The 112,018-nt window shown below is 62.5% G+C and carries 116 protein-coding genes and 1 tRNA gene (1 of these 117 cut by a window edge); 61 read left to right on the top strand and 56 right to left on the bottom strand.

Going from position 1 to position 112,018, the window contains the following annotated elements:
* The coding region (locus BGO80_RS16680) for a response regulator (RefSeq protein ID WP_286722405.1) at positions 1-431 on the bottom strand (431 nt) is incomplete at its 3' end.
* 174 nt (positions 432-605) lie between these two features.
* On the opposite strand from BGO80_RS16680, the gene BGO80_RS16685 reads away from it, so the two are divergent.
* The 3 genes from BGO80_RS16685 (at position 606) to BGO80_RS16695 (ending at position 1,679) form a co-directional block, all read left to right on the top strand.
* Positions 606-896: a type II toxin-antitoxin system RelE/ParE family toxin gene (locus BGO80_RS16685; protein WP_286722406.1), complete on the top strand. Its 291-nt coding sequence runs from the start codon at positions 606-608 to the stop codon at positions 894-896.
* Positions 896-1,192 (top strand): addiction module antidote protein, encoded by a 297-nt coding sequence (locus BGO80_RS16690; protein ID WP_286722408.1) that lies wholly within the window; start codon positions 896-898, stop codon positions 1,190-1,192. The genes BGO80_RS16685 and BGO80_RS16690 overlap by 1 nt, the downstream gene beginning before the upstream one ends.
* A 121-nt stretch (positions 1,193-1,313) precedes the next feature.
* Positions 1,314-1,679 (top strand): YbaN family protein, encoded by a 366-nt coding sequence (locus tag BGO80_RS16695; RefSeq protein WP_353744212.1) that lies wholly within the window; start codon positions 1,314-1,316, stop codon positions 1,677-1,679.
* Between the two features lie 15 nt (positions 1,680-1,694).
* Here BGO80_RS16695 and BGO80_RS16700 read toward each other — a convergent pair whose 3' ends face one another.
* From BGO80_RS16700 to BGO80_RS16725, 6 genes are all read right to left on the bottom strand, one after another.
* Positions 1,695-2,768 carry an ABC transporter ATP-binding protein gene (locus BGO80_RS16700; protein ID WP_286722411.1) on the bottom strand — a complete coding sequence of 358 codons (1,074 nt, stop codon included), beginning with the start codon at positions 2,766-2,768 and terminating at the stop codon, positions 1,695-1,697.
* Positions 2,765-3,592, bottom strand: coding sequence for a carbohydrate ABC transporter permease (locus BGO80_RS16705; protein ID WP_126150674.1), 828 nt, complete (start codon positions 3,590-3,592; stop codon positions 2,765-2,767). Before BGO80_RS16705 ends, BGO80_RS16700 begins: the two co-directional genes overlap by 4 nt.
* Complete coding sequence (locus tag BGO80_RS16710; RefSeq protein ID WP_286722413.1) at positions 3,589-4,491, bottom strand: carbohydrate ABC transporter permease; 903 nt, start codon at positions 4,489-4,491, stop codon at positions 3,589-3,591. The genes BGO80_RS16705 and BGO80_RS16710 overlap by 4 nt, the downstream gene beginning before the upstream one ends.
* Positions 4,492-4,559: 68 nt before the next feature.
* A complete protein-coding gene (locus tag BGO80_RS16715) occupies positions 4,560-5,780 on the bottom strand; it encodes an ABC transporter substrate-binding protein (protein ID WP_126150673.1) in 1,221 nt (406 codons plus the stop codon).
* Positions 5,781-5,854: 74 nt separating this feature from the next.
* Positions 5,855-6,757 (bottom strand): sugar phosphate isomerase/epimerase family protein, encoded by a 903-nt coding sequence (locus BGO80_RS16720; RefSeq protein ID WP_126150672.1) that lies wholly within the window; start codon positions 6,755-6,757, stop codon positions 5,855-5,857.
* Between the two features lie 11 nt (positions 6,758-6,768).
* Positions 6,769-7,803: a Gfo/Idh/MocA family protein gene (locus BGO80_RS16725; protein ID WP_286722416.1), complete on the bottom strand. Its 1,035-nt coding sequence runs from the start codon at positions 7,801-7,803 to the stop codon at positions 6,769-6,771.
* 164 nt (positions 7,804-7,967) lie between these two features.
* On the opposite strand from BGO80_RS16725, the gene BGO80_RS16730 reads away from it, so the two are divergent.
* Positions 7,968-9,005: a LacI family DNA-binding transcriptional regulator gene (locus BGO80_RS16730; RefSeq protein WP_286722418.1), complete on the top strand. Its 1,038-nt coding sequence runs from the start codon at positions 7,968-7,970 to the stop codon at positions 9,003-9,005.
* A gap of 567 nt (positions 9,006-9,572) precedes the next feature.
* Here the strand turns inward: BGO80_RS16730 and BGO80_RS16735 are convergent.
* Genes BGO80_RS16735 through BGO80_RS16745 form a run of 3 tightly spaced genes read right to left on the bottom strand, consistent with a single transcriptional unit; the run spans position 9,573 to position 12,422 of the window.
* Positions 9,573-10,370, bottom strand: coding sequence for an ABC transporter ATP-binding protein (locus BGO80_RS16735; RefSeq protein ID WP_286722420.1), 798 nt, complete (start codon positions 10,368-10,370; stop codon positions 9,573-9,575).
* A complete protein-coding gene (locus BGO80_RS16740; RefSeq protein WP_286722422.1) occupies positions 10,363-11,403 on the bottom strand; it encodes a FecCD family ABC transporter permease in 1,041 nt (346 codons plus the stop codon). Before BGO80_RS16740 ends, BGO80_RS16735 begins: the two co-directional genes overlap by 8 nt.
* Entirely contained in the window at positions 11,400-12,422 is a 1,023-nt protein-coding gene (locus tag BGO80_RS16745; RefSeq protein WP_286722424.1) for a FecCD family ABC transporter permease, read from the bottom strand. Before BGO80_RS16745 ends, BGO80_RS16740 begins: the two co-directional genes overlap by 4 nt.
* A gap of 99 nt (positions 12,423-12,521) precedes the next feature.
* Between BGO80_RS16745 and BGO80_RS16750 the strand changes: the two genes are divergently transcribed.
* The 9 genes from BGO80_RS16750 (at position 12,522) to BGO80_RS16790 (ending at position 17,897) form a co-directional block, all read left to right on the top strand.
* On the top strand, positions 12,522-13,433 hold the full coding sequence (locus BGO80_RS16750) for an ABC transporter substrate-binding protein (protein ID WP_286722425.1): 912 nt from the start codon (positions 12,522-12,524) through the stop codon (positions 13,431-13,433).
* Positions 13,434-13,485: 52 nt separating this feature from the next.
* Entirely contained in the window at positions 13,486-14,406 is a 921-nt protein-coding gene (locus BGO80_RS16755; protein ID WP_286722427.1) for an ABC transporter substrate-binding protein, read from the top strand.
* 429 nt (positions 14,407-14,835) lie between these two features.
* On the top strand, positions 14,836-15,042 hold the full coding sequence (locus BGO80_RS16760) for a cold-shock protein (RefSeq protein ID WP_286722429.1): 207 nt from the start codon (positions 14,836-14,838) through the stop codon (positions 15,040-15,042).
* Between the two features lie 94 nt (positions 15,043-15,136).
* Entirely contained in the window at positions 15,137-15,391 is a 255-nt protein-coding gene (locus BGO80_RS16765) for a hypothetical protein (protein ID WP_286722431.1), read from the top strand.
* A gap of 258 nt (positions 15,392-15,649) precedes the next feature.
* The gene (locus BGO80_RS16770; RefSeq protein ID WP_286722433.1) at positions 15,650-15,889 is read left to right on the top strand and encodes a hypothetical protein; all 240 of its coding nucleotides are present in this window, start codon (positions 15,650-15,652) and stop codon (positions 15,887-15,889) included.
* Positions 15,890-16,157: 268 nt separating this feature from the next.
* A complete protein-coding gene (locus BGO80_RS16775) occupies positions 16,158-16,508 on the top strand; it encodes a hypothetical protein (protein WP_286722435.1) in 351 nt (116 codons plus the stop codon).
* Positions 16,509-16,542: 34 nt separating this feature from the next.
* Positions 16,543-16,938 (top strand): hypothetical protein, encoded by a 396-nt coding sequence (locus BGO80_RS16780; RefSeq protein ID WP_286722437.1) that lies wholly within the window; start codon positions 16,543-16,545, stop codon positions 16,936-16,938.
* A 69-nt stretch (positions 16,939-17,007) separates the two neighbouring features.
* The gene (locus tag BGO80_RS16785; protein WP_286722439.1) at positions 17,008-17,370 is read left to right on the top strand and encodes a response regulator; all 363 of its coding nucleotides are present in this window, start codon (positions 17,008-17,010) and stop codon (positions 17,368-17,370) included.
* 47 nt (positions 17,371-17,417) lie between these two features.
* A complete protein-coding gene (locus BGO80_RS16790; protein ID WP_286722441.1) occupies positions 17,418-17,897 on the top strand; it encodes a MarR family winged helix-turn-helix transcriptional regulator in 480 nt (159 codons plus the stop codon).
* Here BGO80_RS16790 and BGO80_RS16795 read toward each other — a convergent pair.
* The 8 genes from BGO80_RS16795 to BGO80_RS16830 form a co-directional block, all read right to left on the bottom strand.
* Positions 17,894-18,337, bottom strand: coding sequence for a MaoC/PaaZ C-terminal domain-containing protein (locus BGO80_RS16795; RefSeq protein ID WP_286722443.1), 444 nt, complete (start codon positions 18,335-18,337; stop codon positions 17,894-17,896). The two genes, BGO80_RS16790 and BGO80_RS16795, sit on opposite strands and share 4 nt — an antisense overlap.
* Positions 18,337-19,461: an extracellular solute-binding protein gene (locus tag BGO80_RS16800; protein WP_286722444.1), complete on the bottom strand. Its 1,125-nt coding sequence runs from the start codon at positions 19,459-19,461 to the stop codon at positions 18,337-18,339. Before BGO80_RS16800 ends, BGO80_RS16795 begins: the two co-directional genes overlap by 1 nt.
* Positions 19,458-20,609, bottom strand: coding sequence for a CaiB/BaiF CoA transferase family protein (locus BGO80_RS16805; protein WP_286722445.1), 1,152 nt, complete (start codon positions 20,607-20,609; stop codon positions 19,458-19,460). The genes BGO80_RS16800 and BGO80_RS16805 overlap by 4 nt, the downstream gene beginning before the upstream one ends.
* A 448-nt stretch (positions 20,610-21,057) precedes the next feature.
* On the bottom strand, positions 21,058-21,600 hold the full coding sequence (locus BGO80_RS16810; protein ID WP_286722446.1) for a MaoC family dehydratase: 543 nt from the start codon (positions 21,598-21,600) through the stop codon (positions 21,058-21,060).
* A gap of 648 nt (positions 21,601-22,248) precedes the next feature.
* Entirely contained in the window at positions 22,249-23,313 is a 1,065-nt protein-coding gene (locus tag BGO80_RS16815; RefSeq protein ID WP_286722448.1) for a Gfo/Idh/MocA family protein, read from the bottom strand.
* Between the two features lie 131 nt (positions 23,314-23,444).
* Complete coding sequence (locus tag BGO80_RS16820; RefSeq protein WP_286722451.1) at positions 23,445-23,774, bottom strand: L-rhamnose mutarotase; 330 nt, start codon at positions 23,772-23,774, stop codon at positions 23,445-23,447.
* 84 nt (positions 23,775-23,858) lie between these two features.
* Positions 23,859-24,683: an amidohydrolase family protein gene (locus tag BGO80_RS16825; RefSeq protein ID WP_286722452.1), complete on the bottom strand. Its 825-nt coding sequence runs from the start codon at positions 24,681-24,683 to the stop codon at positions 23,859-23,861.
* Between the two features lie 45 nt (positions 24,684-24,728).
* A complete protein-coding gene (locus BGO80_RS16830; protein ID WP_329601460.1) occupies positions 24,729-25,499 on the bottom strand; it encodes an IclR family transcriptional regulator in 771 nt (256 codons plus the stop codon).
* Positions 25,500-25,724: 225 nt separating this feature from the next.
* Here BGO80_RS16830 and BGO80_RS16835 point away from each other — a divergent pair, with 225 nt between their 5' ends.
* The 10 genes from BGO80_RS16835 to cysW all read left to right on the top strand — a co-directional run bounded on the left by BGO80_RS16835 (position 25,725) and on the right by cysW (position 36,824).
* Positions 25,725-27,053, top strand: a complete 1,329-nt coding sequence (locus tag BGO80_RS16835) for an ABC transporter substrate-binding protein (protein WP_286722454.1) — start codon at positions 25,725-25,727, stop codon at positions 27,051-27,053.
* A gap of 260 nt (positions 27,054-27,313) precedes the next feature.
* On the top strand, positions 27,314-28,189 hold the full coding sequence (locus tag BGO80_RS16840; RefSeq protein WP_206437828.1) for a carbohydrate ABC transporter permease: 876 nt from the start codon (positions 27,314-27,316) through the stop codon (positions 28,187-28,189).
* On the top strand, positions 28,186-29,049 hold the full coding sequence (locus BGO80_RS16845; RefSeq protein ID WP_286722456.1) for a carbohydrate ABC transporter permease: 864 nt from the start codon (positions 28,186-28,188) through the stop codon (positions 29,047-29,049). The genes BGO80_RS16840 and BGO80_RS16845 overlap by 4 nt, the downstream gene beginning before the upstream one ends.
* A 9-nt stretch (positions 29,050-29,058) precedes the next feature.
* The gene (locus BGO80_RS16850) at positions 29,059-30,144 is read left to right on the top strand and encodes an ABC transporter ATP-binding protein (protein WP_286722458.1); all 1,086 of its coding nucleotides are present in this window, start codon (positions 29,059-29,061) and stop codon (positions 30,142-30,144) included.
* A 2-nt stretch (positions 30,145-30,146) separates the two neighbouring features.
* Positions 30,147-31,253 carry a mandelate racemase/muconate lactonizing enzyme family protein gene (locus BGO80_RS16855; RefSeq protein WP_286722459.1) on the top strand — a complete coding sequence of 369 codons (1,107 nt, stop codon included), beginning with the start codon at positions 30,147-30,149 and terminating at the stop codon, positions 31,251-31,253.
* A 10-nt stretch (positions 31,254-31,263) separates the two neighbouring features.
* Positions 31,264-31,995 (top strand): SDR family oxidoreductase, encoded by a 732-nt coding sequence (locus BGO80_RS16860; RefSeq protein WP_286722460.1) that lies wholly within the window; start codon positions 31,264-31,266, stop codon positions 31,993-31,995.
* 172 nt (positions 31,996-32,167) lie between these two features.
* The gene (locus BGO80_RS16865) at positions 32,168-33,442 is read left to right on the top strand and encodes an L-fuconate dehydratase (RefSeq protein WP_286722462.1); all 1,275 of its coding nucleotides are present in this window, start codon (positions 32,168-32,170) and stop codon (positions 33,440-33,442) included.
* 139 nt (positions 33,443-33,581) lie between these two features.
* On the top strand, positions 33,582-34,934 hold the full coding sequence (locus BGO80_RS16870; RefSeq protein ID WP_286722464.1) for an FAD/NAD(P)-binding protein: 1,353 nt from the start codon (positions 33,582-33,584) through the stop codon (positions 34,932-34,934).
* A gap of 185 nt (positions 34,935-35,119) precedes the next feature.
* Positions 35,120-35,965, top strand: coding sequence for a sulfate ABC transporter permease subunit CysT (gene cysT / locus BGO80_RS16875; protein WP_286722465.1), 846 nt, complete (start codon positions 35,120-35,122; stop codon positions 35,963-35,965).
* Positions 35,949-36,824, top strand: a complete 876-nt coding sequence (cysW, locus tag BGO80_RS16880) for a sulfate ABC transporter permease subunit CysW (RefSeq protein ID WP_126150569.1) — start codon at positions 35,949-35,951, stop codon at positions 36,822-36,824. Before cysT ends, cysW begins: the two co-directional genes overlap by 17 nt.
* A gap of 63 nt (positions 36,825-36,887) precedes the next feature.
* Here cysW and BGO80_RS16885 read toward each other — a convergent pair whose 3' ends face one another.
* The 4 genes from BGO80_RS16885 to BGO80_RS16900 form a co-directional block, all read right to left on the bottom strand.
* Positions 36,888-38,045, bottom strand: coding sequence for a mandelate racemase/muconate lactonizing enzyme family protein (locus tag BGO80_RS16885; RefSeq protein ID WP_286722468.1), 1,158 nt, complete (start codon positions 38,043-38,045; stop codon positions 36,888-36,890).
* Between the two features lie 24 nt (positions 38,046-38,069).
* Positions 38,070-38,843, bottom strand: a complete 774-nt coding sequence (locus tag BGO80_RS16890) for a FadR/GntR family transcriptional regulator (protein ID WP_126150570.1) — start codon at positions 38,841-38,843, stop codon at positions 38,070-38,072.
* The gene (locus BGO80_RS16895) at positions 38,840-40,801 is read right to left on the bottom strand and encodes an ABC transporter permease (RefSeq protein ID WP_286722470.1); all 1,962 of its coding nucleotides are present in this window, start codon (positions 40,799-40,801) and stop codon (positions 38,840-38,842) included. The genes BGO80_RS16890 and BGO80_RS16895 overlap by 4 nt, the downstream gene beginning before the upstream one ends.
* 117 nt (positions 40,802-40,918) lie before the next feature.
* The gene (locus BGO80_RS16900; RefSeq protein WP_126150572.1) at positions 40,919-42,316 is read right to left on the bottom strand and encodes an ABC transporter substrate-binding protein; all 1,398 of its coding nucleotides are present in this window, start codon (positions 42,314-42,316) and stop codon (positions 40,919-40,921) included.
* Positions 42,317-42,695: 379 nt separating this feature from the next.
* Between BGO80_RS16900 and BGO80_RS16905 the strand changes: the two genes are divergently transcribed.
* From BGO80_RS16905 to BGO80_RS16915, 3 genes are all read left to right on the top strand, one after another.
* Positions 42,696-43,754, top strand: a complete 1,059-nt coding sequence (locus tag BGO80_RS16905; RefSeq protein ID WP_286722473.1) for an ABC transporter ATP-binding protein — start codon at positions 42,696-42,698, stop codon at positions 43,752-43,754.
* A 299-nt stretch (positions 43,755-44,053) separates the two neighbouring features.
* Entirely contained in the window at positions 44,054-45,028 is a 975-nt protein-coding gene (locus tag BGO80_RS16910) for a sulfate ABC transporter substrate-binding protein (protein WP_286723066.1), read from the top strand.
* 75 nt (positions 45,029-45,103) lie between these two features.
* Positions 45,104-45,322: a hypothetical protein gene (locus BGO80_RS16915; RefSeq protein WP_286722474.1), complete on the top strand. Its 219-nt coding sequence runs from the start codon at positions 45,104-45,106 to the stop codon at positions 45,320-45,322.
* Here BGO80_RS16915 and BGO80_RS16920 read toward each other — a convergent pair whose 3' ends face one another.
* From BGO80_RS16920 to BGO80_RS16940, 5 genes are read right to left on the bottom strand one after another with little or no spacing between them, the layout of a single operon-like run.
* Entirely contained in the window at positions 45,323-46,021 is a 699-nt protein-coding gene (locus tag BGO80_RS16920) for a VIT1/CCC1 transporter family protein (protein WP_286722475.1), read from the bottom strand.
* Positions 46,018-47,337 carry a sensor histidine kinase gene (locus tag BGO80_RS16925; protein WP_286722476.1) on the bottom strand — a complete coding sequence of 440 codons (1,320 nt, stop codon included), beginning with the start codon at positions 47,335-47,337 and terminating at the stop codon, positions 46,018-46,020. Before BGO80_RS16925 ends, BGO80_RS16920 begins: the two co-directional genes overlap by 4 nt.
* Complete coding sequence (locus tag BGO80_RS16930) at positions 47,334-48,008, bottom strand: response regulator transcription factor (RefSeq protein WP_286722477.1); 675 nt, start codon at positions 48,006-48,008, stop codon at positions 47,334-47,336. The genes BGO80_RS16925 and BGO80_RS16930 overlap by 4 nt, the downstream gene beginning before the upstream one ends.
* Positions 47,980-48,576, bottom strand: coding sequence for a cytochrome b/b6 domain-containing protein (locus tag BGO80_RS16935; RefSeq protein WP_126150579.1), 597 nt, complete (start codon positions 48,574-48,576; stop codon positions 47,980-47,982). Before BGO80_RS16935 ends, BGO80_RS16930 begins: the two co-directional genes overlap by 29 nt.
* On the bottom strand, positions 48,569-48,841 hold the full coding sequence (locus BGO80_RS16940) for a PepSY domain-containing protein (protein WP_286722480.1): 273 nt from the start codon (positions 48,839-48,841) through the stop codon (positions 48,569-48,571). Before BGO80_RS16940 ends, BGO80_RS16935 begins: the two co-directional genes overlap by 8 nt.
* A gap of 170 nt (positions 48,842-49,011) precedes the next feature.
* On the opposite strand from BGO80_RS16940, the gene BGO80_RS16945 reads away from it, so the two are divergent.
* Positions 49,012-49,662 carry a DUF2161 domain-containing phosphodiesterase gene (locus BGO80_RS16945; RefSeq protein ID WP_286722482.1) on the top strand — a complete coding sequence of 217 codons (651 nt, stop codon included), beginning with the start codon at positions 49,012-49,014 and terminating at the stop codon, positions 49,660-49,662.
* Positions 49,663-49,744: 82 nt separating this feature from the next.
* Here the strand turns inward: BGO80_RS16945 and BGO80_RS16950 are convergent, their stop codons facing one another.
* The 5 genes from BGO80_RS16950 to solA are packed head-to-tail and all read right to left on the bottom strand — an operon-like array spanning position 49,745 to position 54,646.
* On the bottom strand, positions 49,745-50,650 hold the full coding sequence (locus BGO80_RS16950; RefSeq protein ID WP_286722484.1) for an ABC transporter permease: 906 nt from the start codon (positions 50,648-50,650) through the stop codon (positions 49,745-49,747).
* 1 nt (position 50,651) lies between these two features.
* Positions 50,652-51,431 carry an ABC transporter ATP-binding protein gene (locus tag BGO80_RS16955; protein ID WP_286723068.1) on the bottom strand — a complete coding sequence of 260 codons (780 nt, stop codon included), beginning with the start codon at positions 51,429-51,431 and terminating at the stop codon, positions 50,652-50,654.
* A gap of 44 nt (positions 51,432-51,475) precedes the next feature.
* Positions 51,476-52,447 (bottom strand): ABC transporter substrate-binding protein, encoded by a 972-nt coding sequence (locus tag BGO80_RS16960; protein WP_164550353.1) that lies wholly within the window; start codon positions 52,445-52,447, stop codon positions 51,476-51,478.
* 20 nt (positions 52,448-52,467) lie between these two features.
* Positions 52,468-53,460, bottom strand: coding sequence for a dipeptidase (locus BGO80_RS16965; RefSeq protein ID WP_286722486.1), 993 nt, complete (start codon positions 53,458-53,460; stop codon positions 52,468-52,470).
* A 4-nt stretch (positions 53,461-53,464) separates the two neighbouring features.
* A complete protein-coding gene (gene solA, locus BGO80_RS16970; RefSeq protein ID WP_286722488.1) occupies positions 53,465-54,646 on the bottom strand; it encodes an N-methyl-L-tryptophan oxidase in 1,182 nt (393 codons plus the stop codon).
* A 501-nt stretch (positions 54,647-55,147) separates the two neighbouring features.
* Between solA and BGO80_RS16975 the strand changes: the two genes are divergently transcribed.
* From BGO80_RS16975 to BGO80_RS16985, 3 genes are read left to right on the top strand one after another with little or no spacing between them, the layout of a single operon-like run.
* The gene (locus BGO80_RS16975; protein WP_286722490.1) at positions 55,148-56,374 is read left to right on the top strand and encodes a styrene monooxygenase/indole monooxygenase family protein; all 1,227 of its coding nucleotides are present in this window, start codon (positions 55,148-55,150) and stop codon (positions 56,372-56,374) included.
* Complete coding sequence (locus BGO80_RS16980) at positions 56,371-56,877, top strand: flavin reductase family protein (RefSeq protein ID WP_286722492.1); 507 nt, start codon at positions 56,371-56,373, stop codon at positions 56,875-56,877. Before BGO80_RS16975 ends, BGO80_RS16980 begins: the two co-directional genes overlap by 4 nt.
* Complete coding sequence (locus BGO80_RS16985; protein WP_286722493.1) at positions 56,874-57,674, top strand: SDR family oxidoreductase; 801 nt, start codon at positions 56,874-56,876, stop codon at positions 57,672-57,674. Before BGO80_RS16980 ends, BGO80_RS16985 begins: the two co-directional genes overlap by 4 nt.
* A gap of 51 nt (positions 57,675-57,725) precedes the next feature.
* Here BGO80_RS16985 and BGO80_RS16990 read toward each other — a convergent pair whose 3' ends face one another.
* Positions 57,726-58,700 (bottom strand): AraC family transcriptional regulator, encoded by a 975-nt coding sequence (locus BGO80_RS16990; RefSeq protein WP_286722494.1) that lies wholly within the window; start codon positions 58,698-58,700, stop codon positions 57,726-57,728.
* A 102-nt stretch (positions 58,701-58,802) separates the two neighbouring features.
* Positions 58,803-60,368 carry a phytoene desaturase family protein gene (locus BGO80_RS16995; protein WP_286722496.1) on the bottom strand — a complete coding sequence of 522 codons (1,566 nt, stop codon included), beginning with the start codon at positions 60,366-60,368 and terminating at the stop codon, positions 58,803-58,805.
* Between the two features lie 210 nt (positions 60,369-60,578).
* Here BGO80_RS16995 and BGO80_RS17000 point away from each other — a divergent pair, with 210 nt between their 5' ends.
* From BGO80_RS17000 to BGO80_RS17010, 3 genes are read left to right on the top strand one after another with little or no spacing between them, the layout of a single operon-like run.
* Positions 60,579-61,370 carry a cyclase family protein gene (locus BGO80_RS17000; RefSeq protein WP_126150591.1) on the top strand — a complete coding sequence of 264 codons (792 nt, stop codon included), beginning with the start codon at positions 60,579-60,581 and terminating at the stop codon, positions 61,368-61,370.
* A 21-nt stretch (positions 61,371-61,391) separates the two neighbouring features.
* The gene (locus BGO80_RS17005; RefSeq protein ID WP_286722498.1) at positions 61,392-62,972 is read left to right on the top strand and encodes a phytoene desaturase family protein; all 1,581 of its coding nucleotides are present in this window, start codon (positions 61,392-61,394) and stop codon (positions 62,970-62,972) included.
* A 21-nt stretch (positions 62,973-62,993) separates the two neighbouring features.
* Positions 62,994-63,521: a MarR family winged helix-turn-helix transcriptional regulator gene (locus tag BGO80_RS17010; RefSeq protein ID WP_223214182.1), complete on the top strand. Its 528-nt coding sequence runs from the start codon at positions 62,994-62,996 to the stop codon at positions 63,519-63,521.
* Positions 63,522-63,532: 11 nt separating this feature from the next.
* Here BGO80_RS17010 and BGO80_RS17015 read toward each other — a convergent pair whose 3' ends face one another.
* On the bottom strand, positions 63,533-65,083 hold the full coding sequence (locus BGO80_RS17015) for an indolepyruvate oxidoreductase subunit beta family protein (RefSeq protein ID WP_286722501.1): 1,551 nt from the start codon (positions 65,081-65,083) through the stop codon (positions 63,533-63,535).
* Between the two features lie 10 nt (positions 65,084-65,093).
* Entirely contained in the window at positions 65,094-67,247 is a 2,154-nt protein-coding gene (locus BGO80_RS17020) for a ferredoxin family protein (RefSeq protein ID WP_286722502.1), read from the bottom strand.
* Positions 67,248-67,631: 384 nt separating this feature from the next.
* Here BGO80_RS17020 and BGO80_RS17025 point away from each other — a divergent pair, with 384 nt between their 5' ends.
* Genes BGO80_RS17025 through BGO80_RS17045 form a run of 5 tightly spaced genes read left to right on the top strand, consistent with a single transcriptional unit; the run spans position 67,632 to position 72,772 of the window.
* Positions 67,632-69,161 (top strand): ABC transporter substrate-binding protein, encoded by a 1,530-nt coding sequence (locus BGO80_RS17025; protein ID WP_286722505.1) that lies wholly within the window; start codon positions 67,632-67,634, stop codon positions 69,159-69,161.
* Between the two features lie 52 nt (positions 69,162-69,213).
* Entirely contained in the window at positions 69,214-70,218 is a 1,005-nt protein-coding gene (locus BGO80_RS17030) for an ABC transporter permease (RefSeq protein WP_286722508.1), read from the top strand.
* Entirely contained in the window at positions 70,211-71,098 is an 888-nt protein-coding gene (locus tag BGO80_RS17035; RefSeq protein WP_286723070.1) for an ABC transporter permease, read from the top strand. Before BGO80_RS17030 ends, BGO80_RS17035 begins: the two co-directional genes overlap by 8 nt.
* Positions 71,095-71,970 (top strand): ABC transporter ATP-binding protein, encoded by an 876-nt coding sequence (locus tag BGO80_RS17040; protein WP_286722510.1) that lies wholly within the window; start codon positions 71,095-71,097, stop codon positions 71,968-71,970. The genes BGO80_RS17035 and BGO80_RS17040 overlap by 4 nt, the downstream gene beginning before the upstream one ends.
* Complete coding sequence (locus BGO80_RS17045; RefSeq protein ID WP_126150599.1) at positions 71,963-72,772, top strand: ABC transporter ATP-binding protein; 810 nt, start codon at positions 71,963-71,965, stop codon at positions 72,770-72,772. The genes BGO80_RS17040 and BGO80_RS17045 overlap by 8 nt, the downstream gene beginning before the upstream one ends.
* Positions 72,773-72,870: 98 nt before the next feature.
* On the opposite strand, the gene BGO80_RS17050 is transcribed toward BGO80_RS17045, so the two are convergent.
* The 3 genes from BGO80_RS17050 to BGO80_RS17060 are packed head-to-tail and all read right to left on the bottom strand — an operon-like array spanning position 72,871 to position 74,939.
* Positions 72,871-73,650 (bottom strand): SDR family NAD(P)-dependent oxidoreductase, encoded by a 780-nt coding sequence (locus BGO80_RS17050; RefSeq protein ID WP_286722512.1) that lies wholly within the window; start codon positions 73,648-73,650, stop codon positions 72,871-72,873.
* A gap of 2 nt (positions 73,651-73,652) precedes the next feature.
* Positions 73,653-74,501, bottom strand: coding sequence for a fumarylacetoacetate hydrolase family protein (locus BGO80_RS17055; RefSeq protein WP_286722514.1), 849 nt, complete (start codon positions 74,499-74,501; stop codon positions 73,653-73,655).
* 12 nt (positions 74,502-74,513) lie between these two features.
* Positions 74,514-74,939 (bottom strand): cupin domain-containing protein, encoded by a 426-nt coding sequence (locus BGO80_RS17060; protein WP_126150602.1) that lies wholly within the window; start codon positions 74,937-74,939, stop codon positions 74,514-74,516.
* 153 nt (positions 74,940-75,092) lie between these two features.
* Here BGO80_RS17060 and BGO80_RS17065 point away from each other — a divergent pair, with 153 nt between their 5' ends.
* Positions 75,093-75,611 (top strand): MarR family winged helix-turn-helix transcriptional regulator, encoded by a 519-nt coding sequence (locus BGO80_RS17065; protein ID WP_286722516.1) that lies wholly within the window; start codon positions 75,093-75,095, stop codon positions 75,609-75,611.
* Between the two features lie 18 nt (positions 75,612-75,629).
* On the opposite strand, the gene BGO80_RS17070 is transcribed toward BGO80_RS17065, so the two are convergent.
* From BGO80_RS17070 to BGO80_RS17115, 10 genes are all read right to left on the bottom strand, one after another.
* Positions 75,630-76,034 (bottom strand): RidA family protein, encoded by a 405-nt coding sequence (locus BGO80_RS17070; protein ID WP_286722518.1) that lies wholly within the window; start codon positions 76,032-76,034, stop codon positions 75,630-75,632.
* Complete coding sequence (locus BGO80_RS17075; RefSeq protein ID WP_126150605.1) at positions 76,031-76,444, bottom strand: acyl-CoA thioesterase; 414 nt, start codon at positions 76,442-76,444, stop codon at positions 76,031-76,033. The genes BGO80_RS17070 and BGO80_RS17075 overlap by 4 nt, the downstream gene beginning before the upstream one ends.
* Positions 76,445-76,453: 9 nt before the next feature.
* Positions 76,454-77,245 (bottom strand): SDR family NAD(P)-dependent oxidoreductase, encoded by a 792-nt coding sequence (locus BGO80_RS17080; RefSeq protein ID WP_126150606.1) that lies wholly within the window; start codon positions 77,243-77,245, stop codon positions 76,454-76,456.
* Positions 77,242-79,548, bottom strand: a complete 2,307-nt coding sequence (locus BGO80_RS17085; protein WP_286722521.1) for a bifunctional salicylyl-CoA 5-hydroxylase/oxidoreductase — start codon at positions 79,546-79,548, stop codon at positions 77,242-77,244. Before BGO80_RS17085 ends, BGO80_RS17080 begins: the two co-directional genes overlap by 4 nt.
* 142 nt (positions 79,549-79,690) lie before the next feature.
* Entirely contained in the window at positions 79,691-80,473 is a 783-nt protein-coding gene (locus BGO80_RS17090; protein ID WP_126150608.1) for an SDR family NAD(P)-dependent oxidoreductase, read from the bottom strand.
* A gap of 116 nt (positions 80,474-80,589) precedes the next feature.
* On the bottom strand, positions 80,590-81,378 hold the full coding sequence (gene attM, locus BGO80_RS17095) for an AttM family quorum-quenching N-acyl homoserine lactonase (RefSeq protein WP_126150609.1): 789 nt from the start codon (positions 81,376-81,378) through the stop codon (positions 80,590-80,592).
* Between the two features lie 34 nt (positions 81,379-81,412).
* Complete coding sequence (locus BGO80_RS17100) at positions 81,413-81,841, bottom strand: cupin domain-containing protein (RefSeq protein ID WP_286722524.1); 429 nt, start codon at positions 81,839-81,841, stop codon at positions 81,413-81,415.
* A 17-nt stretch (positions 81,842-81,858) separates the two neighbouring features.
* Positions 81,859-82,845, bottom strand: a complete 987-nt coding sequence (locus BGO80_RS17105; protein ID WP_286722526.1) for an ABC transporter permease — start codon at positions 82,843-82,845, stop codon at positions 81,859-81,861.
* Positions 82,846-82,858: 13 nt separating this feature from the next.
* Positions 82,859-84,382 carry a sugar ABC transporter ATP-binding protein gene (locus tag BGO80_RS17110; protein WP_286722528.1) on the bottom strand — a complete coding sequence of 508 codons (1,524 nt, stop codon included), beginning with the start codon at positions 84,380-84,382 and terminating at the stop codon, positions 82,859-82,861.
* Between the two features lie 16 nt (positions 84,383-84,398).
* Positions 84,399-85,649 (bottom strand): sugar ABC transporter substrate-binding protein, encoded by a 1,251-nt coding sequence (locus tag BGO80_RS17115; RefSeq protein WP_286722530.1) that lies wholly within the window; start codon positions 85,647-85,649, stop codon positions 84,399-84,401.
* Between the two features lie 113 nt (positions 85,650-85,762).
* Between BGO80_RS17115 and BGO80_RS17120 the strand changes: the two genes are divergently transcribed.
* Positions 85,763-86,527: an SDR family NAD(P)-dependent oxidoreductase gene (locus BGO80_RS17120; RefSeq protein ID WP_286722532.1), complete on the top strand. Its 765-nt coding sequence runs from the start codon at positions 85,763-85,765 to the stop codon at positions 86,525-86,527.
* A 50-nt stretch (positions 86,528-86,577) separates the two neighbouring features.
* Positions 86,578-87,321: an IclR family transcriptional regulator gene (locus tag BGO80_RS17125; RefSeq protein ID WP_286723072.1), complete on the top strand. Its 744-nt coding sequence runs from the start codon at positions 86,578-86,580 to the stop codon at positions 87,319-87,321.
* Between the two features lie 6 nt (positions 87,322-87,327).
* Here the strand turns inward: BGO80_RS17125 and BGO80_RS17130 are convergent, their stop codons facing one another.
* Positions 87,328-88,089 carry a DNA alkylation repair protein gene (locus tag BGO80_RS17130; protein ID WP_286722535.1) on the bottom strand — a complete coding sequence of 254 codons (762 nt, stop codon included), beginning with the start codon at positions 88,087-88,089 and terminating at the stop codon, positions 87,328-87,330.
* The gene (locus tag BGO80_RS17135) at positions 88,086-88,574 is read right to left on the bottom strand and encodes a MarR family winged helix-turn-helix transcriptional regulator (RefSeq protein WP_286722537.1); all 489 of its coding nucleotides are present in this window, start codon (positions 88,572-88,574) and stop codon (positions 88,086-88,088) included. Before BGO80_RS17135 ends, BGO80_RS17130 begins: the two co-directional genes overlap by 4 nt.
* A gap of 112 nt (positions 88,575-88,686) precedes the next feature.
* Here BGO80_RS17135 and BGO80_RS17140 point away from each other — a divergent pair, with 112 nt between their 5' ends.
* The 16 genes from BGO80_RS17140 (at position 88,687) to BGO80_RS17215 (ending at position 104,915) form a co-directional block, all read left to right on the top strand.
* Positions 88,687-89,742 carry a LacI family DNA-binding transcriptional regulator gene (locus BGO80_RS17140; RefSeq protein WP_286722539.1) on the top strand — a complete coding sequence of 352 codons (1,056 nt, stop codon included), beginning with the start codon at positions 88,687-88,689 and terminating at the stop codon, positions 89,740-89,742.
* 101 nt (positions 89,743-89,843) lie between these two features.
* Positions 89,844-90,779 carry an ABC transporter permease gene (locus BGO80_RS17145; RefSeq protein ID WP_286722541.1) on the top strand — a complete coding sequence of 312 codons (936 nt, stop codon included), beginning with the start codon at positions 89,844-89,846 and terminating at the stop codon, positions 90,777-90,779.
* The gene (locus BGO80_RS17150; protein WP_126150620.1) at positions 90,779-91,678 is read left to right on the top strand and encodes a carbohydrate ABC transporter permease; all 900 of its coding nucleotides are present in this window, start codon (positions 90,779-90,781) and stop codon (positions 91,676-91,678) included. Before BGO80_RS17145 ends, BGO80_RS17150 begins: the two co-directional genes overlap by 1 nt.
* Before the next feature lie 195 nt (positions 91,679-91,873).
* Positions 91,874-93,307, top strand: a complete 1,434-nt coding sequence (locus BGO80_RS17155; protein ID WP_286722544.1) for an extracellular solute-binding protein — start codon at positions 91,874-91,876, stop codon at positions 93,305-93,307.
* A gap of 337 nt (positions 93,308-93,644) precedes the next feature.
* Positions 93,645-94,814: an ADP-ribosylglycohydrolase family protein gene (locus BGO80_RS17160; RefSeq protein WP_286722545.1), complete on the top strand. Its 1,170-nt coding sequence runs from the start codon at positions 93,645-93,647 to the stop codon at positions 94,812-94,814.
* A gap of 75 nt (positions 94,815-94,889) precedes the next feature.
* Positions 94,890-96,986, top strand: a complete 2,097-nt coding sequence (locus tag BGO80_RS17165; RefSeq protein ID WP_286722547.1) for an ADP-ribosylglycohydrolase family protein — start codon at positions 94,890-94,892, stop codon at positions 96,984-96,986.
* A gap of 93 nt (positions 96,987-97,079) precedes the next feature.
* On the top strand, positions 97,080-98,138 hold the full coding sequence (locus BGO80_RS17170) for an ABC transporter ATP-binding protein (protein ID WP_286722549.1): 1,059 nt from the start codon (positions 97,080-97,082) through the stop codon (positions 98,136-98,138).
* A gap of 133 nt (positions 98,139-98,271) precedes the next feature.
* Positions 98,272-99,474 (top strand): CaiB/BaiF CoA transferase family protein, encoded by a 1,203-nt coding sequence (locus BGO80_RS17175; protein ID WP_286722551.1) that lies wholly within the window; start codon positions 98,272-98,274, stop codon positions 99,472-99,474.
* Positions 99,474-100,292: an HpcH/HpaI aldolase/citrate lyase family protein gene (locus BGO80_RS17180; RefSeq protein WP_286722553.1), complete on the top strand. Its 819-nt coding sequence runs from the start codon at positions 99,474-99,476 to the stop codon at positions 100,290-100,292. Before BGO80_RS17175 ends, BGO80_RS17180 begins: the two co-directional genes overlap by 1 nt.
* Positions 100,293-100,389: 97 nt before the next feature.
* Entirely contained in the window at positions 100,390-100,752 is a 363-nt protein-coding gene (locus tag BGO80_RS17185) for a DUF4189 domain-containing protein (protein ID WP_286722555.1), read from the top strand.
* A gap of 46 nt (positions 100,753-100,798) precedes the next feature.
* Positions 100,799-101,110, top strand: a complete 312-nt coding sequence (locus BGO80_RS17190; protein WP_286722557.1) for a hypothetical protein — start codon at positions 100,799-100,801, stop codon at positions 101,108-101,110.
* 91 nt (positions 101,111-101,201) lie between these two features.
* The gene (locus tag BGO80_RS17195; protein ID WP_286722558.1) at positions 101,202-101,771 is read left to right on the top strand and encodes a hypothetical protein; all 570 of its coding nucleotides are present in this window, start codon (positions 101,202-101,204) and stop codon (positions 101,769-101,771) included.
* Positions 101,772-101,835: 64 nt separating this feature from the next.
* Entirely contained in the window at positions 101,836-102,582 is a 747-nt protein-coding gene (locus BGO80_RS17200) for a hypothetical protein (RefSeq protein ID WP_286722560.1), read from the top strand.
* 34 nt (positions 102,583-102,616) lie between these two features.
* Positions 102,617-103,924, top strand: coding sequence for a DUF3137 domain-containing protein (locus tag BGO80_RS17205; RefSeq protein WP_286722562.1), 1,308 nt, complete (start codon positions 102,617-102,619; stop codon positions 103,922-103,924).
* A gap of 14 nt (positions 103,925-103,938) precedes the next feature.
* The gene (locus tag BGO80_RS17210) at positions 103,939-104,520 is read left to right on the top strand and encodes a LemA family protein (RefSeq protein WP_286722564.1); all 582 of its coding nucleotides are present in this window, start codon (positions 103,939-103,941) and stop codon (positions 104,518-104,520) included.
* Complete coding sequence (locus tag BGO80_RS17215) at positions 104,517-104,915, top strand: hypothetical protein (protein ID WP_286722566.1); 399 nt, start codon at positions 104,517-104,519, stop codon at positions 104,913-104,915. The genes BGO80_RS17210 and BGO80_RS17215 overlap by 4 nt, the downstream gene beginning before the upstream one ends.
* A gap of 4 nt (positions 104,916-104,919) precedes the next feature.
* Here BGO80_RS17215 and BGO80_RS17220 read toward each other — a convergent pair whose 3' ends face one another.
* A complete protein-coding gene (locus tag BGO80_RS17220; protein ID WP_126151822.1) occupies positions 104,920-105,333 on the bottom strand; it encodes a hypothetical protein in 414 nt (137 codons plus the stop codon).
* 162 nt (positions 105,334-105,495) lie between these two features.
* Here BGO80_RS17220 and BGO80_RS17225 point away from each other — a divergent pair, with 162 nt between their 5' ends.
* On the top strand, positions 105,496-105,948 hold the full coding sequence (locus tag BGO80_RS17225; RefSeq protein WP_286722568.1) for a hypothetical protein: 453 nt from the start codon (positions 105,496-105,498) through the stop codon (positions 105,946-105,948).
* Between the two features lie 26 nt (positions 105,949-105,974).
* Here the strand turns inward: BGO80_RS17225 and BGO80_RS17230 are convergent, their stop codons facing one another.
* Both BGO80_RS17230 and BGO80_RS17235 read right to left on the bottom strand, forming a co-directional pair.
* Entirely contained in the window at positions 105,975-107,090 is a 1,116-nt protein-coding gene (locus BGO80_RS17230) for a helix-turn-helix transcriptional regulator (RefSeq protein ID WP_286722570.1), read from the bottom strand.
* Between the two features lie 259 nt (positions 107,091-107,349).
* Positions 107,350-107,423, bottom strand: a tRNA-Gln gene (locus tag BGO80_RS17235).
* Positions 107,424-107,749: 326 nt separating this feature from the next.
* Here BGO80_RS17235 and BGO80_RS17240 point away from each other — a divergent pair.
* From BGO80_RS17240 to BGO80_RS17250, 3 genes are read left to right on the top strand one after another with little or no spacing between them, the layout of a single operon-like run.
* Positions 107,750-108,832 carry a Ppx/GppA phosphatase family protein gene (locus BGO80_RS17240; RefSeq protein ID WP_353744213.1) on the top strand — a complete coding sequence of 361 codons (1,083 nt, stop codon included), beginning with the start codon at positions 107,750-107,752 and terminating at the stop codon, positions 108,830-108,832.
* Positions 108,822-109,559 carry an RlmE family RNA methyltransferase gene (locus BGO80_RS17245; RefSeq protein ID WP_286722573.1) on the top strand — a complete coding sequence of 246 codons (738 nt, stop codon included), beginning with the start codon at positions 108,822-108,824 and terminating at the stop codon, positions 109,557-109,559. The genes BGO80_RS17240 and BGO80_RS17245 overlap by 11 nt, the downstream gene beginning before the upstream one ends.
* Before the next feature lie 60 nt (positions 109,560-109,619).
* The gene (locus tag BGO80_RS17250) at positions 109,620-109,922 is read left to right on the top strand and encodes a hypothetical protein (RefSeq protein WP_126151827.1); all 303 of its coding nucleotides are present in this window, start codon (positions 109,620-109,622) and stop codon (positions 109,920-109,922) included.
* A 463-nt stretch (positions 109,923-110,385) separates the two neighbouring features.
* Here the strand turns inward: BGO80_RS17250 and BGO80_RS17255 are convergent, their stop codons facing one another.
* Positions 110,386-111,771 carry an MDR family MFS transporter gene (locus tag BGO80_RS17255; protein WP_126151942.1) on the bottom strand — a complete coding sequence of 462 codons (1,386 nt, stop codon included), beginning with the start codon at positions 111,769-111,771 and terminating at the stop codon, positions 110,386-110,388.
* A gap of 32 nt (positions 111,772-111,803) precedes the next feature.
* Positions 111,804-112,018, bottom strand: partial view of an MFS transporter gene (locus BGO80_RS17260; protein ID WP_126151943.1) — the final stretch only. It continues 1,180 nt past the right edge of the window; 215 of the gene's 1,395 nt are visible here — the last part of the coding sequence; the start codon falls outside the window, past its right edge; its stop codon occupies positions 111,804-111,806.

A 112,018-nucleotide genomic window follows, 5' to 3' on the forward strand; every position in this document is an offset into this window, starting at 1 on the left:
CGCTCCGGGCCCAGATAGCCGGAGGCAAAGGCACCGACAATGCTGCGCGTATGCAGGCGCGTCTGCACCCGCTGCAAGAGGTGGCGCGGCGACATCGGTTTGAGCACAACCTCGTCGATCCCGGCGCTGATCGCCTGGTGGCGCATGGGCGGGGTGATGGCGCGGGTCAGCGCAATGACAGGCAGGTCGCGCGACACCAGCGAAGGGTTGAGCCGAACGGCCTCTACCATCTCATAGGCCGGGCGCCCGTCACGGTCGAAATCGACCACCAGCAGGTCCAGCGGCGCGATGCGCATATAGGCAAACAATTCGGATTCGCTATCGAAAGGCCGCACCCGCAGGCGCGAGTCGCCGGCCAGAACCATGGTCAACACGGCGGAAAGCGCCGGATTGGCGGCCATAATGGCAATGGTCTTGGCCGATACAGTCAAAGCGAGCCCTCGATTGGTAAAGGTTTCGTTAACATGACTATCCCGGCGAATGAAGCGCCCAGTGCGCCTCAGCCGACAAGATCGGCAAAAAAGTAAACGCGGCGGCAGACGAGGGCGGGGGCCGGAGCAGGCACCTGCGTTGACAGCGCCATGCATGTGAACTACAGTTCACATATGATCGAAGTTCTTCGCACCGAGGCGTTCTCCGATTGGATCAGGTCCCTTAAGGACTTGAATGCGCGCTCGCGCATCGAGGTGAGGATCACTCGCGTCGAGATGGGCAATCTGGGCGACGCCAAGTTCTTCGATGGCATTGGCGAACTGCGTGTCGACTATGGACCCGGCTATCGCGTCTACTTCGTCCGGCGCGGTGACAAAATCATGCTGCTCCTGTGTGGCGGCGATAAGTCGTCCCAGGCCTGGGATATCAAGACGGCCAAGGCCATGGCCGAGGAGTTGAAGTGATGGCGCTCGAAATCAGCAAGTGGGACGTAACCGAATATCTCGACAGCGAAGAAGCTATTGTCGCCTATATCGAAGCTGCGTTCGAGGATGGCGATCCTGAGCTCATCAAGCGTGCTTTGGGTGACGTCGCCCGCGCTCGGGGCATGACCAGCATTGCCCGCGACGCCGGTGTCACCCGCGAAGCGCTCTACAAGGCATTGAGCGAAAAAGGCGACCCCAAGCTTTCGACCCTTCTCGGGGTGATGAAGGCGCTGGGCGTGCGTCTGGCCGCGCAGCCCGCCGTGCCGGCCGAATAGGGCGCATCGGCGGCCACATCTTTCCCGATTGCGGGAATCGGTGCCATCATCGGCGGCAATGCTGAGCGTGAACGTCCGGCTAAATCGGCCCGGCGGCGCTCAGCTACGGTGCGATATAGCCATGTTGAGGCCTATTTACCTGATCGCCGGCTTGATCTTGGTGGCGCTTGGCATAGTCGGCGCCTTCGTGCCGCTGATGCCGACCACTATTTTCCTGATCCTGGCGGCCTGGTGTTTTGCGCGCTCCTCGACCCGGCTCGAAAACTGGCTGCTGGATCATCCACGCTTCGGCCAGACCCTGCGCGACTGGCAAGATACCGGGGCCATTTCGCGGCGCGCCAAGGCACTGGCCTGCAGCGGCATCGCCCTGGGCTTCGCGCTGTTCTGGATCGGCGCCCGGCCAGGGCTCTGGCTCTGGCTGCTTGTTGCCGCCATCCTCGCCGCCTGCGCCGCCTTCATCCTCACCCGCCCCGATCCAGCGCGCTGAAAATACCGAGAACGGCTAAATCGCCTTCTCAGTCTCCGCATCGAATACGTGGACATGCTCGGGCGCGATGGCGAGGCCGATATTCGACCCGGCATGGACCGCGCTGCGCCCCGTAATCACCACGGTCAGCTCCGGCGTGCCGCCAGTGGTGACATAGGTCAGCGATCCGGTCGATTCCACCACCGTGACCGGCAGCACCAGATGCGCTTCCGCGATATCCACCACTTGCAGATGTTCGGGACGCAGCCCGACGACCACCTTGCGGCCGGGATCGCGGCGCCCGCTGAGGGCGAGCCTCTTGGCGCCCGGCAGGTCCAGCGTCACGCTGGCGCCATCGGCATCCACGCTGCCCGGCACGAAGTTCATCGCAGGCGAACCGATGAACCCGGCCACGAACCGGCTGGCGGGCGTATCGTAGAGCGACAGCGGGCTGCCCTGCTGTTCGATGACGCCGTCGCGCATCACCACCACATGGTCGGCCATGGTCATGGCCTCGATCTGGTCATGCGTGACATAGACCGAGGTGGCGCCCAGCCGGTCGTGCAGGGCGCGGATTTCCTTGCGCATATGCACCCGCAAAGCCGCGTCGAGATTGGACAGCGGTTCATCGAACAGGAACGCCTTGGGGCTGCGGATGATCGCCCGACCCATGGCTACGCGCTGCCGCTGCCCGCCAGAGAGTTCGCGTGGATAGCGGTGCATGAGGTTTTGCAGCCCGATCGTCTTGGCCACCTCGTCGGCGGCACGCTTGGCCTCGTCGCGCGGCACGTGCTTGAGACGCAGCGAATAGGTGAGGTTCTGCTCCACCGTCATATGCGGATAAAGCGCATAGGACTGGAACACCATGGCCACGTCACGCTTGCGCGGCGGCACTCCGTTCATCACTTCGCCGGCAATCTTCATCGTGCCGCCCGAGATGGTTTCGAGCCCTGCCAGCGAGCGCAACAGCGTGGATTTCCCGCACCCCGAAGGCCCCACCAGCGCTACGAACTGGCCCTTGGGAATGGTGAGATTGATGTCCTTGAGCGCGTGGAAGGCGCCATAATGCTTGTCGATGCCGACGAGTTCGATCTGGGGCTGTGCGCTCATTTGAGAGCTCCCGAAGTGAGGCCGGAAACGATGCGGCGTTGCAGGATGACGAAGGCGGCGAGGATTGGGGTCACATAGATGGCCGAATAGGCCATGATGGAGTTCCAGTCGGTCGAATTGGGGCCAAGGAAACTGGCGAGACCCACGCTGGCGGGCTGCAGGGCAGGGTCCTGGATGATCGACTTGGAATAGATATATTCCCCGAAGGCGCTCATGAAGGTGAGGATGCCGCAGACCAGGATGCCGTTGCGTGCCAGGGGCAGCACGATGGAGAAAAACGCCCCCACGCGCGAATTGCCATCGACCAGCGCCGCCTCCTCGAGTTCGCGCGGCACGCTCATAAAGGTCGCGCGCACCAGCACCACGAAGAACGGCATGGCTTTGGCCGCCGCCGCCAGGATCACGGCCTCACGCGGAAAGTTCAACAGGCCCACCTGGTTGAAGCCGACAAAGAGCGGCGTGATCATCACCGATGGCGGCAGCACCTGCAGCATCAGGATCAGGAACAGTCCTATATCCACCCAGACGCTGCGATAGCGCGCCAGCACATAGGCGCATCCCGTGCCAAGGAGCACGGTGATGGCCGTGACGCCCGAGGCGATAAGCACCGAATTCCAGAGGAATTTCGGCATGGTGCGCCCCGTCCACACGCCGGGATAGATGCTCGGATCTGGCGCCAGCGGCCAGAAGGTCGGTGGATTGGCATAGATTTCCGAGGCCGACTTGAGGCTGGTCACATACATCCAGTAGAGCGGGAACAGGTAGAACGCCGCCAGCACCAGCGCCACCGTCAGCAGCAGCCATTGCGTCTTGGTCTGTGTCATCCGCGCACCTCGTGACGGGTGGAGCGCACATAGATGATCGATGCAAACAGCACGAGCAGGAACATCATCACCGAAATCGTGGCGCCCTTGGCGAAATCATAAAGCTGGAAGCTCATCTTCCACGACCAGTAGCCCGCCACCGTTGAGGTATTGGCCGGGCCACCCTCGGTGATCGCCGGAAACAGGTCGAATTGCTGCAGCGTGCCGATCAGCCCCAGCGACAGCACCGCCCCGATGGTCGAGCGCATCATCGGCAGGGTAATGGTCCAGAAGCGCTGGAACGCATTCGCCCCATCCAGTTCGGCCGCCTCGTAGAGATCCTTGGGGATTGCCGCCAGGCCGACCGAGAGCAGCAGCATGTTGAAGGCCAGGCCCAGCCAGATATTGGCGATGACCACGGCCCAGATGGAAAAATTCGGGTCCGACTTCCAGAAAATGGTGCCGTCGATAATGCCGACGGCCTTCAGCATCGCATTGAGCACGCCGAAATCACCGGCAAGAATGAAGCTCCAGATGCCGCCGACCACCAGCCCTGGCATCACCCAGCTAACCAGGAACAGGCCGCGAATGGTCGAGGCGCCGGGAAAATTCTGGGCGAAGAAGATGGCCAGCGCGAAGCCGAGCACGAATTGCCCCGCCATCGAACAGAAAACAAAGATCAGGGTGTTGCGCGTCACCAGCCAGAATTCGGGCTGCTGCACCACCGCGATATAATTCGCAAAACCCGCCCAGGGACGGAAAAGCGCGCCCAGCGTGAACATGTCCACCTGCTGGAAGCTCATCAGCACATTGTATACCAGCGGCAGCCCCGCCAGGGCGAACAGGAACAGCAGGGCTGCGCCGACCAGGATCATGTCGAAGCCGACCCCGTCGCGCAGACTGTTGAAAAATCGGGACATAACGCCTCCTGGCAAAAATCGAAATGACCGGCCGGATCGCTCCGGCCGGCCCAGTCAGGGAGGAAAGGTCAGCCCACAATGCCCTTGATGGTGGCCTGGGCCTGGTCAAGCGCATCCTTGGGCGTCATCTGGCCGGTCATCGCCGCCTGGAAGGCGTCGTAGATGGCCTTGGAGATTTTCTGCCATTCCGGATGCGGACCACGCGGCTGGGCATATTTCAGCTGCTCCTGGAACACCTTGAGCGCTTCGTCGGTGCGGGCATCGCCGGTCGAGGGCAGGGCGATGTCGCTGCGGGCCGGAATGTTGGAGAATTCCGGGAACAGGCGGTCGCTCTGCGAGGCGAAGTATTCGAGAACCTTGAAGGCTTCGTCCGGATGCTTGGTATTGGCGAAGATACCGAGGTCGAAGTCGCCCATGGCGGACGAGCGCGGGCCACCTTCGGTTTCGGTCGGCAGCAGCGCGACGCCCCAGTCGAACTTGGCGTCGGTGGCCATGCGGCCCAGTTCCCACGGACCAGAGATCGCCATGGCCGCATTGCCGGCATTGAAGGTGCCGGTGGAGTCCCACTGGCCCTGGCTCAGCACGTCCTGCGAAGCCAGCTTTTCGTCCAGCAGCGTCTTCCAGATTTCCAGCGCCTTGACCGCGCCGGGCGTGTTCACTTCCTTGAACGAGCCGCCGCCCATCTGCACCCATGGCAGGAACTGGAAGGTGCCTTCTTCGCCGGCGCGGGCCGACCAGGTAATGCCATAGACATTATTGGCCGGGTCGTTGAGCTTGCGGGCGTCTTCGAGCAGTTCGTCCCAGGTCTTGGGCGCCTCGGCAATGCCGGCCTTGGCGAACAAGTCCTTGTTGTAGAACAGGGCGATGGTATTGGTTGCCTTGGGCAGGCCATAGAGCTTGCCATCCCAGGTGGCGGAGGCCAACGGGCCTTCGTAATAGACGCTGGTGTCGATCACATCGGAATTGGCGACGCGGTCGGTGATATCCAGCATGGCGCCGCGCGAGGAGAACAGCGCGAAATCCGGATTGTCGAGCGAGATGATGTCGGGGGCCTGGCCGGTGGCAAAGGCCTTGAGCGCTTCGTTCACCAGGTCGTCGAAGGCCAAAAGACGGCTTTCCACCACGATGTCGCTCTGGGAGGCGTTAAAGTCCTCCACCAGCTTGGTATAAAGCCCGTTGTCGCCGTCGATCGACCACATCTTGAGGGTGACCTGTGCCATGGCCGGAGCGGCCATGCCCATAACACCCAGTGCAATGCCGGCCATCAGGCCGAGATAGTTCCGTTTCATAAGCTTCCTCCCACGATGCAGTCTTGCTGCTGACGAAAATGCCGAGCGCGGCCCTCCCTGGCCCCGCGCAGCGCCTAGCCGGCAATGGCGACGTAGTCGCCACCCCGGCAATTCCGAAGATGATTGAGCGCATGGATCTGGCCGGTCATTTCCAGTTCCCCGCGATAGACCGGGTCATGCCAGCCTTCGATATCGATGGAGCCGCTCCAGCCGGCCAGGCGCAGCTCGGAGATGATGTCGGTCCAGTTGCTGTCGCCGAAACCGGGCGTGCGCATGAACACGAACTTTTCCTTGCCGAAAATGCCGTGCTCGCGAATGACGTCCCAGCGGATGGTGGCGTCCTTGCCGTGCACGTGGAAAATCTTCTTGGCCCATTTGCGCACCTGCGGCAGCGGGTCGATCAGATAGACCATCTGGTGGCAGGGCTCCCATTCGAGCCCGATATTGTCGTCCGGCGTCTCGTTGAACATCAGCTCCCAGGCATCGGGATTGTGGGCGATGTTCCAGTCCCCGGTCGCCCAGTTGCCGTCCATGGCGCAGTTCTCGAAGGCGATTTTGACGCCCTTGTCAGCGGCGCGCTTGGCCAGTTCCGACCAGACCTTCTTGTATTGCGGCAGACTATCGGTCAGCGGCTTGTTGCGGATGCGCCCGGTAAAGCCGGCGACGCAGGTCGCGCCGAAATGGTGGGCATTGTCGATGCAGTCCTTCCAGCCCTGCAGGGTCTGGCGGTCCATCTCCTCGTCTTCCAGCGGATTGCCGAACATGCCGATTGTGGAAATGGTAATGTCGCGGTCGCCGATCGCGTCCTTGCTGCGCTTGCCCAGCTCGGCAAGGTCCTGCCCATTGGTGGTCTGCCAGAAGAACGGCTCGAAACTTTCAAAACCCAGATCGGCTATTTCGCCGATACGGTCGGCGGCCTTGCCCGACGAAGCGCTGACCATGGTGCCGATGCGAATGGATTTGGCCGGATTGCTCAATTCAATAATTCCTAAGCTGAAATGGTGACGCGCTGTCCGGTCCTGGCGCTTTCGATCGCGCCAAACACCATGGCCAGGCTCTTGATATTGTCGGTGCCCACCGTTTCCGGCGCCCGGCCGGTTTCGATTGCGCCGAGAAAGTCGGCGAGCACGCTGGCATGGCCATGCGTCTCGTCTTCATTGACCGGGGCAGGGACCTCGATCTCCTTGAGATCGCGGAAGAACCCGCTATCGCCGTCGACGATGCGGGCGACAAAGCTGTCGCCGCCGTCCCAGATCAGCGTGCCCTTGGTGCCGATAATGCGCCAGGCGCTTTCCCAGCTGGTATTGGCGCCTTCGGCCGCCCAGGACCCACGATAGTTGAACACCACGTCATCGGCGAATTCGAAAATGGCGTTGGCCGCAGCGCCATGCCGATACCAGGAGCCGCGCGGATTGGTTTCGAGGCAATAGACGGCCTTGGGTGCCTTGCCGGCCATGAAACGGGCGGCATCCAGCGTGTGGATCGCCATGTCCAGCAGCAGCACATTGTCCATCTCTTCGCGGAACCCGCCGAAATGGGCGCCGATGAAGAAATCGCAATTGAGGCTCGTGAGCTCGCCCAGCAGCCCGCTTTCGATCAGGCGGCGAATGCGGCGCACCCCGGCAATGAAGCGGCGGTTCTGCACCACGGCGTGGATGCGTCCGGCGGCCTGTGCCTGGGCGATCATCGCGCGCCCCTCTTCGATCGACGCCGCCATCGGCTTCTCGCTCAGCACGTGGCAGCCATGGCGCAGGCCGGTCTCCACCACCTTGGCGCGGGCGGCCGGGATGACCACGTCGAACAGCAGGTCAGGTTTGGTGGCGGCCAATACGGCATCGAGATCGGTGCCGATCGCGGCTTCGCTGAGGCCGAACTCGGCGGCGCGCGCCTCGGCCGTGGCCCGATCGAGATCGACGAGGCCGACAATCCGCACCCGATCCTTGAGCAGGGGGTGCTCGGAAACTGCCGACAACCAGCCTTTGGACATGCCGCCGCAACCGGCCAGCACCGCCGTAAATACCAAGATCGCCTCCCTCTGGACTTTCGCGTCTCATTGCCGTCTTGTGCGGCGTCTTGAAACACTGTTCCGTAAACGTTTACGACGATAGTATTGGCATTGCCGTCAAGTCAAGATGGATTCAGAAACGTTTACGCACGCCGTGCCGCTGTGGAGAAATTTCAAAAAATATGAATGGTATCAGGCGCTTGGCGCACGACCTCAATATCTCTATCGGCACAGTATCGCGCGCGCTCAATGGCAAGCCTGATGTCAGCGATGAGACGCGCAAGCGTGTTCTCGAAGCAGCGGCGGCCATTGGTTACGTCCCCAACCAGGCCGGTCGCTCCCTGCGCCAGGGCAAGACCGGCGTCATCGGTTTCATGATGCAGAGCGGCTCTGAGATCACCGGCGACGGCGACGTCTTCTTCATGAGCGTCTTCGACGGCGTGCAGACCGTCTGTGCGCGCCACCAGCTCGACCTCGTGGTGCTGCTGTGCTCATCGGAGGAAGACCCCGACGCCTATCTCCAGCGCGTCGTGGCGCGCGGCTTTGTCGACGGGCTGATCATTTCCGCCACCAAGCGTCATGATCATCGCATCCAGTTTCTGGCCGAGCGCAACATTCCCTTCATCGCCTTGGGGCGCAGCCTGACAGAAGCCGGGCATCCCTGGCTCGATCTCGATTTCGAGGGCATGGCACAGACCGGAGTCGACCGGCTGGTGCAAAAGGGTCATCGGCGCATCGGTGTCTTCGCGCCGATCGACGACATCAATCTCGGCTTCGTCTTTGTCGACAGCTATCGCGCGGCCCTCGAGCGCCATGGCATTGCCTTCGATCCCGACCTCGTTTTCCGCGCCTATCCCAATGATCGCGGTGGTCACGAGATTGGCGAACGCGTCGCTGCCATGCCGGAGGACAAGCGTCCCACCGGCTTTGTGCTCACCAATGAAATGCTGACAGTCGGGCTCTATCGCGGCCTCTACGATTGCGGCATCAGGCCGGGCGCCGACATTGCCATCATCGGCCGCCACAGCACCAATTCCCAATACCTCAACCCAAAACTCACCTGCTTCTACCTGTCGCTGCGCGACCTGGGCATCGAACTGGCAGAGGGCCTGCTCGCCACCATGCCCGCCTATGCCGCGCACTACCCCCACGGCGTCATCCGCCGCGTCGTGCCCCTCACCCTCATCGAAGGCGGCAGCGACCAACCGGCAAAAGGGTAGGGCAGATTGGGAACCGGGCGCGCGCCCACGCTCGTCCTACTCCTCCCCCTCGTTCATGGTGAAGCCGGGTGGGGGTGCTGCAACACGCTCAAACCCACATGCAGTAGTGCTGACCTAGACCATTTCAAAGTGAGGTGGACTGTGTGCTCTTTCGCCTCCCTCCCCCTTGAGGGGAGGGATTGAGGGTGGGGGTCCATCGGTGTGTCAATAAACCACCCCCCACCCCGACCCTCCCCCTCAAGGGGGGAGGGGGCAATGGACCCACGTCAACCAGAACGTGAAACGCTCTAGCGACGAGGCGCCAACAATCACCAGCCAAAACAAAAGCTTGGCGCTTCGTGTCGCACGTCGTTTCCCATTCACCGTTCCGCCCTCGGGTCAAGCCCGAGGGCGGCGTAGTGCGCGTTGCATCTGTCGCGCCAGAACGCGGCTACTGCCTTCCGTGGCGTGATGGCCATATGAGATAGTCGCCCCCTTGAGGGGGGGGGCGGGGTGGGGGCCATCAGTAAATCACTGCCCTCTAACTCACGGGCAGGCCTATCGCATATCGGCTTGAGCTCTTACCCCCTAAGCCCGGCTGCGCGGAATGCACACCGGGCGGGCGTGGATCGGGTCCATGATGATCGCCGCATTGACGTCGAACACCTCGGCGATCAGATCGGCCCGCATCATCACCCCTGGCGCGCCGCGCTCGCGCACCCGGCCATTGTGCACGAAGACCAGTTGGTCGGCATAGCGCGCCGCCAGATTGAGATCGTGCAACACAAGGACAATGGTGCGCCCCTGGTCGCGGTTGAGCCGGGTCACCAGTTCCAGGCAGTCGAGCTGGTGCGCCATGTCGAGATGATTGACCGGTTCGTCGAGGCAGATCACGTCCGTGTCCTGCGCCAGGACCATGGCGATCCAGGCGCGCTGCAACTGCCCGCCCGACAGCGAGCCAATGCGGCGGCTCCGCATGCTGTCGACGCCGGTGCCGGCCATGGCGGCGGAAACGGCCTCGTCGTCCTTGGGGCTCCAGGGCTGCAGCATAGCCTGATGCGGATAGCGCCCGAGCCGCACCAGTTCCTCCACCGTCATGTCCTGCGGCGCGCTGGGGCTTTGGGCCAATAGTCCGATGCGCCGCCCCAGTGCCTTGCCGTTGAGCCCGGAAATATCCTCGGCATCGAGCAGCACCTGCCCCGAATTGGGCGCATGCAACCGCCTTATGGCGCGCAACAGGGTGGACTTGCCGCAGCCATTCGGCCCGGCCAGCACGGTGATCTGCCCGGCCGGAATGGGCAGGCTCAGCGCGTCGAGCACCACATCGGTGCCATAGGACAATGTGAGGTTCTTGACCTCGATGCGATTGGCCAATTGATCATCCATTGGTCTTGTCCTTGCGCATGAGCAGATAAAGGAAATAGGGCGCACCGATCACGGCTGTTATCGTTCCGGCCGGGATTTCCATCGGCGCAAAGGCGACCCGCACCAGCAGGTCGGCGCCAATAAGGATGATCGCCCCCAGCAGCAGCGAGGTGACGATGCCGGCAAAGCGGGCGCGGCCGACCAGCATGCGTGCCAGATGCGGCGCGATCAGCCCGATAAAGCTGACGCCGCCGACAAAGGCGACCGCTCCGGCTGTCAGCAGTGCCGCCAGGAGGAAGATGAAAATGCGATAGACCGGCAGGTTGAGGCCGATGCTGCGCGAAGAGATATCGTCGAGATCGGCCGGTGGCAGTTTGACGGCGGCAATGCAGGCGACAATGGCGGTTGGCACCAGCACCATCAGCATCAACTGGATTTCGGTCCAGTTGACGGCATTGACCGAACCCGCCAGCCAGCGCGAGGCCTGCGCCGCCTGATAGATGGGGCCCACCAACATCAGGATGGTGGTCAGCGCCTTGGCCACGGCCGCAATGGCAATGCCGAACAGCAGCAAGCGAATGGCCGACGAAGCCTGCCGGCCAGAAAGCAGGAAGACCAGCGTAATCGCGCTCAGCGCGCCGATAATGGCGGCCAGCGGCTGCCAGGCAATCGACACCGTCATCGCATTGGCGTCGTTGGAGAAAATCGCCATGAAGGCCACCACGCCCAGCGCCGCGCCATCCACCACGCCGAGCACGCCGGGCGACGCCAGCTCATTGCGCGTGATCCGCTGCAGCAGATAGCCGGCAAAGGCGATGGCAGCGCCGCCAATACCGGCCGCCGCCACGCGCGGCAGGCGCAATTGCAGCACCACCAGCTTCTCGGTCTTTTCCCCGCCGCCGACCAGCACATTGGCCACTGTCTCCAGCGGGATCCAGGTCGATCCGAAGCCGATGGCAGCCAGCGTCAGCAGCACGAAAACCGCCAGCACCACCAGCACGATGGCATTGCGGGTCAGCCCGCGCGCGGGGCGGGGCAGGGCGATGGCGGTCATGCGAGCCTCCGCATCAACAACATCAGCAATGCGATGGCGCCCACCACCGCGGTAATGGCGCCCACCGGCGCTTCCACCGGATAGATGACGAACCGCGCCGCGACATCGGCAATGGTGGCATAGACAGCGCCGGCCAGCGCTGCCGCCGGCAATTGATGGCGATGCCGCAATCCCACCAGCCGCCGCGCCACATGCGGCACCACCAGCCCCACAAAGGCCACCGGCCCCGCCATCGACACTGCCGCCCCGGTCAGCAGCGACACCGCAAGGAAGGCCAGCCCGCGAATGGCGATAACAGGCACGCCCAGACTCGCCGCCGTGGAATCGTCCGCCTGCAGCGCATCCAGCGCCGGCGCCAGCATCAGCGCGATCACCGCTCCCACCGCAACCACCGGCAGCCCGTTGTAAAACAGCGCGATGGGGCGGTCGACAAAGGCGCCCGACAGCCAGAACAGCAATTGCTGCAACTGCGCCTCGTTGCTGGTGAGGATGATTTCCACCACCGCGTGGGCGAGGCTGGCAAAGGTCACCCCGACCAGGACGATCTTGAGCGGCGACAGGCCTCCGGCACCGGCCGCCACGCCGAATACCAGCACGCTGGTCAAGAGCGCTCCGGTCGCCGCGGCCATCGAAAGCCCGGTCAGCGACTGCACCCCGAACACGGCGCTGGCCACCACCACCGCCATCGACGCGCCGGCATTGAGTCCCAGCGTATCTGGCGAGGCGATGCGGTTGCGCGACAGCGTCTGCACCAGCACCCCCGCCATGCCCAGCGCCGCGCCGCAAAGCGGAGCGATCAGCGACCGCGGCAGCCTCAGTCCCGCGATCACCGTCGCCGTTTCCGACCCATCCGGCGCCGTCAGCGCCGCCCAGACCTGCGGCAGCGAATAGAGCTTATAGCCCAGCGTCAGGCTGGCCAGCATGGCCAGTGCCAGGGCGACGCAGAGCGCGGCATAGACCGGCAGGCGCGTGAGGCGCGCCGGCTGCGCAGTGCCGGCCGACAGGGATAGGGCGGTCAAGGCAAAACCATAATGCTGATATTGACACTCAGATTAAATTCTGATGGATGACGCCATGCGATTTATGAAGATCGTTGTCAAGATTTAAAGAGGTCAGCCTTGTCCCTCCGCCGCCTTTTCACCCCGCTTTTGCTGGCCGGCCTCCTGGCCAATCCCGCCTTCGCCCGCGAGATCACCCACGCCATGGGCGTCACCGACGTGCCCGACCATCCGCAGCGCATCGTGGTGCTGACCAATGAGGGCACCGAGGCGCTGCTGGCGCTCGGCATCACCCCGGTGGGCGCGGTCAAGTCCTGGCTGGGCAATCCATGGTACGACCACATTTCCGGACAAATGACTGACGTGACGGTGCTGGGCGAGGAATCGGCGGTCAATCTCGAAGTGCTGGTCTCGCTGCAGCCGGACCTGATCCTTGGCAACAAGCAGCGCCACGAAAAGATTTACGAGCAGCTCTCCGCCATCGCCCCGACAGTGGTGTCCGAGCGGCTGCGCGGCGACTGGAAGATCAACCTGGCCCTCTATAGCGACGCCATCGGTAAGGCCGAGGAGGGCAAGGCGCTGCTTGCCGCCTTCGACGCGCGCGTGGCCGCTTTGCACGACGAACTCGGCGCCTCTCTAGACGAAAAAATTTCCATCGCCCGCTTTATGCCGGGCCAGACCCGCATCATGTTCAAGGACAGCTTTTCCGGCCTGATCCTCTCCGAACTCGGCTTCCAGCGTCCTGCCAGCCAGGACAAGGACGAGTTCGCCGAGGAGATCACCAAGGAACGCATTCCCGAATTCGAGGGCGACCGCCTGATCTATTTCACCTACGAGATCGGCAATGGCGAAGGCGACAGCCAGGCCAAGGACTGGCTGTCCGATCCGCTGTGGCAGAACCTCGGCGTGGTCAAGGCCGGCAAGGTGCATCCCGTCTCCGACGCCGTCTGGAACACCGCCGGCGGCATCATTGCCGGCAATCTCCTGCTCGACGATATCGAGACCATCTACGGCCTCGCCTCTACCCGCTGATCCCTGTTCAGGGTCGGCGTCGGGCCGGCCCCCCATTCTGGACCTTTCAACTATGCTGAAGACTGTTTTCGCCGGCACGCGCATTGCCGTCGCCGCCGCCCTCCTGCTCTCCACCCCCGTCATGGCGCGCGAAATCACCCATGCCATGGGCGTCACCGATGTGCCGGACAATCCGCAGCGCGTCGTCATCCTCACCAATGAGGGCACTGAAGCCCTGCTTTATCTGGGCGTTGTGCCGGTCGGTGCCGCACAGAGCTGGAGCGGCGATCCCTGGTATGACCATATCGCAGCGCCGCTGGCCGACACCGTGCCGCTGGGCACCGAGCTTGCCGTGAACCTCGAAATTCTTGCCACGCTCGAGCCCGACCTGATCCTGGGCACCAAGGTGCGCCAGGAATCCATCTATCCCCAGCTGTCGGCCATCGCCCCCACCGTCATGACCGAAACCATTGGCGGGGAATGGCAGGAAAACCTCAAATTCTACGCCGACGTACTGGGCAAGGGTGCCGAAGGCGAGGCGGCGGTGGCCGGTTTTGCCGACCGCACCAAGAAGATCCATGATGCGCTGGGCGATGCCGTCAACGAGGAAATCTCGATGGTGCGCTTCTCGCCCAACCGCACCCGCATCTACTACAAGGACACGTTTAGCGGCCTAGCGCTGAGCCAGATCGGCTTCAAGCGTCCCGCCGCCCAGGACAAGGACGAGTTCGCCACCGAGGTCACCAAGGAACGCATTCCCGAAATGGAAGGCGACCGCATTTTCTACTTCTCCGACGATCTCAATAGCGACGAAGCCGCCACTAATCTCAATGACTGGCTCAACGACCCGCTCTGGCTCAATCTTGAAGCGGTCAAGGCCGGCAAGGCCCAGCGCGTCAGCGAGATCATCTGGAACACCGCCGGCGGCATCTACGCCGCACACCTGATGCTCGACGACATCGAAAAGATCTACGGCCTCGCCTCGACCCGCTAAGCGGCCAACCACGATGCAACTCCTCCCCCTTCTCCAGGCGGAGGCCAGGTGGGGGTCCACCAGTGGATCACTGATCCCCCCGGAAGGTAGTGCCCGGGTTCTGGCGCGACAGATGCAACGCGCACCACGCCTTGCCCATGCGAAGCGTCAAGTCGCGCATCTGCGCCAACCGCTCCCTCAAGGGGCGCGAACGCGAAAGCGCCCAAGCCTGTCGTCAAAACACCCCTAAAAAACGCGCGTCTTGACTTCCGGCCATTAGGGGTAGACACTGCAACCATACGTTTACGCCCAATTTTGGCGACCTGATCCTCCCGGCTCGGCCGGTTGCTTAGCTTTCCTTCTGACTTGCGAACGTTGATAGGCCTCCGTCGCACGATGCGCGGGGGAAACTGCTCGTTTGCGCCGCTACGAGCCAATGAGGAGATCGCTATGATCACCGGTACCGTAAAATTCTTCAACTCGACCAAGGGCTTTGGCTTCATCACTCCGGATGGCGGCGGCAAGGATGCCTTCGTGCATATCAGCGCCGTCGAACGCGCCGGCATGTCGAACCTCGCCGATGGCCAGAAGGTCAGCTACGACCTCGAAAGCAGCCGTGACGGCCGCGAGTCCGCTGTCAATCTGCAGCAGGCCTAAGGCTCGAGCCTGGGCCGATACTAGGCCCTGCCATATCGGCAACAAACCTTGCGGGGACAGACATGTCCCCGTGCCCACCGGACAGGAGCGCACCATGCCGCATATTTACACCGTCGGCCAGATTCTGGAGCTGCGATCCGCCCCCCGTCATAGCAACCGTCCCTCCGGTCCATGCGAAGTGCTGTCCTGCCTTCCGCACGACAAGGGGCCGGTTCTGTACCGGGTCCAGTCCCTCAACGAGCGCAATGAGCGCGTTGTCGAGGAAGTGGACCTGACCCCGAGCACGGCGACCAAATCGGCCGCCGAAATGGCTGAAAGCCGGTTCAGCATCGCCGTCAATCGGCGCTGACCCTTTCTGCCCACGGCGCGGCCGCTCGATGCCGGCGCCACATCATCCCGCTTGCCAGGGTCCGGAAACGGCCCAGCAGTCCGGCTGCTCCGGCGCGACCACCATGTCGCGCGGCGCCACTGTGACCGACTGGCCAGGGCAAGCCCATCACACCAGCGCGCGCAGGCAGCACCCATTCGGGATCGCGCCGAACGCGACGCACCAGGCCGCGCATCGTGCCGGCCGGAAAGACTTTCTATCACTATGAATACCCAAGTTTTGAATGATTCCGGGACGCTGTTCCTGGGCAGTGACCGCCAGACCGCCCGGACCCTGGGCCCCCGCCATTTCCGCTCTGCCGCCAAGGCCGTGCGTTTCGCTATGGAACACGCCGCACCGGTCAGCTTGCGCGGCGCCCTGCTGACCATCGGCAGCCGCCAGTTCGGCCCTCACCAGATCCGCCGCCTCCACGCCGCGCTGGTCGCCAACGAACGTCCCTCCCAACCCACCCGCAACTAAGCCGTCCCCCGGACCAAACGTCTGCTTCTTCCCTCCTCGCCTTGAGCGGGGAGGGTTCATTTTGGGCGTTTTGACGACTGGTTATGGTGCTCCTGCGCCTCCCTTCCCCTTGAGGGCAGGGTCGGGTTCTGGCGCGACAAATGCAACGATCACCACGCCGCCCTCGGGCTCGACCCGAGCGTCTCTCTCCCCATCCCAACCGTCTGCCATTGACTCCCTCTTCGCCCTCATTATAAACTCACTGAGCCAATAAAGAGGAAGTCCAGCCATGCGTCACCTGCTGAAACTCTTCATCATACCGACCCTCGCCATGGTTGCCGGCCCCGCCTTTGCCGATGGCGTCGATGGCGTCTGGGCGTGCAAGGCCAATGGCGACATTCCCCTGGGCCTGCTCGAGATCACCGGCGACACCTATAGCTTTCAGACCACCAATACCGCCTGGGAGCCGGTGGATAACAAGTCCAATGGCTCGGGCGCCCTGTCCTATGAGGGCAGCCGTATCCAGCCGGTTGAAGGGCCGCTGCTCGAGAGTTTCGAGGTCTATGGCGAAGCCGAGAATGGCGTTCTCTACTGGTACAACGATGCCGGTGCCTTGATGGGCTGCTGGCCGCACCCCTGATCTCCACCAACACCGCACTGCCGAGGAGGTTTCCATGCTTCGCTCCATCGTCTGCGCCACCGCGCTCGTCGTTGCCTTCAATGCCGCCGCCCAGGCGCAGGAGACCTACACGGCCTTCGAGATTGCCGAGCAGGGGCTCGCGCTCGACGCTGCCGGCCTTACCGCCACCTTCCGCGGCAAGACCATAACCGTCACCGGCACCTTCAATCGCTTCATCGATACCGGCTATGGCGACATGGTCTATGTCGCCTTCGATCATCCCGACACCATCAGCTGGGAAGTCAGTTGCGGCTTTCCGCGTGACAATACCGCCGAATATGATCGCTTCGCGCTGATGAAGCCGGGCGCCGAGATTTCCGCCACCGGCGATTTCCTCGAAGCCAAGGACATCTATCTCTATTTCACGCTTCTGCCCTGCCAGATGCATTGATCGGCCAGTCGGCAGCGGCAGCCGATTGGTGTATCAAGCGATCGATTTGCCCAGCAAGGGAGGCCAGACATGCGGGTCCTGGTAGCGGACGACGTCGAGGTGATGCGCGTGTCGCTGGAACTGGCGCTGACATCGGCCGGCCACAGCGTCGCGCTCACCACCACCGGCCGCTCCGCGCTGGCCTTGCTGCGCGCCGAGCGCTTCGACGCGGCTTTGCTGGATCTGTGGATGCCCGAGGGCGACGGGCTGGGCGTCCTGCGCCAGATCCGCCAGGAACAGCCGGACCTGCGCATCTTCGTCATGACCGGCGGCGGTCCGCGCCTGCCCATCGAGGCGGCGGCGCTGATCTCCGAGGTCTGGGGTGCCGAGCGGGTGTTCATCAAGCCCTTCGATGAAGCCGAACTGCTTGCGACCCTCGACAAACCTGCCTAACAGAAGGGGTCGACGACTCCATCCCGTTCCTGAGGAGGCCGCGCGCCTTGGCCGACAAGCCTGTCACCGTTTCCGCCATGACGCGCCTGTTCGAGCTGGCCGCGCGCTCGCTGCATTCGGCCGGGCATGCGGATGGGCTTTATCCCGCCCAATGGACGGCGCTGCGCTATCTCGCCGCCGCTTCCCCGGCCGAGCGCACCGCCTCCAAGCTGGCGCGGTTTCAGCAAATGGCCGCCGGCCCCGTCAACCGCACCGTCCGCACCCTGGTCGCCAAGGGCCTCGTTGTTGAAGCCGGCATGGCGGGCCATCACCGTTCAAAGCAGCTCGACCTGACCGATGAGGGCAGGGCGCTGATCGCCCGCGATCCCCTGCGTGCCGTCGATGCCGAATTTGCCGACATGCCCGAGCGCGATGCCCGCATCGTCGCCGCCGCCCTGGGGCGCATCATCTCGGCGCTGCACACCGGCGGCGCCGAAAGTGCCGAAGGCGAAGTCCTGTCCCTCGCCGACGACGACAGCGCCGATTAGGCACGCCGCTTGGCCAGATAGACGTGGTCGCAGGCCAGAACCGTCTCGCCGCGCTGGTTCAGCACCCGCACCTGCTCGATGATCCGCCCATGGTCCGGCCGCTTGGCATCCGGCTCGAGCCCGGTAATGGTCAGTTCGGTATGAATGGTGTCGCCGATGAACACCGGCTTGGGAAAGCGCAGCCGCTCATAGCCATAGGAAAAGGCCAGCGGGTTGATCTCGCTCGCTGTCAGCCCGATGCCGATCGCGAAGGTCATGGTTCCATGCGCGATCCGCTGCCCCCAGGGGCTGTCCTTCATCGCCTCGGCATCCATGTGGTGCGGAAAGAAATCCCCGGTATGGCCGGCATGCACGACGAAATCGGTCTCGGTAATGGTCCGGCCATAGGTCTTGCGCATCTCGCCCAGCACATAGTCCTCGAAATGGCGTGGCCGTTCCATCAAAAGCTCTCCCTGAACATCTGGTTGATTGCGTCGACGATGCTCCCGGCATCCTCGCCCGTCAGCAGCCCCTGGTTGAGCCGCTTCGAGGCCCCGTCCTGGAACGCCATATAGCCGTCGTGGCGCGGCCGCAGCCAGCCGCCCTCCAGCGTTGCCCGCGTATCGCGATAAAATCCGTCCACCGGCGCATTGACCCCGTCATCCTCCCAGGCCAAGCCATGCCCCGGCTGCCCGCCCGAGGCTGCATAAAGCCCCTTCTGGACCGCGCCGCTCGCTACCCAATAGGCATAGTCGATGGCCGCATCCCGGTGCCGGGAAAACGCCGACACCGCGATCCCGGTCCCGCCAATGGCCGACCCCACCGGCCCGTTCGCCCCAGCAACCGGAATGTCTGCGAACTTCAGCCGATGCGGCCGGAACCCCTCCAGCGCATAGCTGAGATAGCCATAGCCCAGCGGCATCAGCCAGAACCGGTCGCTCGTCGCCATCAGCTCCGAAGCCGCGATCGGGTCCATATCGAACTGCTCGCGCCCGATATAGTCGGTCACGAACCGCAGCATGGTGATCACCCGCATGCCCGCCTCGCGCCCGATCAGCGCGGGTCCTTCATGCGTGCAGGGCGTGCCCAGATTGGCCGCCAGCGTATAAAAGCTCATCAGCGAATGCGGCGCCCGCATCGGCAGGATCACCAGCCCGTCCTGCGCCAGCGCCCCGGCCTCGGCCCAGTGACGGATCGGCGTCGCCAGCCTGTCGGCCCGATAGACCTGCACCTGCGCCGCCGCATCGATGGGAAACGCCCATTGATGCCCGCCAAAGTCGTAGCTGGCATAGGACTGGCCGACGCTATGCGCCGCCATTGCCGCCCGCTCCGCTTCGCGCCCCGGCACATCCAGCGGCGCCAGGCACCCCTCTTTGGTGATCTGCCCGACATGGGGATGGTCGATGACGATCAGGTCATATTCCCGCGCCAGTTCCTCCACCGGAAAAGTCTCGAAATCCTGGAGGCTCCGCTGCTCCCACTCGATCACCACCCCGGTCTGCAGCGCCCACTCCGCCGCGGTCGCCACCATCGGATCGTAGCCGCGCGGATGGCGCCAGGTCATGCCCTTCAACGCCACGCTCATAGCCCGAACTCCGCCCGGATTTTTGCGCTCTGTTCGCCGATCAGTGGCGCCGCGCGGCTGGTGCGCGCCCGCACTCCGTTGACCCGCAGCGGCGAGCGCGTCGTTTCGATGGACACGCCATCTTCGCGCCTCACCGTCTGCAACATATCGAGCGCCTTGAAACCCTCGCTGGCCATCAGCTCCGGCCAGTCCAGCACCTTGGCGCACCAGATATCGGCTGGCTCGAGGATCGACAGCCAATGGGCCGTCGGTGCCGTCGCCAGCCGTTCGGCCAGAAGGCGCTTGATCGCGTCGCGCTGGCTGAACCAGCTCTTGGGATCGGCAAATTGCCCCAGCGCCGTAATCTCCAGCAGCGCTTCGAGCCGGGGCAGGGGCGTCATGGCGATGGCGATATACCCGTCGGCGGTCGGATAGACCCCATAGGGCGCCGACAGATAGGCATGGGCCGAGCGGAAATCGCTGCGCTTGGGTGGGCGCTTGCCGTCATTGAGATGGGTGGTCAGCACTTCGAACTGGAAATCGACCAGCACTTCTAGAAGGCTCGTTTCGATATGTGCGCCCTGGCCCGAAATGCCCTTGCGCACCAGCGCCGCCAGCACCCCCTGGGCCACCGCCGCGCCCGCCAGCATGTCGGCAATCGCCAGCCCGAACGGCACCGGCCCCTGGTCATCGTCGCCATTGAGCCACATCACGCCCGAGCGCGCCTGCGCCAGCAGGTCCTGTCCAGGCCGGTCCACCCACGGCCCTTCGCCGCCATAGCCGGTGATCGAAGCATAGACGATGCCCGGATTGATCGCCTTTGCCGCGTCGTAGTCCAGCCCCAGCCGCTCGATCACCCCGGGGCGGAAATTCTGCAACACCACATCGGCCTTGCCGATCAGCTTTTTCAGCGCCGCCACGTCCTCGGGCTTTTTCAGGTCCAGCGCCAGGCTTTCCTTGGAGCGGTTGATGGCGTGAAAGATCGTCGAGTCGCCGCCGATTTCGGTGTCGCTGAGATAAAGCCGCCGGCTGAGATCACCCCCATCCGGCCGCTCGATCTTGATCACCCGCGCCCCCAGATCCTGCAAGCGCAGGCTGGCATAGGGTCCGGACAGAAACTGGCACATATCGACAATGGTAATGCCATCGAGAAGCGGTGTGGTGGTCATCGGAAGTCGTTACCTTGAATATGAAAAGTCGGCGCCTCGGGGGAGGGCGCCTGGCAGGTGGCAAATGCTGCAGTGTCGCCCCAGACGCGGCGCGGCTCTTCTCCGGGCGGCGCAATGTTTGCTCTGGACGTTCTTGCAACGGCCTTCTCCTCTCGCGCCTCCCTCCCCCTTGAGGGGAGGGATTGAGGGTGGGGGGTCCGTCAGTGGATCACCGAACCACCCCCCACCCCGACCCTCCCCCTCAAGGGGGGAGGGAGAGCTGGTGCCGAAAACTCGGATGCGTCCGGAGCGCCCAAGGCGAACTGGCCCGCCCGACCCCCGCTCGCCTCTCACCCACAGATCGTTACCCTCGGGCCTGCCCCGAGGGCTCTTCACTTGCCAGCGGTGCCGACGAACCGAAGCCTCCCAGGTTACGTTCAGAGTCTGCTCCCGCGGCATGGCGCGTTCCTCAAGCTCCATCCAGCAAACCCGCAAAATCCTCCGGCCGGCGATACTTCACCGTCTGGATATGCTCGCAATACAGCACCAGTTCGCCCTCGCCCTTGAACACTTCATAGGACGCACGACACAGCCCGAGCTCCTTGTATTTCGGGCGTTTTTCGAGATTGGTGCGGATGGTGTAGATGGTGTCGCCGATAAAGGTCGGCTTGATGAAGCGCAGCTTGTCATAGCCATAGGAAAAGGCGTTGACGCAATTGGTGGCCACCAGCCCCAGCCCCGCCGAAAACACGAACGCCCCCGCGACCAGCCTCTTGCCGAACTGGCCCTCGCTGGTGGCGAAGATTTCGTCCGCCACATAGGGGTGCATGTCGGTCACCAGCGCATTGAACGCCATGCTCTCGCCTTCGGAGATGGTCCGGCGCAACGAGCGAATGCGGTGGCCCACCGCCCAGTCCTCATAGAACCAGTTCTCACTGTTCCACACCGGAATCTCGGCATGCGCCGCCGGCATGGTCCTGGGATGCGTCGAAGAAACTCCAACCGTGCTCATCTCGCGCTCACTTTCCATTCTCTCGCCTCCCTCCCCCTTGAGGGGAGGGATAGAGGGTGGGGGTCCATCGGTGGATCACTGAACCACCCCCCACCCCGACCCTCCCCCTCAAGGGGGGAGGGAGATGGGCCGATGCTTTTGACAACGACTCGCCAGAAACTGGATGCGGCTCCTCCCCCTTGACGGGGGCGGTTGGGAGGGGGTGTGCAGCCCGCTCGAGCCCATCTGCGATAGCCCAGCCGGTTGAGGAGGAGTGTTTACCTCGTCCGTTTTGGTAACAGGCTTGGGCTCTTTCGCCTGCCTCCCCCTTGAGGGGAGGGAACGAGGGTGTGGGTCCATCAGTGGCCCACAGAACCACCTCCCCATCCAGGCCTCCCACCCAAGGCGTGCTATCGCAAATGGCGAATTGGCAACGGGCTCTCAGCCCCCCACCCCAACCCTCCCCGCCAGGGGGAGGGAGTTCGGGCTGCATTTCTGGCAAAATCTTACCCCAACCACGCCGCGGCTCCTGCCCTCCCTCCCCCTCCACGCGAGGGTAGCGTCGCTCGGCCCGAAGGGCGGTAGCAAAGCTGGGGTGGGGGTCGCCTTGGCATTCTCCAGACCGCTCCCCGCGCGACGCAAAGCAAGACTGCAAACCAGTAAACCCCCTCACGGCTTCGCCTCCAGCGGTGTCGCCGGAGCAGCAGCCGACCGGAAAGCCGCCTCGACCACGGCCATGGTGTGCCAGGCATCCTCCACCGAGGTGACCAGCACTTCGTCTTCGCCCGCCGCGAAGCGCTGCAGATTGCTCATCGTGCCGATAAAGGCATGCGGGAACCAGCCGCCCTGCAGCGGCACCTGTGCCCATTCCTCTCCCTTGCGGACAATCCAGAACTCATCCGGCTCGCCCTCCGGATAGTTGAGCAACAATCCGAGCTTGACCATGGCCGCGCCGTCGCTGCCTTCGAAGCGGAAGCTCGCATCCTGGAACTTGCGGCCAAAGTCATGGTGGTGGTTGATCGACAGCGTCGTCCGCGCACCCTCGGCAAAATCGATCAACGCGCTGGTCCGCGTCTGCGCCAGTTCCGTCGACGGATGCCCCATTGTCCGTGCATGCACCCCGACGGGATTACCCTGCAGCGCCCGCAGCAGATCGAGATAGTGGATAGAGTGCACCGCGATCTCGACGCGCGGCATGCCTTTGAGAAACGGAAACAGCTGCCAAGGCGTCACGAGGTTCAGATGCACCTCGGTATCGATCAACCGGCCGAGCCAGCCGCGCTTGAGCGCATCCTGCACCGCCAGCATCATCGGCGCGAAGCGCAGCTGGAAATTGACCGCCGCAGTGAGCCGCTTGGCCCGACAGAGCTTCAAGATCGCCGTCGCCTCGTCGAGATCGCGCCCCATCGGTTTTTGCAGCAACACCACCGCACCATCGGGCAGTTTTTCCAGCACCGACAGATGCGCGGCGGGAGGCAAGGCGAGGTCATAGACCGCGCCTGGCGTTGCAATTGCATCTTCCAGCGTCGCAAAGGCAGGGATGTCCCACTTCGCGGCCAGGCTGCGCGCCCGCTCACCATCGATGTCGAAGACGCCGGCCACCGGAAAACCGGCCAGTCGATAGGCCGGCAGATGCGCGTCATTGACGATGCCACCAGCGCCGATGATGACGATGGGGCGGGGGGCTGCCGGCAAGGGCCAGCTCTGCCGCAAAGCAGCGGTGTCGACGCGCACGCTATCCTCCTCCTCGATCGGTCGAGGTTCATTCTTATGTAAATAATCTTTTCACATAAGAATGACTGAGGCAAGCGCCAAACGCCGTTCAGAAACCGTTCACATCGCGGTCAGACTCCGCGCCTGTGCGCTCAATCGAGATGAAATACTTCCTCGGTGCCCGCCCACCATTCGCCCTCGGCACGTGTCGCCAGTGGCGCCTGCATCGGCATGCACACCGCCCACCATTCCTGCGTCCGCGGATCGGCTGCCATCGCAGCCATATCTCGGTCGTGGTCCGTCCCGACATATTCGTAATAGGCGAAGAGCAGGTTCTCCGGTTCGCGCAGAAAGATCGAATAGTTCTTGATATTGCTGGCTTTTATCTGCGCCAGTACATCAGGCCAGACGGCAGCATGCACCCGCCTGTAGTCCGCAATCTGCTCCGACTTGAGCCCGATCACCGCGCCATAACGTTTCATTCCCTCGCTCCTCGCTATCGTTCTGCGCTCACCGCCAAAGCCGCGCGACCCCGCAGGAGGCCGTGCTGCGTTTCTGCTAAGCCTCTATAAAACCTTATAAATCCGTTCTGCATTGCCATGCAGCAGCTTGGCCTGCTCCGCTTCGGAACAATCCCGGATAATCTCCCAGGTCGCCTCCACCCAGCGGGTCAGGCTGCCCGTCAGCGTCACCACCGGGTGGTCGGAACCCCAGACCACCCGGTCCCAGCCGAAGCTTTCAATGACATGTTCGACATAGGGACGGATGGTTTCGACGGTCCAGTCGGCGCCAGAATAGGCCACGATCCCGGAGATCTTGGCATTAACATTCGGTAGCTTGGCGATCTTGGAAATATAAGCTTTCCAAGGATTTAGACCAATTCCAGTGACATCGGGCACGCCGCAATGGTCGAGGATGAAGGTCACCTCCGGGGCCTTCTCAGCCAGCGTCTTGCCGATCGGCAGCTGGTCGTGACGCACGCACAGGTCAAAGCTCAGCCCATGCGCCGCCAACCGCTTGATATTGTCGGCGAACAGGGCCGATTGGCTCAGCTCATCCGGCGCCTGGTGCAATATGCGCCGCACCCCCTTGACCCCTGGCTTGGTCGCCAGTCGTTCGATTTGCGCCGCAAAATCAGGGCTTTCCGGCCGGCATGCCGCGATGGCACCGACGATGCGGGGCAGGGTGAGCACATAATCGGTCTCAGCCTCGATGTCCTTTTCGGCGACGTCGACTTCCATATGCAGCGCCGATTCGATCCCCAGCGGCACCGCCTCCGCGAAATAGGCTGCGCTCGTCCATTCCCGATTGATCGCTGGCGCACCAGACAGCCACGGATAGGTGAAGCGATCCGGGTAGACCAGATGCAGATGCGTATCGAGTATGCGCATGAAATTCCTCCAGATTTGTGGGCGGCCGCTGGCCGCTTGCCGCGTTCAGCTGCCGTTGGAGCGTCGCGAAATCTCGTGCCCAGCCTGCTGCAGCAGCTTCAGCACGGTCGGCATATTGGGTGCATCCAGCTTGTCGAGCCGCTGCGTATAGGGGCAGGTCAGCACCGCGATAACCGTGCCCAGCGGCCCGAAGATCGGCACCGACAGGTTCGAAACGCCCGAAACCTGGGCGCTGGGCATCATCTCATAACCCTGCTCCCGCACGCCCTCGAGCCGCGCCTCCAACCCCTTCGGCATTTTCTCGGGCGTGCCAAGGTCTTGTTCTTCCAGCATCAATCGCCGTTCTTCCGGGGTCGAAAAGGCCAGGAAGACATGGCCTGAGCCGGTATTGACGAGGCTGATGCGCGAACCGACGCGAATAGACACGTTCCAATAGCCGGGCCCATCCACCTGGGCGATCACCACCAGCAGATTGCGGTCCTGCACCACCAGATGCACCGCCTGCTCGGCATGCAGCGCAAAGTTGCGCAGCACCGGCGTGGCCTGGCTGATCATGCGGTGCATGGGCGGCCGCTGATGCGCCAGCTCGAACAGTTTCAGCGTGATTTCATAACGATCTTCAGGCGTCCGCCGCACATAATCGCGCCGCACCAGCCGGTCGAGCATGCGGTAGATTTCGTTCGGTGTGCGGTCCAGCGCCTTGGCGATCTCCGCCTGGCTCAGTCCGTCCGCCGTCCCCGCCAGCAGCTCGATGATGTCGAGCCCCTTGTCGAGCGCCGGTGCGCGATAGCGTTCGCTGTCATCCTCGATGGCCAACTCGTCCTCCAAATATCTGTCCGGCTATCTCACGTTCCCGCCGCTTCGTCACCGCCGCCATCCGCCCCGCCCAAAATACCAATGGTACTCACCCCACCACAAACCCCTCAAACCGCCGTTGACTGAACTAACATGTTTGTGCTTACCTACGAATAGACTTTTCAAATATGGATGATCAAGCTCAAAACGAGCAGGGCGCCCGAAAGGTTCTGTGGAGGAAAATCTATGGCAAACAAGACTTTGGCCGGGGCGCTCCTGGCTTCATGTGCGCTCGTCGGACTCGCTGCTGGCGCGTCGGCGCAGGAATTCAACTATGGTTCGTTCCCGGGCTACACCCTCAAGGTGAAGCTCATTGGCGGCACGCAGTACGAAAAGCTCTATACGCGCATCCCCGAATGGGAAGCGCTGACGGGTGCCAAGGTCGAGATCGTTTCGTCCAAGAACCACTTCGATCTGGATCGCGAAATCAAGCAGGATATCGCGACCGGCCAGATCACCTGGTGCGTCGGCTCCAACCACACCAGCTTCGCCCCGCAATATGGCGACCTCTATATCGATCTCAAGGACTATATACCCGCCGAAGAACTGGCGAAATATGTCCCTGGCACGCTGGCTTCGGCTGAAGTCGATGGGCGCCTCGTGCAGATTCCGCGCGTTACCGACGTGTCCAATCTCTACTACCGGAAGGATCTCTACGAAGATCCGGCCAAGCAGGAGGCCTATAAGGCCGAGTTCGGCGTCGATCTGGCGCCGCCTACGACCTATGACGAGTTCAAGCAGCAGGTCATTTTCTTCGCCGAGCCGCCGAACCTTTACGGCACTGCCTTTGCCGGCAAGGACGAAGGCATGACCGGCCGCTTCATGGAAATCCTGCGCGCCAATGGCGGCGACATGTTCGACGAGAACTGGAACCCCATTTTCAATTCGTCCGAAGGCGTTGCGGCGCTGCAGTGGTTCATCGACATCTACAAGGCCGGCGCGGTGCCCGCTGGTACCGTGAATTACACCTGGGATGATATCGGCCAGGCCTTTGCCGCCGGCCAGCTGGCGCTTGACCTCGATTGGCCAGGCTTTGCCGGCTTCTATTCTGATCCTTCCGCCTCCACCGTCTCCGACAAGCTCGGCTTCGCCGTGGCTCCGGTTGGCTCTTCGGGCAAGCGCGGCGCCTGGTCCGGTTCGCATTCGTTCTCGGTTACCGAGGCCTGCGACAACAAGGAAGCTGCCGTTTCTCTGGCCGTGTTCCTCACCAATGACGAAAGCGAATTGATGGAAGCCCAGGCCGGCAATCTGCCGACGCGCTCGGCCACCTTCGACGAAGTCGTGCCGTGGTTCCACGAGAACAACAAGCCCGCGCTGGCCGAGATGTTCTCGGTGTTCCAGGCATCTTTGGCTGAAGCCCGCACGCCGCCGCTTGTGCCGGAATGGATCGAAGTGTCGAACGTGCTCTGGCCACAACTGCAGGCCGCCATCGTCGGCGAAAAGACCGCCCAGGAGGCCTTGGACAAGGCGGCCGATGATGCGCGTGTCATCCTCGAGGACGCTGGTCGTCTCTAGGGTCTGAAACCATCGAGCAGGCGGCCCTCGCATCGAGGGTCGCTTCGCTCCCGCCTCCAGAAGCCCTCCCGATAGATGGCATCAGTGGCGCGCATTGGCGTGACGCTGCACCGTCGCCCATCAGGGCATGGTATCGACTAAGCCATGCCAGACCCGATCGGGTCATTTTGCAAGGGACTGAAGTGACAGCGACCGCCGAACCCTATTCCCGGCCGACTGCGAAAGAGGGCATTACTGCCTTTTTCCGTTCGCCTGCGGCAATCCCCTATCTGCTGCTCCTGCCGGCGATAGTCGTCATTCTCGCGGTTGTGCTCGTGCCGCTGCTGGTATCGTTCTGGACCAGCTTCACCAGCTACAATCTCACCAAGCCCGATACGCTCTACAATTTCGTCGGCCTGCGCAATTATCAGCGCCTCCTGGGCAATGAGGAATTCTGGTGGGCTTTTGGGCGTACCTTCCTGTTTGTCACCATCACGCTCAATCTTGAAATGCTGCTGGGCCTTGGTCTGGCGCTGCTGATCAACAAGATCACCTGGGGCCAGCGAACCCTGCGCACAATCATGATGTTCCCCATGATGTTCTCGCCCATCCTGGTCGGCTTCCAGTTCAAATACGTGTTCAACGACTCCATCGGCCTCGTGAACAATGCGCTGTTCGATCTTGGCATAATCAGCCAGCCCATTCCCTGGCTGGTCGATGGAACACTGGCAAATTTCTCCATCATCTTTGCTGAAATCTGGATGTCGACTTCGGTCTTCGCCATTCTTCTGTTGGCGGGCCTCATGGCCCTGCCCAAGGAGCCGATCGAGGCGGCAAAAGTCGATGGCTGCAATCCCTGGCAAGTGTTCCGTCACATCACGCTGCCCTTCCTCATGCCCTTCGTCTACATTGCCATGACGATCCGCTCCCTCGATGTGGCGCGTGCCTATGACATGATCCGCATCATGACCAATGGCGGGCCGGCCGGTCGCACCGAGCTGATTTGGACGCTGATGACCCGCACCGGCTACCAGAACAGCCAGATGGGCATGGCCAATGCCATGGGCTATGTGTCGATCATCCTCTCGATCGTCTTCACCTTCTACTTCTACCGCAAGCTCACTGCGGCGCGGACCTTTATGGGAGGTGCGCAATGAGTGCCAACCGCCTGACCATCGAAAAGCCTTGGCAGCGGTGGCTGATCCGGCTTGGCGTGTTCATCGCCATGCTGATCCTGACCGTGCCGGGCCTCTGGGTGGTACTCACCGCCTTCCGCCCGAATATCGAAGTGCTGGCGCGCCCTGCCATCTGGATCCCGCAGAACTGGACGCTCGACAATTTCCAGCGTCTCTTCGGTCTATCCACAGCGCAGCAAGGCCTGCCGGTAGCGCAGTATTTCGTCAACTCGCTGGTGATTTCGCTGACCTCCACTTTCGTGGCGATCATAGTGGGCATGGCTGGCGGCTACGCATTCGCCCGCTATCGTTTCCGCGGCAAGGCAACATTGTTCCTTGCCTTCATGCTCAGCCGCACAGTTCCGGGCGTGGCGCTCAGCCTGCCGCTCTTCATCATCTGGGCGCGGTTGGGCATCATCGACACCAGTTTCGGGTTGATCCTGGTGTATATGGCCATCAACATCCCCTTCACCATCTGGCTCACCGATGGCTTCTTCCGTCAGATCCCGGTCGATCTCAGCGAGGCCGCCCAGATCGACGGCTGCACGCCCTGGCAGGCCTTCTGGAAGATCGAATTTCCGCTGGCCCGTTCAGGCCTCGCCTCTGCTGCCATCTTCGCTTTCCTCACCTCGTGGAACGAATATGCCTTGGCCAGCCAGCTCACCCGCACCACGGCCAGCAAGACCATGCCGGTCGGTCTCATGGATTTTACCGCCCAGTTCACCGTGGACTGGACCGGCATGAGCGCCATGGCCGTGCTGATCATCATCCCCGCCCTGGTGCTGACCTTCATCGTGCAGAAGCACCTGATCGCCGGTCTCACCTTCGGCGGCGTCAAGTAAGGAATTCCGATGGCACAGGTACGCCTCGACAAGGTTCGCAAGAGCTACGGCAAGCTGGAGACGGTGCATGGCATCGACCTCGAGATCGCCCATAACGAATTCGTCGTTCTCGTCGGCCCCTCCGGCTGCGGCAAGTCCACCACTTTGCGCATGATCGCGGGACTGGAAGAGATCAGCGGCGGCACGATTTCCATCGGCGACCGGGTGGTCAACGACCTGCCACCGCGGGCGCGCAACATCTCCATGGTGTTCCAGTCTTACGCGCTCTATCCGCACATGACCGTGCGCGACAATCTCGGCTTTGGGCTCAAGATTGCCAATATGCCGCCCGCCGAGATCGATAAGCGCGTGACCGAGGCTGCCGAAATTCTTGGCCTCGGACCGTATATGGATCGTCTCCCGGCCAATCTCTCCGGCGGCCAGCGCCAGCGCGTCGCCATGGGTCGCGCCATTGTCCGCAACCCCGACGTCTTTCTCTTCGACGAGCCGTTGTCCAATCTCGATGCCAAGCTGCGCGGGCAGATGCGCGTCGAGATCAAGAAGCTGCATCAGCGGGTCAAGACCACGGTCATTTACGTCACGCACGACCAGGTTGAGGCCATGACCCTAGCCGACCGCATTGTCATCATGCGCGATGGCCATATCGAGCAGGTGGGCACGCCCAGCGAGGTGTTCGAGCACCCGGTCAATACTTTCGTCGCCGGCTTTATCGGCTCCCCGCCGATGAACCAGCTCGATGCCGTGGTCAAGGAGGGCAAGGCAGTGCTCTCCGATGGCGTCGCCGTACCGCTGCCGAGCGGTCTGCCAGTGCGCGAGGGCCAGCAGATCGTGCTTGGTTTTCGTCCCGAAAGCCTGGCGCCGAAGGGGCATTCCCTTCACACCGAAGACGGGGCGCTGACCATTTCGCGCCCGGTGACCATCGCCGAGCCGTTGGGTACTGAAACCATTCTCTTCGTCGAAATGGGTAGCAAGGACGTGCAGGGCAAGATGCTCAATCCGCGCGTCGTGCATCCCGGCGAGGAGCTGACTTTCACCCTCGATCTGACCCGGCTGCACGTATTTGACCGGGCGAGCGGCAAGAGCGTACGGGCATAAAGATGGCCAGAATCGTCCGTGTCGAACTGGTGATGGTGGACCTCAAACCCAAGGTGAAGCGGGTCGACGCAATCCAGAGCTTCGTCAGCCAGGAAACGCCAATCGTGCGCATCACCGACGCCGATGGTGTCGTTGGCACCGGCTATAGCTATACAATAGGCACCGGTGGGCACTCGGTCATGGCGCTGCTGGAGCGGACCCTGGCACCGGCGATCATCGGACGCGACGCCGACGAGATCGAGGCGATCTGGCGCGATCTGTTGTTTCTCACCCACGCCACTACGGTGGGCGCCATAACTGCCATCGCCATGGCGGCGGTCGACACCGCCCTGTGGGATTTGCGCTGCCGCAAGCTGGGCCTGCCGCTGCACAAGCTCGCCGGTGGGGCGCAAAAGGCCATTCCGCTCTATACCACCGAGGGTGGCTGGTTGCATCTGGACGAGGCAGCACTGGTCGAGGACGCTCTCAGGGCCAAGGCCGATGGGTTTGGCGGCTGCAAGCTCAAGGTTGGCCGACCAATCCATGAGGACGTCAAGCGCATTGCCGCGGTGCGCGAGGCGGTGGGGCCGGGCTTTGAAATCTTCACCGACGCCAACCAGGCGTTCAATGTCGACCAGGCGATCCGCCGTGCGCGGGCCTATGAGCCGCTCGACATCGGCTGGCTCGAGGAGCCGCTACCGGCCGACGACATGTCCGGGCACATCCGGCTCAGCCAGCATACCAGCCTGCCCATTGCGGTGGGGGAGAGCGTCTATTCGGTCAGTCACTTCCGCGAATATCTGCAGCACAATGCCGCCAGCATCATCCAGGTCGATGTCGGTCGCATTGGCGGCATTACCCCCTGGCTCAAGGTGGCGCATATGGCAGAGACCTTCAACGTGGCTGTGTGCCCGCATTTCCTCATGGAACTGCATGTGAGCCTCTGCGCCGCAGTGCCCAATGCGCGCTGGGTGGAGTATATCCCGCAGTTGGATGACCTCACCACCGAGCGCATGCGTATCGAGGCGGGTAAGGCCATTCCTTCGGAACAGCCGGGCCTCGGCATCGCCTGGGATTTTTCGGCTATCGACCGGCTTGCCGTCGCCGGCAGCCGCAGCACCATTCAATAGGACAAGACAATTGGCTGACCTTACTGGCAAGATCGTTCTCATCACCGCCGCTGCGCAGGGCATCGGCCAGGCCTCGGCCCTGGCCTTTGCCCGTGCCGGCGCCAAGGTGATCGCCACCGATATCAATGCCACCAAGCTGGCCGAGCTCGAAGGCACGGCCAATATCGACACCCGCGTGCTCAACGTCCTGTCGGATGATGACGTCAATGCTGCTGTGGCGGAAATCGGCCATATCGATGTGCTGTTCAACTGTGCCGGCGTGGTCCATGCCGGAACCGTTTTGGAGATGAGCGACAAGGATCTGGATTTTGCCTGGGACCTCAACGTCAAGGCACAGATCCGCACCATCAAGGCCATCCTGCCGCAGATGCTTGAGCGTAGGGATGGTGCCATCATCAACATGGCGACCGTCGCCAGTTCGGTGAAGGGCGTCCCCAACCGCGCCGCCTATTCCATCTCCAAGGCTGCCGTCATCGGCCTCACCAAGTCGATTGCGTCTGACTACACCACCTCCAATATCCGCGTGAACGCCATTTGCCCCGGCACGGTGGAAAGCCCGAGCCTGCATGAGCGCTGGCACGCCACCGGCGATTTCGACGCTGCGCGCAAGGCCTTCATCGCTCGCCAACCCATCGGCCGCATTGCCCGCCCCGAGGAAGTGGCCGATCTGGCCGTCTATCTGGCGGGTGCCACCTACACCACCGGCCAGATCCACGTCATCGATGGCGGCTGGACCGCCTGAAGCCGCGCCGCCGGATTTGAGACTGAGCTCGTGCCGCCGCCGGGGGGGACGGCGCTCGGGTTCGCCGACAGGCACAAACCAATCATGCCGCCCCTTTTCTCAGTGAGGACAGGGGCGGCCGAGCCGACGGCCGGTGCAAATGCCCGACCGTCCCACTTCAGAGAATAGCAGCATGACCAAGATCACCGCCCTTACCACCCACGATTTGCGCTTCCCGACTTCTCAGTCGCTGGATGGCTCGGATGCGATGAATCCCGATCCCGACTACTCGGCCGCCTATGTGGTGCTGGGCACCGATGGCGCCCATGAGGGGCATGGGCTGACCTTCACCATCGGTCGTGGCAATGAGGTGGTGTGCACGGCCATCAAGGCGCTGACCGATCGTGTCGTCGGCCTGGACCTCGCCTGGATCGCCGAGAATCCCGGACGTTTCTGGCGCCATGTCACTGGCGACAGCCAGCTACGCTGGATCGGGCCGGACAAGGGCGCCATGCATCTGGCCACTGGCGCCGTGGTCAATGCGGTGTGGGATCTCTTGGCAAAGGAGGCCGGAAAGCCGGTCTGGCTCTATGTCGCCGAAATGAGCCCGGAGCAGCTCGTTTCCATCATTGATTTCCGCTACCTCACCGATGCCATTACCCCCGAAGAGGCTTTGGCCATCTTCAAGGCAGCCGAGGCCGGCAAGGCTGAACGCATCGCTAAGCTGCGTGAGGAAGGCTATCCCTGCTACACGACGTCGGCTGGCTGGCTGGGCTATTCCAACGAAAAGCTGACCCGCCTCGCCACCGAGGCAGTGGAAAGTGGCTTTACCCATATCAAGATGAAGGTTGGCCGCGACCTCGAAGACGACATCAGACGCCTGGAAATTGTCCGTTCGATCATGGGGCCTGATCGATACCTGATGATCGACGCCAACCAGGTCTGGGAAGTCGACCAGGCGGTCGAGTGGGTCAACCAACTCAAGCGCTTCAATCCGTACTTCATCGAAGAACCCACCAGCCCCGACGATGTCGAAGGTCATCGCAAGATTCGCGACGCCATCGCCCCGGTAAAGGTCGCTACCGGCGAGATGTGCCAGAACCGCATTCTCTTCAAGCAGTTCATCACCCGAGACGCCATCGATGTAGTTCAGATCGACGCCTGCCGCATCGGTGGCCTCAACGAAGTGCTTTCTGTGCTGCTGATGGCGGCCAAATATGGCAAACCGGTTTGGCCGCATGCTGGCGGCGTCGGCCTCTGCGAATATGTGCAGCACCTTTCGATGATCGATTATCTGGCGGTCTCGGGCAGCAAGGATGGCCGGGTGATCGAGTTTGTCGATCACCTGCACGAACACTTCCTTGATCCCTGCACCATCAAGAACGCCGCCTACATGCCGCCGGAGCGGGCCGGCTTTTCCATCGAGATGAAGCCTGACTCCATCGCGCAGAACACCTTTGCAGGATAAGGCTCCGCCACCGCTCACCAAGGTGCTTGTGTGACGACGAGACGCGCTCCCGGCTGGGGAGCGCGTCACAAGACGGGTTGTTCTGTCACCGATCTTGGCTAGGGTCGTTGCGACGATAAACCAAAGCCTTGGGGTGTTCATGGCAGCAAACGCGGCGCCTGCGAAATCGGTGGTCATTGTCGGTGGTGGAGCCAGCGGCGTACTGCTCGCAGCCCATCTGCTGCGCAGCGACGATCCCGATCTGCGCATCACCTTGATCGAAAAGCAGGGGCGTTTCGGCCAGGGCCTGGCCTATTCGGCGCTGCAGCGCGATCACCGCGTCAACGTCCCGGCACGCGGCATGAGCGCCTTTGCTGACGAGCCTGGGCATTTCTGGACCTGGTTGCAGCAGCATCAGCCCGGCAAATACGCCAGCTCATGGGTCTTCGTTCCGCGCCGCCTCTACGGCACATACCTAGAGGACGTACTGCGCCAGGCCGCCTCGCGCATCCCCGGCCGGCTGGTTGTGCTCTCCGAAGAGGCCGAGGCCCTTGAGACACGAGGCAATGGCGTTTCTGTTCGCCTTGGCAATGGCACAAGCGTAAGCGCACGCTGGGGTGTGCTCGCCGTTGGGCACGAGACCCAGCCGGCACGGGGCAGGGGCATAGCTGTGCGCGCCGGGTCGGATCAGGATACGCCGCTCGATCCCGACGCCCCAGTGATGATCCTTGGATCCGGCCTCAGCATGGTCGACGCCTGGGTGTCGCTCTCCGAAGCGCGCCACCGTGGCCCGATCACCGTGGTGTCGCGCAATGGCCTCCTGCCGCTGGCGCATAAGGACGTGTCGCCCCTCGAGATCGACGCGGCTGATGTTCCCTTCGGCAAGAGCCTCTCGGCACTGACCCATTGGTTCCGCAAACTGGTCCGAGATACCGAGGCGCTTGGCGGCAACTGGCGCAGCGTCGTGGATGGCCTGCGCCCATACAACCAGCGCCTTTGGCAGAGCTGGCCCAAGACGGAGAAGCGGCAGTTCCTCCGTCATATCCGCCCGTGGTGGAACGTGCATCGCCATCGCCTGCCGCCTGACCTGCATGAAGGGCTGGTGCGGGCTATCGAGGCGGGACAGGTGCGGCTAGTCGCGGCCGAATTCATGGGGATCGAGCGAGCCGGGGAGGGCGTGCGCGCCACCATCCGACCGCGCGGTTCCGCCGCCAGGCAGTCGCTCGATGTCGCCCGCGTTTACGATTGCGGTGGCGTCAGTGTCGATGTCCGCGCTAGCGCCAACCCGATCATCCAGCAGCTGATCCACACCGGCGCGGCGCGTCCGGACCCCATGCATATCGGTCTCGACGTCGACGACAATTGTGCGCTCATTGCCGAGGACGGCACCGTCTCGCCTCGGGTGCGTGTGGTTGGGCCGCTGACGCGCGGACGGTATTTCGAAATCGAAGCTGTTCCTGACATCCGCGTGCAGTGCGCCGCTCTGGCCAAATCGCTGTTGGCGCCGTCCTGATCAAGGCAAGGCCGTTCTTTCGATCTGTCGGGGGCCAGGCAAAAGGATTTTCTAGCGGAACGGGAAAACTCGGCCGCTGCTTCCTTGTGAAACTCTACCCTGTCGCTAGGGTTTGCTGAGTTCAGCAGCGGCAGGCCGATGACCGGTTCAACAGCGATTTTTCATGACTGCAGCGGGGCAGGGCGATGAGTGCGCGCATCCGGTTTCGCCAGCCCAATGTCATTCCCGGCTTCGGGCTGACCTTTGGCTTCACGCTCGTCTATTTTTCGCTGATCATTCTGATCCCGATGGTGGCGCTGGTCTTGCGCGCCACAGGGCTGGGTTGGAGCGGCTTCTGGGCAGTGGCGCTCGATGCGCGTGTGCTGGCTTCCCTGCGCACCAGCTTTGTCACGGCGCTCATCGCTGCCGGTATCAATGTGGTTTTCGGTACGCTGATCGCCTGGATCCTCGTGCGCTATCGCTTTCCGGGCCGGCGCATTGTCGACGCCTTCGTCGATCTGCCCTTCGCGCTGCCCACTGCCGTGGCAGGCATTGCGCTGACCGCAATCTATGCGCCCAATGGCTTTATTGGCCAGCTGGTGGCGCCGCTCGGCATCCGCATCGCCTATACGCCGCTGGGCATCACCATCGCCATGATCTTCATCGGACTGCCCTTCGTGGTGCGGACCATCCAGCCCATTCTCGAAGAGACCAGCCACGAGGTCGAGGAGGCTTCGGCAACGCTCGGCGCCAACCGGCTCCAAACCATTTCGCGGGTGCTGCTGCCGGGTCTGGCCCCCGCCATCCTCACGGGCTTCGCACTCGCCTTTGCCCGAGCGGTTGGTGAATACGGCTCGGTGATCTTTATCGCTGGCAATATTCCCTTCGTTTCCGAAATCACGCCTCTACTGATCGTCATCCGCCTCGAGGAATACAACTATGCCGGGGCGGCGGTGATCGCGACGATCATGCTGGCAATTTCCTTCTCCATGCTCTTCGTCATCAATCTGATCCAGGCCTGGAGCCGCAGGAGATATGGCTATGGCAACTAGGCTCGCAGCGCGGCGACAGCCTTCGCCCACCAATGAACCGCTCTGGGTCAGAGTGACGCTGATCCTGGTAGGCATGGTGTTTCTGGCGCTGTTTCTGGTTTTGCCGCTGATTGCGGTGTTTTCAGAGGCATTTCGCCAAGGTTTCGGCGCCTATTTCGCCGCACTCAATACCGCAGATGCCCAATCGGCCATCCGGCTGACGCTCTTGGTCGCCGCTATTGCCGTGCCTCTTAATCTCGTTTTTGGCGTCTGCGCCTCCTGGGCCATTGCCAAGTTCGAGTTCAAGGGCAAAGCCTTTCTGATCACGCTGATCGATCTGCCTTTTTCGGTGTCGCCGGTGATCTCTGGCCTGGTCTATGTGCTGCTCTTCGGCACCGGCAGCGTGCTCGGCCCCTGGCTGAAATCCTACAATATCGAAATCTTGTTCGCCGTGCCCGGCATCGTGCTGGCCACGATCTTCGTCACCTTTCCCTTCGTCGCACGCGAGCTCATTCCGCTGATGCAGGATCAGGGCAATGGCGACGAAGAAGCAGCTCTGTCGCTGGGCGCATCAGGCTGGCAGACCTTCTGGCGCGTTACCCTGCCCAATATCAAATGGGGTCTGCTCTATGGTGTCTTGCTCTGCAACGCGCGGGCCATGGGCGAGTTTGGCGCTGTTGCCGTGGTTTCGGGCAAGATCCGCGGCCAGACCACCACCATGCCGCTGCAAGTCGAGATGTTCTACAATGAATATCAAGGCACCGCCGCCTTCGCCTTGGCGTCGTTGCTGGCCCTCCTTGCCCTTGTCACGCTGGTGCTTAAGACCACCCTGGAGTGGCGCTTCGGTGCTGAATTGGCCGCCACCGGCCGCGGCCATTGAGGCGAGGTATCGAGGCCTTGCCGCAGGGTTAGTCCCCGCGACAAGGCGCATTCGATCGTCAGCTCACGCGAACCAGGTCGTTCCCGGATACTGATGCGCCCGCGCCACGTCCTCGTTGAGTTCGAGGCCGATGCCCGGCCGATCGGAAAGCTTGATCTTGCCGTCCCTGATGATGTCGCCGCCATCGGTGATCGTCGACCAATAGTCGCGATGGAACCAGTGGAATTCCAGCACCAGGAAATTGGGGATCGTGGCACAGACATGGGCCGAGGCCATGGTGCCGATGGGCGACGAGACGTTGTGCGGCGCGAAGGGGATTGAGTAGAGATCGGCGAGTTCCGCAATCTTGCGGCATTCGGACAGGCCACCGCATTTCGGGATATCAGGCATGATGATATCCACCGCCTGCTGTTCCAGCAGCTTTCGGAAGCCGTGGCGCAGATAGAGGTTTTCGCCAGCGCAGATCGGCGTCGACGTGCTGCGCGTAATTTCGGCCATCACGTCGATATTTTCGGGCGGGATCGGCTCTTCGAGCCACATGAGCTGGAGATGCTCGAGATCGCGCGCCAGGCGGATGGCGCTATGCTTGTCGAGCCGCGTATGCAGATCGCAGGCGACCTCGACGTCCTTGCCGGCAGCCTTGACCACCATTTCGGCCAGTTCGACCATGCGGTCATGCTCCCACTTGTTGGGAGTCATGTTGAACTTGTCTTTGACATACCAGCCGGTTTCGCTGCCGGTGTGGCCATAGGCGCGGATGTCGAGATCGACCTTGAGTGCCTTGAAGCCGGCCTCGAGCACCTGGTCCACCTCGCGCTGGACCTCGTCCATGTTCATGCCGGGCGAGACCTCGCAGTCGCAATAGACGCGGATATCGTCGCGGAACTTGCCGCCCATCAGTTCATAGACCGGCACCTCGAGCGCCTTGCCCTTGAGATCCCAGAGCGCGATCTCGACGCCGGTAAGCGCGGTGATCAACGCACCGGCAAAGCCGCCCTCGAACACCAGGTTCCGCCTGATATCCTCAAAAATGGCGTCAATGGCGAAGGGATCGCGCCCGATCAGCATCGCCGCCAGTTCTTTCTCGATAATGGCGATGGCCTGGTGGCCGCCATGCACGCATTCCCCCAGCCCGGTAATGCCGGCGTCAGTTTCGACGCGAACCCACAAATGCATGCAATGGCCGACCGTCGCCGCCGTTTTGACGGATGTGATCTTCACTCCGATGTCTCCTCAAAGCCTTGCCTAACCCTGGTCGGACAAATCCCGATCCACGGCCTCCTCCGCCGAATCCTCGAAGAATGCGATGCCGATATGCAGGTGTGACTGCAGGGCATACTGGTATCGGATCCGGTCCCTCTGCTCCAACGCGTCGACCACGGCAGCGTGCTGCTCATAGGTGTCGCCTGTGAAGTTGTGCAGTTCTTTGGCCCGCTCCATGATCCGGATGATCACCGGCTTCATGATCCCATAGACGTCGCGTACCGCGCGATTGTCGAGAATGGACACAATGCGAAGATGGAAGCGGAAATCCAGCTCCGATGCTTCCGCGATTGTCCCGGCGGCGCGCAACTGATCGTTGATGCGACGCATCTCCGCGATATCCTCGGGACGCATGAGGTCGAACAGCGTATCCACCGACCCGACCTCGATCAGCCGCCGAAATCCCTGGATATCATTGAAGGTCCGGCGGGAAATATCGAGCGTATTGAAAGAGAACAGGTCGAGTGCCCGTTCCATGCGGTCATCGATGATGGTGGCGCCAACCTTTGGGCGAACCGACACCACGCCATAGGCCTTGAGGATACGCATGGCTTCGCGCACCGTGTTGCGGCTGGCCTGAAACCGTTCGCACAGCTCGCGCTCGGTGGGCAGGCTGTCACCAACCACCAGGCCACCATCGGCGATCAGGCCGCGGATCTTGAGCACCATGGCATCTACGGCAGAGGGAATGGAGCTGCGCACAACCGAAGCGTTGAGCCCATTGCCGACCATTCCCATCCGCGGCAGATCGGTCATCCCTTGACGGCTCCAACGGTCAGCCCTTCGGACAGGAAGCGCTGGGCATAGACATAGAGGATGGCCACCGGCACGGCCGTAAGAAGCGATGCAGCCATCAGCTTGCCCCAGGGCAGGATGTCGCCAACCACCAGCGACTGCAGGCCGATCGGCAGGGTGCGCAGGGATTCACTGGTGATGAAGACGAAGGCAAAGAGGAACTCGTTCCAGGCGTTGGTGAAGGCGAACAGGGTCACCGAGAGAATGGCGGGTGCCGCCAGCGGCAGGGTGATCCGCCAGAAGATATAGAGGCGGCTGGCGCCGTCAATGCGTGCTGCTTCTTCCAGCTCCACCGGAATGGAGCGGAAGTAGCCCATCAATACCCAGGTCGCGAACGGCAGGAGGAAGGTGGGGTAGGTGATGATCAGCGCGGTATGGCTGTTGATCACGCCCAGATTGGTCAGGGTCTGGTAGAGCGGGATGAACAGCAGCGTACCCGGCAGCAGATAGGTGATCAGCAACAGCGTGGTCAACAAGCCCGCGCCACGGAAGCGCAGGCGCGAGAGGGCATAGGCTGCCAGCGACGCGAGCGCGACGGACACAAGCGTGCTCACCGCGGCCACGAAGGCCGAGTTCATCAGCCAGGTCAGGAACGGAGTGTCATTGAGCAGTGAAGTGTATTGATCCAGCGTCGGGGGATCGGGCCAGAAGATCGAGCGGCGCTCACTGATCTGCGGGGTCGATTTAAGCGAGGTGGTGACGATCCAGTAGAATGGGAAGATCACGAAAGCCAGGAACGGCACCAGCACCAAAAATCGAGCGAACGGGCCGGCATTTGATCGCGCCGCATGGCGCAGGATCGGCTGCGTCGCGGGGCGGCCGGTGGCCACGCGCACGCGCCGCACGATCCATTCCAGACCGGCGAAAATCAGCTGGATGGGAAGGAAGATGATGTCGATGATGACATTGACCAGCCAGGTTGCGCCCGACAGCAGCCGGTCGGCAAAGCCCGGGCCACGCTCGGAAGCGCCGTCGCGCTTGTCGTCCTGGCGCATAAAGCGGGCCAATAACCAGATCAGGATGGCCATCAGCGGTGCCACCGAGAAAGCGATGGCAATGCCTGGACCATATTGCAGCGAGCCCAGGGCCTTTTCATAGGCGAGGATGGAGTAAAGCTTCGTCGCGCCGCTTGGGCCGCCGCCGGTCATCAGAAAGGGCAGGCCAAACTGGTTGAAGGTGGAAATGAACGACAGCAGCAGGGTGACCACGATCACGTAGCGCAAGCTGGGCAGCGTGACGTTGCGGAACCGCTGCACGGCATTGGCGCCGTCCACCTGCGCGGCTTCGATCTGCTCCTTGTCCACGGCTTTGAGGCCGGCAAGCAGCAGCAGGACGAAGAACGGGATGCCCTTCCACACATTGACCGAGATGACGCTGGCCATCGCCATGTTGGGATCGGACAACCAGCCCAGCGGCCGATCGATGATCCCGACCCCTTGCAGGATAGGGTTGAGGCCGCCGAATAGCGGATCGTAGATGCTCTTCCAGGCCAAGGCGGTGACGATTTCCGGCACGATCCAGGGCAGCAGCATGATACCGCTCAACAGGCTGCGGAAAGGCAGACGGCTGTTGAGGATCAGCGCTACCGTCATGCCGATGACGAATTTCAGGGTCAGCGACCAGAACGTGAATTGGATGGTGTTCTGCATGGCCTGCAGAAAATCGCTACTGGTCCACAGCCGCTCATAATTGCGCATGCCGACATTGACGGTCTCGCCCGTGAGATAGTTGAGCGAGGTCGTACTGATGAAGATGGCGCTGACAAAGGGCCAGAAGATCAGCAGCGCCATGATCAGGACCATGGGCAAGACGAACAGATAACCGACTTTCCAGTCGGTCCCGAACAGGTTTTCCAAACGCTTCTTGAAGCTTGGTTGCCTGCGGGCAGAAGCCATCGGCAAGCTCATTCGATCGTCCATGCGTGTCTCCATCGGGTCGGGCGCCCGCCGCAGCGCGCACCAGCCTGAAGCCGAAAGTCCTGAAATTTAAGAGAAAGCGAGCGACGGACGCCGCGAGGCGCCCGTCGAAAAGGCTGGCTACATGATGCCGCCTTCTTCGAAGATCTGGACGATCTTGTTGTGCGCATCCTTGACCGCCTCTTCGGGGGTCATGCGACCGGCGATCACGTTGCCCATCGACTGTTCCAACACGCCCTGGGCGCGGATGGCATCGATCTGGGCAGCCGGCTTGGCAGGCCAGGAGGGGCCGATGAACGGGTCTTCGATGTCGACCTGTTCCTTGATGATCGCATAGTTCGAGTCTGCCGAGAGCAGCTCTTCGGTCCACAGGTTTTCGTAAGCCGGCATGAACAGGCCGCCGGCAACAGCTGACATCGGCGTGAAATTCGCCGGATCGAGCAGGTCCAGAGCCAGCTTCTTGGCCAGATCGACGTTCGGTGCGCCCTTGAAAATCGTCAGCCAGCCGCCGACGGCGCCGCCATTGCGATGGTCGCCATTATTGGCCCGCGGCTGCGGCACGAGAACAGTATGCGGGAAGACCGGATTGTTGTCGCGCTTGGAGGCAGCATAGAGCGAGAAGGCGTTGTGGGTGTAGCCCACCGACCCTGCAAGCCAGGCTTCGTTGTTTGAAATGTCGCCCCAGCTTTCGACACCAGGAGGCAACATGGCAGCATACTTGCCATTGCGGTCGTAGGTTTCGCGCACGAATTCATAGGCAGCGATGGTCTCCGGCGAGTCAAACTCGACCTTGGTGCCGGATTCGTCGGTGAAATGGCCGCCAAAGGCGTTGAGAATGGCTGATGCCACACCCCAGCCGTCACCGGACTGGTTCACGGTCAGGCCCCAGCCATAAAACCCATTATCAGGATCGGAAATCGCCAGAGCGGCTTCGCGGCGTTCTTCCCAGGTGTTCAGCGTCGAGACGTCGATGCCCTTCTCGGCCAGCTTGTCGCCCCGGAAGAATGCGCCTGTGGTGTTGGCGATGAACGGCACGGCGACCCAGCGCCCGTCGATCTTGCCGATGCTCTCGGCATTGATGCCGCGCATGACATTGCCGTAACGCTTGATGGCGTCCTCGACCACGTCGTTGACGTCTTCGAGCAGCCCAAGCAAGTGCATCTGCGGGATGGAAACCGTGCTGGTGTAGGCCAGGTCAGGCGGATTTCCGGCCTTTACCGCTGCAGACATCTTACCGAGGAAGTCACCGAACGATTCCGGGTTGGTCGTGGAGATATCGAGCTGCGCATTGTTGGCCGCAGCGAACTTGGTGACGGTGTCGCGGAACAGGTTCTGCGCCGCTTCGAAATATTCCGTGCGGTGGATGACAGTCAGTTTGCCAGCGGCGCCCTGCGGCAGCTCTTCCTCCGGTTTGTCCTGTGCAAATGCCGGCAGGCCATGCGCAGCTGCCCAAAGGCCCACGCCAGCGGCGCCGCCTTTCCTCAATACGTCACGGCGATTGAACTTGTCCGACGTCATGATGCCATTTCCTCCTGTTGGACCATGCCCGAGCGCTTGCGGAGCCCTGTTCTGGGCCTACCAATCCTCGCAAATTGCTCGTCCTCCCAGGAACAGGGCGACGCCGCCCATGCCCCCGTCACGGTCAAATATGGTCATTTTGTCCCATCATTGACCGCGAATGGCGATGTTTTAGGACTCAAAACGATCAGTCGTCAACCTTTTGTCCCACAAAAGACTTGCTGCATGGAAAACCTGCCTTTAGACAGAATGGGAGCCGCGCTGTGTCGAAACGCGTCCAAAGCCGTCCAGGCTTTGGGGCCGGCCTGCGCTGCGCCTGGTGCGAGCCCCCATCGAAATGAGGGGCGTTAAGAGGCGATTGTCGATCTGGGAGGAAATGATGGGTGCCGTAACGATCCGGGATGTTCGCAAGAGCTATGGCAATGTGGAGGTGCTGCACGGCGTCTCCATCGACATCAATGACGGCGAGTTCGTCATTCTGGTCGGACCATCAGGTTGCGGAAAATCCACGCTGCTGCGCATGATTGCGGGCCTTGAGGATATTACCGACGGCGACATCGCCATCGGGGGCATCGTGGTCAACGATCTTGCCCCCAAGGATCGCGACATCGCCATGGTGTTCCAGTCCTACGCGCTCTATCCGCATATGACGGTCGAGGAGAACATGGCCTTCTCGCTCAAGCTCGGGCGAGTGCCGCGCGATGAGATCAAGCAGCGTGTCGCCAGCGCCGCCACGGTACTGGGCCTCGAACCCTATCTGCAGCGCTATCCGCGCCATCTGTCCGGAGGACAGCGTCAGCGCGTCGCCATGGGCCGCGCTATCGTGCGCAATCCGCAACTCTTCCTCTTCGACGAGCCGCTCTCCAACCTCGACGCCAAGCTGCGGGTGCAGATGCGCAGCGAGATCAAGCTCAACCACCAGCGCCTCAAGACCACCACGGTTTATGTGACCCACGACCAGATCGAAGCCATGACCATGGCGGACCGCATCGTGGTGATGCATTCGGGCCATATCGAGCAGATGGGCACGCCGCTCGAGCTTTACGATCAGCCCAAGAATCTGTTCGTGGCCGGCTTCATCGGTTCTCCCGCCATGAACATTGTCAAAGGTGAGATCGCTGGTTCCAGCTTCAAGCTCGCCGATGGAACCGCGATCGATCTGGGTAGCCTGCCCGCAGGCGTGTCCGATGGTCCCATCACCCTGGGTCTCCGCCCGGAACATCTGCGGCTCGACCCGAACGGCGTACAGGCCGAAATCGTCATCATCGAGCCCACCGGCTCTGAAACCCTGGTCACGCTACGCGTCGGTAGCCAGGATTTGATCGGCGTGTTTCGCGAGCGCATCGCCGCCGGACCGGGCGAGCGCATCGGCATCGCCTTCGACAACACCAAGATGCATCTTTTCGACGCTCAGACCGGCAATCGCATCGCTCGCTGAGCGAAGCTGTTACCGGCAAGACGTGATGCGGGGCAGGGTGCGCAGGCCGGCAAAGGAAGCAAAAGCAATTCCCGCACGCGGTTGAGTGCTCTTTGGAACAGCGGCAAAGCCGGTTGGCCCGGCTTTGCGCGTTAGCGGCCCGATCCAGCAAGATTTTTCATTTCTTCCGAGTTCGGGGCAAGCCTGCACCTTCATAATCACGACCGAGTTGATAGGGTTTAGCCATCATCACTCGGGAGGTTCCGATGAACCGGACAGCCAGGATTTTTGCCTACACTGCCCTTGCCGCCTCGCTGGCCATGGGTTTCGCCGTCACCGCCCATGCCCAGGACAAGACGCTCATCAACGTCTCCTATGACCCGACGCGCGAACTCTATCGCGACTACAACGAGGTCTTCATCAAGCACTGGCAGGAAACCAAGGGCGAGACCGTAGCGGTCCAGGTAACCCATGGCGGCTCAGGGTCGCAAGCCCGCACGGTGATCGACGGGCTCGAGGCCGATGTGGTGACGCTGGCGCTCGAAAGCGACATCAACGCCATTTCCGACGCCAACCCGGCTTTGGTGCCGGCAGACTGGCGCACTCTGCTGCCCAACAATAGTGCGCCATATACCTCGACCATCGTGTTCCTCGTCCGCAAGGGTAACCCGAAGGGCATTGCCGACTGGGGCGACCTGACCAAGGATGGCGTCGAAGTCATCACCCCCAATCCGAAGACCTCTGGCGGCGCACGCTGGAACCTGCTCGCGGCATGGGCATGGGCCAAGGCACAGCCGGGTGGCAATGACGACACCGCCAAGGAATATGTTACCCAGCTCTACAAGCACGTTCCGGTGCTCGATACCGGCGCGCGTGGGTCCACCACCACTTTCGTGCAGCGTGGCATCGGCGATGTGCTGCTGGCGTGGGAGAACGAGGCCTATCTCGCGCTCGAAGAGCTTGGTCCGGATGCTTTCGACATCGTCACCCCCTCGGTTTCCATCCTCGCCGAACCGCCGGTGGCGGTCGTCAAGGGCAATGCAGAACGCAAGGGTAATCTGGAGCTGGCGCAGGGCTATCTTGAGTATCTCTATTCCGATGAAGGCCAGGCGATCGCCGCCAAGCACTACTATCGCCCGTTCAAGCCGGAAGCGGCCGCTCCGGAAGACATTGCCCGCTTTGGTGATGTGAACCTGATCACCATCGAGGATTTCGGCGGCTGGCGTGAGGCGCAGCCCCACTTCTTCGGCGATGGTGGCGTCTTCGACCAGATCTATTCCGGTCCGACCCAGTAGCAGCTCAACTCGCGGTCGGCCCCACAGGCCGGCCGCACCTGTCTTTGGCCCCGCAAACCGCATTGGGAGACTGACATGGTTCACTTCTTTGGAATTTTCGGTCCGGGCAAGCTGGCGCGGCGCGCCCAGGACGACGCTCCCGCCAAGGCCAATTTTTTCGGCGGCCTGCCCGATCCGGCCCAGGGCGCCGTACCTTTGACGCGCGCCGAGCAGGATGCCTGCTTCCTCAATGGCAAGGGACCCGAACCCTGCGCGGACAACGAGTCCTCGGAGCAAGCCGAGGTCCAGGAGTAATTAGGCCATCACCCCGAAGACTGCGCCGATGGCTGCAGTCACCGCCATGGCTAAAGCCCCCCAGAAGGTGACGCGCAGAGCGCCACGCACGAGGCCGGCGCCGCCCGCAGAGGCGCCCAGCCCGCCCAGGATGGCCAGTCCGACAAGGGTGGATGCTGCGACCAGCCAGACCACCAGAGCTGGCGGAGAGAACACTGCCACGAGGATCGGCAGGATGGCGCCGGTGGCAAAGGTCAGCGCCGAGACGAGGGCCGCCTGCACCGGGCGGGTGGCGATAGTCTCGGAAATGCCCAGCTCATCGCGAGCGTGCGCGGCAAGGGCATCTTTGCTGGTCAGTTGTTCCGCCACCTGGCGTGCCAGCGTCCGGTCCAGGCCCCGCGCCTCATAGATACCCGTCAACTCGTCCAACTCCCCCTCCGGATCGTCCCGTAGTTCGGCGCGCTCGCGGGCCAGGTCGGCCTGCTCAGCATCCGATTGCGAACTGACCGAAACATACTCTCCCGCCGCCATCGACATGGCGCCGGCCACCAGCCCGGCAAGGCCGGCAATCAGGATCGCTTGATGGTTCGAGCCCGCCGACGCCACGCCCACCACCAGGCTTGAGGTGGAAACCAGGCCGTCATTGGCTCCGAGCACGGCAGCGCGCAGCCAGCCGATCCTGTGCACCATGTGCATTTCGCGATGGGTCGTTCTGCTCATTTCGCTTCCCTGTTTCGAAAATTGGCGTCGAAGGTGATGGTGACGGTCATGCCGCTCGCGCTCTTGTGTTTGGCAAGAACGGCACCGTTCAGGTGAAGGACTCGCTCGACCACGGTGAGGCCGATGCCGAGCCCTTCCGACAGGGGGGCAGATCCGGCCCCAGACGGCGCCATGTCGATCACCGCGATCACCGGGCCGGGCCCGGCGCGCACGACGATAGTGGTGCCCGGCGGCGTGTGGCGCACGGCGTTCTCGATCAGGTTGCGGCAGGCGTCGCGCACGAGATTGGGCGCGATGCGGACGCTGTCGGCCCCTTCATTTTCGAACGCAATACTGGCGCCACGTGACAACACCCACGGGGCAATGACGCCCACCAGTTCCTCCCCCAACAAGCCCAGGTCGGTGGCCACGAATTGGTCCGCCTCCAGTGCCTCAAGTCGCGCCAGTGCCGTAAGCTGCGCCACGAAATCGGATAATTCATCGACCTGAGCTTCGGCGCGCCGGGCCGTCGGGTGATCCAGGGATGACAGTTCCAGCTTGATGATGGAAAGGGGCGTTCGCACTTCGTGGGCGATGGCAGAGGTGAGCACGCGCTGGCTGCGGATCAACTCGCCGCTGCGGGCAAAGGCGCGATTCACCGCACGGGTCAGATGCCCCACTTCCTCGGGCATGCCAGCGATGGGCAACCCCTCACCCAGTTGCAGGGGATCGAGGCGGTCGGCCGCGATAGCGGCAGCCTTGACCGGTCGCAAGGCGGAGCGGATTGAAACAATGGTGCCGCCGATCACAAAGACCAGCAAAATGCTCATAGGCACGATCAGATGGTCGAGCACCTCATGCCAGAACACCCCCCAAACCAGCCCGTCACGGTCACCCATGGTGGCAAATTCGATCAGCAGCGGTGTGCCGTCGCGCTCCACTCGTCCGCCACCGGCGACATGGAGCGGATTTCCAGGCGTGATCACCCGTACCCAGAAATCGGGCGGTCGCACCGACAGGGGCAGGAAGTGTTCCTCGCAGGCGGTGTCGCAGGCCGAAAACAAGACCGCGCCATCGGCCGTGCGGACGCGCGCGAAATAGCCGGTTCCGGGGGCAAACAACTCCTCCATCTCGTCGGGCAGGGCATAGCCGATCCGGCCCGAGACACTGGCGGCGCCTTCGCTCAGCATGTCCACCTGTTGCTCCACTAGCAACCTGCCCAGTTCCTCGTCGTTGAAATAATAGTCGCTGAAGACCACCGCCATCTGCGCCAGGGCGGCAAGAAAACCAAAGACGATGATGCGCGTCGCCGCGAGCTGCCAGAGTGGACGGCTCATGACGTCGTTCTCAGCAGGTAGCCGACACCGCGAATGGTCTCGATCACAAGGCCTGTCTCATATCCCTCCAGTTTTCGACGCAGCCGCGACACCGATAATTCCACCGCATTGCTGCTGTGTTCATCGCCGAATTCAGAAAATGCGTGCTCGATCCTGCGCTTGGACACAACCTGATCGGCCTGGCGCATCAGCATTTCGAGCAGTCCGCGCTCGCGCGGCGCCAGGTCGATGGACTGTTCGCCACAGCGCAATGTCGAGCCGGACAGCGGCAGGGTAAGCTGGCCGGCAACCAGATCCGGCATGACGGCATGCGGGCTGCGCCGCAGCAGTGCCCTGACGCGGGCCAGCAGTTCGCCGTTATTGAAAGGCTTGGTGAGATAGTCGTCGGCGCCCGCATCGAGGCCATCGATCCGCTCGTCCACGGCGCCGCGGGCGGTCAGGACCAGAACAGGGGTCGCCACCGCTCGCGCCCGCAGGCCGCGCAGCAGATCGAGCCCGTCAATATCGGGCAGGCCCAAATCGAGCACGATGGCATCATAGGGCACCTGTCTCTGCGCCTCGATGCCGTCTTCGCCTAAAGCAAAATCGTCGACCAGCCAGCCCGCATCCCGCAAAGCCTGGCTGGTCAACGCCCGCAGGCGCTCACTGTCCTCGATCAGCAATATGCGCATCAGAGCCGTCCAGTGGCCGTTTCCATCCGGTAATCATCGCCAAAGGCAGGTTTTCACGGTGTCGCACGCTTTCTATCATGGCCGCAGCGATATGCAGAATGGCAAGGCCAAGAACGGCATTGGCCATCACATCATGCAGCGTTTCCAACCACTTCTCGCCCCAGAACGCGTCGAGCCCCATCATCCAGCCAGTGACACCGAGCCCAGCCAGCAATGCCATCAGGCTCAACATCATGACGGCGCCGAGCGGCGAATGACCGAGGGTGCGCGGATCGGTGCCGGCGAGCAACTGTCGAACATGGTTCACCACACGCCGCGGCGTTGGAAAGAAGTCCGAAAAACGTGCATGCCGCGTTCCGACAATGCCCCAGACCAGGCGAATGGCCAACGCGCCGACGACGACATAGCCGGTCACCTTGTGCCAATATTTGCCGTGCTCCAAGACCCAGAGGTTGAGCACGACGCCGGTGACGATGGTCCAGTGGAACAGGCGGACAAGCGGGTCCCAGACCCTGACGGGGGCGGCGGATTGCTCCGCCGCCGTGCCAATTGGATGCGTGTCAGCCATCGATCTCGGCCTCGACGACGTCGCCGGTCACCGGGTTGAAATAGACCTCGGCGCGCTTTTCGTCCTTGGTGAAGCCGTAGATCTCGTAGCAATTGCCACTGATCTGGAAGGTCTTGATGGTGTAGCCGAGTTCGGCAACCTTGGCCTTCATGGCATCTTCGCTCATCCACTTGTCCCGCGCTTCAGTGGTGCAGTTTGGGCTGGCCATGGCCAGGGTGGGCGACAGGACGACGAGGGCGGCGACGACAGCAGCTTTGAGTTTCATGGGTGTTCTCCATTTTCGGGGCCGCACCATCGCGGCCATGGTCATGGATTAGCCGGGCCAAGCTGTCGGGATGCTGTCGAAGCCATCAAATCGTCGACCCGAGCCGTTTCGCCGACGGCGCCAGACTCAGCTAGGGTGCGGTCGCGCAATACGGGGCTTCCAAAATATCCATGTCCGAAACCGACCTTTATCTCCCGCTCAAGGCCTTCATGGAGGGCGCCGGTTATTCGGTCAAAGGGGAGGTGAATGGATGCGACCTGGTCGGTGTGCGGAACGACAATCCGACCGTCGTCGTTGTCTGCGAAATGAAACTGTCCCTGACGCTCGAACTGGTGATGCAGGGCGTCAAGCGCGCCGCTTTCTGCGACGAAGTGTGGCTGGCGGCCCGTGCTGCAAAGACTGGCCGTGGCCGCGAGCATGATGCGCGGTTCCGTAATCTCTGCCGCCGGCTGGGCTTTGGTCTGCTCACTGTTTCGGCCTCCGGGGCCGTCGAGATCATTGTCGCCCCCTTTGCCGCGATACCGCGCAAGGACGCAAAGCGCCGCTCTCGGCTGCTGGAGGAGCATCGGCGCCGGGTTGGCGATCCGCAAAAGGGCGGTGGACGCGGCAAGCCGATCATGACCGCCTATCGGCAGGATTGCATACGTTGCGCTGCGGCCCTGTTGTCCGGGCCGCAAAGTCCCCGCCAGCTCAAATCCGTTGTCGAACGCGCGCCGACGATTCTGCGCAGCAATGTCTATGGCTGGTTTGTCCGCGTGAGCCGCGGCATCTATGATCTCACCGAACTGGGTCGAGCGGCAGTAATCCCGGCCCAAGAATAATGGGCGCCCTCACTGTGAGGACGCCCATTATCAGGTCTAGTAATCTGACAGCGCCGACGTACTCCTCGGCCCTACCGCTTGATTAGGCGCGCATCTTCTCCCGCGTCTGGAAGCGCTTGCCGGTGGCTGAAGGCAGGGCCAGCGTGACGAGAACGAAGATCGCCGTTGCCAGTTTGAGGTCACTGGGCTGCAGGCCGATGGACAGGCCAAGTGAGACGAGCTGGTAATACACCGCCGCACCCAGCACCGGCGCCAGCAATTGCCGGGTTACCGTATGACGGCCGACAATGGTTTCACCGATCACCAACGACGCAAGGCCGTTGATCAGCACGCCCAGGCCCATGCCGACATCGGCATACCCCTGCAACTGCACGATCAGGGCCCCACCCAGCGCCGTCATGGCATTGGCCAGGGCGAGGCCGACAATGGTGTAGGTCCACAGGTTGATGCCCAGCGACGGCGCGAGGTCTGGATTGACACCCACCACCCGCAAAGCCGCCCCTGCTTGCGTGGTCAGGAACCAGCGCAGCGCCAGCAGCAAGGCAACGACCAGTACGCCGAACACCAGGATCTGCATCCAAACCGTGGTGACGATACCCGGATGGATCATGTTGAAGATGTTGTCGGCGTTGAACAAGGCAGCATTGGACTTGCCCAGGATGCGCAGGTTGATGCTGTAGAGGCCGGTAAAAACCAGGATGCCGGCGAGCAGAGAATTGATGCCGAACCGCAGGTGGATGATCGCTGTGCTGGCGCCGGCCAAGCCACCCGCCGCCACGGCGACAAGTGTCGCCAGGATCGGATTGTAGCCGGCAAGGATCAGCGCCGCGCACACGCATCCGCCGAGCGGAAAGGCCCCCTCGCTGGTGAGGTCGGGAAAGCTGATCAGCCTGAAAGGGATCATGATGCCCAGCACCAGGAACGAATAGATCAGGCTTTGGGCGAAGGTGACCGGGACGAGATTTATGTAGGACGAAATAAAGCTCATCTCAGGCTCCCAGCAGCATGCGGTCGTTGTCGAGCTTGAACTTCTCGATCAGGTCGGCAGGGGTGAGACCGGCTTTCTCGGTTCCGCCGATATCGAGCTTGATCTTGCCGGCATCCATCATGATCAGCCGGTTTCCCGTCTCGATGGCCTGGCGCATATTATGCGTGACCATGAGTGTGGTGATCGCATTGCTGGCGACGGTGTCGAGCGTTGCCGCCATCACTCGGTCGGCTGTGCGCGGGTCGAGCGCCGCTGTATGTTCGTCCAGTAGCAACAGCTTTGGACGCGACAGCGCCGCCATGATCAGCGACAGCGCCTGGCGCTGACCGCCTGACAAGGTCGCGACCACCGCATCGAGGCGGTCTTCCAGCCCCAGTTGCAGGCTGGCCAGCTGCACCCGGTAGAATTCCCGCCGGCGGGCGGAAATCAGCTGGGCAAAGCCATGGCCTTTACCGCGACGCTCGGCCAGCGCCAGGTTTTCCTCGATGGTCATGGCGGCGGCCGTGCCGATCATCGGGTCCTGGAACACGCGGGTGACCAGACCTGCACGTCGGTGTGGTGCGAGGCGGGTAATGTCCTGTCCGTCGAGCACGATCTGGCCGGCATCGACGAAGAAGCTGCCGGCAATGGCGTTGAGCAGCGTCGACTTGCCCGCGCCATTGCTGCCGATTACCACGACAAAATCACCGCGCGACAGCTTCAGGTCCACGCCATCAAGGGCGGGTCGACCGCCGGGCAGCCCGGTCGAGAAGCTCTTCTTCAGGCCCTGGCAGTGGAGCAGAGACGCAGGTGACTGCGTCTCCTTTCTTAGAGGAACGGGTTCGCTCACTTGATGATCCAGGGGCTGTCCTTGAGCGCTTCCGGCAGGGTCAGGCCGACTGCCTCGAGACCCTTGACGCTGATCAGCTTGTCGAAGTCTTCCGGCTGGGGAATATAGGTGGCGATATCGGCCGGCTTTTCGCCTTTGAGGATACGGTCGGCGATGTCGGCCGCATGCTCGCCATTCTTCCAGTAGGAGATGGCGTGGAACCCGGCCAACTGGTCCTTGAGGTCCGGCGCATAAACCGAATTGAACAGCGGCAGCTTGATCCGCTGGGCGGCCTGGGCCACCACTGGCACTGCGGTCTGCACGATGTTGGACTGGATCAGGAAGATAGCATCCACCTGGCCGGCAAAGCTCTGTACGCGCTGCGGCAGATCGTTCTGATTGTCGACCGGCACCGCGACGATTTCGATGCCTGCTTCGGCAGCAGCTTCGTTGATCAGCTTGATATTGGTCGCGTCATTGTCTTCGCCGGGATTGAAGAGCGTACCCACTTTCTTGATGCCGGGAATGACTTCCTTGAGGAAGGACAGAGATTCCTTGAAGTTGGGGAGCATGGCCGCACCGGCACTCCATTCCGAACCGTGCTCCCAGTCGGGCACGATGCCAGCGACGACGGGGTCGACGACGGCGCCGAATACGATGGGGATGGATTTGTCGGTGATGCCGCGCACGGCCGCCTGGTTGAGGCCCGTGGTGATGGCGAAGATCAGCGCCGGCTTCTTGGCTTCGACCTGCTGCAACACCTGCGGGATGAGGCTGCGGTCGAAATTGGCGTGCTGGAAGTCATAGACGACATCAGTGCCCTCGACATAGCCGAGCTCTGTCATCCGGGCCTTGAAGCCATCGGCGGTCTCGGTCAGCGCCGGATGTTCGCCGAAGCTGGCGATGGCGATGAGCTTGGGTTCGGCATGTGCCATTGTGGTAGCGGTCGCAAGGGCAGCGGCAGCCAGAAATAGTCTTTTGAGCAGCATGGTTTTCCCTCCGTGTGCTGTCATTTTGCTGGCGCGATGCGCCAGTTTTCGCGGGCAACGCGGAGAAAGTTCTCTCCGAGAATGCCCTTGATTGCGGGCTCGCCATAGCCAAGGCCGATCAGGGCCTCGACCAGGTCGGGCAGAATTTCGGGTTTCACATCGGCCCAGGGGGGGCGCGGATAGCCGCGCTGCGCCATCATCGGTCCGGCGTCGTAAAGCTTGGTCATGAAGTCCTGGTAGAACACTACGTCGAGCCCCAGCCCCACATGGTCTGGGCCAACCAGTTGCACCACGTGATCGATATGGCGCACCAGCGGCTCGAGGCCGGACTGGTTGTCCTCGGTCAGGAAGGCACCGATAGAATTGATGCCCACCACGCCATTGCGTGCCGCCAGAGCCTTGACCTGTTCGTCGGTCACATTGCGTTCGTGATCTTTAAGCGCGCGCATGCTCGAATGCGAAATGACGATAGGCTTTTCCGACAGCGCGATCATGTCGAGACTGGTCCGGATACCCGCATGCGAAGCGTCGAGCAGCATGCCGCAGCGGTTTGCCTCGGCTACGAAGGCGCGTCCCAGCATGGACAAGCCGGCATCGGACGGTTCGTGGCAGCCATCGCCCAGCGGGTTGCGGGTATTATAGGCCAGGATCATCCAGCGGATGCCCAGCCGGTACCAGAAGTCGATCAGGGCCGGTTCATAGCCAAGCGGACCGGCTCCCTGCAAGTGAAAGCTCACCGCCATCTGCCCATCGGCTTTGGCTGCGACGATGTCATCGGCCGTCTCAATGATCCGGTAGCGCTGCTGCCGCTCGATCCAACGGCGCTGCTGGGCAAAATGCTTGAGCGTCGCTTCGGGCTTGTCCCAATCCGCGCCGATGGTCAGGGATACGAAGGAAAAGCCAGCCTTGTCGAAACGGGTCAGCATTTCCGGCCCGTTATCTAGGCATTCGGGCGTCCAGCCGACCACGCTTTCCCAAACGATCGACTGCGCAATGAGGTCCTTCGCGGACATGGGATCACACTCCGGAAAATGCGGGGAAGCGGCTGAGAGAAAAGGCAGAAATATCGATGGCGCTCTGCCCGGTGGTCACCAGCTGTGCAGCAATCTCGCCGATGGCCGCTGAATGCTTGAAGCCGTGGCCGGAGCAGGGGGACACCACCAGGATCCGCTCATCGTTCGGGTGCCAGTCGATGACGAAGGCGCTGTCCGGGGTTGCGGTGTAAAGGCAGGTCACCGCCTTATGCCGCCGTGCCGACACGCCCTTGAGGCGCGGCGCCAGGTGGCGGACATATTTTTCGTCAGACGCCGAAAGCGGCACGTTGCGGTCCACTTGGTCGGGATCGATGGGGTTGCCATAGGCTTCGTCGGCGATCTTGATGGCGCCCAGCCCTTCGACCTCGGGAAAGCCGTAGAAGAAGTCGTCGGCGCTCTCGCCATGGGGCCAGATAAACACCGGGCCGCTCGCCCATTCCTGCCGCAGCTCCGGTTCGAGTTCGAACCAATGCATGGACTGGCGGGTGGGAGAGAGAATGGTCTCGAACGCGCCGCCTAACAGGCCCGATGCGCCGCTGCCCGCCGAAAGCACTAGCTTCTGGGCCAGGATATCGCCCGACGTGGTCTTGAGCAGGACGCCATCCGGCGTGTGTTCGATGGCGGTGACCTTCGTGTCGAGCACCGTCTCCCCGCCTAGCGCCTTGCCCAGCGTTAACTGGGCGGCAACGCAGCGCTCGGGTTCGACATAGCCGGCTCCCGGCTCGAAATAGCCAATTTCATCGTCGGCGACTGCGAACTGCGGAAAGCGCTGGCGGATCGCATTGGCGTCGAGAATTTCGTGCGGAATGCTGTAGCGGTTGGCCGCCTCGCGCGTACGCTGGATAAAGCCGGTTCGCCCTGGGCGTTCAACGGCATCGTCGGCGCGTGAGATGATGAGGCACCCCACTTCGCTGAGCAGGGTCTGCCCGGTTTGGCCCTCAAGGTCGCGCCAGATTTCGTGGCTGCGGCTGACCAATGGCACATAAGCCATGCCTTCGCCGATGGCGCGCCGGGTGATGCGGCTTTCGCCATGAGTAGATCCATGGGGATGGGGCGGATTGTAGCGGTCAATACCGATGACATCGGCCCCGGCCTTTGCAAGCTGGTAGAATGCCGCGCTCCCCATAGCCCCGAGCCCCAGGACTGCATACTCACAACGACGCATTCTGCCCACCCTCTCGTCACAGCCGAGCGGTCGTCAACCTAGATGCATGCCTCTGCATTGGTATAGACCTAAAATTTTAAGCTCCACCGACCCGTGAGTTTTGTTTTTTGAGCGACCCACTTGGCCGGGGTTTGGTATGCCTAGCGAGCCACAGGCTGAGCGGGTCGTCAATCGCATTTATGTGCGCAATCGGCACTTAAAATAGAAAATATTGCCTTCATTAAATCTCAAAATAGCAAGTGATGCTACGATATGCATCGTGAGTAGAATTTGGTCACTTTTGCGACCTGGCGCCGTCTGTCGCGCTACGCAGCAGAAGCCAACTGCTGCGCGCCGCTTTCCCAGATTGCCTGTCGGCCCTCAGCCATCACCCGTTGGGCGCTTCGACACAAACAATCAGCGATAAGTGCATAGTGCATGCACTGGCTGCATAGCGCCGGATGACGGATTTGCGACGATCCCATGCAGTCCATGAGGGTGGACAAGCAAGGGAACACGAAAATGCGAAAAATCGGAATTGTTGGCGCCGGTCAGGCCGGCCTGCAGCTGGGCCTGGGGCTGCTCAAGAATGGCTACCAGGTGGTCATTACCTCTAACCAGACGCCGGACCAGATCCGCAATGGCCGGGTCACGTCCAGCCAGTGCATGTTTGACCGCGCGCTGGAAAACGAACGCGCCCTGGGCATCGACTTCTGGAAAGACGCGCCGCCCGTGGAGGGAATCCAGTTTTCCCTAGTCCCGGGCGGCCAGACCGCGATGCAGTGGTCGTCCCGCCTCGACAGGCCGGCTCAGTCCATCGACCAGCGTGTGAAGATGCCGCGCTGGATGACAGAATTCGAGAAGGCCGGTGGCGAACTGCGTATCGCCGATGTCGACATGGCCGGGCTGGAAGCGCTCGAGCAGGAATGCGACCTCGTCATCGTCGCCTCGGGCAAGGGTGAGATCGGCAAGCTGTTCCAGCGCGACGAAACGCGCTCGCCTTTCGACAAACCCCAGCGGTCGCTGGCGCTGACCTATGTGCACGGCATGGAGCCGCGCAAGGAGCATTCGGCGGTCAATTTCAACCTGATGCCGGGTGTGGGCGAGTATTTCGTATTCCCGGCGCTGACCCTTAGCGGCCCATGTGAGATCATGGTGTTCGAAGGCATTCCCGGTGGCCCGATGGACAATTGGGCCAATGTGAAGAGCGCGCAGGAGCATCTGGCCGAGAGCCTCCGCATCCTCAAGGAATTCGTGCCCGAGGAATATGCCCGCTCAAAGGATTGCGTGCTGACTGACGACCTCGGCATATTGGCTGGCCGCTTCCCGCCCACCGTGCGCAAGCCGGTTCTGGCGCTGCCCAATGGCGCTGTGGCACTGGGTATGGGCGACTCGGTCTGCCTTAACGACCCGATCACCGGCCAAGGTTCCAACAATGCCAGCCACTGCGCGGCGGCCTATCTCACTGCGATTCTCGAGCATGGCGATCGTCCCTATGACGCCGCCTTCATGCAGGCGACGTTTGATCGCTACTGGGATTACGCCCAGTTCGTCGTTGGCTGGACCAACAACATGCTGCTGCCGCCGCCCGAGCACATGGTCAAGATTCTCGGCACGGCACAGCAGAACCAGAAGGTGGCCCACTGGTTCGTCAACGGCTTCAACGACCCCCGCACCTACTTCCCGACCATCACTGACCCGGCGCTCACCGACGCCTTCTTGGCTGAGGCCATGGGAGCAGCAGCATGAGCGAACCCATCAGCAATATCGACCCGGCGCAATTGCGCCGGGCCTTTGGAATGTTCGCCACCGGCGTGCTGATCGTCACCACCCGCTGGGGCGAGCGCATCCACGGCATGACGGCGAATTCGTTCACCTCGGTCTCGCTCAACCCGCCACTGGTCCTAATCTGCATCGACCACAAGGCGTCGATGAAACAGGCGCTGCATGATAGCGGCCATTATGGTCTCTCGGTGCTAGCGCATGACCAGCAGCATCTGTCCCGTCACTTCTCGTCGCGAGGCAGTTCTGATCTGGAGGTCAGCTTTGACGAGCTTGGCGGCATGCCGGTGGTGCAAGGGGCGCTGGCCCAGTTCTCCTGCCGTATCACCCAGGCGCCCGATGCTGGCGACCATCTGATCTTCATCGGCGAAGTCACCGACTACAAGCACAATACCGGCGAGCCGTTGCTCTACTTCGGCGGCGGTTACAAGCAATTGCACAAACCCCAGCTGATGGAGGCCTGCCAATGAGCGAGTTCGAAGGAAAGGTGGCAATCGTCACGGGTGGCGCGGCCAGCATTGGCCTCGATATCACCAAGGGCCTCGTGGAAGCCGGCGTAAAGGTCGTGGTTGGAGCACGCAGCCGCGAGGCCGGCGATGCTGTAGCCAGGCAGTTCGGCGACAAGGTGCGCTATGTGGCTGCCGACATCCGCAAGGACGAAGACCTCGATGCCCTCGTTGCTGCGGCCGCGGAATGGGGTCGGCTCGACATCGTCGTCAACAATGCCGCCGTCTATGACGACAATGGTGCTCAGTCGAGCCGCGAGTCCTGGCTCAATACGCTGAACACCAATGTGGTCTCGAGCGCGCTGCTGTCGGAAAAAGCGCGGCCGCATCTTGCGAAGCAGGGGGGCTCGATCGTCAACATCTCCTCGATCAGCGCCTATGCGGCTCAGTCCGGCCGCTGGACTTACCCGGTCTCCAAGGCAGCCATTTTGCACCTGACACACTCGCAGGCGCTGGATTATGCCAAGGACGGTATCCGGTCCAATAGCATCATTCTCGGCTGGACCTGGAGCGATCCCATTGCCGGCCTGTCCGGTAACGATCAGGAAAAGGCCGACAGTGTCGGCGCAAATTTCCACATCCTGGGGCGAGTCGGTCGCGGGCCGGAAGCGGCAGCGGCGGTACTGTTCCTGTCATCCAAGGCAGCCAGCTTCACCACCGGCTCTGAACTCAAGGTCGATGGCGGCTACACGGCGCTGGGTCCGGAAGGTCCGGGGCAGGCCATTGCCCTGCTCACTGGCGGCAGCGCCTCCGTCCGCTGAACCATGTGGCCGGCCCAGCGCATCAGCGATAAGGGCCGGCCCAATCCAGCATCAGCGGCGGCGGCGTGTTTCCGACGGCGACTCGCCGAACGTCGCCTTGTAAAGCGCCGCGAAGCGCCCCAGTTGATAGAAGCCCCATTGTGTGGCCACGGACGTAACCGTTTCCTCGTCCCCGCCTGTGAGCAACTGCTCCCGCACCCGATTGAGGCGTACCATGCGCAAATGGGCCAGCGGCGAGGTGCCGCGAAAGCGACGGAAACCATCGAACAGCGCGCGTCCGCTGACGCCGCTCACCGCGATCAGGTCCTGAAGGTCGAGCGGCTTGTCCGCATTCTCCTCGATAAAGCCCTCCACCAAGCGCACATGTCGCGGCGCGATGGCGTTGCTGCGCTGGGCCAGCCTGGCGGTGAAATTGTTGGCCTGATGTTCGAGCAGGCTCACCATGAGCAGCGATTCCTGCAGGCTCGCCGCCAGCGGATTGGGCGGCTCTTCGGAAAGCTCCAACCCGTCCATCAGCAGGTTCACCATGCGCCACCAATGCGCGCTCGCACCCTGCACCGGCATAGCCAGGTCGAAGCGGACGCCCTTGGCTGGTGCGCCACCGAGCATGGCCGACAATTGCTGCTCAAGTGCCCCGCGATCGATGCGCACCATCAATTTGGCGCAGTCGGCACTCCAGCGCATGCGCGTGGCATCATCTGGGTTGAGGACTGTCGCCTGTGCGGAAGACGCCTCGGCCTCATGACGCCCTTGCTTGATCCGCGCCTGGCCGGAATAGGGGAGCATCAGCAGAAAAAAGTCATCGAGGGCGCCCGGTTCGATCTCGACGTCCGCGCCATAGCTCATCGCGCCCACCGCGATGGCTCCGGTTCGCGCCATGGTCTGCCACGCCCCGACGGTACGGGCGCCGGAGAGAGGACGCAGACGATGGTCACAATAAACGCGGGCGACCTGTTCTCTCGCCTCGTCCACATCGGTGGTGGAGAAGCGTTCATAGCGGGCGAGCGGTTGCTGCAAAGCAGTCATCGACGTCACTCCCGTTCCGGCCCGCGAGCAGTGCCGGAAAACAGTTTAAGCCTAAACATTAAACAGTGCCCGCGTCATGCGCAAGAGCTGTGCAGGTCACGCTCACTTGCCCGCCAGATACTGGGCCAGCATGAATCCCGAGCCGACGCCGGTTCCGGCGCCCGGCCAGGTCGAAGCGCCTACCTGATAGAGGTCGGACAGTGGTGTCTTCCAGCGCGACCAGCCGGGCATGGGTCGGAACAGGAAATTCTGGTCCAGGTGGTGGCTGCCGGAGAGGCTGTCGCCGCCCACCAGGTTGGGGTTCATCCACTCGAGATCGAGCGGGGACTGCACTGCCATGCCCAGTATCTTGCCGCGAAGTCCCGGCGCATACCGTTCGATCAGGTCGATGGCGCGCTCGGCATAGGGCCCCTTGGCTTGATCCCAATTCCGGGCGCTGATCTTTCCGGCTGCGTCGCTGGCAATATCGTAGGGCAGGGTGCGGACCTGCACCCAAAGGACATGCTTGCCCTCTGGCGCGCGGCTGGGATCGAGGGCCGTCGGTTGGCCGACGACGAGGACAGGCTCGTCGGGCAAAAGTCCAGAGATAGACTGCTGATAGACGCGCGACATGGTCGCATAATCCGGCGCCAGATGCACATAGGCGAAGCGCTTGAGGTCCTCGCCGGCTTGCCAATCCGGCAGGCTGTCGAGCGCCATATGGATCATCATCGTACCGGGACCGGCGCGGAACTTGCTCGCCGGGGCGGTGAACCGCGTAGGCAGGTCGGGAGCAAGGCGGATGAGGTGGCGCGGATGAAGATTGGCAATGACGGCTCGGCCGGCGCTGATTTCGCGGCCATCGCTCAGCCGTACACCAACAGCCTTGCCGTTACGCGTGGTGATGGCGGTGACCTCGGCATTGCATTCGATTCGACCGCCCCTGGCCCCGATGACGCCGCACATGGCGCGGATGACGGCATCGGCGCCGCCTTTGCCGAGCACCATCCCAAACGCCTGGTTGGCCATGCTTTCGAGATAGGGGAATACCGCGCCGCCGGCGATGTCGGGACCGAAGTCGAGATGCATGCCCCAGGCGGCCATCATGGCGCGCAATTGCGGGCTTTCGAAATGCCTGTCGAGATAGTTGCGCGGCGAGGAGACCAGCATGCCTGCCATGTCCCGCATCCAGTCCAGCCCTTTTTCGCGCCAGGCCCTAAACATCAGCTTGACCACGGCAAGCGACGGCATCGGCTTGCCGAGAAGACCGCCGATATAGGCAGCATCCGAGGGAAAGCTTGCTGCCATCGCGCGCCAGGCGGCTGCGTCAGCGCTGGAAAACTCCGCAATGCGCGCACTTGTCGCCGCAAGGTCGGTGCTGACGCCCAGCCATCGACCATCGACGAAAGGGGTGGCGAAGCTGTCCGCTACGCCGACGAAGTCCAGCCCCTGCGCGTGCAACGCCTGCTTGTGGGTGGCGTAAAAGGCAGAGCCCGCAAACATGGACAGGTTCATGGCGCAGAGGTCGTGCCGGAAGCCGGGCAGGGTTGCCTCCTCGGTGCGCACCGCGCCGCCGGGGGCATCGGCCTTTTCCAGCACCAGCACGCTCCAGCCTCGCTCGGCCAGGTGGGTGGCGGCTGCCAGCCCGTTCACGCCCGCGCCAACGACAATGGCGTCTACCTGCTGCATGGCCACTTCTCCCCGCGTCAACCAACAAGGAGTGCAGCCTGTCACAATAAATATGCATATGTCGATATTTTCGACCTAAAATATCTTTCCAAAGCCTGTAATGCAGGTATTCTATGGTCAGGAAACTCCATGCAGTTGCCTGATAAAGTGCCCGCGGGGGAGACGCGGGTGGGAACGCAGTTTACGCAAGCCTCACGAGGAAAATCCGCCATGAGCTCACTTCAAGCCCTTGCCAACGTCGCCGGCGCCCTGGCGTCCGGCGCCATCGAAATCGTCGACCTGACCGCTCCGCTGGGGCCGAATACCCCGGTTCTCTATCTGCCGCCCGACTTTGCCAAGAACACGCCCGCGTTCAAGATGCACAAGATCTCGGCCTATGACCAGGACGGTCCCTGGTGGGCCTGGGGTTGGATGGAACTCGGTGAACATACCGGCACCCATTTCGACGCCCCCAGCCACTGGATTTCCGGCAAGGACGTGCCGAACAATTCGACCGACACCATTTCTCCACAGACCTTTGTGGCGCCGGTAGTCGTCATCGATAAGTCCAAGGAAGTCGCTGCCAATCCCGATTTTCTGCTGACTGCCGATGACATCAAGGCCTGGGAAGCCGAGCACGGCGCCATTCCCAAGGGCGCCTGGGTCGTACTGCGGTCAGACTGGTATCCGCGCAATGTCAGCACCGAGCAGTTCCTCAATGCCGATGAGAACGGCCCGCACACGCCGGGGCCGAGCGTCGATGCCGTCAAATACCTTGTCGAAAAGCAAGTTCTGGGCTGGGGCAATGAATGCGTCGGCACCGACGCCGGCGCGGCCGCGACATTTGATCCGCCATTCCCGGCCCATGCCCTGTTGTTGGGCGCCGGCGCCTACGGCCTGGCCAGCCTCGTCAACCTCGACAAGCTTCCGGCAACCGGCGCGCTGCTGGTCGTCGCTCCGCTGAAGATTGTCGGCGGCACCGGCAGCCCGGTGCGCTGCTTCGCGCTCGTCCCGCGCGGCTAAGCAAACAGGGAGAGGTGGATCATGAGCCAGCTCGATTACATCGTTGTCGGCAGCGGCATCAATTCGCTAGTTGCCGCCGCCATGTTGGGCAAGAAGGGCAACAAGGTGCTCGTACTCGAGCGCAATGCTGTCCCGGGTGGCTGCCTGCGCACCGAAGAGGCAACGGTTCCAGGGTTCGTCCATGACGTCATGGCGACTACCTTCGTGCTCTTCACCACCTCTCCAGCCTTTGCCGCGCTGGGCCCAGATCTCGCCCGGCACGGCCTCGAATTTTGCAACACCAAGGCACCCACCGGCGTGGTGCTCCCAGATGGTCGCCATCTGATATTGACCGGTGACCGTGCCGCCAACATCGCCGCTTTCGACGCCGCAGCCGCCGGCGATGGCGCCAGCTTCCAGCGCGAGATGGATCGCTTCGGCGCCAATGCTGGCTTTGTCTTCGGCCTGTTGGGAGGCCAACTCTGGTCGCTCGCGACTATGAAACTGGTGGCGCGTGAAGCCTGGAAACGCGGGCTGCGGGGTCTTGCCAGCTTCTTCGGCGAGGCGCTGGTCTCGGCGCGCCCCTATCTTGAAACGCGCTACCGCTCGGAACTGGTACGGGCTCTGTTTGCACCCTGGGTGCTGCATTGCGGGCTCAACCCGGACAACACCTATTCCGGCGAAATGCTCAAGGTCATCGGCTTTGCGCTGGAAATGGCCGGCGCCCCCATCGCTAGGGGAGGCGCCATCAATGCGGTGCGCGCCTTCGAAGGCCTGATCGCCGAACAGGGTGGCGCGGTGCGCACCGGCTCCGAAGTTGCCGAGATCACCATCGATGCAAATGGGCGCGCCAGTGGTGTCCGCCTGGCCAATGGTGAGGTCCTGACGGCGCGAAAGGGCGTCATCTGCTCGGTCGCGCCGGGTCAGCTCTATGGCAAGCTGCTGCCGGCTGCCAAGGTACCAGCGGAAGTCGCTGAAGGCGTCGCCAATTATCGCTATGGCAAGGGCGACATGCAGATCCATTACGCGCTCAAAGGCAGGCCGCAATGGGCGGCCGAAGGAATGGCTGACGTCGCTCTGATCCATTTGACGCCGGGGCTCGACGGCGTGTCGCGCGCCGCCAACGAAGCCGAGCGCGGTCTATTGCCTGCCGTCCCCACGATCTGCGTGGGACAGCCTGCAGCCCTCGACCCTAGCCGTGCGCCCGAGGGGCAATCCATCCTCTGGCTGCAACTGCCCGAAGCGCCTAGACAGATTCTCGGCGACGCAGCGGGCGAAATCGCTGTTGATGCTGATGGCCGCTGGACCGAAGCCGTGCGCGAGGCCTTTGCCGCCCGTGTTGAAGCCATCCTTCGCCGGCACATCGTCAACTTCGACGAGATCGTCATCAAGCGCCGTAGTTATTCGCCGGCCGACCTCGAGTCGATGAACGTCAATCTGGTGGGCGGCGATCCCTATGGCGGCTATTGTGGCATAGACCAGTTCTTCATCTGGCGACCCTTGAAGAACACCGTCAACCATAATACCCACGTGCCTGGGCTCTATCACATTGGTGCGGCGACGCATCCGGGGCCGGGACTGGGTGGAGGCTCCGGCTTCCTGCTGGCCAAGGCCCTTCGTTAATCACCAGCCAAGGGTGACTGCGTGCCAAAGCACCTCATGGGCTCGTTGCGCGAGCCGGAAGATACCAGCCGAATCCCCAGCCTGGGTGAAATCGGGCTCAACCAGTTCGCGCCATTCCTGATCAATCGCATTTCGGTGACCTACAACACGTTCCTGCAGGAGCGGCTGAAGTCCTATGATCTGACGACGCCCAAAATGCGCGCGCTGCTGTTGCTCACTATTTCGCCGGGCCTGACGGTCAATGACCTGTCCTATCTGGCGGTGGTCGAGCAGTCGACAATGAGTCGCAACCTGGATGCACTCGAAACCCAGGGCTATGTCCGTCGGCAGTCCCGCGCCGACGACATGCGCGTGCGCGAGCTTCATATCACCGAAGAGGGTAGGGCGGCGGTGCAGGATTTCTGGCCGGTGCTCTACCAGCTCTATGCCGATCTGTTCGAAGGCGTGCCGGCCGACGAGTATGACCGCTTCGTCGATACCTTGCACAAGGTCATGCGGAACATGCTCAAGATTGCGTCCGGCGAGTCCAAAGAGGACACGCCGGACTGATCGCACAAGGCCTATGCTGCCTCGGAAAAGCTGTGGATCGTCGCCAGCGCACCGTCGAGCGTATTGCCAGCCTCGTCTGCCAGTGCGGCCTCCACCAGCCGCCCCAACCACACGCCGCCATCGGCGCGATCGGCAAGCAGCGGCACCGCCGACATGACCTTGTCGAACTTGGTCTGGCCACGCGCATGGGTATCCGAATAGCCCTTGATCAGCCGCCGAGCGCCCAGCGCCGCGGTGGCGAGATCGTAATTTGTCGGCAAGACACCGTTCGCCACATCGAGCCAACGGGCGATATGGGCCATTTCCATGTCATGGCGCAGCATGCCGCGCCGCATGGGCTTCAGCGCCGAGACGAAATAGAGCCCGGCAAACCAGAAAAGCGTGCCGGTGTTGACGTGGCGGCCCTTGCTGACGAAGCGATCCAGGCCCTCATAGAGCCCCTTATTGCCGGTCAGCCAGCGGCCGATCCCGGCAGGCAAGGCGCCGGCCACTTCTTCCATGCGCGGATGCATGTATTCAGTGGTGTAAACCACCTGTTCGGCCTTGGCGCCAATCTCCTTGCGCACGCGCTCGAAGCGGGTGGCGCGGGTCTTTAGGTCGGCGACGCGCACGACATCGTCATAGGCCATCGCATTAGCGAGATATTTGGCCGCCGCCTGAGTAAAGGCGAAATCCCGCGCAGCCCCGCCAGCCTTCATATCAAGGTCATGCAGCGCGATCAGGCGGTCGAGATATTCGTCGCCATAACGGGGGTCCTGCCAGTCGACCACCTTTTTGAGGCCGGCAAAGGCAATGGCCTGCGCGCTGTCTGGCAGCGTTGAGCGCAGCCGGTTCAGCAGCGCATCGAGCTTGGGATGGCCGGCACTGGCTGGCAAGACTGCGGCCGTGACGGCGGGCTTGCGGCTCACTGGGTCAGTTGCGCCCCCTTCAGCACGATCGAACGCAGCGGCGAAGGCGCGCAAACTGGCTTCCACGCCCTTGCCACCGGCCCGAACCGCATTCTCGAACGCGGTGCGCGAAAATGGCAGCACGCCAGCGCCGGCCAATGCCCCGAACATGGCTGACGAAATGACGCTGCCATTCTTTTCAGCCAGCGTCTGCATGTCGAAGACGATGCTCTTTCGCGCCGCGATTCCAGACGCTTCCGCGACCTTTTGCGGGTCGCCGGTGCCGTCGCCCGGCACTTCCTTTTCGCCCACGGCATAGGACCGGTGGGTCGAGGCAATCAGAGTAGTCTTTTTCGGCGTAACCAGTCCGCGCATCATCGAGCGACCGGCTTCCATGAACTCGGCTGCCAGCACGATATCCACATCACCCTGCGTCGGCATCAGCGACAGCACCGGCATCTTGCCCTCGGCGCTTGGTCGCAGCAACTCGACATAATAGATGGTCGCGCCTGTACGCTGCGCCACGCCGGGAACCGAGGTCGACTGGGCGGCCCAGCCCTCGGCCTCGGCCATGGAGACGATCCAGTCGGCCAAGACGCCGCCGCCCTGTCCGCCCATGGCGAGAATGGCGATGGCAATGGGTTTTTCGAAGGTCGGGGTCATGTGTGCGTTCATTATTCCCACCTCAGACAAAAGCCACGCGCTTGGCGGCGCGGCGGGACTGGAAGAAGCCGATCACGGCGGAGCGGAAGCGCGAGACGAAACGGTCCCAGCCGGTGGGATTATAGATGATATCGGCGCGATAAAAGGACGGGCAAAGCACAGCGGCCTCCGAGACTTCCCCGCAATTGCCGCAACCGACACAGGAATTGTCAATGGAGGCCACCGGATCGTCGCGCAGCGGATCGTCGAGATGCTTGAGCGACAGCGACGGGCAGCCGGACAGGCGAATGCAGGCGTGATCGCCGGTGCAGGTGTCCTCGTCGACTCCAAAACGCTGGCGCACCATGCGCTTGCCATCCTTGACGCTCTTGGAAAACAGCGGCTTTTCGCGCCGCTGCTTGTTGAGCATGCATTCGGACGAGGCGACGATGACCTTGGGGCCTTCGACATCGGAGGTCAGCGCTTCCTTCAGCGTATCGCGCATCTTCGACACGTCATAGGTGCGGTCGATCTGGCGGACCCATTTCGCGCCGATGCCCTGGACGGCCTTGGTGATGGAATTGTTGGTTGAGCGCAGCGGGTTCTGGGCGCGTGAGGACAGGATATCCTGCCCGCCGGTCGCCGCCGAATAATGGTTGTCGACGATCATGATGACGCCGTCATGCTTGTTGTAGACGGCATTGCCCACGCTGGTATTGAGCCCATTATGCCAGAAACCGCCATCACCCATCACCGAGATGGGGCGTTTGCCGGCCGGCACGTTGAAGGCCGACGCGGATGCTGGGCCCAAGCCATAGCCCATGGTGCTGCCGCCTATATTGAAGGGCGGCAGGATGGAGAACAGATGGCAGCCGATATCAGCAGAGATGTGGTGCTGACCCAGCTCCTTTTCGACCAGCTTCATCGCCGCAAAGATCGGACGTTCCGGACACCCAGTGCAGAAGCCGGCTGGGCGGGCCGGAACCACTTCTGCCAGGGCCTTGACCTCGGGGCTCGACAGCACCGCATCGGCGCTTGGCAAAGGCGGGCGATTGCCAAGCATCGGCGGTTCGAATTCCTCGAGGAAGGACTGGATGCCCTTCATCAGCACGCCAGCTGTGTAGTCGCCGCCCATCGGCAGGCGATCCTTGCCGGCCACCCGGGTCTGTACGTCCTTGCGGCGCAGCGCCGTGTTTACCGCCTGCTCGAGATAGTCGGGATGACCTTCCTCGACCATCAGCACTGCGCGCTTGCTCTGGCAGAAGCGCACCACTTCGTCGTCGAGCAGGGGATAGGTGACATTCAGCACATAGAGCGGCACAGCCGTGTTGCCATAGCTGTCGGCCAGACCTAGCAACTGCAGCGCACGGATAACCGAATTATACATTCCGCCCTGCATCACGATGCCAACCGGACCATCTTCGGGTCCGAAGAACTCGTTGAGCTGACGCTCGCGGATGAAATCGAGCGCGGCGGGCCAACGCTTTTCCAGCTTTTCCTTGTCATGCACGGTGATCGACTGCGGTGGCAGCACGATGCGATTGAGGTCGCGCACCGGGTTTTCCAGGGCCTCCTTCAGCGTGTAGCTTGGTTTTCTGTTGTCCTTGGCGACGAACTGACCATGGACATGGCAGGCGCGGATGCGCACTTGCAGCATGACGGGGGTATTGGAGGCCTCGGACAGCTCGAACCCGTCCTCGACGGCCTTGACGATGGATTCAAGGTTCGGCCGCGGATCGAGCAGCCACATCTGTGACTTCATCGCAAAGGCGTGGCTGCGCTCCTGCGGAATCGACGATCCCTCGCCATAGTCCTCGCCCAAGATGATTAGGGCGCCACCCTTGACGCCGGATGAGGCCAGGTTGGTGAGCGCGTCGGAAGCCACATTGGTGCCGGCGGTGGACTTCCAGGTGACGGCGCCGCGCAGCGGATAATTGATCGAGGCTGCCAACATGGCCGCAGCTGCTGCCTCTGAGGCCGAGGATTCGAAGTGAACGCCCAAATCGTCGAGCACCGGCTTGGCATCGGCCAGCACATCCATGAGGTGCGAAATCGGTGACCCCTGATAGCCTCCGACATAGGAGACGCCCGACTGCAGCAGCGCCTTGGTTATGGCGAGAATGCCTTCGCCGCGAAAAATGTCGCCCGCGCCGAGCTTGAGGTCTTCGACCTCCCGCGCGAATGATCTCTCTGCCATCGTCGTTCTCCCAACCTTGGCGACTGCCCTTTTCTAGCCCCCTCAGGCCGCAAACGGGCATTGATATATGCAAATGCATATTTAAATAGATCAGCCCCTCTGTCAATTGGCCAGTTTTCTGCTCTGGGCTATGGGGCGAAATCAGCATTAACCGCTTGAAAAACCGTCAGTCTTAGTACGATGGAGCCCTCAAGGGGCAGCTGCCACATTAACATGACAGAAAACATCAGAATAAATGCGCGTCGCTTAGGCAGGCGCTTTTACTTGCCTAAAATATGGAAATAGCCCCTAGATGCATGCAAAGGAATATGTTTAGGTATGAAGTATAAGTCGGTGCGCTGAGGGGCTAGCCGACTTAAGGGAACGCATAGAGGGAATACAAATATGCTGTCACGCCGTTCATTCTTGGCGGCCGGTTCGGCCGGGCTTGTCGCAGCTGCTCTTGCAGGCACCTTGCCGGGCCTGGCGCAGGATGCCGATACGCTGACCATCGCCTTCAACGTCAATCTGCCCAGCTTTGACCCCACGACCGGGGCCTCCGCCGTCAACCCGACCATCCAGGCGATCTACCGCACTGTATTCGACCAGTATATCGGGCAGGCGCCCGATCTGCAGTTCGTTCCTGGTCTGCTGACCGACTGGGGCTTCAATGACGACAAGACCAAGGTTTGGTTCGACGTCCGCGAGGGCGTGACCTGGCATGATGGCAGCCCACTGACTCCCGATGACGTGGTCTGGTCGCTGACGCGCGCCGCCGATCCGGCCAATGGCAACCCGGTCTCCGGCGTTTGGGCTTCGATCGGCAATTTCAGCGTCACCGGCAACCGCATCGATGGCGACGTCGTGGCCTTCGATCCCACCATCTTCAAGTGGATGGCCTTCCTTACGGGCTACGTGCTGCCCAAGGCCTATTACGAGAAGGTCGGTGCTGAAGGCTTTGAGCGCGCACCCATCGGTACCGGTCCCTATATGGTGGACGCCTTTGAAAGCAACGGCTTCCTGCGGCTCAAGGCCAACGATGCTTATTGGGGCGAAAAGCCCAATTTCCGCACCGTCATCTTCAAGTTCGTGACCGATGCCACGAGCCGCGCCGCCGAAGTGGAAAGCGGCGCCGCCGATGTGACGCTGGAAGTCTCCTATGAGGACTTCGACCGCCTGCGCGTCAGCGAAGGCCTGGGCGGGGTTGCCGTGCCGATTTCCGATATCGGCATGATCTTCCTCAACAATATCGACGCCATGCTCGACAAGAATGTGCGTCTGGCTGCCCACCACGCTATCGACAAGAAGGCGATCATCGATCGCTTGCTTCGCGGCTATGGTATTCCCATCGACACGTTGCAGGCCCCCGAATACGAGGCTTACGACGCTTCTATCGTCGTGGGCTACGATGAGGCCAAAGCCAAGGAATTGCTGGCCGCCAGCGGCTTCTCACCGGAAAACCCGGTCAAGTTCGCCATCCAGACCACCCGCGGGCTGAAGCCCAAGGACTATGAGATGGTCCAGGCTATTGTCGGCATGTGGCGCAAGGTCGGCATCGAGGCCGAGATCGAGGTCTACGAGATCGCCAAGCATTATGAGCTGCGTGCCGCCGACCAGCTGGCGCCGGCCGCCTTCTACAACTGGGGCGATGCCATCGGCGATGCCTCCGCCTCGACCGGCTTTGCCATGTTCGGGCCGTCGCCGCACTCGGTTTGGGACACCGAAGATCTCGACGCCATGATCGCCCCGCTCTGGACCGAGAAGGACGAAGCCAAGCGCATGGCCGGGTGGAAGGCCGTGGACAAATACATTGCCGAAGAAGGCTATGTGATCCCACTGCTGCAATATGTGCAGCCGATTCTGTTCAAGGCTGGGCTCAAGGTTATCCCGAATACTTCGGGCGCCTTGCAGCCGTCGCTCATCTCTCGCGTCTGATCCAATCGGCAGCGCCGCTAGCTCTGCGGCGCTGCTTCCGAGGAGTTGGGCCATGATTTGGTCAATTCTCAATCGTGCCACCATGGCCGCGATCACGCTGTTCGGCGTGGCACTGGTGGTGTTCCTCTTGCTGCGTCTGGCGCCCGGCGATCCCATCGCCATGATGATCGGGCCGAGCGCGACTGCCGAGGATATTGCCCGGTTGCGCGCCAGCTATGGTCTTGATCAATCACTGTTCAATCAGTTCTGGATCTGGCTGGGCAATCTGGCTCAGGGTGACTTCGGTACCTCGATTTCTCGCCGCATCGGAGTCGGCTCGCTGCTGCTCGAGCGGTTGCCCGTGACTCTCGAATTGGCTTTTTCAGCTCTCATAGTCGCACTGCTTCTGGGCGGCGCCATCGCTATCAGCGGCACGCTCTGGCGCCGCAACTGGGCCTCGGGTGCGCTGGATGGCGCGACCGGCCTGATGCTGGCCATCCCGGAATTCGTATGGGCCCTCGGCCTGGTGCTGCTGCTGGGCGTCACCTTTCCTATGCTGCCGCTGTCGGGCCGCATCAATCCCTCGCTCAGCACCAGTTTCGTCTCCGGCTTCTATCTCTTCGAGTCCATCCTGACGGCTCGGTTCGATCTCGCCTGGGACCTCATCCGCCACATGGCCATGCCGGTGCTGGCCCTCGCTTTGCCGCTGGCCGCGATCATTGCCCGTGTGCTGCGCGAGGCGCTGGGCGAGGCGATGATGCAGGACTATGTGACCCTGGCTCGCGTCAAGGGCATGAACGAGACCCGGCTGATCTTCTCGGAAACCCTGCGCAACGCTATCGGCCCGACGCTGGCGCTCGCCGGTGTGCAGTTCACCTTTCTCATTGGCGGTACGGTGATCGTCGAAAAAATCTTCGCCTATCCAGGACTGGGCAGCATGGCCATCGACGCGGTGATCAATCGCGACTTTCCCTTGATACAGGGCCTCGTGCTGATGTTCGGGCTCATCTTCATCATCGTCAATCTTCTCGTGGACGCCGCCATTGTCGCTTTCAATCCCCGGCTCCGTCATGGCTGATACCGCCAACCGCGCTCCTATTTCCCGCAATTGGGGGCCAGCCATCCGGGCTGCACTGTCCAATCCGCGCGTCATCATTGGTGGCGGCTTCATCCTCTTCCTGATCGTCCTGGCTCTGGGCGCTGACTGGATTGCGCCGCACGATCCGTTGGCACAGGATCTGATGCTCGGCTCGCTACCGCCGGTTGGCATGAACGGGACCGAGCCTGGTTACTGGCTGGGTACCGACGATCTCGGCCGCGACGTCCTCTCCCGTTTCATCCACGGCACGCGCATTGCGCTGACCGTGGCCTTCACCGCCGCCACCATTGCCGCAGTGCTGGGGACAATAGTCGGCCTTTTGGCCGGCTATTTCGGTGGCTGGGTGGATGTGGTGGTGTCGCGGCTCATCGAAATCTGGATGGCCTTTCCGGCGGTGCTCCTCTCCATCCTTATCGTCGCCATTCTTGGCTCTGGCGTGCATTCGGTGATCTTTGCCATCGCCATCATCGATTGGACGCGCTTTGCCCGTGTGGTCCGCGCCGAAACCCAGGCGCAGCGCAACAACGATTATGTCACTGCCGCCGAGGTGCTGGGCTTCTCCCGCCTTGCCATCCTTGCCGGCGAAATTCTGCCCAACGTGCTCTGGACCATTTTGGGGCTATTCACGCTCGAGCTGGGCCTGGCCGTCGTCATCGAGGCCATCCTGTCCTTCGTTGGTCTCTCGGTCTCTTCCGACACACCGACCTGGGGCGGCATGATCGCGCAGGGCCGTACCATCATCTACCAGGCCTGGTGGGTCTTCGCCCTGCCGCTGGCCGGTCTCTTGGCCACGGTGCTCGCCTTCAACCAACTCGGCGCCGGCCTGCGCGCCAGCCTTGATCCGGTGATGCAGCGATGAACAAGCCTCTGCTCTCCATTCGCAATCTCAATGCCGTCTCGCGCCGCGATGGCAAGCCTATCCTGCGGGACGTGTCGCTCGACGTGGCGGCGGGCAGCATTCATGGCCTGGTCGGCGAAAGTGGTGCCGGCAAGTCGACGATCTCCAAGGTTATTCTCGGCATCCTGTCGCGCGGCGTGATCATCACCTCCGGCTCGGTGACGCTGGCCGGGCGCGACCTGCTCGGCGGCAACGAAGCCGAGCGGCGCAAGCTTATTGGCTCGGAGGTGGGTCTCATCCCGCAGGACCCACTGACCGCGCTCAACCCCGGTCGTCGCGTCGGGGAGCAGTTGATCGACAGCCTGCGTCTTTGGCGCGGCCTCAGCAGTCGTGCCGCCTGGCAGCGTGGGCTCGAACTGCTCGATCAGGTTGCCATCCGCGAGCCGGAGCGGGTGATGAAGCAGTTTCCGCATCACCTGTCCGGTGGCATGCGCCAGCGGGTTCTGATTGCTGCAGCGTTCTCCATCGAGCCGCGGCTGCTGATCGCCGACGAGCCGACGACCGCTCTCGACGTCACGGTGCAAAAGCAGGTGCTGCTGCTGCTCAAGCAGATGCAGGCCGAACACGGCACCGCCGTGGTTTTCGTCACCCATGATCTGGGCGTCGTGGCGCAGATCTGCGACGAGGTCACGCTACTCTTCCAAGGCAAGGTGATGGAGCGGGGCGGCATTGATGCCGTGTTCCATCATCCGCAGCATGCTTATACGCGCGCGCTTTTGGCGGCGAGCCCTCGTTATGACGATCCGGCGGCGGGGCTCCATCCGATCGACGACGCTATTATCGCCGCATGCCGCGCCGAAATTGCACAGTTCGACGGAGCACGCCATGCCTGAACATGCCTTGCTGGAAACACGCGGCCTCGTGGTGGATTATGCAGCGCGGCGCTCCTTTCTCGGTCCCGCCAACACGTCCACCCGCGTGTTGCGGGGCGTCGATCTCTATATCGAGGCTGGGGAGATCGTCGGGATCGTGGGCGAGTCTGGCTCCGGCAAGTCCACTCTCGGTCGCGCCATGCTCGGCCTGGTCCCAGCCACTGAGGGCAGTGTTCTGTTCGACGGCTTCGCCCTTGCCGATTTTCCCGGCGGTGATATCGCGCGCAAGCGTCACATGCAGATGATTTTTCAGGACCCGATGAGCTCGCTTAATCCGCGACACACTATCGGTGCCATCCTGACACGGCCGCTGCTGCTGCACGGCGTGGCGTCCGACCAGCGCCAGGCAGTCGGCATTGCCGCCGCCATGCTCGAACGCGTCGGCCTGCCTGTTGCCGTGCTGTCGCGCTACCCGCATGAGCTCTCCGGCGGCCAGCGCCAGCGCGTTGGCATCGCCCGCGCTGCCCTGTTGCGCCCACGTTTCGTCCTCGCCGACGAGGTGGTGTCCGGACAGGACGTGTCTACCCAGGCGCGCGTGCTCACCCTATTGCGCGAACTCTGCCAGGAAATGGGCATGGCGCTGGCCTTTATCAGCCACGACCTCTCGGTCATCCGCGCCTTCTGCAATCGCCTCTACGTGCTCAATGGCGGCGTGGTGGTGGAGGAGGGGGCAAGCGAAACCGTCTTCGCCAAACCAAAACACGCCTACACACAGGCGCTTATCTCCGCCATTCCCATCCCCGATCCGTCGGTGCGCTGGTAAACAAAAAGGGCCGGAAACCGGCCCTTTTCATTTTTCTTTTTGGTTCGGGATAACTTCAGCGCCTTTGAGCTAAAGGCCTTTGTCGCTCCGACTACGCCTCAGTCCTTGTAGATGCCGGTGGCGCTGGCCACGTGCCGATAGGCGGCGCCGGCGGTAAAGCCGCCATCGATGACAAAATCTTCGCCGGTTATGAAGCTTGATGCGTCGGACACGAGGAACAGCACCAGTTCGGCGATCTCCTCCGGCTTGCCGCTGCGTTTCATCGGTGTGATGCCGATCATCGGTTTGAGATGCGGGCTGTCGGCATTGAGTCCCGTGACCACGAGGCCCGGGCAAATGGCGTTGACGCGAATGCCTTCGCCGACCATTTCCATCGCCGCGCTGCGGGTCAGCCCGCGTAGGCCCCATTTGCTGGCAGTATAGGCCGGGTCGTAATGGCCGGAAAATCCGCTATTGGACGAAATATTGACGATTGCGCCACCCTTCTCAGCCATCAACGGGCGCACGGCCTGGATGCCGAGGAAAGCGCCGGTCAGGTTGACCTTGAGCACCTTTTCCCACGCATCAAGCGTGGTGCTGGCCACGGTCGTGCGGTTGATGATCCCGGCATTGTTGACGAGGATATCGACGCGGTGCTTCCAGGCAGCGGCGAGATCGACCACCTTGGCCCAGCTTTCCGGGTCGGTTACGTCGAGGCGGATGAAGCGCGCTTCGTGGCCCTCACTGGTCAGGTCGTCAGCCAAAGCCTTGCCTTCGGCCTCCAGCACATCGGCGATGATAACAGCCGCACCTTCACGGGCGAGCAGGCGAGACTCCGCCTCGCCCTGTCCACGTGCACCACCGGTGACGATGGCAAGTTTTCCGTCCAGTCGGCCCATGCTCAGTCCCTCGCTGCGATGGTGTGTTGCTGCTGTTCGCCCAGGCCAGTAATGCCCAGACGCATGGTCTGTCCGGCGCGCAGGAAGACGGGCGGCTTGTGACCGAGGCCGACGCCTGGAGGCGTACCGGTGGCGATGATGTCGCCTGGCTCCAGCGTCATGAACTGGCTGATGTAGTGCACAAGGAAGCCGACGCCGAAGATCATGGTCCTGGTATTGCCGGTCTGGCGCCTGACGCCATCGACATCGAGCCAGAGGTCAAGATTTTGCGGATCGGCGATCTCGTCGCGGCTGACCAGCCAGGGGCCGATTGGCCCAAATGTATCGTGGCTCTTGCCCTTGGTCCATTGGCCGCCGCGCTCCGATTGGAACGCGCGTTCGGAGACGTCATTGACCAGGCAATAGCCGGCAACGTGATCAAGCGCCTTGGCTTCGCTGACATATTTTGCGCGTCTGCCGATGACGATCCCGAGCTCGACCTCCCAGTCGGCCTTTTCCGAGCCCTTCGGAATTTCGACATCGTCATTGGGCCCGATAATGGCGCTGGTGGCCTTCATGAAGAGGATCGGTTCGGCCGGCGGTTCCTTGCCGGTTTCCTTTGCATGGTCGGCATAGTTGAGACCAACGCAGATGAACTTGCCGACCCCGGCGATACAGGGGCCGATACGGCTACCAACCGGTGCTGCCGGCAGGGTGGAGGCGTCCAGACTGCGAAGCCTGTCAAACTCCGCCGAGGCAAGCAGCGATCCGTCGATATCGCTGACCACCCCGCTCAGGTCCCGCAACACGCCATGGTTGTCCACCAGTGCCGGGCGCTCGGCGCCGGGCGCGCCGTATCGAGCAAGTTTCATCTTCGTCCCCGATCAGGCGCGCGAAAAGCCGACAAGCACGGAATCGTCGACATCGGGCAGGTTGACCACGATATTGTCGGGCGTGCGGGTGGTCAGCCAGACGAGTTCATCGGTGGTCGACATGTTCACCTCGATATGCGGCCAATAGGGGGGCACAAAGATGAAGTCGCCTTCTTCCATGTCGAGATATTCGCTCCAGTTCTCGCCGAAATAGATGCGGGCCTTGCCCTTGAGGACATAGCCGCCGGTTTCCGCCTCGCCATGGTGGTGGGGCAGGGAGCGATAGCCGGGATCATTGCTGACGCGGCCGAACCAGATCTTGGTGGCGCCTGTATGCTGCGGGCCGACGCCCGTAACGCGGATGCAACCGCCGGACTGAGCCGTGCCGGTATGTTCCTGGCCCTTGCGGGTAACGACGGGCTGGAGTGTGGCAGCCATGGTGTTCTCCTCGATGACGCTGGCTTTCAATATATGCCAATGCATTTAACTGGCGCTCTTTTAGTTTAGGTGTCAAGTAATTTCTGGCTGGACGCACTTGCAAACCGCTCTCTGGGCGAGCTAACAAGATAGCGCGAGATCGAGGGGAAGTTCATGAGTGAGGGGCAGGGACGCGTCTGGATCGATGCCGAGACCAAGGTTGCCGACGCGCCGGAGGATCACCACGACCAGCTGCGTCTATGGCTGCGGTTGTTCAGCGTCACGCGCCTGGTGGAGAACGAGGTGCGCAGCCGCTTGCAGAGCGAGTTCGACGTCACTTTTCCCCGTTTTGATATCCTCTCGCAGATTTATCGCATGCCCGAGGGACTGATCCTGGGTGAACTGTCGCAGCGCCTGATGGTTTCGCCCGGCAATATCACCTCGGTCATCAAGCGGCTCGAGGAAGACGGACTGATCGTCAGGACGCAAAACCCCAATGATCGGCGCGAAAGCATCGTGCAGATGACGCCGCTGGGCCGCGAGAAATTCAAGGAAATGGCGGCCGCCCACGAAGAGTGGATCCGCAACCTCACCGACGGTCTCAACGCCGCCGATGTCAAATCCTTGCTTGGTCTTCTGCAGAAGACCAAGACGTCGGTGCGCCGGGCCTTGGTCGACGACACACGGCCCTGACCCGGCGCAAGCTGGGCGTCAGGCTTCGTCCGGCACCACGGCCAATGCAACGATCTCGATCTTGGCGCGGTCTTCCATCAGTGCCACGACCTGCACCGCGGCCATGGGCGGAAAATGCCGGCCGATGATCTCGCGATAGGCCGCACCCACTTCTTTGAGCCGCGACTTGTAGGCATGGCGATCGGTAAAGTACCAGGTCAGCTGGATGATATGTTCCGGCTTGGCGTCGGCCTTTTCCAGCACGGCGACAATATTTTTCAACGTCTGGCGCACCTGGTCGACGAAGTCGTCGGAGTGAAATTCGCAGTTCTCGTCCCAGCCGACCTGGCCGCCGACCTGCACGATGCGACCGCGCGTCGAAATGCCGTTGGAATAGCCGATGGGCTTGGCCCAGTTGTCGGGCTGGATGAACTGGTGGGTCATGGTGTCGGCTCCAGGTAACGGGAAAGACCGGCACGAACATCGTCGGGCCAGCGTGTGGATTTGTGATCGGTGAGCGAAGTGGCGACGATGCGCTGCTGGATAGTCCAGATAACGTGCTCGCCAACGCTGACAATTGTTTCGAGATCAAGCGAGGCGCCGCCGACCTTGCGAACATGCACGGCGAAGTCGAGCACATCGCCATAGGTCGCGGGACGCTTGAATTCGATATGCATGGTGACGGTGGGCAGGCCCATCTTGCGCTCGAACATCAACTCCTTCCAGGTGACCCCGAAGGAAGCAAACATGGCTTCGTTCACGTCGACCAGCATGGAGAGATAGGCTGGGTGATAGGCGATCCCCGTCAGGTCGCAGTCCCCGAAGCGCAGGGGTTTGGAAATCGTGAATGCCATTATGTCCTCCTATCCGGCCAAGACTTCACCGCCAGCAACGGCGATGGCCTGGCCCGTTATGGCCGAAGCCGATGGTTGCGCCAGCCACAGCACCGTGTCGGCGACCTCTTGCGGCGACACCAGTCGTCCCTGCGGATTGGCCTTGGCCAGCTCCGCCCTGGCGTCTTCCGGGGTGCGCCCGGTCTTGGCGACAATGGCCTCGATCGAGCGGGTGATGAGTGGCGTATCGGTAAATCCGGGGCAGACCGCGTTTACCGTTGCGCCCGTGCGCGCCAGTTCCAGGGCCAAGGATCGGGTCAGTCCCACCACACCATGCTTGGCGGCGGCATAAGCACTGACATAGCGATAGCCGGTCAGTCCCGCCGTCGAGGCGATATTAATAATCCGCCCGGCTCTACTGGCCTTAATATCGGCCAGAAACGCCTGGGTGACCAGGAAGACACCTGTGAGGTCAGTCAGAATGACCTTGTTCCAGAAGGCCGGTGTCATCTTGTCGAACGGCGCGCTGGGTGCCTCGCCGGCATTGTTGACGAGGATCTCCACCGGGCCGAACCCATCATGTGCAGCGATCACGCCCAGCGCGATGGCATCGGCATCGGTGACGTCGAACCGGTCCACCAGATGTACGCGGTCCGGCGGCAGGCTATCTGCCGCCGCTTCCAGCCGCGCTTGGTCGCGACCGGTCATCGTCACATTGGCGCCGGCTTCGAGCAGGCTGTGCACGATGGCAAGGCCTATGCCGCCCGAGGCGCCGGTCACCAGCGCATGGCGACCGGACAGGGTCTGCGTGGGTCCGCTCATCGGGCCGCTCGCTCCAGATTGTTCTCGTATTGCGCCTTCGCCGAATAGTATTGTTTGGGCCAGGCCACCGACTTGATACCGATCTTTGCGGTTTCGTGCATCAGCCAGCTTGGATCGGCCAGGTGCGGACGAGCCACGGCGCAGAGATCTGCGCGCCCGGCGGCAATGATGGAATTGGCGTGGTCTGCTTCCGAAATGGCGCCCACTGCAATGGTGGGGATGCCGACTTCGTTGCGCACCTTGTCGGAGAACGGGGTCTGGAACAGGCGCCCATAAACCGGCTTCTCCTCTTTCCAAACCTGACCGGATGAGCAGTCGATGAGATCGGCGCCAGCGTCCTTGAACATCTTCGCAAAGATCACTGCATCATCGGGCGTGTTACCGCCCTCGTACCAGTCGTGGCAGGACAAGCGCACCGATATCGGGCGATCTTCCGGCCAGACTTCCCGCACGGCGCGGAACACTTCCAGCGGGAAGCGGGCGCGGTTTTCGTGGCTGCCGCCAAATTCGTCCTCGCGACGATTGGTCAGCGGGCTCAGGAAACTCGACAGCAGATAGCCATGGGCGCAGTGGAGCTCAAGCCAGTCGACGCCGGCTTCGGCGGCACGCATGGCCGCAGCGACATGGTCGGCCTTGACCCGATCCATGTCGGTCCGGTCCATCGCCTTGGGCACCGGACTGTGTTTGAGATAGGGCAGGGCCGAAGCCGAAATCAGTGGCCATGCACCCTCTTCCAGCGGCTGGTCGATGCCATCCCATGCGAGCTTGGTCGAGCCCTTGCGGCCAGCATGGCCCAACTGGCAGCCCAGCTTCGCACCGGTATTGGAGTGGACGAAATCCGCCAGGCGCTTCCAGCCTTCCTTCTGCTCGTCGTTCCACAGACCCAGGCAGCCCGGGGTGATGCGCGCATCGGGCGAAACGCAGGTCATCTCAGCAAAAACCAGCGCTGCACCGCCCATGGCGCGCGAACCCAGATGTACCATGTGGAAATCGTTGATCAGCCCGTCGGTGGCCGAATACATGGCCATGGGCGAAACGACGATGCGGTTCTTGAGCGTCACGTCGCGCACCTTGAACGGCGTCAGCATGGGCGGCAGGCTGCGCGTGTCAGGCTCGACATTGAGCCCCGAATGCGCGGCAAACCAGCGCTCATAGCCTTCCAGCCATTTGGCGTCCCGCAGGCGCAGGTTTTCGTGGCTGATACGCTGCGAGCGGGTCAGCATGGAATACATGAACTGCTCGGGGGGCAGGGTATCGGCGTAGCGTTCACCCACCACCTCGAACCATTCCATCGCGTTGCGGGCCGCATTCTGGATACGGGCCACATCGACGCGTCGGATCTCTTCGTAGTCGGCCAGCACGGCCGGAATCTTATCCGCGTCATGCCCATGAATCTGAAACTGCCGCGTCAGCTCGATCGCATCCTCGATCGCCAGCTTGGTGCCCGAGCCGATGGCGAAGTGCGCGGTGTGGGCGGCGTCGCCCATCAGCACCACATGCGACTGGCCGTTGAAATGGCTCCACTTGCCACAGATCAGCCGGTTGAAGTTAAGCCAGGCCGAGCCGCGCATATGCCGCGCATTTGTCATCAGCGGCGCGCCATCTAGCGTGTCGGCGAATAGCGTCTCGCAGAAGGCGATGGAGGCGTCCTGATCGGCGCTGTCGAGACCGTGCGCCTTGAACGTATCCTCTGTGGTTTCAACGATAAAGGTCGAAGTCTGGTCGTCGAACTTGTAGATATGCGCCTGGAACCAGCCGTGGTCGGTCTTGCGGAAATCGAAGGTGAAGGCGTCGAATTGCTTGTTGGTCCCCAGCCAGATATAGCGGTTGGGGCGCTGCTGCAGATCGGGCTGGAACACGTCCTTGTAGGCGTTTCGGACCTTGGAATTGAAGCCGTCCGAAGCAATTACGAGATCGGCGTCGGGAAAATCGAGATCGGAATTGACCTCGGTCTCGAACTTGAGCTTGACGCCGAGTTCCTCGCAGCGCGCCTGCAGGATATTGAGCAGCTTCTTGCGCCCGATACCGACAAAGCCGTGACCGCTGGTGCGCTGCCGGGTGCCTTTGAACAAGACCTCGATATCGTCCCAGTGGTTGAAGGCGTCCTTGATGATCGCCGCGCTTTCCGGGTCCCATTTGTTCATGGCGTCCATGGTCTGGTCGGAGAACACGACCCCCCAGCCAAATGTGTCATAGGGCCGGTTGCGCTCGACCACCGTCACCTGGTGCTCGGGGTGGTTCTTCTTCATCAACAGGCCAAAATAGAGGCCGGCCGGCCCGCCGCCGATACAGACTATGCGCATGGTAACCTCCGTCGCGGCGATACCGCCAATTGCTTTAGGTCTAAAATATATGCAAATGCATATTCGTCAAGACCTAAAGCATTTTTGCGCGATCACGCCTTTGATGAGATCTGCGAGAGCGCTTGATGCGCGCCCGCGATTTTCACATGGCAGGGGCTGCGCCGGCTCCCTGAACCGACCGATATGCTGAGAGCGCGACGAAGCCGCCGTCGATCACGATGTCTTCGCCAGTAATCGACTGCGCCAGGTTGGAAGCGAGAAACATCACGAGGTTGGCGACCTCGTCGGCCTCCACCGCCCGCCCGGAGGGGGTCGCGGCGATCATAGGCGCCAGATGCGGCGCGCCGCGATTGAGGTCAGTGACCACCAGTCCCGGGCAGACGGCATTGACCCGAATGTTCAGTGCCGCGAATTCCGATGCCGCTGCGCGCGTCAGCCCCCGCATGCCCCATTTGGAGGCCGTGTAAGCCGGGTCCTGATGGGCCGAGAAGGCACTGTTAGAGGCGATATTGACGATGCTGCCGCCGCCAGATTTCGCCATCAGCGGCGCGACGAATTTCTGGCCCAGAAACACCCCCTTGAGATTGATCGCCAGTGTCAGATCCCAATCCTCGACCGACATCTCAAGGATCGACCGCCGCCTTACGATGCCCGCATTGTTGACCAGGACATCGAGCCGTCCGTGCCAGGACTCGGTGGTAGCGATGGCGGCCTGCCAGGCGGATGGATCAGTTACGTCCAGCCGCTGGAATCGGGCCTGCAGCCCTGACTTCGTTAGCGCATCGGCGAGTGCAAGGCCCTCCTCCTCAAGCACATCAGCGATCATCACGGCCGCACCAGCTTCTGCCAGTCGTCGCACCTCGACCGCACCCTGGCCCCTGGCGCCGCCCGTGACGAGGGCAACTTTGCCTTTGAAATCAAACATGATCGATCTCCTCCGCCATGACCCGGGCCGGCAGCGAGCGACGCTCGGCCCCTTGGGGGCCGTCGTTGAGAAGTTTCATGGTCTTTGCCTTAGAGGGAGCCGAGAAAATCGTTGGCTTAGTAAAAGTCCGGCGCCTTGCGCAGTTCAGCCCATTGCTTGCTGTCGTGGCCGGCGATCACCAGCGCACCTTCGCGCTGCTGCACAGCCCGCAACTTCTTTACCGAACGCACCACTTCGATGGCCGAATGCAGCGCGCCGGGCAGTGCCTTTTCCTCGAAATGGTCCATTGTGTCGGCGGCATCGACCGCCAGCAGTACCGAAGCGCCGGCCGAGGTCCGTACAAGGATGGACTGGTGGCCGCAGGTATGTCCGGGCGAGCGGATCAGGACGATCGAGCCATCGCCATAAAGGTCGTAGAAGTCGCCCCACGAATTTTCGAGGATCAGCCAATCGAGGTCGGGCCGGTCGAAATCCTTGCGGACATAGGCGGCGCGCGCGAACCAGTCCGGAGCGTGGGCATATTCCCACTCCACCCTCTGCACCACATGGGTCGCGCCGGGGAACCGGCCCACCGCACCGACATGGTCAAGATGCAGATGCGACAGCACCACATGGCGCACAGATTCCGGCGCAATGCCCATGGCCGTTAGCTGGGCCACGCATCCCTGTTCCGGCGTCATGACAGGCGTGAAAAACTCGGCGACCTTGCCCCAGTGTCCGGCCGCGTCGGTGGCGCATTCGACCGGCGTGCCCCCATCGATCACCACATTGCCCTTGGGGTGGGTGATCAGGAAAAACGGCACCGGAATCTCGAATGGTTCATCGGCGCCATTGAGATAGATGTCGTGGTAGTTGCATTTGAGAATGCCGGTATCGAACAGGTAGAGACGGATATCGTCGGCCATGGTTTTCCTCCCAGGATCAGCTTTGCGCCACGCTTCAGGCGCGACGGAAGCCTTCCAGCGCCGTATCGGGCACGTCGGGCAGATTGGTCACCAGATTATCGGGCGTGCGGCAGGTCAGCCAGACCAACTCGTCGGTTGTCGACATGTTCACCTCCACATGCGGCATGAAGGGAGGAACAAAGACGAAGTCGCCTTCGAACAGGTCGATGAACTCGGCATAGTCCGCGCCGAAATAGATGCGGCCGTGACCCTTGAGCACATAGCCGCCGGTTTCGCATTCCTCGTGGTGATGCGGCGGCGAACGATGGCCCGGACCATTGGATACGCGCCCAAACCAGATTTTCGTGGCCGGCGAATTCTGTGGACTGACGCCTGAGCGCCTGACGCATTCTCCAGACTGCAGCGTGGTCTCATCCAGCGAACCGGCACGCGTGACGACAGGGACGACGGCTGGGGTGGTCATGGAAAGGGTCCTTCCGGTCATTTGATGAACTGGTACTTTTTGCGGTCAATGGTCGAAGCGACGGCGAGAATGATGACGACGCCCTTCACCACTTCCTGGGTGAAGCTGTTAACGCCGATCACGTCCATGCCGTTGGAGAGGATGGCGATGACCAAAACGCCCAGGATCGTGCGATGCGGCCCGCCAATGCCGCCGGAAAGGGCGGTGCCGCCCATGACAATTGCCGCGATGGAGTCGAGCAGCATGTTGGCGCCTGCAGTCGGCGTGCCGGCGCCCACCTGCGCGGTCAGCATCACGCCTGCCAACCCGCAAAGCGCCCCCGAAAGCATGAACGCCAGCACCTTGTAGCGCAGCACCGGTACGCCGGCATTTGCCGCGACCAGCTCACCGCCGCCAATGGCATAGAGATAACGACCAAGCGTGGTCTTGAACGCCACAAAGGTCAGCACGGCGGCGGCCAGCGCCGCGATCAGGATGATATTGGGGACGCCGAACAGCATGGCAGCATTGACCGAGGAGGTCAGCGAGAAATCCATGAACATGATCGACGTGCCGCCGGTGATCATGTTCGCAATGCCTGAAAGCACCGAAAGCATCCCTAGAGTTACGAGGAAGGATGGCACTTTCAGACCGATCAGGATCAGACCGTTCAAAGCGCCGACACTCAGGCCGACGCCCATCCCGACCAGCACTGCGACCAGAGGGCCCGCTGGGTCGATGACCATGGCTGCAACGATGCCCGCCAAGGTGACGATCGAGCCCACCGACAGATCGATCGAGCCGATCATGATCACCATGGTACCGGCCAGCGCCACCAGGAGCAGCACCGAGGACTGCCGGCCGATATTCATCGCGTTGTCAAAGGTGGCAAAGTACGGATTCTGCATCGCAAAAAAGGCGATCAGAACTGTAATGACCACGAGGGGATAAAGGGCCACGGCGTTCTGGCGAAGCCAGCTGGATCGTGCGGCCTCGGGAGCGGCTTTGGCAGCAATTGCGGTCATTTGTATGGTCTCCTCAAACCATGCCGCGCACGACGGCGGCTTCTTCCGGCTTGGCATGGGCTGGTGCGGCGATGGTGTCGGTGATGCGCCCCGCGCGCAGGGTCACGATGCGATTTGAAAGCCCGATGAGCTCGGGCAGGTTGTCCGAGACCAGCAGGATGGCGACGCCTTCGGCGGCGAGCTCGCGCAGCAGTTGATAAATGTCTTCCTTGGCCCCGACATCGAGGCCGCGCCCCGGGTCATCCAAGACGAACACGCGTATGCCGCGTTCCATCCATTTCGCGAACACCACTTTCTGGGCATTGCCGCCTGAGAGATTACGGATCTGCACGTGTCGGCCTGCAACCCGAATGCGCAACCGCTCGATCCAGCCATCGGCCATGCGGGCGGACCGAGCTGCCGACAGCACCGGGCTCCGGCCTTGGCGCAGGCGCTGCAGCGAGGGCAGGGCCATGTTCCATTCCACCGAATGCACGCCAATCACGCCGGCAAGGTTGCGTTCCGCAGGGACCGTGCCGATACCGCGCCGCACCGCCTCGGCCTGCCGCCCAACAAACAGCGGCTCGCCGTCGATCAGAACCTGCCCCTGGCTGGGCCGCAACACCCCGGAGAGCACCCCTGCAAGTTCGGTCTTGCCTGAGCCCATCACACCGGCGACGCCAACGATTTCGCCGGCATGCAGCGTCAGATCGATAGCCTCGAGCGCACCGGGCAGGTGAATGCCGCGCAATTCGACCACTGGCGCACCGGGTTGGTCGCGCTGGGCGGACTCCTTGTAGTAACCGGCGAGTTTCGGGCGGCCGACAATCGCCTCATGGATGCGATCTGCGTCGGTCTCCACGACTGGCCACTGGCCGCTTACGCTGCCGTCCTTGAGCGTGACCACGTCATCGCATACTTCGAAGACGTCGCTCAGGTGATGGGAGACGAACAGGATCGACGCGCGCGATTTCCATCGGCGGATCGAGTTGAACAACACCTCGGTTTCGGCATCGGAAAGCGCGCTGGTCGGCTCGTCCAGAAGGACAATCGGTTCCACCGGATAAAGGTGTCCCAGCGAAAAGGCCTTGGCGATCTCCACCAACTGGCGTTGTCCGAAGGACAGATCGCCGGTGCGTGCCTTGGGATCGATATCGAGCCCCAGCTCGGCAAACACCTTGGAGACGAACGTAGCCATGCCCTTGGCGTCAAGCATGCCAAGGCGCGAAAACCGCTTTTCGCGCCCCAGGAGGATGTTTTGATAGACCCTGAGGTCCGGCACCAGGCCCTGTTCCTGGAACACCGTGGCAATGCCTAGGGCAGCGGCATCGGCCGCAGACGCGAATTTGCGTTCGCTGCCATTGACCAGCAGCCGGCCCTCGCTGGGCGCACGCGTGCCGTTGATCATCGCAATGATCGTCGATTTGCCGGCGCCGTTTTCTCCGACAAGCCCTAGGACAGAATGCCGCCGGAGCCGGAAAGACGCGTTGTTGAGGGCGGTGACGTGACCATATCTTTTGGTCACGCCCTCCAGTTCGAGTGCGATTTCGAGCGTCATCCGGCGGCTTCCGTTCTTAGGACTTTACCGGGCCGGTCTTGTAGTGCTCCGCATAAAGCGCATCGACGTCTGCGAAAACGCCCTTTTCGGCTGCGCCTTCATAGGCCGGGTTGAGCTTGCCACGGTTTTCCGGGAACGGTCCCCAGTAATCGTCGGGATTGATGGCCGTGATCTTGTTCTGCGGGTCCCAGGTCTCGGGGTTGAGCGTACGGCTCATCTTGGCCCAGTCGAAGGGATCCTGCCCTTCGCCATAGATGGCGTCGGCGATGGAGCCGGCATTTTCCGCCGTGGCAAGCGCGGAACCGGTGAACAGCAGCCGCTCGCCCAAGGTCGGCTTCCAGCCGTTCATGGCGTCGAAGGCCAGCACCGTGGTGAAGCCCGCGCCATAAGGGGGCAGGGAGGTATGGGTTGCAACCATCTGCTCGCCCTTGGCCACCTCGCGCAGACCTTCGGGCAGTCCGTCAACGCCGGAAACCTTTATCCCGGTCAGCCCACGTTCACGCAGGGCGCTGATAACGCCGAGGGCCATATTGTCGTTCTGCGCAAACACGCCCTTCATGTCGGGATGCGCGGTGAGCATGGACAGCATCACCGTGCGAGCCTTCTGGCGATCCCAGTCGGCGCGCAGTCCACCAACGATTTCGATGCCGGGATATTCGGCCGCGGCCTGCATCAGGCCGGCAGTGCGATAGACGTCGGTGGGCGTGGCGAGGCCCGCGATATGGACGATCTTGCCTTCGCCGCCGACGCTGTCGAACAGCGCCTTGGCAACCTCATAGGCGCCCTCGACCGAATTGGGGGTGACGAAGGAAACGAAGTAGTCGCCGATATCGGGCGGCGTGAACCATTCGGGCGCTTCCCAGCTGGGCACGAAGTGAATGGCGTTTTCCTGGCAGAACTGGGCCATCATCGGCAGCGAGCCGGCCGGGTTGACGCAACCGATCAGCATATTGGTCGAGCTGCTGGGCAGGCTGCGCACCTGCGACAGCTGCCGCGCTGTGTCGTTCTGGTGGAAGATTTCCTGCGGCTCGAGGCCAAGCGCGACGGCGGAGCGGTTGAAAGCCTGCGTCCACACATTCCAGTAGTCGTTGGCCGGTGTCGAGACCTGGTTGGCGATCCGCTTTCCGGTGGCCGCCTCGGCCATCCTGGTCAGAGCCGGCGTCACCGCCAGCGACAGGCCCGCAGCGGCGGCGAGCTTCAGAAATACGCGTCGTTCCATACCGTCGCGCATGGTCAATGCGTGGCGGACGATCTGTTCTTCAGACATGGGTTCCTCCCCAACAAATGTCACTTGTAAATAATTATAGAATTTCTCATATGTCAATAAATTAGGAAATTTGGCGATGGGCGGTCGCCGGAAACGGCGCCTGGGAGGAGGAAATGTCCATGTTGATCAAGGGAATGACTGCGGTTCTTACCGGGGCGGCGGCGCCGGATGGGATCGGGTTCGCCACCGCCCGTCGCTTCGTCGAAGAAGGGGCCAGGGTGGCGATCCTCGATCTCAGCCAGGAGGATTGCGCGCGTGCGGCGGAATCATTGCGGGCCATTGGCGGCCCGGATGCGGCCATCGGTGCGGCGGTTGATGTGCGGGATCGCGAGGGCCTGGCCCAGGTCGCACAGCACCTGCAAACCACTTTCGGGAAACTCGACATTCTGGTGAACAATGCCGGGATTGCTCAGAAGCGGCGGCTGGAAGAGGTCAGTGCCGAGGATTGGCATGCCACGCTGGATGTCAATCTGATGGGCATGTTCAACGCCACACAGGCCATGCTGCCGCTGATGACCGATGGCGGCGCCATTGTCAGCGTTGCCTCGATCGCCGCGCAACGCGGCGGGGGGCTGCTTGGTGGGCCACATTATGCAGCCTCGAAGGGGGGCGTTCTTGCTCTCACCAAAAGCTTGGCGCGCGAACTGGGGCCGCGACGCATTCGCGCCAACGCCGTCAATCCCGGTGTCATCATCACCAGCATGAACCGCACGGCATTTGATGCCGCCACCCAGGCCGGCATGGTGGCGAGCATACCGCTGGGCCGATTCGGTTCGCCGGAAGATGTAGCGCGCGTTTGTTTGTTTCTCGCCAGCGATCTTTCCGCCTATGTCACTGGAACTGCGGTAGATATAAACGGCGGAATGCATATGCATTAGGCTATAGGTCCGCAGGCGGCGGGATCGAAGGGGATGAACTGTTGGATACTGTGACCAGGCTGGTTTCGATCTTCGATCTTTTTGATGCGGCCTCCGGCCCGGTGAAGGTCGACGAGATTGCGGCAGCGCTCGATTGCTCCATTCCCACCGCCTATCGCTACCTCAAGGCGCTGACGGGCGCGGGCCTGGCCTCACAGAATGTCGATGGTGGCTATGGATTGGGGCCGCGCATTATCCAACTGGACCGGACCATGCGCCGCAACGACCCTTTCCTGGTCCGTTCGGGCGAGGTGATGGCCGAGCTCCTGCCCAGGCTGAACGGCAACCTCATGGTTTGCGCCTACTACGCGGGCAATGTCGTCTGTATCGATCAGGCCTGGCCCGACCGCACGATCATGACCAGCTATGATCGCGGTCGCGCCATGCCGCTGTTGCGCGGCGCCGCCGGCAAGGCGATTCTGGCCCATCTGCCGCATCATCGGCTGCGCGGCCTGATGGCCGATCACGCCGACGAAATACTCAAGGCGGGCCTGGGCAAAAACTGGGCCGAGTTCAGCGCCAAGTTGAAGGCCATTCGCACCCTCGGCTATTCGCTGTCTATGGGTGAGGTTGACCCGCAGAACGGCGGAATCGCTGCGCCCATATTTGATGAGAACGGCAAGGTGCGTGCCTCGCTGGTTTTGGTAATGCCAGCAGAGCAATTGCGCGCCGCCGATCTCGAAGTGCTCTCGAGCATTATCCGCGACGGCGCCGCCCGCATTTCCCATCCGCCGTCGGTCTCTACCGAAGCATAGCGGACGTTACTTCAGCTTGCCGAGCGAGCGCAGTGCGCGTTTGCAAATTCGAGCGGTGGCCGGCCCGGTGCTTTCTGCGGCCCATCGCGCGGTGATCTCTTGCACCCAGTCGGCCCTGGTTTTGCTGGCGTCATTCAGCCAATTGCCAATAGAATCCTGCACATAGGCAGCGGGGTCGGCCTTTAAGGGCTCAAGCAGCGGCAGCGCTATTTCCGGCGAATGCTTCAGAATTTCGATATGCGCGCACCATACGCCGCGGGGTCGAGTTGCTTCGCTGGCAAACCGCCGGATGCGCTCGGATGGCGCCGCCGTCCAGGGCTCCAGAAGCGCTATCGCGGTTTCGATCTCGGCCGCCAGATGGGGGCGCACGGCCATCCATGACCATTCGCGAACGCCGAAATGGGAATCGTCGGCGAACGGTCTGATCAGGTCCAGACGGGCTGGGAGATCGAGGCGCGTGTCCGCGCCAATAGTGAAGCAGGCCCAACCTCTTACCGTGTCGGACGGATGCGTGCCGAGCACGCGTTCGGCGTCACTGCCATAAGCCTCGTGCAGCATGCGTCCGGCCAGTGCCATGCGGCGTGAAATGCCTTCACTGGCGGCGGCGCGCATGGTGGTGACTGTGGTTTCGCCGAGATCGGGGAGGGCTTGTGACATGAGAGCGGCGAAGTCGACGGCCAGGCATTCGGTCAGCGTCGTGGCCTCGACTGTGCCTGAATTCAGGGCGTCGAGGCGGTCGGCGGGAATGTCGGAAATGCGCTGGCTCATGCTGCGTCCTCCGGCCAGGCGCGCTGCAAGAGGGTGCTGAGCGTCTGGCGGGCAGAGGCGTCAAGGTATTGAAAAAGCGAGGCAATCCAGCGTGTGTGTTCCTCGAACAGATCGCCGGCCAGCACTTTTCCGGCCTCGGTCAGCGCGATGATCAGCTTGCGACGATCCACGGAATCGGGATTGCGGGTGACGAGGCCATCGCGCTCCAGACCGTCCAAAAGGCCGGTGATGGTGGCGCGGGTGACGCCGGCGCGGTGGGCGAGTTCGTGGGGTGGCAGGCCGTTCGGCTCGCTGTGCAGCAGGAACAGCAGCACGAACTTGCTTTCGGACAATCCATGCGGCGCCAGGCGTTGGGCGCAGGCGCGATCTATGGTGGAGGCCAGCGCAAGTATCTGAAAACACAGACGCATCGTGTCGATGCCGGGCAAGGCGCGGCTTTGGGCTTCGCGCAAAAGCGCGGCATGTTTCAATTCAAGTTCAATCATATGGCGACTTATAATATGGTGCCACACTAAAATCCAGTGCGTTGACAGGATTTGAAATGCGCGGTAACGTTCCCATGACGCAGAAGCTCAACAGCTCGCGCAGGGAAGAGTCATGGGACCACGCCGCACTCGTCGGCCGACCATTATCGATGTTGCCGAACGGGCAGGGGTCTCCAAGAGCACCGCCGCCCGGGCGCTGACCGGCTCATCCAACATCACCGAAGAAACACGAGACCGGGTGGTCAAGGCGGCTGAAGCTGTCGGCTATGAGCGCAACCACCTGGCGGTGGGCATGCGCTCGGGACGCAGCGGCATGCTGGGCCTCGTCATTCCCGATATCACCAATCCCTTCTGGGCCGACGTGGCGCGCGGGGCACAGGACCGGGCCGTCAAGGCCGGCGCGTCGCTGCTGGTATTCTCGTCGGACTGGAACCCGGAGGCAGAGGCGGCGCATCTGCGCACGCTGCGCCGGGCCCGGGTCGACGGCGCCGTGGTGAATCCGGTTTCCGACAGTTTTGAAGATCTCGACCGGTTCGGTCTGCCTTGCGTGTTTATCGGCTCAAGCGCCGAGCGCTTCCCGGACGTGTCCAGCGTCGGCTCGGATATCGCTCAGGCAGTGCGGGTTGGGCTGGATCACCTGGTTTCCCGGGGCCATGTCACGCCGGCACTGATCCTCGGCCCCAAGTCCCGACTGGCGCGGGCTCGTTTCCTGCGCGCGGTGCATGAGCATTGCGTCGAGCGCGATGTCGATCCGTCGGTGCTGGCGATCGAGGATGGCGAATATACGGTGGAAGGCGGACGCGAGGCGATGAAGCGCCTGTTGGCACAGCCGCGCGTCGGGCATCTGGCGGTGTTTGCCGCCAACGACATGATGGCGCTGGGCGCGATGATGGCGGTGCGCGATGCCGGGCTCGACTGCCCGCGCGACGTGTCTATTTTGGGATTCGACGGCATTCCCTCAGGCGAATTTGCCTGGCCGGGACTGACCACCGTGGCCAAGCCGGGCCGCGATATCGGCGAGCGCGCCATCGAATGCCTGTTTGACGAAATCGATCACAAGCCGGAGCACCGGCGTGTCTATATGCCGTGCCGGCTGCTCGAGCGAGGTTCACTCGCCGATCTGTCTGCTGCGGCGCCCAAGCGCATGGCTGGGGCAGGGAGGATCTGACAATGGCTGCCAATGATGGGCAAAACCGGGATTCTGCGGCACACGGCGGGAACGTTCCCAAATTTCGCGAGGATTCTACCCAACCGCGGTATGAACGAATTATGAACGAAATGTCCCCTGAGGGTGCTGCCGTCATGTCCGGACCGGGCTGGCGCGAAAAGGTCAGGCAGTGGTGGCCCTACTACGCCATGATGGCACCGGGCCTGATCTTCTTCTTCATCTGGCATTATGTGCCGATCTGGGAGGCCAAGATGGCCTTCGAGCAGGTGCGCATCATTCCGCCCAATATCTGGGTCGGGCTGAAGAACTTTCAGCAGCTGTTCGCCTCGCCGATCTTCTATCAGGTGTTGGCCAATACCCTGATCATTTCGGGCATGAAGATCCTCTTCGTCTTCCCGGTGCCGATCATGGTGGCGCTGCTGCTCAACGAAATCCGCAGCGGCAAGCTGCGCGGCGCGATCCAGTCGGCAATCTACCTGCCGCACTTCCTCTCCTGGGTTGTGATCGCCGGCGTGTTCATCGCGCTGCTGTCGCCTACCGATGGCGCGGTCAATCAGATCCAGCAGTCCATGGGGTTCGGCACGACCAATTACCTCACCAATACCGGCACTATTCGCTGGGTGCTGGTGATATCGGAAATCTGGCGCTCGGCCGGTTGGGACAGCCTGCTCTATCTGGCGGCCATCTTTGCCATCGACCCGCAGCTTTATGAGGCGGCAGAAATGGATGGGGCCAATCGCTGGCAGAAAATCTGGCACGTCACCATTCCCGGCATCGTGCCGACCATTGCGACGCTGTTCATTCTCAATATGGGCATGTTCCTCAGCGCCGACCTCAACCAGGTCATCAACTTCCAGAACGACGTCAACGCCTCCACCATCGATATTCTCGACACCTATGTGTACCGCATGGGGCTTTCGACCGGTGAATATGCGCTGGCCACGGCGGCGGGCCTGTTCAAGGCCGTGATCGGCATGATCCTCGTCGTCACCTCACACCTCGTCAGCAAACGCCTGACCGGCAAGGGAGTCTGGTGATGGCCAGCCAGTCGCGCCGCACGCCGCTCGAACGCGTCGAATATGTGCTCATCGTTTCTTCCTTGCTGTTGCTGGTGGTGTTCACCCTGCAGCCGCTGATCAACCTCCTGGCGCTGAGCTTCACCGAGCCCAGCAAGGTGGCCGGTTTTTCGGGTCTGTCGATCATCCCGGACGGGTTTTCGCTCGAAGTGTGGTCGCTGCTGTTGCAGCATCCCAATGTGCAGCGCGGCCTGTTCAATTCGATCTGGATGACGGCGACCAGCGTCACCATCGGCGTTATGGGCACCGCGCTCATGGCCTGGGGCCTGTCGCGGCCCGGCCTGCCCGGACGCCGCTTCATCTTCATCGCGGTTCTGGTGACCATCGTCTTCGAGCCGGGCATCATTCCCGACTACTTCCTGATGAAGCGGCTGGGCCTGCTCAACACGCCCTGGGCCGTGATCATGTATAAGGTGATCAGCGCCTGGTACCTGATCATCCTCGTCCGCTTCTTCGAGGAAATTCCCAAGGAATTGCTTGAGGCCGCAGAGCTCGACGGCGCCAATCCGTTCCAGACCTTCTTTCTCGTCGTGCTGCCGCTCGCCAAGTCGGCGCTGGCCACCATCGCGCTGTTCTACCTGGTGCTGCACTGGAACGAGTTTTTCCGTTCGATGATCTACCTCAACGACCAGACCAAATGGCCCTTGCAGGTGGTGCTGCGCCAGTTCGTCATCGAAGGCGACAAGGTGGCGATCGTCGGCTCGGCCAATGCCAGCGGCAATATCGGCATAGCCCAGATCAATATCCGCGCCCTCAAGGCCGGCATGATCTTCATCACCATCCTGCCGATCCTGGCGATTTATCCCCTGATCCTGAAGTTCTTCACCAAGGGGACAATGTCGGGAGCGCTGAAGGGATGATCAGCGGCTTGCGGAAAGATCCCCCTTCCGACCTCCCCCTGAAGAAGGGGGAGGGGGCTGCGGTGGGGAACATACGAGTTGCCACAGGCACGGCTCCGCTCCTCCCCTCTACAGGGGGAGGTCGGGTGGGGGTGCCGGATACCCAAGAATTCCGCTTCGGCGGCGTGACTGAATAACAACGGAGGAGATACCCCAATGACTCTTAGGAAACTGCTTTTGGCCACCACGGCCGTGGCCATGATGGGCGCGACGGTGGCGCCGGTGCTGGCGCAGACGACGCTGCGTCTGGTGAGCAAGGATCTGCTGACCACCAATCCCGACGATGTCCGCCTGATCGAGGAGATCGAGGCCGGCCTCAAGGCCAAGGGCCTCGACATCGATATCCAGACCGTCGACCTGCCGAGCGGCACGGCCGCCTATGGCGAGGCGCTGGGCGTGATGCTGCTCTCGGGTGACATTCCCGACATCATCTATTTCCAGGGCGGCGACCAGAAGATGGCCGACCAGGGGATTCTTGAAGACCTGACGCCCTGGATCGAAAAGTCGGAAAACATCAAGGCCGCGCTCTGGCCGCACAATGTCGACCGCCTCGCCAACTATCCCTACCTGCTCTACATTTACCCGCCGCGCGCCCCCCAGCCGGTGATCCGCAAGGATTGGCTGGATGAGCTGGGCCTGCAGCCCCCGACCACGGTCGAGGAATACGAAGCCCTGTTCCAGGCGATTCACGACGCCGACCTCGATGGCGACGGCACCACGGGCAATACGCTCGGCCTGACCGGTTTCGGCAATACCGCCGAGCTCGACTCCATCTTCAACCAGGCCTTCGGCGTCACCGGCACCTGGATGAAGAATGGCGAGGGCAAGTGGGTCAATGCCCGCGTCACCGACGCTGAAAAGGCCAAGATCGAATTCTATGCCGGCCTTGCCGCCAAAGGCCTCTATGACAAGGAATTCGTGACCAACACCTTCGACATCAAGGAAGACAAGTTCTACACCGGCAAGGCCGGCGTGATCTTCGGCTCCTCGCCGGAAGTGATTGATATCTATGCCGGCAAGATGCGTCAGGCCCATCCGGGCGAGGACATCGAACTGGTGGTGCTGCCGGCCCCGACGGGCCCGGGCGGCCAGGGGCTGGCTGCAGTGGATGTGTCCAAGGAATCGCGCGGCTGGGCCATTTCCTCGCTGTCCGAGAACAAGGAGGCGGCCGCTGCGGTGCTCGACTTCATGGCCTCCAAGGAAGGCCAGGACCTCGAACGCCTGGGCTTCAAGGACGTGCAATATACCGTCGGCGCCGACGGCAAGGTGACCTTCACCGACGCCATCTCCACCTGGTATGCGCGCTTCTTCAACGCCGCCAACTGGGTCCCGCCGACCCCGCTGCTGTCGCCCACGGCGCAGACCGCGCTCGACAACATCAAGGCCGGCTTCAAGCCTGACAACGCCTTTGTCTGGCCGGCCGAATATGCGGCCGAGGTGGACGCGGCCGAGCAGGTCTATCGCTCCTGGATGGCCCGCTTCATCACCGGCGAAGCGAGCATCGATCAGTGGCAGCAATTCGTCGACGAGTACAACGCCGCCGGCGGTGCCCGCATGGCCGAGTATGCTGCGACGGTGCTGGGCGAGTAAGCAATGAGCGGAGGAGGGAAGGGGTCAGTATCCAAGCGCTTATCCCTCCTCTAAGCCCTCCCCGCGAGGGTGTGTTTACGGTGGGTGGATCGGGAGGCATGGAGCCCTCGGCTCCTGCTCTCCCTCCCCCTTGAGGGGAGGGCCGGGGTGGGGGTCGTCCAGCGATTAACCGATGGACCCCCTCCCTCAATCCCTCCCCTCAAGGGGGAGGGAGGCGAAAGAGCGCCGAGACCGGTTCTCAATCCGCCCAAATAAGAGCCGCCTCCGCACGGGGGGAGGTGTCGACTGATAGATCGGGGCAAGCGTCCCCTTGGCCACGATGAATGACGAGAACACAATGACCCCATCCCTCAACTCCCGCATTCGCGGCATGCTGCACGGTATCGCGTTGGGCGATGCGCTGGGCGCGCCGGTGGAGAAGCTCTCCGCCAACCAGATCCGCGAGCGCTATGGGCGGGTGACGTCGGTGATGACCCGCTGGCACAAGATGGACCTTCCCCCGGCGGCGCGGAACCACCGGGTGCGCGGCGACGGGGTGGTGACCGACGACACGCTGATGACACTGGCGCTGATGGATATTTATGGCGAGACCAAACGCCATCTCGACGCCTGGGACATGGCCGACGGCATGGTCCGCCAGATTGCCTGGAAGCCGCGCTGGGTGCCGGAGCTGGGCCGCGAGGCCATGCTGATCGACCGGCTGTTCTATCCCGAGAAGTGGATTTTCCAGCGCCACCAACTCGCCAATTGCGATCCCCGTCAGGGCGGTATCGGCAATATGGTGAACTGCGGGGCCGCTATGTATATCGCGCCGGTGGGCGCTGTGAATGCCGCCGACCCCAAGGCCGCCTATGACGAAGCCATCGCCTTCGCGTCGGGACATCAGGAAAGCTATGGGCTGGAAGCCGCCGGGGTGATGGCCGCTGCCGTCGCCGCCGCCTTCGTGCCCGGGACCACGATCGACCGTATTGTGGACACGGTGCTGCGACTGGCCAAGGATGGCACGCGGGCGGCCATTGCAGATATTGCCGAGGTGGCCCGCGCCATGCGGCCGCGGCGGCATGAGCATCAGGCGGTCTATGCCGCCTTTCACCAGGCGATCGGGCGCTATTCGGTGATGGGTGATGACGTCAACCACATGCCGGAAAAGGTCGGGCGGCTGACCGATGCCTATCGGCCGAGCCGGCTGATGGCCATCGAGGAGCTGCCGCTGGCGCTGGGCTTCTGTCTGCTCAACGAGGGGGATTTCCGCGCCTCGATCGTGGATGGGATCAATTCGGGCCGCGACACCGACTCCATCGGCGTCATGGCCGGGGCCATTCTGGGCGCCATGCATGGCGAGGCGGTGATCGATGCCGAGGATGCGCGCCAGATCGATAGCGCCAACCGGCTCGATCTCACGGCATCGGCGGATGGCTTTACGCATACCGTGCGCGAACTATTCGCGGCGGATCGGGACCTGATGGAGGCGCGCTCGGTGGCGAGAGCGGAACTGGGTTTGATCTGAGAACGAGAGCGCCGAATGCCCGGCCGGCGCCGTGACAGGCGCGGTCACCTGAAGACGAATTTGCGAAAGACGAACATGCTGTCCGAAACCCAAATCCTCGAAAAGATCTATGCCGGCTTCATTGGCAAGGCCATCGGCGTGCGCCTCGGCGCCCCGGTCGAGCCCACCATCTGGAGCTATGACCGCATCCGCAAGACCTATGGCGAGGTCACCCAATATCTGCGCGATTTCAAGAACTTCGCGGCTGACGACGACACCAATGGGCCCGTCTATTTCATCCGCGCGCTGCGCGATTACGGGCTGGGCGCCACAGCCGAGGATGTCGGCAAGACCTGGCTCAACTATGCTGCCGAAGAGCACGGCATGTATTGGTGGGGCGGGTTCGGTGTTTCCACCGAGCACACTGCCTATCGCAATTTGCGCGCCGGCATTCCCGCGCCCCAATCCGGCTCGATTGCCCAGAACGGCACCACCGTCGCCGAGCAGATCGGCGGGCAGATTTTCATCGATAGCTGGGGCTGGGTAAACCCGGGCAATCCGCAGCGCGCCGCCGACATGTCGGCCATGGCCGCCAGCGTGGCGCATGACGGCGATGGGCTCAACGGCGCGCGGTTCTGCGCAGCGGCGATTGCGGCGGCGTTCGAGGCCAAGAGCATCGACGAGATCGTCGAAACGGCGCTGGCGACGGTCGATGCCAAGTCGACCTATGCCAAGGTGTGTCGCGCGGTGATCGACTTCCACAACGCCAATCCCACCGACTGGCGCGCCTGCCGCGACATGCTGACCGCCGATTGGGGCTATGACCGCTATCCGGGCGTCTGCCACATCATCCCCAATGCCGGGGTGACCATCATGGCGATCCTTTATGGCGAGGGCGATCTGCCGCGGACGGCCGAGATCGCCACAATGGCCGGCTGGGATACCGACTGTAATGCCGGCAATGCCGCCGCCATCGTCGCCACCTTCCAGGGGCTAGACGAGGGTTGGGGCAAGTATCGCAAGCCGATCAATGATTTCCTGGTCGCATCGGGGATTGTTGGCTCGATCAATATCGTCGATATCCCGAGCTTTGCACGTGAACTGACGGTGCTGGCGCTGCAACTGGCCGGTCGTGAAGTGCCAAAGCTGTGGCTCGAGGATTTCACCCGCCGCGGCCTGCGCTTCGACTTCGACCTGCCGGGCTCGACCCATGGCTTCCGCACGGAGGGCTTCAACCAGATCACGCTGAAGCATTCCGACGAGCGCCATGTCGAGGGGTCGCGCGGTTCGCTCGAAATCCAGCTCGACCGGCTTGAGCGCGGGCAGGGTGGGCGCGTGTTCTGGAAGCCCTTTTATCGCCGCAGCGATTTCGACGACGAGCGCTACCGTCCGATGTTCACCCCGGTGGTCGATGCCGGGCAGAAAGTATCGTTCAAGCTCTGGCTCGACCCCTGGAATGGTGACGGCAATCTGCGCCTCGCCACCTATGTGCGCCGCACCATGAGCGGCACGATCGAGGAAACTAGTGCCTGGGACGTACCGTCTTCGGACGGCTGGCAGGACTATAGTTTCGTGGTGCCCGAGGGCGTCGAAGCCGTGGACGAGATCGGCATCTCCATCGAATATTTCGGGCGGCTGAAATTCCTCGGCCGGCTGTTCCTGGCCGATTTCAAGGTCGAAGGCCCGGGGCATACGGTCATCGAGCCGGAGACCGAGGTACAGGAATGGGGCGCCATTACCCGCTTCACCTTCAATCGCGGCCACTGGACCAAGAGCTTTGGCCGTATCCAGGGGCACACTGCCACCGATGCCGATATGTGGACCGGGCATTACTATGCCCGCGACGTGGTGGTCTCGGCCGATGTGCAGCGTCTCTCCGGCGCTTCGCAACTGGTCACGGCCCGCGTGCAGGGCACCGGCCGCTTCTATGCCGCCGGCTTCGAAGGTGACGAAGTGGTAATCCTCAAGGAGGATTTCGGCTCGACCGTGCTGGCGCGGGCGCCGTTCACGCCGGAGACCGGGCGCAGCTACCAGTTCGCCTTCACGGTGAAGGGTGACCGGCTGAGTTTTGCCGTTGATGGGCAGGAGCTCATCAGCGCCACGGACAGCGCCTATGCCTATGGCATGGCCGGCATCAGGCTGGGCTCGGTGGGACGGCTCAGCCTGGGCCGTTTCGAGATTGTGGAAAGCTGAGCATAGGGCAAGGCTCCCTCAACCGACGCTGCGCGTCGACCTCTCCCCCAGAGGGAGAGGTTAAGAGGATAGCCTAAGCCAGAGGAGAAAAGCATGGCGGAAATCGAACTCAAGCATGTCGGCAAGAGCTATGGCAATGTGCAGGTGCTCAACGACATCTCGCTCGACATGGCCGATGGCGAATTCGTCGTGCTGGTCGGGCCCTCGGGCTGCGGCAAGTCCACGCTGTTGCGCATGATCGCAGGGCTGGAGGACATTACCTCCGGCCAGATCACCATTGCCGGCAAGGTCGTCAACAACATGCCGGCCAAGGAGCGGGACATCGCCATGGTGTTCCAGTCTTATGCGCTCTATCCGCATATGAAGGTCGCGGACAATATGAGCTTCTCGCTCCGCCTGGCAGGGACCCCCAAACCCGAGATCAAGACGCGGGTGGCGGAGGCGGCTGAGATCCTCGGCCTCGAAAACCTGCTCGAGCGGCTGCCGCGCGAACTCTCGGGCGGCCAGCGCCAGCGCGTCGCCATGGGGCGGGCTATCGTTCGCAATCCGCGCGCCTTCCTTTTCGATGAGCCCCTGTCCAACCTCGACGCCAAGCTGCGCGTGAAAATGCGTGGCGAGATCAAGCGGCTGCACCAGCGGCTGGGCAAGACCATGGTCTATGTGACCCACGACCAGACCGAAGCCATGACCATGGCTGACAAGATCGTCGTGCTCAATGGCGGCCGCATCGAGCAGGCCGGCGCGCCACTCGACCTCTACAACAACCCGGCAAACCTGTTCGTCGCCGGCTTCATCGGCTCGCCGGAGATGAACCTGTTCGACGCGCGCTATGAAGGCGGCACCAGTGTCGCCATTGCCGGTGGTCAGGCGCTGCCGCTCGGCATGGCGCTTGATGTGCCCGCTGTCACCGAGATCGTCTATGGCGTGCGCCCACAGCACATCACGCTGGGCACCGAGGGCGTGCCGGCGGAAGTGCTGGTGGTGGAGCCTACCGGCGATGCGCAGGAAGTGCTGGCGCGGATTGGCGGGGAGGATATCTCCATCGTCGTCCGCGACCACGCTTTGCTGAGTGCAGGGCAGACGGTGCAGCTGGTGATTGATCCCGGCCGGATTTTTGTGTTCGACAAGGCCACGGGCCTGAGGCTGCGGTGATGTCTCACTTCCGGGCGACCCCACCTAACCTCCCCCGGCAGAAGGGGGAGGGATCTGCCGGTTCATGTTGGACAATCGAAGCAAACGCGATCGGTCCCTCCCCCTATCAGGAGGAAGTTAGGTGGGGGTGCCTATGACCTTCGCCCAAAAAACCTTCGACCCCACCGCGACCGGTCCGCTCACTGGCATTCGTGTGCTGGATCTCTCCCGGCTGATGGCGGGGAATATGCTCAGCCTGCAGCTGGCTGACTTTGGGGCCGATGTCATCAAGATCGAGCCGCCTGAGGGCGATCCGTTGCGGGACTGGAAGGATGATGGTCACTCGCTGTTCTGGAAGACCTATGGGCGCAACAAGCGCTCGGTGATGCTGAACCTGCGCCAGAAACAGGCCATGGCGGCGCTGTGGGCGCTGGTCGAGACGGCGGATGTGTTCATCGAAAATTTCCGTCCCGGCACGCTGGAAAAGATGGGGTTGGCGCCGGAAAAACTGCTGGAGCGCAATCCCGACCTGATCGTGGTGCGCATTTCAGGCTTCGGCCAGACCGGGCCCTATGCGCATCTGCCGGGCTTCGGCACTATTGTCGAGGCGATGAGCGGCTTTGCCGATCGCACCGGTTTTCCCGATCGGGAGCCGGTGCTGCCGCCGCTGGCGCTGGCCGACATGATCGCCGGCATCTATGGCGCCTCCTCGACCATGATGGCGCTTTATGCGCGCCAGGTGGGGACGGCGCGCGGGCAGGTGATCGATCTGAGCCTGCTTGAACCCATGTTTTCGGTGTTGGGGCCGGAGGCGGCGATCCATGCCGTTACCGGCAAGGTCAAGCAGCGTGTCGGCAGCGCCTCCAATACCGCCTCACCGCGCAATGTCTACCAATGCGCCGACGGCAAATATCTTGCCCTATCCGGCTCGACGCCGGCGGTGGCAAAGCGCATTTTCGAGATCATCGGTTGCCCCGCCATGAATGATGATCCGCGCTTTGCCACCAATTCCGATCGCGTGAAAAACCGGGCGCTGGTGGATGAGGCCATCGGCGGCTGGTTTGCCACCCGCGACAGTGCCGACGCGCTGGCCACGATGCGCGCGGCCGGCGCCACCGTTGGCCCGGTCTATAATATTGCCGATGCCATGGACGATGCGCATTTTCAGGAGCGGGAAATCATCGTCGATGCCGCCGATGACAGGTTCGGGACCCTGCCCATGCACAATATCGTGCCGCGCCTTTCGGCGACACCGGGCCAGTGGCGCTTGCCGGCGCCGGAGCTTGGGGAGCATACCGATACGGTGCTGCGCGAGGCGGGCCTTGATCCGGAAACGCTGGCGGGAGAAGATGGCTGATGCGGTCGCTGCTTTACGTGCCGGCCCATTCCGAGCGCTTTCTCGCCAAGGCGCATGTGCGCGGCGCCGACGCTGTCATTCTCGACCTCGAGGATTCGGTGCCAGAAGCGGACAAGGATGCGGCGCGGAACGGGCTGGCCGAGGCCGTGGCCTCGGTGCGCCGCGGCGGTGGCAAGGTGGTGGTGCGCATCAATGCCGGGGGGCGGCAGGACGAGGACGCACTGGCGGCCTGTCGCGCCGGAGCGGATCTGCTCTATGTACCCAAGGTGCAACGGCCCGAGGCACTGGCAGCGCTGGCGAGCGCGCTGGAATCCGTTGAAGGCGAGAGGGGGCGTGAGCCCATGGGCTTCGTCGCCCTGCTCGAGGATATCGGCGCCGTGCAGGATGCGCGCGCCATCGCCACCGCGCCGAGATTGGTCGGCATGAGCGTGGGCGGTGAGGACCTGGCGCTGTCGCTCGGTGCGGAACCGACGCCCGAAGTGCTGCGATTGCCAAAATTGCTGGTGCATTACGCTGCCAAGGAACGCGGCCTGCTCTCCATCGGCATGCTTCGCTCCACCGCCGACTATTCGGACACTGACGGGGTGGCCGCAGCGGCGCGCGAAGCCCGGGCCCATGGCTTTGACGGCGCCACCTGCGTCCATCCGGCGCTGGTGCCGGTGCTCAACGAGCATTTCGCGCCCAGCTCTGCGCAACGCGACTGGGCCGAACGGGTAGTGCTTGAAGCCGCCAAGGGGCAGGGCGCCTTCCAGATCGACGGCCGCATGGTCGATGCGCCGGTCATCGCTCGCGCCCGGGCCATTCTGGCGCGGGGCTGAAGCCGCTTATCCATCTCGCTTCATTCATTTGAAGGAAGCCAGGCGGCAGCGCCCGGTTTTAGATCGAGCCCGTCGCAATGGTTCGGAGGACCACACGATGAAGCTCGCACCCGCTGCAATTGCCCTTTTATTGCTGTGCCCGCTGCCGGCACAGGCACAGTCTGCCGATCTGTGGGCGTCCTATTCGGTCAACAGCCAGACCGGCGCCTGGGGCTTCGCGGTGGGCAGGCCCTCCCAGCAGGCGGCCTATAATGATGCGCGCAATGGCTGCCGCCGAACCGGTTGCTATGAGGCGCTGTCTAAGTTCGCCCGCTGCGTCGCCCTCTATGCCGCAGTCGCCAATGGCCGGCATTATTTCCGCGGCGGCAGCAGCGAAAGCCTCGCCGGCGCCGAGAACGTAGCGAAACGGCAGTTTCCCAACACGCTGCAGCCAAGGAAGGTTCACAGCATCTGCATATGAGGGCAGGATTGTTGTCGCCATGAACCGCACAAGGAGATTTGCCACCATGAAAGCTGCCCTGCCAGTGCTGGCTCTGCTGCTTGCCTCGCCAGCCTTTGCCCAAGGTGATGGCCTGCCGCTGCTGCGGGTCTATATCGACACGCCCTATTTTTATGAGCTGGTCGCCTACAATGTCGAGGAGAGCGGGGATCATCAGCGCTTCGACCTCGTGGTGGAAGGCAAGGAAGTGGGCACCGCTGCCATCGACCTCGACTGCGCCTCAGGCGAATTCAGCCAGACCGAGACCGAGCCGCTGACGGGGTCCGCGGCATCGTTCATCGAGCCGGCCGTGCGCGCCTATCGACAGCTGCTGTGCTGAGAGGCAGGGCGACGCTCATTCATTTGGATGATTTCGGCGCCGCCCCGTTGTGACAGTCTTCTCCGGCCGGGGGGCTTGAGGAGTATCCAAGATGACGACACCATACGCTCACCCAAGCCGACCGATCACCGCAATCGCAGCCTCGAGCATGCCCGGAGCTTCGGCACGGTCCGGGCGCTTCGCCGCCAGGATCAGGCGCCTCTGTGCTGCACTGGGTCTTTTGGCGCTCGCCGGGGCGCAGGCGCAGGCGCTCGACCTGCAAATGAACGGCGCCATCAAGATCGACCCGACCATCATCAAGGCATTGCCGGGTCCGCTGCCGGTCCAAATCATCGGCAAGGGCTGCACCTTCTACGAGCACAAGAACGGCGGCGGCGAACGCTGGCACAAGGCAGTGGGCTGGGTGGCGGCCAAATATTCGGACCAGACCTCCTATGCCGAGGTGGTGACCTATACCGGCGACTGGTGGAACGACCGCATCTCCTCGCTCACCTGCGATGACAGCGACAAGGTCCATTGCTCGGTGGCGGTCTATCCCGATCGCGATCGTCGCGGCGGCGAAGCGATCTTCTGGGGCGGCATGGGGATGATCAATCTCGACAGATGGGGGCTGAACGACAAGGTCTCGTCCTTCTCGATCTTCTGCAACCTGATGAAATGATCGCTCTGCACCGGCCGCCTGCTCAACTGGAGCGGGCGTGCCCGTGCCAGGCAAGGAGATGTTCATGTCCCGCTTCTTTTTCGGGTGCCTCGCCGGCACGATAACCATGTCGCTGCTCTTCGCGCCGCTGATGGTGCAGGCGCAGAACCAGGGCAATAGCGTGCATGCTCCCTTTCAGGTGATTGGCGCCTCTGGCAGTCCCATCCTCAAGATCGAGGAGTCCAATGCCGGTGTCATGCTCACCCTGTTCGGGCCGGGCAATACCGGGGCCCGGCTGGAGACGACGGCGGATGGAACCATCCTCAACCTCTCCTCGTCGGGCAACAATGTGATCAACCTGTTCGCGACCCCCAATGAGGTGTCGGTGAACGCAGTGCATGGCAATCGCGTCACGCGCATGATCACCGACACCAGCGAACAGAGTTTCGTGATGGAGGCGCAGGGCGCGCGGGTGGTCGACATCGGCAGCAAGGCCTCAACCAATGCCGCCTTGCGCATTGCCAGCCCAAGCGGCGCCATGGCGGTGCAGATCGGCTCGAACCGCAGCAATGGCGGGGCAGGGGCCGTCTATGTCAACGACAGCGCCGGCAAGATGACGGGCTTCCTTGTTTCCCTGGCGAATGCGGCCGCGGCCGTCGGCATCAGCCTGGGCGGCTCGGAAGTGGCCAAGCTCGAACCCAATGCGGCCAATTCCGGCGGCAAGCTGACGCTGGCCGACACCAATGGCAATCCATCGGTCATCGCCGGGCTAACCAGCAGTGGCGATGGCACGGTGTGCATCTATGACAGAAAGGGCCAGTCTTGCTATTGACCCTGCCCGGAGCACGCAGAGGGCGGGTGCCGAGATGAGCGCCGCCCCCAACCCGACCAAGCCCGGATGGGCCGAGAGCTGGGCCTCCAAGAGCGCAGTGGCCAAGCGGCTGCAGCTGAGCTCGATACAGACGCGCATCCAGATCGCCGTATTGGTGTTTCTGTTTTCGCCGCTGGTGGGCTTTGCGCTGATCGGCTTCGGCTGGAACAATTATCTCTGGATTCTCGGTGTGCCGCTGCTGGCGCTGGGCCTGCTGGCCTGGGTGGCCTTGCCCGTGGTCGCTGCCGGTGCCATCGTCTACATGGTGATCCGCACCATTCAACAGGGGATGACCCCGGCACCGCCGCAACCGGCTGCCGCAATGGTCGGCGATTTGCCCGACGACCCCAGCCTTGCGCCGGTGCTGGCCGAGCTGAAAACAGTCCGCGACAAACTCGCTGCGCAGCAGAAGGCGGCCCTGCTCCAGGGCATGCCAATTGTCTGCCTGATTGCCGGCGCGCTTGCCGTCTGGGTGGTCAGCAGCAGCTCCGGCTTCAATCCGCTGGCCGTTGCTCTGGTGACGGGATTGCCGGTTTTGCTCGGATTTTTTCTCATTTCCCGGCCGTTCGAGCAGCAGTTCCGCGAGGTTTTCAAAAGCCAGGTGCTGCCGATCTTGCTGCAGCGCCACGGCACGTTGCAACGTCGATCAGAAGCCCTGACCCGCTTCACCCCCGCCGCAGAGATGGGTGTGGTGGCCCGCCATGGCGAAGTATTGTTCGACGACGTGTTCAGCGGCATGCATGCCGGTCATGGGGTCGAGATTGCTGATGCAATCCTGCTGGTCCCCAGGAGTGAAGAGGATCGGCGCGGCCCGCGCAAGACCCAGCACCGGGTGCTGGCGATCACGCTCGACCTTGGGCGGTCCGTGCCTGCGACCACCGCCGTTATCGACGCCAAGCGCAACCGTGACTATTTTGCTGCGCCCGGTTCGTCCTATGAGCGGCTGGAGCTGGAAGACGTGGTGTTTGCCTCGGTCTACCACGTCTATGCGACCGACCAGATCGGCGGACGGGCGCTGCTGACGCCGGCGGTGATGCGACGCCTGGTCGAGGCGGCCGATGGGCACGACTTCATGCCGCCGACGCTGTTGGCGCAGGGCAACAAGCTGCAGCTGTTTCTCGTCACCTATAACGAGCGCGACCTGTTCGAGCCCGCCAGCGTCAGAACCGCCGACATGGCCACCCATGTCCAGGTCATCGACCGCGACCTGGCGCAACTGTTCGCGATTCTGGACACGCTGGTCGAGGTGGCAGACACACTGGCTACCCCTGCCACCGGCTTCTCCCCCACCGATCTGCCCTGACCCTGGAGGCGTTTATGGAAATTCTGCTGGTCACCGTTCTCGCCATACCGGCGCTGATCTACTTCTGGTACGTCGCTACCGTGCGGGCTCGCAACAAAGTGGGCGAGGCGCTGGGCGCGATCGACGCGCAATTGCAGCAGCGGCACGATCTGATCCCCAATGTCCTCACCATCGCCCGACGTTTCCTCGAACATGAAAAAAGCTTGCTCGAGGAAATCACCGCCTTGCGCGCCAGGGCAGAGCCGAGCCTGGGGGAACGTGATTTCACCAAGATCGGTACCAAGTTCGAAACCGAGGCACGGCTCGGGGCGGACATGACCCGACTGTTTGCCCTGGCCGAGAATTATCCCGAGCTCACCTCGAGCGGGCCAATGATGGAAGCCCAGCGCAGCTATCGCGAGGTCGAGAACAACATTGCCGCCGCGCGCCGCTTCTACAACAGTGCGGTCAACGGGTTGCGCAATGTCACTGAAACCTTCCCCGGCCCATTGGTGGCCCGCCTTGCCGGCGTGACGGGCCTGCCGCCGTTCTTTGCCGCTGTCGAAGGCGCCGAAAAGCCCATCGCCGCCGCCGATTTCCTGGGGAGCGCATCGTGAAGACATCCGCCTTTGTCATTCTGGCGCTTGTCCTGACGTCCTCGGTGGGCCTGGGGGGAACCTTTCCGGTGCCAACGCCCGATCCACACGCCTCCAGCTGGGGAGAGAGAGGCTCGTTCACGCTGCACTATTATGGGGCGCTCGACGACGGCACGGCCTGTCCGGCCTCGCCGAACATGCTCAAATTCGGCATTGAGGACGAAAGCGGGGTGCTGCGATATCTGCACGGCTTTGGGGTCGACCCCGAAATCGCCGAGGATCTGCGGGTGCCATTTCAGGTCGGGCAGTTCTGCACCCTAGCCTTCGACGGCGAGGTCCGATTCCTGATGCATCACGGCACCCAGGCCCGCATTCGACCCTCGGCCGTGTCGCCGCCCGAGGAGATCGAACCCTGACGGATCAGTCGGCTGCCTGACAGATCATGGCGAACTGAATGACCGCCTGCTCGTCGCTGGTTTGAATGACACCGATGCCGGTTTCCTTGTCGTAAAGCGACAACAGGTGCACCGGGGCACTGTCCTTCCCACCCTGTGGCAAATAGTTTCCCTCGAGCGCCACCGCGGCTTCAGAAATGTCGGTGCGTTTGGCGGCCCCCTCGAGACAGCTGGACGACGAACACAGCCGGATGAATGGTGTGTCGATGGAAAGCCCGATCGTGGTGACCGAGCACATGTCGAAGGGCATGTCGGCGCATTCATCGGCGCCGCAGACCGTCGCCCGTTGACAGCTGCAAGTGAGGTCGGCAGCCAAGATGGCGGTTGAAGACGGGCCTGCCAGGAGCAGGGTGGCTGCGGTCAGGATAGCGCGGCGCATGGCGGTGGCCTCCGATTGGTCATGCGCCCAAAATCGCGGCTTGCAGCCGGCGATGCACCATTCGTTTGAATGATGAGACCGATTTTTTTGCGTGCCAGTATCGGTCGGTCGGCGGCCTTTCGCGTGGCGTGGGAGGCTGGCCATTTGAGCGGGAGCCATATCATGCAGCCCAACATTCGCAGGCTTGTTTTTGCCCTCCTCTTGCCGCTCGCCGGACCAGCGCTGGCAGAGGATATCGACTGCACCGACTTCATGACAGGCAAGTGGGTGGGGGTCGGCGAGGTCAGTAATTTCGGCCAGATCATCAACGTCGACAATACGCTGATCCTGGACGCGGATGGTACCTTCAAGACCGCTTACCGGTTCCAGCATAAGGGGCAGGATTGGCAGCAGCAGACCATGGAGGGAGCGTGGACTGCCCAGTCCGGCGAAGACGCTGGCACCTGCGCGGTGAGCATGGCCATCGAGGGCACACTCGAAAATGGCGGCAGCTATTCCAGCAGCTCGCAATCCACCTATGTCATTGTCGATGCAGACACGGTGACCTCGATGGATTTCCCGCTTCAGCGGATGAAGGATGACACGGAGGGATCGGCGCCCCCAGCCTCGCAATAGCCTTGGGGCACCTTAGGCGGCAGCAACTAGCCGGCGAAGGGCACCGGCAGCGTCGAGAGCAGCAGGGCGACCAACTGGCTTTGCCGTGCCGTGCCGGTCTTGCGCAACAATTGCGCCAGCTGCGTGCGCACCGTTGGCAGCGACAGACCGCGCGCCAACGCCGATTCGGCGGGTGACTTGCCCTCGATCAGCGCCACGGCGAGCTCGGTCTCCCGCACAGTGAGGTTGAACATGGTGCCGACGCGCGCCGCCAGATCGGGCGGCAGACGCATGGCCAGGTCCTGCAGGGCCAGATAGGCGCCATTGAGCTCCGGCAGCCCTTTCACGAACAGGTGGTGACCCGGAATGAACGAGGCGGCGATGGCGGCGCCGCTCTCGGGATTGCGGAAGATGAGATTGCTGCCCTGCCCGGGGACGGGAAACTCGCCCATGGCGGCGCGTAGGGCGCTCAGCAGGCGCTGGGATTGCGCGGAGTCAAAGGCACGCAGCATGGAGTGACGGGCACTCAACGCTCCATCGGGCCCCGCGAGAATAGCGTCCGCCGTCTGGTTGGCCCAGGATATCCGGCCATTCTTCTCGACCGCCAGCCAACCGATGGCCTGGCCATCGAGCACCGCGCCGGTCTGCTGCAGCCGGCTGCGCGCCAGGCGGATATGCAGTTCCATGGCATGGCGCATGGTGGGCTGGATGGCATTGAGCACTTCCTTATCCGCCTCGCCAAAGCGCTCGATTCTGCCGCCGCGTGACATCATGAGATAGCTGCCGGTCGCCCCGCTCCAGCACAGATTCATGACGGCGGCGCTATGCTGGTGCTGCGGCCGCATCCACTCGTCGAAGAAGGTCGTGCGCCGAAAGTTCCGCCGCTCGAGCAGGCAAGTATCGGTAACAATCTGCCCCAGTCGCAGCGTCCTGACCGCAGGCACGAACGGGTTGGCGGCCTGAAGGCGGCGATAGAGCTCGCTGTAATGGACGCCACAATCGCCATAGAGCAGCTGGTCCTGACCGCTCGCTGCGTCGATGGTCGACACCGCAATGAGATCGGCATCCAGCATCTCGCGCACGCCGCGGGCGGCCGCCGTCCAATCTTCCTCCCCAAGTGCCGCCTGGTAGAAGCTGGTCTTGAGATCTTCGAGCTTGTCCATCGATGCTCTTCCAACCCTGAAGCACCCCGCACCTCAACCCTAGCGCCCAAGCCCAACGAGCCCATCATTCATATGGATGAGAACAAATCACAAATCTCGGTGCGGGCAGGGGGAAAGTGGAGGGATAGGCGCGCGGAAAACTTGACCGGCCACCCCTGGCGCGACACCGCGCAGGTGTATCGGCGGCACGCTGGAGCAGAAGGCGCTGAGACCGGCTGTGGCGCTGGATTGGAAGCCATGTTGAGGTGGAGAAGGAGTTTGGCTGGGGAACCTGGATTCGAACCAAGATCGACGGAGTCAGAGTCCGCTGTTCTACCATTGAACTATTCCCCAGCAGAGCCTGCTGGCTGGCGGCTTGGGCAGCGGGGCTGCTTGGCGGCGCGAGGTGTGCATAGACAATGCCGCGGCGGATTGCAAGCGCCTGAACACAGGTTTGCGTGGAGATCGTGTGCATTGCGCTTCGCTTCCCCTTGCACTACCTTGGTTTTCAACAACGCAAATGCGTGCGTTCGGGCGCGGCCCAGCTTTCTGGACCAGCGACCGTGCATGCCAAGGAGACGACAGTGACCGATTCTCGTCGGTCCGCCGTGGCTTCAGCCCCCCGGGCCGAGGCAGGGGTTCGTGCACCGTCCGGTTCCGGCCGGGCAGAGCGGGGAGGCTTGTCCTCGTCGAGCGCGGAACCACGGTCAGGGCCATCACCCACCCAACGGCGCTATCGCGGGCCGCTCTATGCGGCGCTTGACCTTGGCACCAATAATTGTCGCCTGCTGATCGCCAAGCCGCATGACCACGGTTTTCGCGTGCTCGACGGCTTTACCCGCATCGTCCGGCTCGGCGAGGGCGTCTCGGTCACCGGGCGGCTCTCGGACGCGGCCATGGAACGCACCATGGACGCGCTGCGCCATTGCCGCAATAAACTGCGCGACCATCAGCCGACGCGCATGCGCCTCATCGCCACCGAAGCCTGCCGGGCGGCGGAAAATGGTCCCGCTTTCCTGGCCCGGGTCAAGGATGAGCTGGGGATCGAGCTCGAAATCGTCGATCGTCGCACCGAGGCCGAACTGGCGGTCACCGGCTGCGCCGACCTGATCGACAGCAGTGCCCAGGGCGCCTTGATGTTCGACATCGGTGGCGGCTCCTCGGAACTGGCCTGGCTGGATTTTCGCGGCGGCCGCCCGCGCTCGCAGGGGCGCATGGCGGCCTCGATCCGCTCCTGGCAGTCGCTGCCGGTCGGCGTGGTCTCGATTGCAGAAAAATTCGGCGGCGTGAATGTGACGCCCGAGGTGTTCGAGGCCATGGTGGCTTATGTCGCCGAGCATCTGCGCCAGTTTCGCGGCCGGGAAAAGCTGCGGCAGATGATCGCCACCCATCCGGTGCACCTGATCGGCACGTCGGGCACGGTGACGACGCTGGCCGGGCTGCATCTGGGGCTCGAGCGCTATGAGCGGCAGAAGGTGGACGGGCTGTGGATGCGCCGCGACGAGGTGGACGACACCATGCGGGCGCTGCTGAGCATGCCGTTCGAGCGGCGCGTGGCCCATTCCTGCATCGGCAAGGATCGCGCCGACCTGGTTCTGCCGGGCTGTGCCATTTTCGAGGCCATTCGGCGCGAATGGTCGACCGAGCGGGTGCGCGTCGCCGATCGTGGCCTGCGCGAAGGCATTCTGATATCGCTTATGGATGCGGACCGGCCCTATAAACGGCCGAACCGACCCGGACGGAGGACTGGCAATGGCCAATAACAAGGCGCTTGGCACTGGCGGCCGCAAGTCGGACAAGGATCTCAAGATCCGGGTGAAGACCGCCAAGGGCCGCACCGTGGCCTCGACCAAATGGCTGCAACGCCAGCTCAACGATCCCTATGTCGCGCGCGCCCGCGCCGAAGGCTATCGCTCGCGCGCGGCCTTCAAGATCAAGGAGATCGACGAAAAGCATAAATTCTTCAGGAAGGGTATGCGCGTCGTCGATCTGGGCGCGGCCCCCGGCGGCTGGTCGCAGGTGGCCGCCGCCGCCGTGGGTTCGACGGTGGAAAAGCCGCTGGTCGTGGGCATCGACTATCTCGATATGGACCCTATTCCCGGCGTTATCCTGCTCAAGAAGGATTTCACCGAGGAAGACGCGCCGGCGATGTTGATCGAAGCCATGGGCGGGCAGGGGGCCGATGTGGTGATGAGCGATATGGCCTGGCCGACCACCGGCCACCGCGCCACCGATCACCTGCGCATCGTGCATCTCATCGAGATCGCCGCCGATTTCGCCATCCAGGTGCTGCGGCCGGGCGGGTCCTTCGTGGCGAAGGTGTTCCAGGGCGGCACCGAGCATGAGCTGCTGCACATGCTCAAGCGCCACTTCAACACCACCTTCCACGTCAAGCCGCCCTCGAGCCGCAAGGATTCGGCCGAGGCCTATCTGGTGGCGAAGGGGTTCAAGGGGCGGACAGAGGGCGAGGAGGGGCAGGCCGACGAATAGGGCGAACCCGAGCCGCCCGTGGCGCGTTACCCTGCTGTTACCAAGAGCAAGGAGATAGCCATGGCCGCCACCCGCCGCAGTGAAGAGCGACTTCTCGATGCCGATGAGCAGAAGCTCGTTGCCGGTGCCCGCCACCCTGAATTGTCGGAAATGCAGGCCGATGACCTGCGCAAGCTGGCGCGCTCGCTGCGTGAGCGGCGCGATAAGGCCACGCGCGCCGTCCGCAAGGGCAATCGCGCCGCCAAGGGCAGCGACAAGGCCGGTGACGCCGAGCGCGGCAATCGCGAAAAGGCCGGACTGATCCAGTCGGCCATCGCCCGGGTCAACAAGGAATTCGCCCGCCGTGGTGAAGCGCGGGAGTAGTTTTTGGCTCGGTCTGGCCGGGCTTAGCTACCGATCATCTGAGCAAGCCCGCTGAGCACGCTTCGCGGGTTGGTAAAGCCCAGCCCGGCCCCGAATGCCAAGCCAAGGGCGCCCAGGATAATCTCTCCGGCCAAATTGTATTGCGACCCCAGACCATTTCAAACTGAGGTGGGTTCTCGGCGCTTTCGCCTCCCTCCCCCTTGAGGGGAGGGATTGAGGGTGGGGGCCCATTAGTGGATCACTGAACCACCCCCACCCCGGCCCTCCCCCTCGAGGGGGAGGGAGGCGAAAGCGCCGCGTCAAACAGAACGTAAAACACTCCAAATAGACAAAGCCGATAGTCTTGCCCGCGGTGCACAAAGCAGTCCAAAAGCCGTGGAAACGGTGCATGGGGGTGATGTGGCGAGTAGTCGGCTCGACGACAAGGTCAACGTTGCCGACGACGTTAATTGCCACCAGCGCCTCAATGCATATGCGGGCCGCCCATCAACTGGTGGCCCGCATTTTTGGGCAGGCGCAGGAACAGTAGCGTCGCAATCGCGCCGACCGCTGCCACGACATAGAAGGCGATGTGGAAATCGGCCAGTGCCAGTTCGCCGCCGCCGCGAGTGCGATGCGCCAGTTCCAGAATGCCGCCGCCCAAAGCCACACCCATGGCGAACATCAACTGACCCCAGACCTGGCTCATCACATTGGCCTGGCCTGCGTCCTTGTCTTCGATATCGGCGAAGGTGAAGGCGTTGGAGCCGGTCCAGAAGGTCGATTGCCAGAAGCCGGTGAAGACCAGGATGGCAAGGATCAGCGGAATGGGAGTGTCAGGCGTATAAAAGCCCATTGCCAGGATGCCGGCCCCGGAAATGGCGGTTGAGATCACCAGCGGATATTTGAAGCCCCAATGGGCAAAAATCCAGTTGGCGACGAACTTTGCGGCCAGCGCACCGATGGCGCCGGCAAAGGTCACCATGCCGCTTTCGAAAGGGCTGAGGCCGAAGGCCAGCTGCAGCATCAGCGGGAATAGGAAGGGCGTCGCGCCCTGGCCGAGCCGGAAAAAGGTGCCGGCGACGATGGCGATGCGGAAATTGCGCACCTTGAGCAGGCGCAGATCGAGCAGGGGATATTCGGTGCTGAGGGCGTGGCGCATATAGATGTAGCCCAGACCGATGCCGGCCGTGGCGGCGATAGCACCGACCAGCGGCGGCAAAGCGGGCAGGCTCATCACGGAACAGCCAAAGGCGAACAGCGCGAAGGCGAGGCCGGCAAGCACAAAGCCCTTGCCATCGATGCGGCGCGGTCGGTTGCGTTGCTCATTGGGCAGCGCCAGCCCCACCAGGGCCATGCCGAGCAGGCCGATGGGGATATTGATGATGAAGATCCAGTGCCAGGAGAAATAGGTGGTGAGGAAGCCGCCGAAGGGCGGGCCGACAATGGGACCGATGAGGCCCGGAATGGTGAGCCAGGCCATGGCGTCGACCAACTGATGGCGCGGCGTGGCGCGAACCAGCACCAGGCGCGCCACGGGGCCCATCATGGCGCCACCCATGCCCTGCACGAAGCGGGCGATGACGAATTCGGCCAGCGAGCCGGAAAAGGCGCAGCCCACCGAGCCGATCATGAATACCAGCATGGCCAGGCGAAAAACGCGGCGCGCCCCAAAACGGTCGGCCATCCAGCTCGAAATCGGAATGAAGATGGCCAGCGCCACGAGATAGGCGGTGAGCGCCAGTTTCAACGAAATGGGATCGGTGCCGATATCGGCGGCGATGGCCGCCAGCGAGGTGGCGATTACGGTCGAGTCCATGTTCTCCATGAACACGGCGGTGGCAAGAATCAGCGGCGTGGTACGCGACACGGCAAAACGTGACCGGAGAAAAATCTCTCCGGCTACTCCCTGGAAATGGCCCTGTGGCCGGAAACATTGCTGCCGGCATCGGCCGGCAGGCGGAAATAGATGAGCCCCGCCAAAGCGCTGAGCCCGCCAACGACAAAAAACGCGATCTGGAAATCGATCAGCGAAACCTCTCCACCATGCATGCGGCTGGAAATCTCGATGATGGCGCCGGCCACGGCGACACCGAAGGCGACCGAGAGTTGCTGGC

It is taken from the genome of Devosia sp. 63-57 (genome assembly GCF_001899045.1).
Classification (GTDB): Bacteria; Pseudomonadota; Alphaproteobacteria; order Rhizobiales; family Devosiaceae; genus Devosia; species Devosia equisanguinis.

Excerpts from the sequence above, each read along its gene's own strand:
- BGO80_RS16685 (WP_286722406.1), top strand. The coding sequence starts at position 606 with ATGATCGAAGTTCTTCGCACCGAGGCGTTCTCCGATTGGATCAGGTCC.
- BGO80_RS16690 (WP_286722408.1), top strand. The coding sequence starts at position 896 with ATGGCGCTCGAAATCAGCAAGTGGGACGTAACCGAATATCTCGACAGC.
- BGO80_RS16695 (WP_353744212.1), top strand. The coding sequence starts at position 1,314 with ATGTTGAGGCCTATTTACCTGATCGCCGGCTTGATCTTGGTGGCGCTT.
- BGO80_RS16700 (WP_286722411.1), bottom strand. The coding sequence starts at position 2,768 with ATGAGCGCACAGCCCCAGATCGAACTCGTCGGCATCGACAAGCATTAT.
- BGO80_RS16705 (WP_126150674.1), bottom strand. The coding sequence starts at position 3,592 with ATGACACAGACCAAGACGCAATGGCTGCTGCTGACGGTGGCGCTGGTG.
- BGO80_RS16710 (WP_286722413.1), bottom strand. The coding sequence starts at position 4,491 with ATGTCCCGATTTTTCAACAGTCTGCGCGACGGGGTCGGCTTCGACATG.
- BGO80_RS16715 (WP_126150673.1), bottom strand. The coding sequence starts at position 5,780 with ATGAAACGGAACTATCTCGGCCTGATGGCCGGCATTGCACTGGGTGTT.
- BGO80_RS16730 (WP_286722418.1), top strand. The coding sequence starts at position 7,968 with ATGAATGGTATCAGGCGCTTGGCGCACGACCTCAATATCTCTATCGGC.
- BGO80_RS16735 (WP_286722420.1), bottom strand. The coding sequence starts at position 10,370 with ATGGATGATCAATTGGCCAATCGCATCGAGGTCAAGAACCTCACATTG.
- BGO80_RS16740 (WP_286722422.1), bottom strand. The coding sequence starts at position 11,403 with ATGACCGCCATCGCCCTGCCCCGCCCCGCGCGCGGGCTGACCCGCAAT.
- BGO80_RS16755 (WP_286722427.1), top strand. The coding sequence starts at position 13,486 with ATGCTGAAGACTGTTTTCGCCGGCACGCGCATTGCCGTCGCCGCCGCC.
- BGO80_RS16760 (WP_286722429.1), top strand. The coding sequence starts at position 14,836 with ATGATCACCGGTACCGTAAAATTCTTCAACTCGACCAAGGGCTTTGGC.
- BGO80_RS16765 (WP_286722431.1), top strand. The coding sequence starts at position 15,137 with ATGCCGCATATTTACACCGTCGGCCAGATTCTGGAGCTGCGATCCGCC.
- BGO80_RS16775 (WP_286722435.1), top strand. The coding sequence starts at position 16,158 with ATGCGTCACCTGCTGAAACTCTTCATCATACCGACCCTCGCCATGGTT.
- BGO80_RS16780 (WP_286722437.1), top strand. The coding sequence starts at position 16,543 with ATGCTTCGCTCCATCGTCTGCGCCACCGCGCTCGTCGTTGCCTTCAAT.
- BGO80_RS16785 (WP_286722439.1), top strand. The coding sequence starts at position 17,008 with ATGCGGGTCCTGGTAGCGGACGACGTCGAGGTGATGCGCGTGTCGCTG.
- BGO80_RS16795 (WP_286722443.1), bottom strand. The coding sequence starts at position 18,337 with ATGGAACGGCCACGCCATTTCGAGGACTATGTGCTGGGCGAGATGCGC.
- BGO80_RS16800 (WP_286722444.1), bottom strand. The coding sequence starts at position 19,461 with ATGAGCGTGGCGTTGAAGGGCATGACCTGGCGCCATCCGCGCGGCTAC.
- BGO80_RS16805 (WP_286722445.1), bottom strand. The coding sequence starts at position 20,609 with ATGACCACCACACCGCTTCTCGATGGCATTACCATTGTCGATATGTGC.
- BGO80_RS16810 (WP_286722446.1), bottom strand. The coding sequence starts at position 21,600 with ATGAGCACGGTTGGAGTTTCTTCGACGCATCCCAGGACCATGCCGGCG.
- BGO80_RS16820 (WP_286722451.1), bottom strand. The coding sequence starts at position 23,774 with ATGAAACGTTATGGCGCGGTGATCGGGCTCAAGTCGGAGCAGATTGCG.
- BGO80_RS16825 (WP_286722452.1), bottom strand. The coding sequence starts at position 24,683 with ATGCGCATACTCGATACGCATCTGCATCTGGTCTACCCGGATCGCTTC.
- BGO80_RS16835 (WP_286722454.1), top strand. The coding sequence starts at position 25,725 with ATGGCAAACAAGACTTTGGCCGGGGCGCTCCTGGCTTCATGTGCGCTC.
- BGO80_RS16845 (WP_286722456.1), top strand. The coding sequence starts at position 28,186 with ATGAGTGCCAACCGCCTGACCATCGAAAAGCCTTGGCAGCGGTGGCTG.
- BGO80_RS16850 (WP_286722458.1), top strand. The coding sequence starts at position 29,059 with ATGGCACAGGTACGCCTCGACAAGGTTCGCAAGAGCTACGGCAAGCTG.
- BGO80_RS16855 (WP_286722459.1), top strand. The coding sequence starts at position 30,147 with ATGGCCAGAATCGTCCGTGTCGAACTGGTGATGGTGGACCTCAAACCC.
- BGO80_RS16865 (WP_286722462.1), top strand. The coding sequence starts at position 32,168 with ATGACCAAGATCACCGCCCTTACCACCCACGATTTGCGCTTCCCGACT.
- BGO80_RS16870 (WP_286722464.1), top strand. The coding sequence starts at position 33,582 with ATGGCAGCAAACGCGGCGCCTGCGAAATCGGTGGTCATTGTCGGTGGT.
- cysT (WP_286722465.1), top strand. The coding sequence starts at position 35,120 with ATGAGTGCGCGCATCCGGTTTCGCCAGCCCAATGTCATTCCCGGCTTC.
- cysW (WP_126150569.1), top strand. The coding sequence starts at position 35,949 with ATGGCTATGGCAACTAGGCTCGCAGCGCGGCGACAGCCTTCGCCCACC.
- BGO80_RS16890 (WP_126150570.1), bottom strand. The coding sequence starts at position 38,843 with ATGACCGATCTGCCGCGGATGGGAATGGTCGGCAATGGGCTCAACGCT.
- BGO80_RS16895 (WP_286722470.1), bottom strand. The coding sequence starts at position 40,801 with ATGGACGATCGAATGAGCTTGCCGATGGCTTCTGCCCGCAGGCAACCA.
- BGO80_RS16900 (WP_126150572.1), bottom strand. The coding sequence starts at position 42,316 with ATGACGTCGGACAAGTTCAATCGCCGTGACGTATTGAGGAAAGGCGGC.
- BGO80_RS16905 (WP_286722473.1), top strand. The coding sequence starts at position 42,696 with ATGGGTGCCGTAACGATCCGGGATGTTCGCAAGAGCTATGGCAATGTG.
- BGO80_RS16910 (WP_286723066.1), top strand. The coding sequence starts at position 44,054 with ATGGGTTTCGCCGTCACCGCCCATGCCCAGGACAAGACGCTCATCAAC.
- BGO80_RS16915 (WP_286722474.1), top strand. The coding sequence starts at position 45,104 with ATGGTTCACTTCTTTGGAATTTTCGGTCCGGGCAAGCTGGCGCGGCGC.
- BGO80_RS16920 (WP_286722475.1), bottom strand. The coding sequence starts at position 46,021 with ATGAGCAGAACGACCCATCGCGAAATGCACATGGTGCACAGGATCGGC.
- BGO80_RS16925 (WP_286722476.1), bottom strand. The coding sequence starts at position 47,337 with ATGAGCCGTCCACTCTGGCAGCTCGCGGCGACGCGCATCATCGTCTTT.
- BGO80_RS16930 (WP_286722477.1), bottom strand. The coding sequence starts at position 48,008 with ATGCGCATATTGCTGATCGAGGACAGTGAGCGCCTGCGGGCGTTGACC.
- BGO80_RS16935 (WP_126150579.1), bottom strand. The coding sequence starts at position 48,576 with ATGGCTGACACGCATCCAATTGGCACGGCGGCGGAGCAATCCGCCGCC.
- BGO80_RS16940 (WP_286722480.1), bottom strand. The coding sequence starts at position 48,841 with ATGAAACTCAAAGCTGCTGTCGTCGCCGCCCTCGTCGTCCTGTCGCCC.
- BGO80_RS16945 (WP_286722482.1), top strand. The coding sequence starts at position 49,012 with ATGTCCGAAACCGACCTTTATCTCCCGCTCAAGGCCTTCATGGAGGGC.
- BGO80_RS16950 (WP_286722484.1), bottom strand. The coding sequence starts at position 50,650 with ATGAGCTTTATTTCGTCCTACATAAATCTCGTCCCGGTCACCTTCGCC.
- BGO80_RS16960 (WP_164550353.1), bottom strand. The coding sequence starts at position 52,447 with ATGCTGCTCAAAAGACTATTTCTGGCTGCCGCTGCCCTTGCGACCGCT.
- BGO80_RS16965 (WP_286722486.1), bottom strand. The coding sequence starts at position 53,460 with ATGTCCGCGAAGGACCTCATTGCGCAGTCGATCGTTTGGGAAAGCGTG.
- solA (WP_286722488.1), bottom strand. The coding sequence starts at position 54,646 with ATGCGTCGTTGTGAGTATGCAGTCCTGGGGCTCGGGGCTATGGGGAGC.
- BGO80_RS16975 (WP_286722490.1), top strand. The coding sequence starts at position 55,148 with ATGCGAAAAATCGGAATTGTTGGCGCCGGTCAGGCCGGCCTGCAGCTG.
- BGO80_RS16980 (WP_286722492.1), top strand. The coding sequence starts at position 56,371 with ATGAGCGAACCCATCAGCAATATCGACCCGGCGCAATTGCGCCGGGCC.
- BGO80_RS16985 (WP_286722493.1), top strand. The coding sequence starts at position 56,874 with ATGAGCGAGTTCGAAGGAAAGGTGGCAATCGTCACGGGTGGCGCGGCC.
- BGO80_RS16990 (WP_286722494.1), bottom strand. The coding sequence starts at position 58,700 with ATGACTGCTTTGCAGCAACCGCTCGCCCGCTATGAACGCTTCTCCACC.
- BGO80_RS16995 (WP_286722496.1), bottom strand. The coding sequence starts at position 60,368 with ATGCAGCAGGTAGACGCCATTGTCGTTGGCGCGGGCGTGAACGGGCTG.
- BGO80_RS17000 (WP_126150591.1), top strand. The coding sequence starts at position 60,579 with ATGAGCTCACTTCAAGCCCTTGCCAACGTCGCCGGCGCCCTGGCGTCC.
- BGO80_RS17005 (WP_286722498.1), top strand. The coding sequence starts at position 61,392 with ATGAGCCAGCTCGATTACATCGTTGTCGGCAGCGGCATCAATTCGCTA.
- BGO80_RS17015 (WP_286722501.1), bottom strand. The coding sequence starts at position 65,083 with ATGAACGCACACATGACCCCGACCTTCGAAAAACCCATTGCCATCGCC.
- BGO80_RS17020 (WP_286722502.1), bottom strand. The coding sequence starts at position 67,247 with ATGGCAGAGAGATCATTCGCGCGGGAGGTCGAAGACCTCAAGCTCGGC.
- BGO80_RS17025 (WP_286722505.1), top strand. The coding sequence starts at position 67,632 with ATGCTGTCACGCCGTTCATTCTTGGCGGCCGGTTCGGCCGGGCTTGTC.
- BGO80_RS17030 (WP_286722508.1), top strand. The coding sequence starts at position 69,214 with ATGATTTGGTCAATTCTCAATCGTGCCACCATGGCCGCGATCACGCTG.
- BGO80_RS17035 (WP_286723070.1), top strand. The coding sequence starts at position 70,211 with ATGGCTGATACCGCCAACCGCGCTCCTATTTCCCGCAATTGGGGGCCA.
- BGO80_RS17040 (WP_286722510.1), top strand. The coding sequence starts at position 71,095 with ATGAACAAGCCTCTGCTCTCCATTCGCAATCTCAATGCCGTCTCGCGC.
- BGO80_RS17045 (WP_126150599.1), top strand. The coding sequence starts at position 71,963 with ATGCCTGAACATGCCTTGCTGGAAACACGCGGCCTCGTGGTGGATTAT.
- BGO80_RS17050 (WP_286722512.1), bottom strand. The coding sequence starts at position 73,650 with ATGGGCCGACTGGACGGAAAACTTGCCATCGTCACCGGTGGTGCACGT.
- BGO80_RS17055 (WP_286722514.1), bottom strand. The coding sequence starts at position 74,501 with ATGAAACTTGCTCGATACGGCGCGCCCGGCGCCGAGCGCCCGGCACTG.
- BGO80_RS17060 (WP_126150602.1), bottom strand. The coding sequence starts at position 74,939 with ATGGCTGCCACACTCCAGCCCGTCGTTACCCGCAAGGGCCAGGAACAT.
- BGO80_RS17065 (WP_286722516.1), top strand. The coding sequence starts at position 75,093 with ATGAGTGAGGGGCAGGGACGCGTCTGGATCGATGCCGAGACCAAGGTT.
- BGO80_RS17070 (WP_286722518.1), bottom strand. The coding sequence starts at position 76,034 with ATGACCCACCAGTTCATCCAGCCCGACAACTGGGCCAAGCCCATCGGC.
- BGO80_RS17075 (WP_126150605.1), bottom strand. The coding sequence starts at position 76,444 with ATGGCATTCACGATTTCCAAACCCCTGCGCTTCGGGGACTGCGACCTG.
- BGO80_RS17080 (WP_126150606.1), bottom strand. The coding sequence starts at position 77,245 with ATGAGCGGACCCACGCAGACCCTGTCCGGTCGCCATGCGCTGGTGACC.
- BGO80_RS17085 (WP_286722521.1), bottom strand. The coding sequence starts at position 79,548 with ATGCGCATAGTCTGTATCGGCGGCGGGCCGGCCGGCCTCTATTTTGGC.
- BGO80_RS17090 (WP_126150608.1), bottom strand. The coding sequence starts at position 80,473 with ATGTTTGATTTCAAAGGCAAAGTTGCCCTCGTCACGGGCGGCGCCAGG.
- attM (WP_126150609.1), bottom strand. The coding sequence starts at position 81,378 with ATGGCCGACGATATCCGTCTCTACCTGTTCGATACCGGCATTCTCAAA.
- BGO80_RS17100 (WP_286722524.1), bottom strand. The coding sequence starts at position 81,841 with ATGACCACCCCAGCCGTCGTCCCTGTCGTCACGCGTGCCGGTTCGCTG.
- BGO80_RS17105 (WP_286722526.1), bottom strand. The coding sequence starts at position 82,845 with ATGACCGCAATTGCTGCCAAAGCCGCTCCCGAGGCCGCACGATCCAGC.
- BGO80_RS17110 (WP_286722528.1), bottom strand. The coding sequence starts at position 84,382 with ATGACGCTCGAAATCGCACTCGAACTGGAGGGCGTGACCAAAAGATAT.
- BGO80_RS17115 (WP_286722530.1), bottom strand. The coding sequence starts at position 85,649 with ATGTCTGAAGAACAGATCGTCCGCCACGCATTGACCATGCGCGACGGT.
- BGO80_RS17120 (WP_286722532.1), top strand. The coding sequence starts at position 85,763 with ATGTCCATGTTGATCAAGGGAATGACTGCGGTTCTTACCGGGGCGGCG.
- BGO80_RS17130 (WP_286722535.1), bottom strand. The coding sequence starts at position 88,089 with ATGAGCCAGCGCATTTCCGACATTCCCGCCGACCGCCTCGACGCCCTG.
- BGO80_RS17135 (WP_286722537.1), bottom strand. The coding sequence starts at position 88,574 with ATGATTGAACTTGAATTGAAACATGCCGCGCTTTTGCGCGAAGCCCAA.
- BGO80_RS17140 (WP_286722539.1), top strand. The coding sequence starts at position 88,687 with ATGGGACCACGCCGCACTCGTCGGCCGACCATTATCGATGTTGCCGAA.
- BGO80_RS17145 (WP_286722541.1), top strand. The coding sequence starts at position 89,844 with ATGAACGAAATGTCCCCTGAGGGTGCTGCCGTCATGTCCGGACCGGGC.
- BGO80_RS17150 (WP_126150620.1), top strand. The coding sequence starts at position 90,779 with ATGGCCAGCCAGTCGCGCCGCACGCCGCTCGAACGCGTCGAATATGTG.
- BGO80_RS17155 (WP_286722544.1), top strand. The coding sequence starts at position 91,874 with ATGACTCTTAGGAAACTGCTTTTGGCCACCACGGCCGTGGCCATGATG.
- BGO80_RS17160 (WP_286722545.1), top strand. The coding sequence starts at position 93,645 with ATGACCCCATCCCTCAACTCCCGCATTCGCGGCATGCTGCACGGTATC.
- BGO80_RS17165 (WP_286722547.1), top strand. The coding sequence starts at position 94,890 with ATGCTGTCCGAAACCCAAATCCTCGAAAAGATCTATGCCGGCTTCATT.
- BGO80_RS17170 (WP_286722549.1), top strand. The coding sequence starts at position 97,080 with ATGGCGGAAATCGAACTCAAGCATGTCGGCAAGAGCTATGGCAATGTG.
- BGO80_RS17175 (WP_286722551.1), top strand. The coding sequence starts at position 98,272 with ATGACCTTCGCCCAAAAAACCTTCGACCCCACCGCGACCGGTCCGCTC.
- BGO80_RS17180 (WP_286722553.1), top strand. The coding sequence starts at position 99,474 with ATGCGGTCGCTGCTTTACGTGCCGGCCCATTCCGAGCGCTTTCTCGCC.
- BGO80_RS17185 (WP_286722555.1), top strand. The coding sequence starts at position 100,390 with ATGAAGCTCGCACCCGCTGCAATTGCCCTTTTATTGCTGTGCCCGCTG.
- BGO80_RS17190 (WP_286722557.1), top strand. The coding sequence starts at position 100,799 with ATGAAAGCTGCCCTGCCAGTGCTGGCTCTGCTGCTTGCCTCGCCAGCC.
- BGO80_RS17195 (WP_286722558.1), top strand. The coding sequence starts at position 101,202 with ATGACGACACCATACGCTCACCCAAGCCGACCGATCACCGCAATCGCA.
- BGO80_RS17200 (WP_286722560.1), top strand. The coding sequence starts at position 101,836 with ATGTCCCGCTTCTTTTTCGGGTGCCTCGCCGGCACGATAACCATGTCG.
- BGO80_RS17205 (WP_286722562.1), top strand. The coding sequence starts at position 102,617 with ATGAGCGCCGCCCCCAACCCGACCAAGCCCGGATGGGCCGAGAGCTGG.
- BGO80_RS17210 (WP_286722564.1), top strand. The coding sequence starts at position 103,939 with ATGGAAATTCTGCTGGTCACCGTTCTCGCCATACCGGCGCTGATCTAC.
- BGO80_RS17220 (WP_126151822.1), bottom strand. The coding sequence starts at position 105,333 with ATGCGCCGCGCTATCCTGACCGCAGCCACCCTGCTCCTGGCAGGCCCG.
- BGO80_RS17225 (WP_286722568.1), top strand. The coding sequence starts at position 105,496 with ATGCAGCCCAACATTCGCAGGCTTGTTTTTGCCCTCCTCTTGCCGCTC.
- BGO80_RS17230 (WP_286722570.1), bottom strand. The coding sequence starts at position 107,090 with ATGGACAAGCTCGAAGATCTCAAGACCAGCTTCTACCAGGCGGCACTT.
- BGO80_RS17245 (WP_286722573.1), top strand. The coding sequence starts at position 108,822 with ATGGCCAATAACAAGGCGCTTGGCACTGGCGGCCGCAAGTCGGACAAG.
- BGO80_RS17250 (WP_126151827.1), top strand. The coding sequence starts at position 109,620 with ATGGCCGCCACCCGCCGCAGTGAAGAGCGACTTCTCGATGCCGATGAG.